The organism is Endozoicomonas montiporae CL-33 (genome assembly GCF_001583435.1).
In the GTDB taxonomy this organism is placed as follows: Bacteria; Pseudomonadota; Gammaproteobacteria; order Pseudomonadales; family Endozoicomonadaceae; genus Endozoicomonas_A; species Endozoicomonas_A montiporae.
Window position 1 is genome coordinate 1,437,012 of the sequence record NZ_CP013251.1, and the last position, 115,343, is coordinate 1,552,354.

The window sequence follows — 115,343 nt, forward strand, 5'->3', positions numbered from 1 at the left end:
GATGATGCCGACAACTCGGTATGCGAAGCACTGGAAAGATTGAAGCCGGATTACTTTGCCAACGGTGGTGATCGTAAAAACAATAACACGCCTGAGGTCGAGCTGTGTCAGCGCCTGGGCATTGAACTGTTGTGGAATGTGGGCGGTGGAAAGATTCAAAGTTCGTCGGAACTGGTGAATTTTAATGGAAATGGCGAAACGCCAAATCCATTGAAATAAACGGGATTATACCAATCAAAATAATTAGCTTCGTGATGAGCATGCCTTTTCAGCCGGTTAGGCAAGGCGGCGTGAGGAGCCATAGCCGTAGCTATGGCGACGAATGCCAACGCAGAATAACCGGCTGAAAAGGCAGCGCAATAGAATAGCTAATTATTGCGATTGGTATTACATCACCCGCATACCCGGCTGGGCGCCTTCATGGGGTTCCAGAATCCACAGCTCTTTTCCGCCAGGACCGGCAGCCAGAACCATACCTTCACTCACGCCAAACTTCATTTTGCGTGGTGCGAGGTTAGCCACCATCACGGTGTGTTTGCCGATCAGGGCTTCCGGAGCATAGGCTGATTTGATACCCGCGAAAATGTTGCGGGTTTCAGCTTCACCAATATCCAGAGTCAGGCGCAGCAGTTTGCCAGCGCCTTCAACGTGTTCTGCGTTCACGATTTTGGCGATACGCAGATCCACTTTGGCGAAATCGTCAAATTTGATCTCTTCAGCCACCGGCTCTTTTTCCAGCCATTCATTGCTGGAAGTGGTGTCGGCTGGCTTTTGTTCAGCCATTTTTGCCAGCACTTCCTTGCTCGCTTCAATCATGTTGCCCACCTTGTCGGCTTCAACACGAGTCATCAGCGGTTTGAACTTGTTAACTTCGTGATCCAGCAACAGAGACTGGCTGTCAGCCCATACCAGAGGTTCAACGTTCAGGAAGGCTTCTGCTTTAACCGCCATCGCTGGCAGTACCGGCTTCAGGTAGATCATCAGCAGACGGAACAGGTTAATACCTGCGGTGCAGATGTTGTGCAGTTCCTGGTCTTTGCCTTCTTCTTTGGCCACTACCCAGGGCTTTACTTCGTCGATCCAGGCGTTGGCTTTGTCAGCCAGCGCCATGATTTCACGCATGGCCTTACCAAACTCGCGACCTTCGTACAGGGTGGCAATTTTGTCACCGGCTTTCTGGAAGTCTGCGGTCAGTTCCGGGATCAGGTTGTTGGCCGACAGCTTGCCACCGAAGCGTTTTTTGATGAAACCGGCATTACGGCTGGCAATGTTGACGACCTTGCCCACCAGATCGGAATTAACACGCTGAATGAAATCGTCAGTGTTCAGATCCAGATCGTCAATGCGGTTAGACAGTTTGGCTGCGTAGTAGTAACGCAGGTATTCCGGGTCGAGGTGGTCCAGATAGGTGCGGGCAGTAATAAAGGTGCCACGGGATTTGGACATTTTCTCGCCGTTAACGGTCAGGTAACCGTGAACGCTGACGCTGGTTGGGGTGCGGTAGTCTGTACCGTGCAGCATTGCAGGCCAGAACAGACAGTGGAAGTTAACAATGTCTTTACCGATAAAGTGGTGAACTTCACAGTCGCTGTCTTTCTTCCAGTAATCGTCGAAGTTCAGGTCGTCACGGCGGTCACACAGGTTTTTAAATGCCGCCATGTAACCAATAGGTGCGTCCAGCCAGACATAGAAGTATTTGCCGGGTTCGCCCGGAATCTCGAATCCGAAGTAAGGCGCGTCGCGGGAAATATCCCAGTCCTGCAGACCAGCGTCCAGCCACTCGGCCAGCTTGTTAGCGATTTCGTCAGAGATGGTGCCGGAACGGGTCCATTCTTTCAGGAAAGCATCGAAGTCAGACAGTTTGAAGAAGAAGTGCTCACTCTCTTTCTCCACGGGTGTGGCGCCGGAAATGGCAGAACGGGCGTTCTTCAGGTCAGCCGGAGAGTAGGTAGCACCGCAGGCTTCACAGTTGTCACCGTACTGATCAGGCGTGCCACACTTCGGGCAGTCGCCCTTGATGTAGCGGTCAGCCAGAAACATCTCTTTTTCAGGGTCGTAAGCCTGAACAATGTTGCGGCTGGCAATGTGACCTTTCTCTTTCAAAGCCAGATAGATGGCTTCGGACAGCTCGCGGTTTTCGTCGGAGTGTGTGGAATGGTAGTTATCAAATTCCACGTGGAATTCGCTGAAGTCACGCACACGCTCTTTGTTGATCAGGGCAACGGATTCTTCCGGAGTAATGCCCTGTTTTTCAGCATGCAGGCTGATGGCGGTGCCGTGGGCATCGTCAGCGCACACGTAGGTGCACTGGTTGCCGAACAGCTTCTGGAAACGAACCCAGATGTCGGTCTGAATGTATTCGACCAGATGGCCCATGTGCAGCGGCCCGTTGGCATAGGGCAGGGCGCTGGTAACGAGAATCTTTCTTTGGCTCATGCGTGTACTGTTTCGCTCGAACTGGCAGATATTGGAAAATAATCAGGCATTATACTGCATTGTGTGGTGGGAGCCATAAGGGGAACGGGAAGTGTTGTCAGGCAAGAATGGTCAGGAAGCCGTTCTTTGGGCTTGCTGACCATAAGGCCGGCTTCAGGACTCGGTTGCCGGATTTTAGAGCAGGTCTTTAACTCTGGTTACGATGACACTCAGGTTATCACCCGAACGGGCTCTAAAGGCGTGATCACGAATGCTGGCAGCCAGATTATCCGGCGTTATGTCGGGATTTTCGGCACACAGTTTATGCACCAGCCGTGTAATTTGCTCATTGGTTGCCACTTCAGGAATACCATCACTGAATTGTATCAGGAATCCGTTGGAGTCAAGTTCATCTTGATCATAAACGGTAACAAAGGGTTTTGGGCTGGTCACGCTATTGTAGTGGTGATCTCCGATAGAGGAGACACAGCTCATTCCCGGTTCTCCTTCAGGCGTATCAATACTTTTGACTCGAATCTGGCTTGGTCTGCTTGGATGGAGTGTAATGAGGCCTCCACGCTCATGAACCATTTTGTTAAAGCGTGATTCCCGGTTGTCAGGGTTATCTTCTGGTAGTAACTCTGCATCTTCAGACAATTGGATATAAGCGCCAGCTTCGGAAGGGGCTTTGGCAGGATTGACAAATAAAGACCGACTGTCGCCTGTATTAATGATGCATAAATGCTGACCAATAACTGCTGCAGCGTTGATAGTACTACCACCCAGCTTGTAATCGCCCTGCCTGTCCAGATCAACAATGGCTGCCTGACAGGCTCCCACCATACCGGTGGTTGTCAGTTCCCTTTTATTCATTGAACTAAGACGCTCAATAAGAGCCTTCGGAAGCTTTCTGGCACTTTCTGTGGCTGCGGAGTTATCTCCTTTATCTTGTTGACAATCGACAGTATGCCCATCAAGAACGGCGGTAATTCGAACCGGTGTCCAGTGACCGGCAATGATGCCATGCGCTTGTTGGGCAACAGTGACATCTTCCATACCATAAACAACATTACCGTCGGCGGCTGCAATGCCTGTTGCTGGTAGTTCTTTTGACATTATCTTGTAATGATCCGCGTACTCCCAACGCCCCAGTGGTTGCGTTCCGTCCAGAAGCCTTTGGAACGTTCCATGCTGCTTTTCATCGAACGCTTCATTTTCTCCTTGCTCTCTGGCTCTTTTCTTATTTACTGCGAGTTCTTCTTTAAGCATTGCTGCATTGGTGGTTATCTCGTAGTCAAGATCTTGCAACTCCTGAAGAGATAGCTTGTTTAGTTTGGGCTCTGACACAAAAGCACACTGCTTTTTAATGGTATCAACTGTTCGTCCATTGACCATCGTACTTTTAACTAACTGCTCCTTATCCGGAAGGTTGTTTAATCTGGCTGATAGAGGCCTGTTCATGAGAGTTCTTCTTCTGGCTGACAACTCCATAGCCAAATGATCCGAAATGTCAGACTCTTCTTTATTGTCTCGGTATGAGCTTGAAACCCTTATAGCTAACTCTTCCACGAACTTACTGTTGATTGAACAAAGCTCTTGAAAAAAGGCTCTTTCTTTAGCCTCGGATTCAAAATCTGAGTCAAACTTTCCGGAAAACGCCTGCTTCAGGTGGCTCATTAAGTGCTTGTAGTCGCCTTCACGCAAATTGGGTAGAACGGCATTTTTCTGATTATCAATTCGGTCATAAACACGGGCTTTAGGAAGGAAAGGCGTTTTTGCTGACTTTTCAATATCACCAACAAACGGTTTTAACCCTGATGGTGTTAAACTGCTAATAGCTTGGACTTGAATTCCTCTCTCAGATAAGTGGGTTCTTTCAGCATAAGTGTTCAGGCTGGCGGTCATATTGTTTTGATAATCAGTGAATGTTTTGCCTTGAGGATCTTTGACCGTCACTACCCAGGATTTTGTCCAACCCCAAGTCCCATCGGTTTGCCCGAACTCCTGATTGAACTCCTTTTCTGACATGACTCTTCCATTGTCAGACATGCCCAGTTGTTCCCCGGGCTTACTTTTTCCATACTCGCGAATAGTTTTGCAAAAATCGTACGCAGTCGGGTAAGCATTGAGTTCACTGGGATTCATAGCTTTATCTCTTGTTCTGGGTAAGGAATGTCTTGACTATCGGCGAACTCAGCGCAACCCTGATTAAAAATTGTCACTGTTGCTCAACCCGGCCTCGGGGTAAACTATTAACCTTACATACAAAGGCGGAACGTGCTGAACAGTGTAAAACTACGCATTGCTCTTTTGTTGACGCAGGAGCAGACTTGCCGCCCTTTTTTCTTTCAGAAATCCTGACGTTTTTCAGGGTTGTTTGTCACGACTGTTTGGGCAGAGCCGGCGGGATTCCCGGAACATCGCCAACAAGGGTTCGCCCGATCCATGTTTAATTTCAATGACCGGTAGACCGGAACCGGGAAGGCAGGTATTGTTAATTCCATGACCGAAGAGGATCGAAAACAGCGTTACATTCGTCAACGCAACGCCGGTGCATTGCCCTGGGAACTTGAAGATTCGGCACCTGTCGAACCGGAGCATCCGGTGTTTTCCCAAGGTATCCAGCAGGACGCTTCGGCAGCACCCGTTAATGAAGGTGCCCGGGTACAGCCGTTACCGGACGATTTTCAACCTGATCCGGTATACATCGAGTTTCTTGAAGTTCACCACGGCATTGATCGTGAGTTTACTCTGGCTCAGCTGGTTGAGTTTAAACTGTACTGGCGTGAGACGGGTGAAGCGCGCAAGGCATGGCAGAACAAGTTCAAGAACCATGTGATCTACCAGTGGAAGCGGAGCCAAAGTGAAACAGGGCAGAGAGCTAATCGATCAACAGCTGAAAAGCTTACAGACACCAGCTGGGCAGACGGCATACAGCTCGACTTCGACGACACCGACGACACCGACGACTGAGTCTGTGCAGGGGGCTGCTTCCGGCCCGGGTACTGATCAGACTGACAGTGCAGAACAGCAAAAAAATTACCGTTACGCGATCAACACCCTGTTCACCCTGCTGGAAGACGCCTACCCGTTAAAGTTCAAGCGGGCATTTCCTGCCGAAGAAGATCTGAACCGGGCCAAGCGGGTCTGGTTCCAGTCGCTGAAAGAATTTCACCCCCGACGCATTGTTAAGGCCGCTCAGAAAGCGCTGGATACCAGCAAGTTCTTTCCCGATCTGAGTGATATCCGTGAACTGTGCAAGCTGCGCTACGACGAAGTGGGACTGAAGGAACCTTTGCAGGCTTACTATGAAGCCTGTTACGCGCCCGTTCAGAGCCGCGATTATCACTGGTCGCACATTGCCGTCTATCTGGCTGCCAAACAGACCGGCTGGATGACGTTACGCAGTGAAGAGCAGCGCATTGCCTTGCCGATTTTCGAGCGCAATTACGAGATTATCTGTAATCGGGTGCTGGATGGCGAAGATATTGAAGCCGATATTTTTCAGGGGCTTGAAGACACTCGTAATAAAGAGGCGGTGAGGTTAGCAGACGAACAGGCCGAACAGGCCCTGCGTCAACAGATGGAAAAGCAAGGCATTGATCCGGATGCCGGACGCGATGCGTTTATTAAAATGCGTAAACAACTGACTGGTAAGTAACCATTATCTTTCCTGTAATTGGCTGGCGGCAAGATATTCCTGCTGACCGTTTACACTTTTATATATCAAAGTCTTTTTTCAGGGGTTGCATTTCGAGATTTTTCGATTGAACTGAGTGTTTATGTCTGTACTTGACATAGCAAATACCTACACCCAAAGCCAAAACTGAGCCAACGGTCGTCAATGCGATTTGCCAGTTGTTCAAGGTTGGCGAATGGTCGCTTTTCTTGTCACCCAAATGCTGACCATAACCTGCCAGAGTTGTGTTGTTGAATGCCTGTTGCATTTCTGTCACTGGACTTTGTGAGCCGGAGGGCTGTTTTCTCGCTGGTGATGGATCAGGATGGAGCCGGGTACTTTTAACCCGTCTTTCAACGGTCGGTGAGTGAGTTATTGTTGGTGTGCCCTGAAGGTTTTTCTGCGAATTTACCGATACAGATTTTGCAACGGGTGGAGGCGTTACCGATCCTGACAATGTCAGTGATCGGCTGCCCCTGTTTTTTTCCGGCTGAGAACCTATAACTGAGGCTTTGGCAGAGTCAGAAGACTTCGCAGGTTGAGCCGGTGTACTGAATATCTGCTTTTCCTGAGAGGGTGACGTTTTGCTTCTGTCTCTGTTGGTCAGTGAGTCGGACGGAATTGTGGTGGTTGTTTCCGGTAAGCGTTCGAAGGTGCCTGAGGTCATGGAGGGACGGTAGCCCAGAGCTTTTGTTGAGGTACTTTGCCCCTGATAGAGTTGTTGACTGACAGGGGGTGTGAACGAAGGCTTTATGAGTTGAGCAGGTTGTATTCCGGGGGCAACCATTTTTTTGGGGCAGATGGTCTTGCCGTCAGAAAATACAAATTCTCCAATGATATTTGTGTCCTCAAGCTGGAAGCACGGATGGTAGTCGCCCGCCTTGAACTGGTTAGTCCCGTCACCCGTCAGTGTGACAGGCAGTGTCAGGTCACGACGACGTTCTATGGCTACCCTCTCGCCAAGAAGCTGATTTGATTTGAGCACCAGCTTTAGATACCCCGTCAAAGACAGTGCCGCCTGATAGCCTTTTATCGTGTTACCCGTGAGATTGATTGTTGCTGGAACCTGCCAGTTTTCACTGCTCTGGCTGGGACCGGCAATGCTGATGCCTTTTGCCGGACTGTTACCTTCTTTTGTAGTGACAAACTGGTTGTTGGTTATGTCGACTTTTACGTGTTCAGGGAGAACAAGGCTGATAGCCTGAGGCGTTTTACCCAGAAGTTGATTATTTTTAAAGTCCAGGGCACGGATAAGCACGGGCTGTGGAGACGCATCCTGATAGGCAATGTCAATGCTCATTGCAGGTCCGGCTTCACCTCTATAACAGGTATACACCTGGTTGTCCGAAAAGCCAATCAGGTTTCTGCTGTTGAATAGTCTGGAATCCACGTCTTTTGATTGATCGGCGAGTGAAATGTCGATGGCAGGGTGACGAATCTGAAAGAACTCATTGCCGGAAATATTGACCATATAGCCATTAACCGGAACTTCCAGCGATTTAAAATCCAGTTCACCTTTTAGCATCTCTTCATGTATATCGTGGCTTTGGATATTGATATTCGTATGCCCATAATCAAATCTACAATAGTCTCTGTGTTTACTGGAACTGTAATGGTCGGTGGTTAATGTAGGTAACGTTGTTATGCCTGTAACGAGGATGCCTGCACCATGAAAGTGAATCAGCTCTGCTTTAGGCTGAATATGATAACTATAATGACCACTTCTTCTACAGTAATGGGTGACTACGATTTTTTTCTTCAGCCCTACAAAATAGTCATTTGCCAACGAGCCATTACTGCGATCAAGTGGAATCCCGATCAGTTTCTGCCCTGATTCCAGGTTGATCGTTCCCTTAATCTGGAACTGCTCCAGCCACTCATCGGGTAAGGTCGAAACATGCCCCTTCTGTTTTCCGGCAATGACCGGGACCGGTGTTTTTGAAGCACAATCTTCGTCTGCGGTGACAGGTGTTGACTTCATGCCAACGCCAACCAGAAGAAAAGCGGTATTGGCTGTTTCTTCCCATGGTTTGCCGGTATTGAAACCATTGATGCTTTCGTCGAGGTAGCTGCCGTTGACCGGAGTTTTGATGACGCACCGGTCAATGGCTTGTGGGGCACTGTCGAAGACTCGTTCCAATTTATCAACTGCTGCCTGCTTCATGACATCGGTAGTCAGCAGTTCTAAGTTTTCTACAATCCCTGAGCACAGCCTGTAAAGTTTTGGCTCGGCAGTGGCCGATGGAAGGGGGGATGTTGTGGCGTTGTAGGCTGGGGTTGAACCGGGGAGGGGGGTTGCTAAAGCATTTTCTGCCAACAGGATCGTTGTAGAAGCGATCAGGCATAGTGAGAGTGATAGTGAGAGTTTCATGGTTTCCTGATTACAAAGCAAAGCGGGCAGTCTCGTCTGTCAGTGCAGGTATTTTTAGTGTCATCTGGCTGCTGAATTAATACAAAAAGCAGGAGCTATCGTCTTTGTTAAGAATGATTTTGTTCGATGAGGAAGTATAGGTAAGATGTAACAAGATGCAAAATAAAAATCATTATCATTACCATTATCGTTTTTCTGCTATTCCGGCTTCTCAGATCGTAGTCGTATGATATTTTTTACTAAACGCTTCTGTTTGGTAATAATGCACACCTGATACGATTTCTTTGGAGCCAGGTGTTTATGAGTACACCCAGTCCTACTGTGATTAGCCGTTCCATGGTTGAAGCGGCCATCCAGTCCTACCAGGACCCTTATTTAAAACAGAATTTACTGTCTGCCGGTTGCGTCAAGTCCCTTGAGATTGACGGTGGCAAGGTGCAACTTTCCGTTGAACTGGGTTATCCGGCTGATGGTCTGGTGAATGGTGTGGCAGAATTGTTGCGTACCAAAATCAACAATGTTGAAGCTGTGGAAGACAGCAGTGTCAGCGTTAGCTGGTCTGTTGCTTCGGCGCCGGTTCAGGGTGAGCTGGAAGCTTTTGCCAATGTGAAAAATATCATTGCGGTGGCGTCCGGCAAGGGCGGTGTGGGCAAGTCCACAACGGCGGCCAACCTCGCACTGGCACTGGCGGCAGAGGGTGCCCGGGTGGGTATTCTGGATGCCGATATTTACGGCCCGAGTGTGGGGCTTATGCTGGGTATTGCCGACGGCACTCGCCCGGAAGTAAAGAACGAAAAGTTCTTTATGCCGATTCAGGCACACGGCATTGAAGCCATGTCCATGGCGTTTCTGATTACTGAAGATACACCGGTGGTATGGCGTGGACCTATGGTCAGTGGTGCGTTGCAGCAGTTGCTGACCCAGACCCTGTGGAATAACCTTGATTATCTGGTGATTGATATGCCACCGGGCACAGGCGATATTCAGCTGACGCTGGCTCAGAAAGTACCTGTAACGGGCAGTGTAGTGGTGACCACGCCTCAGGATCTGGCGCTGATTGATGCCAAAAAAGGTATCGAGATGTTTAACAAGGTCAACATCCCGGTACTGGGTGTGGTGGAAAACATGGCGGTTCATATCTGTTCCAACTGCGGACACAGTGAACACCTGTTTGGTGAAGGTGGCGGTACCCGCATTGCTGAACAGTTTGGTGTAGACCTGCTGGGGGCATTGCCATTATCGATGATGATCCGTGAACAGGCCGACGGCGGTGCACCAACCGTAGTGGCCGAGCCGGATTCACAGATCACCATGATCTACAAGGACATGGCACGCCGACTGGCAGCAGAACTGTCTCTGAAGAACAGTCAGGCAACCGCCGGGCCGACGATCTCGTTCTCGGATGATTAACGACTGAGTAGTTTCGGGAGCCCGGTTTTTAGTTTCAGCAAAAACCGCTCCCGCTGCTGCTGGGTATTTTTATCCATACTGTACAGTGCCAGCCAGTGAAACCGCCGGAAGCGGGTGCAGGTTTTAAGACACAGTTTCATCATCTTTCTGGGCGGATTTCCGATCAACTTCATACGCCACCATGACGAGCCCTGGGTGGTGATCACCACCACCGTTCTTATCTTTGTCAGCCCCGGTTCAACGACACCGGTATTAAACTTTGCGGCAATGCCGGGTAGCCAGACTCTGTCCAGCCAGCCTTTGAGGATGGCGGGCGGCCCTGACCACCAGGTCGGATAAACCAGCACCAGGGCTTCTGCCCAACGTAAACGACAGACTTCCTGTTCTATGCCCGTGGTGTTATCGCTGGTCATATAGCGCAGTCGTTCATCCAGACTCATGGTGGCGGTAAACTCTTGCTGATACAGATCCAGCACGTTCACCTCATGACCTGCTTCTACAAGGGTGCTTTCAACCTGAGCTTTCACGGCAGCATTAAAGCTTTCGGGATTCGGGTGGGCGTAGACCACCAGTATTTTTTTTGCTGTCATTGCTTCGGTTCAGTCAGGTTTCTGATGATTCAGCCAGAGGCACCTGTTCAATGGTGACTCCGTTTTCCCGGCAGAACTGTGAGAGCTCTTCCTGTGGGTTGCGATCGTACTGTTCATCATAAACAATGCGCTTGATACCGGCTGCCAGCAGGTTTTTGGTGCACTGGTCACAGGGGCTATGGGTGACGTAGGCCGTGGCGCCTTCTATGGCAGTACCACAGCGGGCAGCCCAGATGACGGCGTTCAGCTCGGCATGGATTTCATGCCTTAGTGACCAGTAATGGTGCTCTTCGTAATCTGCTTCGTTGCAGTTAATGTAGCCGGACGGTGTGCCATTGACACCCGTAGACAACACCCGGCCATCTTTCACCAGCAGGCAGCCGACCTGCAAACGCACGCACTTGGACAGCTTGGACAGCGATCGCGCCATCTCAAGATAAACAGTATCAGTCATAAATAGATCTGGTTTGGATAATCAGTAGATCATCGTACTTTAGCAGTATTAAAGACAGGGCATAAGTAGGCTTTCGTTGAATGATGACATTAGGAATGCCGCAGCAATAAACAGACCAGACAGGGGCAAATTCTATTGATCCAGATCACAATAGTGGTTTCCCGAAATCGGTCATACTGTACTCAAACCCGTTGCAGTTTCGACGCTTGAGCAGGAGGCCGAACCATGAATGAGGACTATTCTCTGCAGTCTGTCACCGCTGCACAGATCATGACCCACAAGGTGATCAGTGTTCCTTACGACTGGGCAGTGGATCGTCTGGCGAGGTTTTTTACTGATAAAGGCATTTCCGGGGCACCGGTAGTGGACGAATCCCGCCGTCTGGTCGGTGTGGTGACCCTGTCTGATATTGTGCGGCAGGCAGGCAGTGGTCTGGTGGATATGAAGCGTCGGGACGAAGAATTCTACAGTTCCATGCTGGATGCCGAGTTGTCAGAAGAAGACATGCGCGCTTTTCATGAAAGTATCGATCAGAGTGTTCTGGTCAGCGATATCATGACGCCCATGGTGTTTGAGGTGGAACCGGATACACCACTGGTGAAAGTGGCGGAAGCGATGGTTAAAGGCCGCATCCACAGGGTTCTGGTGACAGAAGGCAGAAAGCTGAAAGGGATTATCAGTGTGCTGGATATTTTGAAGGTGATGACTGACTGAAAAAGGTGGTGGAGCTGCCACCACCTTCCGCTTGTTAGGATGAGTTGGTTCAGTGTGTGAAACTGATGACTGCCCGACGGTTTTCTTCCCGCATTTCTTCCGTTTCATTACCTCTTACCGGTTGGCTTTCACCAACGCCCACTGTTTCAATGCGCTCTTCAGCTACACCGTGATTCATCAGCCATTGTTTTACCGCTTTAGCCCGACGTTCGGAGAGGTTCTGATTGTAAGCTGCGCCACCAATATCGCAGGCATGCCCGGTAATCATGATCCGGGTATCCTCGTTAACGTGATTCAGCAGTTCATTCAGCTTCATAACATCGCCAGACTGAATGGCTGTAGAATCAAAGGCAAAGTGCAGAGTGTTCATATTGCCCGGTTTGGGAATATCCATAACATCATCTGCAACAGGTTCTGACAGGGCACATGCTGTTCCTGAAATGACGGCGCCCGCTACTAAGGCTGCTCCTCCGGTGGCCCAGCTGTAGGCTGCAGCAGGGACGCCCATGACTACACCGCCTTTTGCTGCACAGGCTGCCCAGTGCTGGGAAGGTGCAGACGATTGCTTCTGGTTTGAGGTTGAGGCGCAGCCCGTTGTGAGCAGCACGGCCAGTATGATGAGGCTCGACTTCAGCTTCGAGATAATCATGGTACTTCTCCATCCATGGTTTTTTGTAGTCACATCCGAAAGCAGAAAACTCTACGGATGCTTTTGAGGTGAGTATAGGCATGGTGTGTACTGGCAATGGAGAAGAGGCGTTTTGCCAGCAAATCAGAGGAAATCGGGAAAAGTGTTTGAAAGGTTGTTATTTTTTTGACTGGAGGAGTGGAAAGCCCCACAGAGAGGCTTTCTTCAATGCCTTAGTTATGAGCGTGCAGCTCCTCATTCAAAGCAAAAGAGCTTTTATGAGTCAGGCATTCAATGGCACCGGTCTGGGAGTTGCGCCAGAACAGCAGGTTGGACTGTCCGGCCAGTGTTGAAGCCTTAACGGTTTCAACCGGCTTGCGTTCATTATCCAGCAGTGTCACTTTGGAACCCGCGGTCAGGTACAAGCCCGCCTCGATAGTACAATGATCGCCCAGGGGAATATTGACGCCCGCTTCAGCACCAATCAGGCAGTGACGACCAATGGAGACAACGATGTCGTTACCACCGGATAATGTCCCCATGGTACTGCAACCACCGCCCAGGTCAGAGCCTTCGCCGACCCAGATACCGGCGGAAATGCGACCTTCCACCATGCTTTTGCCTTCTGTGCCGGCATTAAAGTTGATAAAGCCTTCATGCATGACCGTGGTACCTTCACCGACGTAAGCGCCCAGACGTACTCGGGCGGTGTGGGCAATTCGAACGCCCGCCGGTACCACGTAGTCGGTCATTTTCGGGAATTTGTCGACGGAATTGACGCTCAGGTAACGACCTTCAGCGCGGGCTTTGATCTGACGCTCCTGCAGCTCCGACAGGTCAATGGCACCTTCGCTGGTCCAGGCCACGTTAGGCAACAGTGGGAAAATACCCTGCAGGTTAACACCATGTGGTTTAACCAGGCGGTGAGACAACAGGTGCAGTTTCAGATAGGCTTCCGGCGTGGTGGTCAGGGCGCTGTCGGTTTCCAGGAAAGTAATCAACCTTGGACGGTCACTTTCTTCCAGACTCAGCATAATGCTGGCCAGTTCCTGCTCTCCCAGATTTTCAAACAGCTCTTCCAGCGCGTGACAGGTTTCGCTGTCCAGCTCAATAAAGGTATTGCCACCCTCGTATTGAATCAGGTTCTGGATAGCTTCAACCAGTTTGGCATCCGGGTGCATGAGTGGTTTTGGATAGTAAACCTCCAGCCATTCTTCTTTATTGTTTTTAGTGCCAATACCAATGGCGAGGCTGAACAGAGTGTTGGTTGTGCTCATTGTGAATATGCTGCCTTGTTGTAAGTGGAAACTTGAATCCGTTGGTTACTGGGAGGCTGTCTGAGAATAGCGCCCGTAGCGAGGATGACAGAAAATTGAGGATGAAAAAGCGGTTTTGTAAGGAGAATAGCGAGCTATTTGACGAACAAAAGCGATTTTTCAGACCAATTTGCTGTCACCGCACGACTGCATGGATGCAGGAGCTAGTGCAACGCAGGAGCAGTTGCCGGTAGGGCAGTCTATTCTCTGACAGCCTCCCCGGTAATGGGGGCAAAAATCTGTTTATAAAGGTCTGGTTTAAAACCCAGATGTTTTTCAGAGCCGGTATCCAGCAGTGGACGCTTTATCATAGCCGGGTGTTCCAGCATCAGACAAAGAGCCTGATCTTTGTTAATTCCTTCTTTTTGTTCTTCGGGCAGTTTGCGCCAGGTGGTGCCACGTTTGTTCAGAAGCTCCTCCCAGTCCAGTTCTTCTGACCAGTTTTGAAGCTGCTGAAGAGTGAGTCCGTCTTTCCGATAGTCGTGAAAACGGTATTCAATCCCGTTGTCATTAAGCCAGCGACGGGCTTTTTTTATGGTATCGCAGTTGCTGATGCCGTAGAGAGTGATCCCGTGAAGCGTGGTCATAGTGTTTCCTGAAGTTACTCTGAAGCCCTTGCCGCGCCTACTATGCCTCAATTAACGAACGGTTGCGAGAACTTAACAGGCTCTGCATTAGTGCCGACACTATAGGAATGTATCACCATTCAATTTAATGAGGCTGACAGCATTATGCATTCCGAAGGGCTGCAATGTGCTTTTAAAGGTTCGTCTGGTCATGGTTGTAACGAACTACCAGAACAAGGCTCGGAATTCTGTTTCTGGCATTGCCCTGATATTGATAAATCAGGAATGGATCTCAGGGAACGTTTGGAAAACAGGGCAAGAACCGGGCGACCGATGGAAGGTTTCCTGCTGAAAGGGGCCAATCTTGAAAACGTTAATCTGGTTAACCGTGGCGGCAAACCTTTCCAGCTGGTGGAGGCCGACTTAAATCGTGCCAACCTGTATCGTGCGCATTTATATCAGGTCAATCTATCACGATGCAATCTACTGAAGGCAAATCTCGGTGGTGCTAACCTGCACTTTACTGACCTGACCGATTGCAACTTGCTTGGGGTCAACTTCAAATCGGCCCGGCTTGACGAAGTTTGCTGGGGAACTCATCTGCTGCAGGAACGTCAGGCGTATAAAAAACTGTGTAATGGACAGACTGAAGCTGCGCGACCATTGTTTGAGGAAGCGGAGGAAGTGGCGCGTAATATTCGACGCAGTTGTGAAAATCAGGGGTTGTTTGCCATAGCCGGTGATTTCTTTTACCGGGAAATGGTCATTCGCCGACAGAGTTACCCCGAATGGTCGTACGACAGAATATTATCAACACTGGTTGATGTGATCAGTGGTTATGGTGAAAAGCCGCGCAGAGTGATTTCGTTTGCAGCAGGTCTGATCTTCCTGTTCTCCTTTATCTATCTGTTGTTTGGGGTTCAGGAAGGCGGACGACTCATTCAGTATTCTTCAGACCAGTCTTTACTGGTCAATGCACGAACCTGGCTGGATACCTTGTATTACAGCGTTGTCACGTTTACCACATTGGGTTATGGCGATATTACCCCAATAGGCATATCAAGGCTTTTTGCGGCACTGGAAGCATTCACCGGTAGCTTTAGTATGGCTTTGTTTGTGGTGGTGTTTGTGAAGAAAATGACACGCTAAACATAATGCTCACCCTCCGGTTCGGTACGCTTCGGTTTCTTCCGGGTCACAGCTGATAGCGGCATGGGTTTGCCCCTGCAATAATTCTTTAAACTGTTCCCGTTGCATATGTACGAGTTCTCTGTGGTTGCCTGCTTCAAGGTAAACATCCTGAACCGAGTTAAGCTCATCATCCCAACAGGTATTCATGCCATAGGCAGCCCCCATCGCCGGAACAGCTCCGGAGTCACAGTCCGGGAACAGTTTTCTTAACTCTTTTTCGGTGGCCAGGCGCAGGTGTCTGTCCAGTTTAGTGTTAATCCAGCGCAGCATCAGTTTATTCATGGAAGGCATGATGGCCATCAGGTAACCCTGTTCATCATGGAGTACGACAGCTTTCGTCATATTCCTGACCGGTATGCAGGCGGAACGGGCGGTGTCCAGGGCGGTTTCAGAATAAGGGTGACAGACCAACTCGTAGTCGGCATGGTGTTCGTGAAGAAACGATTGCAGCTGCTGGGCAATAGCCATATCAGTAACCCCTGTCAGCATTTGCAGATCAGCAATTTGCAAAGCAATCATTGCAGAAACGCAAGCAACCTGACATCTGTGCAAATTAGAGATAAAAACTAAGTTTATATGGAATAAAAGCATACGCTTAATAAGTTGATGCTTAAAATGAGAACAAAATTGAATTAAAACATTGTCGTATAGATTCCATGGCTTGTTTTTCTGCTCTTTTTACTCTCAGAAGAAGCTGGTCTACACACCAGATCACCCTGTTTTTCCGTATTTAACAGCGTTATGCTGTACGCACTTCGGTAAAAATACTTACGTCGCAGGTGGTGTATATGTGTCGCAGAATTCGGCGTGCCTCGTTGGGTGCGTTAGCGATTTTTTTCCCACAGATCGCTCTGGCTGCAGATGATCTGTTAAGAGTCACAACGGATCCACTGGCCTGGGCCTGTGTTGCCATTTTTGTGGTGGCTTACATAGCTGTCATGGCGGAAGAAAAAATCCACCTGCGTAAATCCAAACCTGTGATACTGGCTGCAGGGATCATCTGGGCACTGATTGCCTGGCTGGCAAAAGAACAGGGTGTTTCGCATCAGGATCTGTCAAGTGCCGTGATGCATGATCTGGAAGAATATGCGGCAATGTTTCTGTTCTTGCTGGTGGCCATGACGTATATAAATGCCATGGAAGAACGGCATGTGTTTGCCAGTTTACGCTCCTGGCTGGTACAGAAAGGCTATAACTTCCGACAGCTGTTCTGGGTGACCGGAATACTGGCTTTCTTTATTTCTCCCGTTGCGGATAATCTCACCACTGCGCTGTTGATGGGCGCAGTGATTATGGCTGTCGGGCAGAAGGATGTTCGCTTTATCTCTCTGGCGATGGTCAATGTGGTGGTGGCTTCCAATGCCGGAGGGGCGTTCAGTCCATTTGGTGATATTACAACGTTGATGGTCTGGCAGGCTGGCAAAGTTGAGTTTGCCCGGTTTTTCGCTCTGTTTATTCCATCGGTAGTGAACTTCCTTCTGCCTGCCTTGATCATGAGTGCTTTTGTCAGCAAAGGACAGCCTTTACCGGTCAAGGATCAGGTGACCGTTCGGCCAGGTGGCCTGATGATCTGTTTTCTGTTTCTTTTAACCATCACTATTGCCGTTTCCTTTGAACATTTTCTGGGTTTGCCACCCTTTATGGGAATGATGACCGGGCTGGCGTTGCTGATGTTTTATACCTACTTCCTCAGGCTGCAGGGCTTGACCAGTAGCAAGCGCTTTCCTTCCGGAATGCATAACTATGAGAATCTGGACATCTTTCAGCGGGTAGCCCGTGCCGAGTGGGATACATTGTTTTTCTTCTTCGGTGTTATCTTTTCGGTGGGCGGGCTGCGTTATCTGGGGTACCTGGAAGTGGTCTCCGAACTGATGTACGAAGGTATTGGCGTAAGCTGGACAAATATTGCCGCCGGTGTCGCTTCAGCCATTGTCGATAACATTCCGGTGATGTTTGCGATTCTAGGAATGAATCCGGAGATGGATACCTTTCAGTGGCTGTTGATTACCCTGACAGCCGGTGTTGGGGGCAGCCTGCTGTCGATTGGCTCGGCAGCGGGCGTTGCTTTGATGGGCACATCGAAAGGGCACTATACCTTTATGTCGCACTTGCGCTGGAGCTGGGTGATTGCCCTTGGATACATTGCCAGCATACTGGCACATTTTCTGATTCATGGAAGGTTGCTTATCTAAGCAGGTAAACGACATACGGTGCACATTTTCCGGTGGTTCTTATATTAACAATGGCATCGTATCGCTGGTCAGATTCAAGGTTCCAGCCTTGGTTGTGCAGGGATAAATCCAGACTGGACATATCAATTCCGGCTCTCTTGAACCGAAAGGCGTTAGGGGCCGAGTCAGGTGTGAAGCTCACCTGAAGGGGGGCTTCGGCACGGTTCACGACCACCGATCCCCTGACGGGTTCATAATGGCAGTTCAAAGGGGCACTGGTGCTGCAGCTGGCAAGCAACAGGCTGATCATCGTTACAGTGTAAAGCCCTGAATGGCAGTATTTGCTTCTTCCCATCACTCTCCCCCTGCTGATATCCGTACCTCGCAGGTATGATTATTACCTGCCTTTGTTCCAATGTATATGCACAGTGCGGATAACAAGGTAATAAGCCGGAGTTAACAGGGTGGAAAGAATGGCAACGCTGAGCATTCCCCAGAACACTGGAAGTCCGAGGGAAATTCTTGCCGAGGCGCCTGCTCCGCTGGCCATCACCAGAGGTAATACACCGAGGATAAAAGACAATCCTGTCATGGTAACCGCCCTGAAGCGCAGGCGGGCAGCTGTGCTGGCTGCGCTAAACAGAGTGTCACCTTCCTGTTCCCTGTGCCGGGCAAACTCGACAATCAGAATGGCATTCTTGGCTGCCAGACCAATCAGCAGAACGATGCCGAGTTGAGCGTAAATATTGTTATCGAGACCCGACAGGTAAAGTGCCAGCAGGGCACCTGCCAGTGAAATAGGAATCGAAGCCATCACAGCAATGGGCAGAAGCCAGCTTTCAAATTGCGCTACCAGAAACAGGTAAGAAAACAACAGGGCGAGCAACAGAATCAGAACGGTCCACTGACTGGATTCGAGCTGCTGCAGGGACAGACCGGACCATTCATAGGTGAAGCTATCGGGCAACTGTCTGGCAATGTCTTCCATTGCCCTCATGGCATCTTCTGTCGTATAGCCCGGAGCGGCCTGTCCACTGATGGAAGCCGAGCGAATCAGGTTGTAGTGTTCCAGGTTGGATGGACCCATATGCGGCTGGATTTCTACCAGTGTTTTCAAGGGCACCATTTTTCCGTCCTCGTTGCGAACGTGGAGTTCAAGCAGGTCTTCCGGTGTTGTCCGGTCTTTGGTCTGAGCCTGCAGAATAGTGTTATAGAGTCGGCCAAATTTGTAGTAATAGCCCAGATAACGGGTGCCGAGATAGCTTTGCAGAGTATTTTGCAGACTGGACATTTTAACGTTCTGGTTCAGAAGCTTTTGCCGGTCAATAATGACTTTCAGGTGAGGTTCATTGGCACGGTAAGTGCTGAAGGGTCGCTGAATTTCAGGTCGGGCTTCTATCTGCGCCATAACAATATCGAGCATTCTGGACAGTGTCCGGGGTGACTGTTGCAGACGATCCTGAAGTTTAAAGTTGAACCCGCTGAGCATGCTCATGGTCGGTATGGCTGAGGGCGGGATCGCCATAATACTGGCACTGCTGATGCCCTCCAGCGATTGCTGAACCCGGTCAATGACGGCAAAGGATGATGAATCCCTGTTTTTTCGTTCACTCCAGGGGTTGAGGATAACGGCGACAAACCCCGAGTTGGAGGCGTTGAATCCGGAGACTGGACTGTACCCTGTGACAGCAACAGTATGCTCGACCTCTTTCTCGTTCTGAATAATGCTGACAACGTCTTTCAGCACCTTGTCTGTTCGATTAACTGAGTGACTGTCAGGCAGCTGTACAAATACAAAGAAATAGCCTCGGTCGTCAATGGGTATAAAGCCTTTGGGTAAGACCTTAAACTGCCAGCAGACCACGATGATTGAAGCCAGCAATATGACCAGAGCCATGCTCCAGTGTTTCAGACACCAGCGGGTGATATTCAGATAGGCGTCAGTTATCCATTGGAAACCGGACTGCAACCAGAGTTGCAGAGGATGGCGGGCACGGTCTTTTTCATTGAGCAGCAAGGCGCACATGGATGGACTGAGGGTCAGGGCGCAGATGGAGGAGATCAGTACGGCACTGGAGGTGGCGACTCCAAATTCTTTATAAAACTGCCCGGATGTACCCGGAATAAAACCAATGGGGAAAAACACCGCCAGCAGAACCAGGGTTGTGGCAATCACCGGGCCGGTTACTTCTTTCATGGCAGCGACGACAGCAGAGTGAGCTGACAGGCGGTTTTCCTGCATTTGTCGCTGAACGTTTTCCACGACGACAATGGCATCATCCACGACAATGCCGACTGCCAGCACCAGCCCGAACAGGGTAACGGTATTCAGGCTGTATCCCAGAACATAGAGAACGGTAAAACTGCCTACCAGTGAAACCGGAATGGTAATAGCAGGAATCAGTGTGGCTTTCCAGTCGGCCAGAAACAGATAGATGACCAGAATCACCAGTGCGATGGTAAGTAGAAGAGTCCATTTCAGTTCGCTCAGGGTCTCCTTAACAAACAGGCTACTGTCGTACGGAACGATATAGCTGAGCCCTGCCGGCAGTCGTTTATTCAGTTGCTCCAGCTCTTTGTGGATCGCCTGACTGACTTCAATGGCATTGGAGTCGGGTGTTTGATAAACCGAGAGAAGAATGGCATGAGCATTATCCAGCCGGTTAACAAAGTCATAGTCTTTTGAACCCTGTTCGACTTGTGCAATATCACCAAGTCGAACCAGCTTGCCGTCTTTGCTGCGCCTTATGACCACCTGCTCAAATTCTTCGGTGGTCAGCAGCAACCCTTCGACTTCAATGACATATTCCAGTTGCTGATGATCCAGAGAGGGTTTTTGTCCTACTTTGCCGGAAATGACTTCCAGATGCTGATCGTAGAGTGCGTCTTCAACATCTTTCGGGGTCAGCCCAAGGCTTGCCATGCGATCCGGATCAAGCCAGATGCGGAGGCTGTATTCTTTATTGCCATAAATCATGACATCACTGACACCGGGAAGTCTGGACAGGTTATCCATGATGTTCAGGCTGACATAGTTACTGAGCCAGATATCGGAGTGCTCGGGGTTATCCGAGTAAAAAACCACAAACATCAGCTGGGTGGGGTTTTTCTTGAAAACCTGAACACCTCGTTCGCGCACTTCCAGGGGCAAATAGGATTGTGCCAGTGTGACCCGGTTTTGTACTGCCAGAGTGGCAATATCAAGATCCGTTCCCGCAGCAAAGGTCACCTCCATGTTCATGGAGCCATCGTTGGCGCTATTGGATGAGGAGTAGAGCAGGTTATCCAGCCCGTTGATCTGTTGCTCGATGGGGTTGGCAACGTTTCGTTCCACCTGGCTGGCAGTGGCACCCGGATAATGGGCGTTCACGTAAACCTGAGGCGGTGTGACATCCGGGTATTCCAGTGTAGGCAACAGGGGAAGGCTCAGTAATCCGCTGATAAAAATAATCAGCGCCAGTACCTGGGCAAAACGGGGGCGTTGCAGAAAAAAACGGGTCAGCATTGGATTTATCCTTATGGTGACCAGAACACTATAGACAAATCGGTACTAATTGTTGGGTAAAAACAGTGGTTGAGGAAAGGGAGGTTGCCCCGGACAGACCTGTATCCGGGGCAGAAGGGAGCCGGTTAGCAGTTAGCTTTATCCGGGTTGAAATGCTCGCGCAGACGCTGCAGCAGGAAGTAGAACACAGGAATCAGCAGTGTACCGATGACCGTGGCGGCGATCATACCGGACATTACTGTTGTACCAATGATCTTACGACTGGCAGCACCGGCACCGCTGGCGAATACCAGTGGCATTACGCCCAGTACAAACGACAGTGCTGTCATCAGTACCGCGCGGAAACGCAGTGCAGCTGCATCGGCAGCGGCGTCCAGAACGCTCTTGCCCTGTTGACGCTGAACCATGGAGAATTCCACGATCAGGATGGAGGTCTTGGCGGCAATACCAATCAACAGAACCATACCGATCTGGGCATAGATGTCGAATGCCATCTCCGGAGCCATCAGGCGGAACAGGTTAATACCGGCGAATGCACCAAAGGCGGCCACCGGTACGGCACTGATGATCGCCAGCGGCATAGACCAGCTCTCGTACTGAGCCACCAGGAACAGATACACAAACAGGAACGCCAGACTGAACAGCAGCGGTGCCAGGTTGCCGGCTTCGATTTCCTGCAGACTCTGGCCGGACCAGGAGTAGGTGTAACCGTCTGGCAGCGTTTGAGCGATGTCTTCCATGGCGGTGATCGCTTCACCGGAACTCAGTCCCGGAGCCGCTTGGCCACTGACGTTGGCAGAACGGAACATGTTGTAATGTTTCAGACTGTTAGGGCCCAGAATCGGCTTCAGGGTTGCCACTGTCGTCAGCGGTACCATTTCACCTTTATTGTTGCGCACATAGAAACGACTCAGGTCGGAAGGACCGGTACGGTACTCACTCTCTGCCTGCAGACGCACCTGGTAGGAGCGACCAAACTTGTTGAAGTCGTTGATGTACGCTGAACCCAGCTGGGTTTGCAGTGTCATGAAAATTTCAGACAGTGCGATGCCCTGGGCTTTGGCTTTGTCACGATCCACATCCAGATAGTACTGAGGGATGTTGGCACGCCAGGTGCTGAATACACGATTCAGGCGAGGATCCTGATTTGCCTGGTAAACCAGCCCGTTCAGAACCTGTCCCAACTCCTGTGCGGAACGCCCTTCGGTGTCCTGCAGACGGAAGTCAAAACCGCCGGACGTACCCAGACCCGGAATGGGCGGGAATTCAAAGGCCATGGCCTGTGCTTCCGGCAGTGTCCAGACCATGCCCTGAATGCGCTGCATTACGGCAGACTGATGCTGATCAGGGTTTGGGCGTTCACTCCAGTCCTTCAGGTTGGCAATCGCCATACCACCGTTGGAGCCCGCACCGGCAAAGATACTGAAGCCGGATACAGTGATCACGCTGTCAACATCTTTATCTGCCCGGATCATATCGGTCAGCCTGGCCATCACATCTTTGGTTCGGTTCAGGGAGGCTGCATCAGGCAGCTGAACGTCTATCATCACAAAACCCTGGTCTTCATTGGGTACGAAGCCACTTGGGGTTTTGTCAAACATGAAACCGGCACTGCCTATCAGAATGGCAAATAAACCCACACTCAGAATGGATCGACGCAGCAGCAGTGTGACCCAGCTTTTGTAGCCTTTGGTCATTCTGTTGATAAAGGCGTCCAGAGGTTTCAGCCACGCAATATGCCCCATGGACTCTTTCTTAAGCAGGGTGGCACACAGAGCCGGACTCAGGGTCAGAGCGTTAATGGAAGAAATGACTACCGCCACGGAAATAGTGACCGCAAACTGGGAGTACAAACCACCGGTAATACCCGGCATAAAGCCGACCGGAACAAACACCGCCAGCAGCACCAGGGTGGTTGCCACGATGGGGCCAGCCACTTCCTTCATGGCCTGACTGGTCGCCGCTTTCGGCTCCATGCCTTCTTTGGTAATGAGTCGCTCAACGTTCTCAATAACAACAATGGCGTCGTCTACCACCACACCGATTGCCAGTACCAGGCCAAACAGGGTGATGGTATTGATGGAGAAACCCAGTACCAGCATGATGGCAAAGGTACCAATCAGGGATACCGGAACGGCAATAGCCGGAATCAGGGTCGCACGCCAGTTCTGCAGGAACAGGAATACCACCAGAATAACCAGTAGCACCGCCTGGAACAGAGTGATAACCACTTCACGAATGGACTCGTCAATAAACTCAGTGGTGTCAAAAGCAATGACATACTCAACCCCTTCCGGGAAGTTGGCTGACAGTTCCTCCACTACCTGTTTAACATCGGCTGCAACGCTCATGGCGTTGGCGTCGGGTTGTTGGTAGATAACCAGAAAGCCAGTATCTGCGTTATTGAATTGGGATTCGGCACCATAGCTCTGAGAGCCCATTTCGACCCGGGCAATATCGCTCAGACGAACAATGGTACCGTCCGGACGGGCGCGGATAATGATGTTTTCAAAGTCGGCAACATCACTCAGGCGCCCCTGGGTCTTGATGGTGTAGTTAAACTGCTGGTCAGGCAGGTTGGGTCCCTGGCCCAACTGACCCGCTGCAACGATTGTATTTTGCTCCTGCAATACAGCAGCAACGTCAGTGGTGGAAATTTCCAGTGCGGCCATGCGCTCCGGGTTCAGCCAGATACGCATACTGTAGATCAGCGGGCCCATGATACTGGCGTCTGCCACACCGTTAACCCGCGCCAGCGGATCTTTCAGATAGTTGTTGGCGTAGTTACTCAGATAGACACCGTCGTATTCAGGCCGGTCCGATATCAGGTTGATACCCAGCAGCATGTTGGAAGACTGCTTACGTACCCGCACACCCATACGACGAACGTCTTCCGGCAGAATCGGTTCGGCCGCAGATACACGGTTTTGTACGTTGACCATCGCCATGTCCTGGTCCACACCGGACTGGAAGGTAACGGTGACAGTGGCACTGCCATCATCCGCAGAAGACTCCATATACAGCATGTTTTCCACACCGTTAATGTTGTCTTCCAGAGGACGTATAATCGCCTCTTCTATGGTCTCGGCGTCTGCGCCGGGGTAGCTGGCATTAACGGTGATCTGTGGTGGTGTGATGTCCGGGAACATTGCCACGGGCAGGGTGTTCAGGGCGATCAGGCCGACCAGCGTGATGACGATCGATATGACAAAGGCAAACTTGGGCCTGTTTATAAAAAATTGACTGAACATCTCAGTTACCCTGCTGAGTGCTGGAGTCGGCCTGAGGTGACATCAGAATGCCACCGGTTTCAGGGTCAATATTGACAATATCTGGCTGAACTTTTACACCGGGGCGAACTTTTTGCAGGCCTTCCACGATGATGTGTTCACCGGCTTTCAGGCCTCTGTTGACTACCCAGAACGGGCCGATACGGCGTCCCATTTCAACCTGGCGGCTCTCCACCTGATCGTCAGCGGTCACCACCAGTACGAATCGTCCACTCTGGTTTTCCTGAACGGCAGACTGTGGCACCACCGGACGATCTTCTTTCTCGTGGCTTTCAACAATCAGGGTCACGTACAGACCCGGAATAATGATGCCGTGAGGGTTCGGGAATTCGGCACGCAGGGTCAGGGTGCCGGTGGTCTGGTCAACCTGGGTGTCGGCGAAGTTAAATTTGCCCGGCTGGTTATATTCAGAACCGTTTGGCAGGCGCAGGCGCATATCGAAGCGGCCGTTATCGGTGCGCTGGCCACCGGTGTTCTGCAGGTGGTTTACCAGCATGCGCTCATCAACCTGGAAACTGACGTACATTGGATCAACGGATGTCAATGTGCCCAGAGAGCTTGAGGTGGGGCCCACCAGATTGCCAACACTGTAACTGGCGCGACCAATCTGACCGGCAAACGGCGCATGGATGCGGGTGTAACCGAGGTTCAGTTTTGCGGTTTCCAGTCCGGCTTCAGCGGCCTGAACAGCGGCTTCAGCACGAGCCTGATTGCTGGTCTGGGTGTCCAGATCCGCCTGACTGATATGGCCTTTCTGGAACAGGTCTTTGCTGCGCTGAAGGTCCCGGACGGCTTTAGTATGTTCGGCTTTGGCGCTGGCAAGGTCTGCTTCGGCTTTTTTCAGGGCTGCTTCATAGGGTTTCGGGTCAATCTCAAACAGTAACTGTCCGTTTTTGACATTTTCCCCTTCAATGAAATCACGCTTGGTCAGGAAACCTTCCACCCGGGCACGCAGGTCAACGGTTTTGACAGCTTCAGTACGGGCGATGTATTCCTGATAATCACCAACAGGCTGTTTGGTAACATTAATGACAGAGACGGCAGGTGCAGGCATCTGCCCCTGTTGTTGTGGCTGTTGGTCACAACCGGTCAGCGCAAAAAGAGACGCGATGATAAAGCCAACCGACATCAAATGTCGCTGGCGGGTGTGTGAAATGATCGATTTCATTGACTGCTCCGATCGGAAGAAACAGAAGAAGGAGTTGCTAGCGTGTGGTGGGTGGCCAATGCGTGTTGAGTAGCAGCGTGTCCGAGGGATGACAGTTTGTTAAACCCGTTGAGCCATTCTCCACTTTGGGCGTGGATTCTACCTGCTGAAAGGCTTGTCTTGTAGTGTTCAGAGCGTGTTTTACAAGCAACTGACGCAATGCTGTACATGTGAACGTATTCCATCATGATGCTGTCACTCATTTACAGGACTCTTACTGATTCTAACCGCCAAATTTAGATCAGCAGGCATACACTGATGGTCGTCTGCGGTTGTTCATTGTCTTTTGTAGTTCGCAAAGAAACTGTTCGTAATGACGCAATGAGCAGTCTCGAATGGATCAGGATAATTGTTTAAACCTGATTCTGGAGGCATGTGCGAATTTGTAACTGCACTGTCAGTCAAAATCCAATATGATACGGGCAGGTTTTAGTACATCCGGCCGGTAGCATATTGCCAAATTTCCCTGTTACCCCGAGCTGTACTTTAACCCCGACGAACCCCCGCCGGGGTCTTTTTTATCTGGAGCGGCTGCATCACCGGGCAGTGGCTCTGTGCTCATGGTTGTCTGGATGGAGTATCAAATGAGTAGCGACAGCGTAAAACTTCTTTTGATAGACGATGATGTCGAATTATGTGAGTTGCTGATCGAATATCTGGCCACTGAAGGTTATGACGTAAAGGCGGTTCATGATGGCGAGTCGGGTGTGGTGTCTGCACTGTCCGGTGAGTATCAGCTGGTGTTGCTGGATGTCACCCTGCCGAAGCTGAATGGCTTTGATGTGTTGAAAAAAGTCCGTCAGACCTCGGACATTCCCGTGCTGATGCTGACGGCCCGTGGCGACGATGTTGACCGCATTATTGGGCTGGAATTCGGTGCGGACGACTATCTGCCCAAACCTTATAACCACCGTGAACTGGTGGCTCGTATCAAGGCCATTCTGCGTCGAGGTCGTACACAGGTGGCTGACAGCAACCCGCGAACCCTCAGTATTGACGATATCACCCTGAATCTGGCGAATCGTGAAGCCACCATTGACGGTGAGGTACTGGAGTTAACCGCCACCGAATTTATGGTGCTCAAAGCGCTGATCGAAAAAGCGGGTGAACTGATTTCCCGCGATGAGCTGACACAGATTGCCCTGAATCGTCGTCTGACGCTTTATGATCGTGCCATTGATATGCACGTGAGTAATGTTCGCAAGAAAATTGGCACCCGTGCTGACGGCTCTGCCCGTATCAAAACTGTGCGTGGTGCCGGCTATTTTTATATTCGCCCGTGACGGTGTCACTGGTTCACAAGCCGTGAGCACGTTCGCAGTAGCTGATTGAATGAAAGCGCAAATACATAAAATGCTGGCCTGGCCCTTTCGCAGTTTGTTCTGGAAACTGTTTTTGTGGTTCTGGCTGACCATGGTGTCGATGATGGTGGCGCTGGTCGTAGCGGTTGCCATTACTGTTGACCCGGCTGATTTCCTGTCTGAACGACGAGCCCTGTTTCGTGAGCTGGAAGTTGCATCCCGACAGGTTGAGCGGATGGCTGCAGGCTGGTCTACCAACCTTGCCATAAGACAGTTGCCTGGTAGTTATTATTATCTGTTCGGGCCTAACGGCGAACCGGTGGGTAGGCCAACGGTGCCGTCTGAAGTCCAGTTTTCCTACAACAAAACCCGGGACCGGCGCGAGCCTGTGATTACCTTTCGCAGCGGTGTTGTGGTCGTGGGTCCAAGGAAAGTCTGGATTGATCGTACTCCCTTTGATCTCTACCTGACCAAGGAAATGCCGCGGCTGGTGCACTGGCGGGTCAAAAAGGTGTTTGCCCAACAGTGGCATCTGGTCATCATTGCTCTGGGCGTCAGCTTCCTTCTGAGTATTATGCTGGCTCGCTATCTGGTAGTGCCCATACGACAGTTGCAGGGTACTTCCCGTCGGTTGGCGCAGGGCGACTTGGCGGCAAGGGTGGCTCAGGTGGTGGGTGACCGTGGCGATGAGCTGGGTGAGTTTGGTCGTGACTTCAACCACATGGCCGAGCAACTGGAAACCCTTATAAACGACAAAGAGCGATTGCTCAGGGATGTGTCCCATGAGCTGCGTTCCCCCCTGACGCGTTTGCAATTATCGTTAGCGCTGGCTCGGCGGAAGTCGCCCGATGCCGAGTCTGAGCATGGGCGTATTGAGCGTGAAATCGAACGGCTGGATCAGATGATTGGCGAAATTATCCGATTTTCACGTATTCAGAGTGGTGTAACGGATCGTGCCTGGGAACCTGTGTCTCTGCATGGCCTGATAGAATACATTGTCGATGATGCTGATTTTGAGGCTCAGGCTCAGGATAAGACAGTGGTGGTGACAGAAAGTCAGGACATTGAAATCAACGGTGTCAAAGACTGGCTGGGAAGTGCTATTGAAAATATGGTGCGCAACGCCATCCGTTTTACGCCTGAAGGCAGCCGGGTTGAAGTGGCTCTTAAAAAGCATAAACGACATGCTATTGTGACGGTCAGGGATTATGGTCCGGGTATTCCCGAAGACGCCCTGGACTCGTTATTTGAGCCTTTTTTCAGGGTGGACGACACCCGTGGTAAAGAAAATGATGGCTTTGGGCTGGGGACGTCCATTGCAATGGGTGCCGTAAAAAATCATGGCGGCATCATTACGGCAAGGAATGTTCATCCGGGTCTTGAGGTGACCATTTGTTTACCTTTGAATCACAAGGTCGCCGTCTGACCGTTGCTCAGGCTCATGACTGGCAACAGGCAATGGCAGAACGGATTGTCTGTCACGATGATATGAACGATGTCCGCACAATCGCTGGTGTGGACGTCGGTTTTGAAGAAAACGGAACAGTCACCAGATCGGCGGTGGCTGTTCTTGCTTTCCCGCAACTTCAATTGCTGGACTTCACCATTGCCCGCCTGCCTACCTGCATGCCCTATATTCCCGGGCTATTGTCTTTTCGTGAAACACCGGCCGTTCTGGCCGCTTTGCAACAGCTGACTGTAAAGCCTGATCTTTTACTGTGTGATGGTCAGGGCAGGGCGCATCCCCGCCGTTTCGGAGTGGCGTGCCATGTGGGGCTATTATCGGGAATACCTGCGATCGGTGTTGGCAAACAGAAGCTCTGTGGTGAGCATGATGTTTTGCCGGATGAAAAAAACAGCGTGGTTGCGCTGACGGAAGGGCAGGAAACCATAGGCACAGTGCTGCGAAGTCGCCGTGGTGTTAAACCGTTGTATGTTAGTATTGGACACAGAGTTTCTCTGACATCTGCTGTGCATTTTGTGCAGCAAAGCCTTGCCGGGTTCAAACTGCCTGAACCCATTCGATGGGCCGACGGACTGGCATCTAACCGGGGGAAGACCGTTGAAAAAGCTAATCATATTCTGGGGCGCACATCGTAACATTGCTCGGGTTATGAACCTGATGCTTGTTTCAATGATGACTGCAATACTTGCCGGATGTCCGTTTTCCAAATCCGAAGTGCTGACAGAAGAACAGCTTCAGTCTCTGGTGAATGAGAAATTTATGTCGCCACAGATTCGCAAGCTGGAAGTGTTGCCGCCCTTTGTTAATGTCCAGCTTTATCTGGAAACGCCAACACTCATTCTGGAAGGAGACTTTCAACCGTTGGGTTTTCGCTTCAATGGGACTCTGGATGCCGACGTTTTCAGTGATTATGTTGAGGGAGGCATTACCGACCCTATTCCATTCGGGATAGAAGGTACGGCTAATCTGGAGTATCGACCGGATGACAGGGCGTTCTTTTTCTCGGATGTGAAGCTGGAGAATGCCCGGATTGATCTGGATATCGCCATGGTTGAAACGTTGATTATTGATCAGTTGAAGAAAGCACTCAGGCAGGAGTTGGGGAGTTTGCCGATTATTCCTCTGGATGAGGGAGATGTTCTGTATCGAAAACTGGGCAGCTTTCCTGCCGCTGCGGTAGTCGAGCAGGGTCGGCTGGTAATTACCCCGAAAGTCAGTGAAAGCTGACCAACTTGCTGCCGCCGCACGACTGCATGGAATTGGTATTAGTGCAAACACAGAAGCAGTTGCCGGTAGGGTAGTCTATTCTCGGACAGCCTCCTAGACTGTAGTTATTATTGTGCATTCATCTGAAGGAACAGATGTCTTACTCATCGTTGGATGGAAAACCCTCTATTTTGAGCACTGCCCGGCAGGCATTAAGCCTGTTCGTCTGGCTATGGCTGATTGTCTCCAGTTTCTCTTATGTCCATGCCGATGTAACGATCATCACCGAAAATACCGAAGAGCTCAATCTGATTACGGTTTCCGAGTATCTTGAAGACCCGGATAGTCAGTACACCCTTGAAGAAATTAACCGGCCTGAAGTCGATGCGCTGTTTAAACCGGTACAAAAAACTGTATTTAATAAAGGAATCAGTGAGTCAGTGGTCTGGCTGCGCTTTGATTTGCGCTATCTGTCTTATGTTGGAGAAGAACTGGGTACCTGGCTGATTGAACTGGCTCACCCACCACTGGATCTGGTGACAATATATATTGAGGATGATTGGGATGGTTTCCAGCAGCTTAATGCCGGAGACAAGTTTCCTTTTGATGTCAGGCTGGTGGAATACCCGCGCTTGCTGTTTCCGGTGGATATCCGTTCCGGCGATACCTTACGGTTTTATGTTCGTATAGAAACCAGCGGGTCTTTGTATGTGCCTTTAAAGCTCTGGTCTCCACTGGCTTATATAGAGCGCTCAAGCAGTATCAATATATCCCAGGGAATGATTCTGGGTGCCCTGGTGACCCTGCTGATCTTCAACCTGATTATCCTGCTCCGGCTTCGTAGTAGCAGTTACCTGTTTTTTGCCATTCATGCCAGCTGTTTTCTGATGTATTTCCTGTCGATCAGTGGTATCGGGCTCCAGTACCTGTGGCCTGACTCTCCTTCTCTCAGTGCGGGGGCTCCGCGTTATATTAGCGCTTCTGTTACATCGCTGATCATGTTTTCGGTTGTTTTTCTCCGTCTGGGTAAGAAAGCGGCCAGCCTGAACCGCTTTCTTACCATGCTGTTACTACTCAGTATTTTTATTCTGCCTGTTACTATGTTGATGACCTATGAACAGGCCGTCTGGCTGATTACTGGCCAACAGTTGCTGGTGATGCCCTGCCTGATGTTTGCAGGGCTTTATATCTGGCTGGTGAAAAGGGATCGCTCGGCAAGATTCTTTTTTGCTGCCTGTCTGGTGCTGATGGCGGGTGAAGCGGTTTATGCGTTAATGATATGGCTGAAACTGGGGGGCTCTGCTTTCTATGTTAACGCTGTCCCGGTGTCAGGCGTGATTGGACTCATTTTATTGTCTCTTGGTTTGTGGAGTCGTGTACGACGACAACGGGATGAATGGGTGGTGACGGAAGTGAATTCCAGACAGGCTCTGGAGAAGGAAAGCCATAGAATGCTGGAAGGTAGCCGGCTGAAAGCTGAATTTCTTTCAACACTGTCTCACGAGCTGGAGCAGCCTGTCCGCTACATTGCAGAAAAGATACAGCAGGTTGAAGAGCCCGGTTCGTTTGAGCAGAAGGAATTGCTGAATAATATCCGCAAAACGGCTTCAGAGGTTGATGAACTGATCGCCTATCTGGTGTCGTTATCTGACCGGCAGGAAGAACTTGGCCAGCTTACAGAAGTTCCTTTTAATATGCAGCGACAGATGGATATTCTTAAAGATGGTGTCAGCATTGTGTGTGAAGACCAGTCTGTTGAGCTGCTTTTCGAGATTGCTGATGATATATCGAGGACTTTGTATGCTGATGCAGAAAAAATGTCCAGGGCTCTCAGGTATGTCATCGAGAATCTGGTAAAGCTGGGGGTGGGGTCTTATGTTCAGGTAAGAGTGCAGAAGTATGAGCATAAAAATCCTGAAAAAATGGGCATTACCTTTAGTGTTGTCGGAACGCTGAAAAACGATGACGATGAAGTGTGTTATATGATGCCAAAGGGGGTATGGTGGTCATTGTGTCGCCAGATTATGCATGCGCTCGATGGCTCGGCCGCTTGTACGCAACAGGCGTCCGGAGAAGTCTGTTTTGAACTCAGTCTTGGATGCCGGGTCGATACCAGCGCCAGTTGACCACCGGGGTTCGTTTGAATAAGGGTCTTGTTGTTAAATACAAGCCAATACCTGCAGCATCCGCCAGAAGATCCAACCATGAAAAATGACGATACCCTGTAAAGAGTTGCAGCACTTCCAGTGTCAGACCATAACCAAGCAATGCCAGTACTTTCCTGCGGTTTAATTCGGTTTCAGGCCAGCTGGCATCCATCAGATAGGTCAAAACAAGAAAGGCGGCGATATGTTGTAGCTTGTCATTCCAGTCTGACAATGGGATTTGGTCAACGGGTAATAACCCGAGGATGGTCATGGTTATGAGGGCGGTTGCCAGAGAAACTCTGGCAAGCAAAGAAAAATGTCGGGTGATTATCGCTTCCAATGCGTCGTCCTTGATCGCCGGTGCCAATGGTGAGCCTGCTTCGGGCTTTTATGGCTTAATTGTTTTTTTAATGATTCAGGTACTGGTACTTCACGAAACGCACCTTGTGTCAGATTGTCCAGTGTCCAGTCACCTATCTTATAACGAACCAGCCTTAAAGTGGGATAGCCAACGGCAGCGGTCATTCGTCGAACCTGTCGGTTGCGCCCTTCTTTTATGGTCAGTTCCAGCCAGCTGTCGGGAATGGACTGTCTTACCCGAATCGGAGGGTTGCGATCCGGTAATGCAGGGGCGCTGATACGTCTGACGATGGCTGGCAGTGTCAAACCATCATTCAGTTGCACGCCTTTTCTCAGTTGGTCAAGAGCCGTATCATCCGGAACACCTTCCACCTGAACCCAGTAGGTTTTCGGCATTTTATGCATGGGTGAGCTGACCTGATGCTGGACTTTTCCGTTATTGGTCAGCAGCAGCAACCCTTCACTGTCGCGGTCAAGGCGGCCTGCCGGGTATACGCCGGGAATGGCAATGTAATCTTTCAGGGTTGCCCTGCCTTCGGCATCTGTGAACTGGGTCAGGACACCATAAGGCTTGTTAAACAGAATCAGTCGGACAGGCTCGTTGAGGCTTCTGGCTGGTTTGGAAGGTGGTTGGTGTGTGTTTCTGCGCATGATGCATGTCCGGAGAAAATAGCATGGGATTATAGGGTGACAGTCGATCTATAACATCAGTATTTGAATAAAAGTAAACAACCGTGCTCAGCGGTTGAAAAAATAATCTGAACTACACTGTTGCCCTTAACTTACAAACACCGGTCAATGGCGTGTTTTGTTCCTGATCGGATAACAATGATAAACACAGGATGAGGTGAACGTTGAGTGATTTAAAGCCTGCTGAAAACCATTCTATTTTGACCCGGCCAGCCTTGTTGCTAAGGTATTGTGCACCCTTGCTGCTCGGAGTGGTGCTTTGGAACCTCTCTGTGCCGGAAGGTATGGATGCCAGAGGTTGGCAAATGATGACCATTTTCCTGAGTACATTGCTGGGTGTAATGGTTTTGCCGATCCCGATGTCTGCCGTTACCTTTTTTGGTATCGCAGCACTGGGGTTAACCCAGACTTTGACACTGAAACAGGCACTGTCTGGCTACAGCGAACCCATCACCTGGTTGATTGTGCTGGCATTTTTTATTTCGCATGGTTTCATCAAAACCGGGCTGGGTCTGAGAATGGCGTATTGCTTTATGCGGATGCTCGGTAAAAGTACGATTACGCTGGGCTATGGCATGGTGTTGACAGATACCGTGCTGGCACCCGCCATGCCTAGTATTACAGCCAGAGCGGGGGCTGTGGTTTACCCTATCATGCGTTCTATTGCCGAAGTGTACAACAGTCATCCGGGAGAACCTTCTGCCAGACGCATGGGGACTTTTTTAACCCTTGTTGTGTTCCATGCCAATGCCATTACCAGTGGTATGTTTCTGACCGCCATGGCGGGTAATCCACTGGTGGTAAAACTGGCGGGAGATCAGGGAGTGGACATTACCTGGGCCTCCTGGGCGATAGGTGCCATTGTTCCCGGCCTGCTTTGTCTGGCCATAATGCCGGTTCTGCTTTACAGAATTTCACCTCCCCAGTTACGGGAAACGCCAAAAGCCGTGGAGATGGCCACTGAGAAACTGCATGAACTGGGCAACTTTAAACGTGATGAATGGATTATGGCCGGGACATTTGTTGCGTTACTGGTGCTCTGGGTTACCGGGCGTTATTTTGGACTGTCGGCTGCACTGGTGGCTCTGTGTGGTGTCTGTGTTTTGTTGCTGTCTGGAGTATTGAACTGGGACGAGATTAAAGGCAATAAAGGCGCCTGGGACACTATGATCTGGTTTGGTGCCTTTGTCACAATGGCGCACTTTCTAAGTGAGTTTGGCGTTGTCACATTTATCAGTAGCTCAATAGGTTCGTGGTTTGAGGGTATGCCTGTGTGGCTAAGTCTGATAGCCATCAGTGTGGTGTACTACTTTGCACATTACTTTTTTGCGGCAACGACGGCCCAGATCAGTGCCATGTATGCCAGCTTTCTGATTATTATGATCGGCGCAGGCGTTCATCCTGTGGGGGCGGCTCTGACATTGGCTTATCTGAGCAATAACTGTGCTGTAGTTACGCATTATGGTAATGGTCCGGCTCCTATATTGTTTGGTGCCGGTTATGTGCCATTGGCCACCTGGTGGAAAGCAGGCCTTTTGATGAGCTTCGTCTACCTGACCATATGGCTCACGGTGGGTACAGCCTGGATGGAATGGTTGGGATATTTTGGGTAATTACGTTAAAAGTCGAATGGTTACAATGGCTGAATGGGTAATAATACGAACCGCCGTCACTGTGTGAGTGGTTTTTTGTGGCAGGTTGTCAGTTTGTGTTGAAACTTGGCGTATATTTACGGATTAATGAATTTGTCGGAACATTCAAAATAACAAGCAGATAGGCTGCTATATCTTATCTCTTGTCATGGAGTGCTGATGTACTCAACGGCAGGTCTGTTTGACTTGTCGACTTGTCATGTTCGTTCTTCTATTCTGGCCCGGGTCAATGTTTTGACCCGGGCTTTTTTTTATCTCTTTCGGGCGGATGACTGTCAGCCAATCGAACTCATCAGAAATCCTTTGATGACAAAGCCCAGCACTCCCAGACAAAGTGCTCCAAATAAAACAAATGTACCGAATTTGCCTGCCCGGGACTTTTTTGACAGGTCATAAACAATGAAAGCCATAAACAGAATCAGCCCTGTCAGCAGGGTTTTAAGCATCAGGGATTCAAAATCTTCTATTTCCATTACTGCGTACTCGGTTGTTTATTATTCTGTATCAGTGACACATCTGGTTAATGATTTTAGCGGCTATGTTCAGACGAATGAATGTTTGTATCAAATCTGTCTAAACTGAAATTAGCAACCTTATGGAGAGACAGGGAATGGCATCCCGCATCCGCTTGGTAGATATTACCAAACTCAGCAAATCGAGCTTTCTGGTGCAGCAGGAATCTGAAGCTGTTCTCAGTCAGGCCAGTCAAAGCTTAAAGCAACAGGCTCAGTTCATAGAGAATGTAGGCCTGGATCGTAAAGCCCTCAGAGATTTCATTAATAGTGACCGCTGGACAGTCAAACAAAGACACAAGGCCCGTCAAGAGCTGGTTCGCTTCAGTGAAGAGCTGAAGCAGGGAATGTCTGAAGAGGCCTCAGAAAAGCGCAGAGAAATCAGAGTGGCCAGTAATCTTCTCAAACCAAAAAGCAAGAGCAAATCTACAGTCCGGAGACGCCGTACCGGGTTTGTATAAAACCGATCTATGCACATCTGTGAATAAAGCAAGGATGCGTGCAGCATGAGTAATGTTAATGGCGTAAATAATAATAACATTTCTTTTCAAACCCTTGATCCGGCAGCATTGAGTCAGCAGGACTTTATTGCGGCTGTTTATCTGGAACGGGGTAGTATGCTTGATGGCGAAGTGCGCCGGATTGCAAAGGACATTGAGACATCCAATAACCTACTGCACTCTGTTAATACCCTGATTAACAAGGCTAACATTGCCCAGTACAGTGACAGTAACTATGACGCTCCAACCTGGACCCAAAACGGTAAGAACATTGTTCTGGATAATGGTTATGGATTGGGATTTCAGACGGATGATGCAGGTAACACCTCATTTACGCTGGTAGATGCTGAGGGTAACCAGCTGATCTATAAAGATAAGACCCTCATTCCAGTAGCAGCTGGTGGCAGTGCAGATGCAAGTGAAGTTGGTATTCCTGTCATGAATGATATGACAATGGTTCTTGATGATGGTACTGAAATCACCTTCGAAACAGGAGCCGCCGGTGTAGCCTTTGATTCCAGTGATTTTTCCGGTGGTCTGGCAGATATTCAGACGATTACCATCAAGCGTGGTAATCAGGGAATGACCATCAATGATGTGAACACGGCAGATCCCAAGATTGTTGCAGCTGCTTTGAATGGCAATACGCTGGATACGCTGGATAACGATGGTCACGTTTTGCTGGAAGCAGGAGGGTTGAACTCTTGGGAGTATGATGGTGTTAACTTAGCCAGCTTGACCCGAACCGACCCAAACGATGCAGATGTTCAGGTTAGCGGATACTCTGCTCGTAAACTTGCTTTTCAAAATAACCTTAATGAAGAATACAGTGGCGGGCTGCCAGCATTAACAAGTGCAGAAAAGGATATTATCACTAATACACTGAAAATTACCCTCAATGATTCCAGCGGAGAGGGCAGGCTTACACAACAAGAGTGGGCCACTCTCAAAACAGGGCTTCAATCTGCCAAGGAAAATCTCACTGGCAGCAACCAGCTGCAGACTGTCCAACTGCAAAGAGCATTGACAACGCACAATCAGAACTACGATGCCATGTCGAACGCTGAGAACAAAATTTACAGTCTGCTGCGGGATATTGTAAACAATATTAAGTAGTAATCAGTCTAACGAAATCCCCAGTTGACTGATGCCATCATTTTGAGCCATCGCCCTGACCTCTTTCATAAAATCAGGGTTTTGTTTTTTCTGGGTTTTCAGTATATCCAGCATGTTATCCAAAAAGCCCATATGTTGTTTGTAGAGGTCGTGTTCTTCAATGTATTGAGCCAGCTCGGTACCATTCAAATCAGGTACTTCGGCATAGCGAATAAACTTACCTATGGTACTGAGAGACAGCGTAAGAGCGCTGGCGGCTTCATCATGACTTGGCGTCATGGCACAATTTATGGCGCAGTTGATACTGACAATGGCATCCAGGGCTGGTTGAACACCAAACATATCGAAGTCATCGGGATTTGGTGTGTTGTCGTCGATTTTTTCCAGCAGGCGTTCAAAGTTTTTAGAAGACTGGTGACCGGCTATATTGTCCCATAGCATGTTCAGGCAATGCCTGACGGTTGGGCTATCTCCGTATTCGGCCAGCTCAGAAAATAGCGCGAAATTCGGCCATGCTCGTTCGGAAACAGCGGTAGCAGCGGCGGTGAGCTTCCAGTCTGTGAACGAATCGATCCTGTCACGAAACAGGGCATACTGCTTATGTGTGTTCAAGGTAACTTCCTGCTGTTGAATCAGGTGGCGTATTGTATCAGGAGTGGTATGGTATCAAGAGAAATATTGCATCAGGCAGTTAAAAGGAGGCCATCGCTCTGAGTAGCTATCAGAGCGACCATTTGAAGTTTACCGTCACAGAGTCCATTTTGTAGTTGGAGTTGAGTTCAATTTTAGAGTTGTCCATAAGGCAGCTTTCCGCCTTAAGTTTGCCGCTGAATTCAACTTTTCCGCACTTCCCAAAATTAAATCGGGTTTTTTCTTTCAGGAATTCAACACGCTCTTTTATTGGTTTGGCAAATCCCAGTGCGTCCAAGCCAAGATAAGCGGCACTGGCAGCAGCATCAGAGGAGAGTTTTTTAGGGTCTTTAAAGGCTTTATAAATAAATTTGCCAACTTTCTTTTGGGTGAATTTGTTGGATTTAGCGTTAACATCCAGTTTTGGCATGTCGTCTTGATGATTAGAAGAAAAAAGTCGTTGAGATCTGGAAGGCGAATAAGAATCGATTTGAGCGACGTCGTTAGAGAATTGATTCAGGTATTTGGCGTAGCTGATTGTGCTGTTAGTATCAGGCGCTTCAGCCCATGCCGCAGGAGCAATTGCCATTACAAGCAGCTGCCTGAGTGATCGACAGATATGGCGGCAGTGAAATAATTTACGTCCATCCATGGTGTCTATCCTTCCCTGACGTTTATCCATTAACGCCAATAAATATATTGCCAGTCTATACACCATGCTGGCAAGGAATTATCCCGTATTTAATCAGTAAAGCATCCGGTTTTGCTGGCTTCTATACAGAAACCCTTTTATATAACAATTAAATCTATAAATAAGAATTAATTATTATTATGAGCACTTAATCATAATTGAGCTGCATAAATATGACAGAACAAATAGAAAAACGAGTTAACAGGTCTCTTTCTGTTATTTCTATTTATGCATTTTTTAGTGTACTGCTTACGGAGCTGTGTAGGGTTTTATCGGATAATGGACAGGGATCTTGAATGCTCTTTGAGTTGTTAAGAATAGCTGGATAAAGATAAAAAAACGGATACCAACAGGCAGCCAAGCGATTCGGGCTCTGCTGCCTGAATAAGGATCAGGCTCTGGACATAAATTTGCCTGTTTCAGTATTCACTTTGATGACTTCACCAATACTCAGATATTCGGGAACCTGCACTTCCAGCCCGGTACTGAGCTTCGCTGGCTTGGTTCTGGCCGCAGCCGAAGCGCCTTTAATGGCTGGTGAGGTATCGATAATTTCCAACGCAATAGAAGCAGGCAGCTCTATCGCCAGCAATTGTCCTTCAACCAACAGGGCGGTCAGCCCTTCCATGCCATCACTCAGGTACAGCAGCTGATCTTCAATGGTGCTGCTATTTACCAGATATTGGGCGTAGTCTTCAGAATCCATAAACGTGTACTCATCGCCTTCTTTATATAAGAGTGAGACAGTACGTCTTAACAGGTCTACATCGGTGAACTGATCATCACCTGTGCAGGTCTGTTCCAGTTTCTGTCCGCCAGGAACGGAAGAAAAACGAAACTTATAGAGTGTTGAAGCGCCACGAGCCGAAGGACTTTTGGTTTCAACCTGACGAACCAGATAGTATTGACGGTCAATCTGAACAATCTGGCCTTTTTTCAGTTCTCTTGCGTAACTCATACTGCAAGCCCTTCAAGAAGATAATAGTGCGCGCATTCTACCAGAGACTGCCTTTGCGCGAGAGTCACTATTTTTGCAACAATGCAAGATCATTTTTTCTGTCCGGGGAACGGTATGACGGTTCCGGATTGAGCAACGCCTTCTTTTTTATAAGAGGCAGAAAGAATAACATTGTTATCCTGTGCTCCGGCTTCATCAGGATACTGTATATCCATCATCTGTAACCTTACGCCCAGCAGGCGTATATGGCCGGGATAACGGCGGATACCGTCAGGTGTAAATTCAAAACTAAAGTCCCTTGACAGGCACATCTGACCATCAGGCCCGCGTTTGGGGCGAGTCTTATAACGTACAACGGTTCCATCCAGAAACTGCAGGTTCATATCCTTGCAGGCCCTTTTGCCGTGGGTGATGGCGATTTCCCGAGCTTTGGAGGTGTCTGACCAGTACCAGAGAGCCAACAAAGCAGGAAATATCCAGAGAATAGTGTCCATCAAAAACATAGAACCAGCACTTAAAAAATTATCAAAATAGTTAAAAAAATCGATTCAGATCAATAACATGACGAAATAGTCATAACTACCTAACGAGACCGGTTTTTATACCCGATATAGTCAGGCTCGCTGAACATACCCAATCTTCAGCCAACTCAAAATCACATCATGGTACTGCACAATGGTTACAGACCCTGCAACCTGTGATGTGAAGATAAGCAGAATATCACTGGAAGTATCATGAAGAAATGCACCTCTCTGCTGGCAGCAGGCTGTCTTGCTGCCACGGGTTTCGTGTGGGCGGAAAGCGCTCCCGTCAATGTCATGCTGATTACAGCGGATGATCTGGGTTATGAAGCGTACAGCTTGTTCGATAATGAGCTTCCCAACTTAACCCCCAACATGGATCGATTCGCTAAACAGGGTGTCCAGTTTGCCAATGCCCATGTCAACCATTCGATCTGTATGCCCAGCCGCTCAGTGATGGCGACAGGCATGTACAGTACATCGTCCGGGATGATGGGCTTTATCAACATGAAAGAACAAAACCCGACCGTGATGAGTGTTCTGGCAGACAATGGTTACCGTACCGGTGTGCTGGGTAAAGTGGTTCACTCAACACCGGATCTGGATTTCAGCTGGGACTATTCCTACGATGCTGAGGATCTGGGCTCCGGTCGCTCACCAGAGCTTTATTACCAGAGAACCAAGGCCTTTATTAAAGAAAGCAAAAAAGCCGGACAGCCATTCTACCTGATGGTGAATTCTCACGATCCACACCGTGTATTCCATGACCCTGAAAAGAACAGGCTTGATGGCGAAGAAAACCCATCTCAGCTTTATCATCCTGACGAAGTGACAGTACCGTCCTATCTGCCCGATTATCCTGAAGTCAGGCTGGATCTCTCCCATTATTACAATTCAGTACGTCGCCTGGATGATACCTTTGGCCGTGTTATTGAGGCTCTGGAGGAAACCGGTCAGGCTGAAAACACACTGGTGATGTTTGTATCCGACAATGGCTCACCCTTTCCATTTGCCAAAGCGAATACTTACCTTGCCAGCACCCGAACTCCAATGCTGGTGCAGTGGCCGGGTGGACAGCTCAAAAACGGCCTGACCGATACAGAGCATATGGTCTCTACTGTTGATCTTATGCCGACCATTCTGGATGCTGCCGATATTGATGTCCCGGAGAATGTAGACGGTGTTTCTTTCCTGCCTGTTCTGCGTGGTGAGAAACAGCAGGATCGGGATTACACTTTTGCCCAGATCGATTACAAAATTGGTGGCCCTGCTACCCCAATGAGAGCGGTGCAAAGCAAGCAGTACGGGTACATCTTTAACCCATTTACCGGTTTCTCCGAGTTCCGTGTGGGCTATGACCGCGAAACCATTGCCCTGATGCAGGAGTCTGGCGATAAAAAGCAGATTGAACGGGCAGAGCTGTTCCGTAAACGTGTACTGGAAGAGTTCTATGATCTGGAAAACGATCCGGGCAACTTGAACAATCTGATTGACCACCCTGACTATCAGGACATTATCAAGGAGTATCGTGCCGAGCTGGAGTCCTGGATGCAGGGTACCGAAGATCCGGTACTGGAAATCTTTCAGGCGCGTGAGAACCCAAGACAAGTATTGAAGATGATGAAAACGCACTACCCTAAGCGCGAATCGTTGATGCCGGAAGCCCAGCTCGAAGCCATCCGAATTCGTCAGCAGGAAGTTCGTGCCCAACGCCTCAGGCAGAATCAGTCTTGAGTTAGGTAAGGAATGATTTAAACCTTCAGTGTCGTCTATTTTGGGATGGCACTGAAGGTTAAAGTATGGATAAGGGTATTTTTTTGTTAAAAATGGATTTAAAGAATTATTTTACTTGATCGAATCTGTTCTTTTCGTTGGATGTTTTTGGTTCAGTGCAAATGTCTTGGATTAGATGGCTTACCTTTGGGCTTACCATCCTGATCAATCAGCTTGTCTCGTGCGTCAACTCGATAAATATGACGCAGATACTCCGCTTTAAGATCGTCGCTGTCTATTGTTTGTTTCACTTCCACACCCACACGCTGTAGGTATTCAAGCATAAATCTGGGGTCGGGCACTGCAGCCTCCAGGGCTAACCTGTCTTGTAAAATTCGAGCGTAGAATATCACTCTTTCGTTAAGGTTTTTTGACCTGAAGCACCCTTTTGCAGTCTATTTTCATAAATTTACAGCACCTGTAAATGTTTAAAGAAGTGTAATGATTGTGGAAAGGTGGTGGTTTTGCGGTGCTTGGTGAAAAGATCTGTTTTTAATTGATTTGCTGGCATTAAGTTTTAATAAAAAACTATAAAAAGGGTATACGTCTAATAAAAATCCTTATACTTGATCATAAAACTACATTTTATACTGAATGGAGCATATTATGCTGGTTGGTGTACCTAAGGAAATAAAAAACCATGAGTACCGTGTTGGGCTGACACCGGCCTCTGTTAAAGAGCTGGTCGAACACGGACATGAGGTTTTTGTCCAGAGTCATGCCGGGGACGGCGTTGGCTTCAGCAATGACGATTACACCGAAGCCGGTGCGACCATTCTCAAAACAGCAGACGAAGTGTTTGCCAAAGCCGAGATGATTGTCAAGGTTAAAGAGCCTCTGTCAGAAGAACGGGCCAGACTGCGCCCTGATCATACACTGTTTACCTATCTGCACCTTGCACCGGATGAAGCCCAGACTCAGGATCTGATTCGTAGCGGTGCCACCTGTATTGCCTACGAAACAGTCACTGACAAAAACGGTCGTCTCCCTCTGTTAGCCCCCATGTCTGAAGTCGCTGGTCGTATGTCGATTCAGGCAGGTGCCCACTGTCTGGAAAAATCCATGTCAGGTCGCGGTCTGCTATTGGGAGGTGTGCCCGGTGTTGAGTCGGCCAAAGTGGTCATTATCGGTGGTGGTGTCGTCGGGCAGAATGCTGCTGCCATGGCCGTTGGCATGGGCGCTGAAGTCGTTATTCTGGATCGTTCTGTAGAAGTACTGTGCAAGCTCGACGCACAATATGGCAACCGTGTTCGTACGGTCTATTCAACATCCCACGCTATTGAAGATCATGTCACTACCGCTGACCTGGTCATTGGCGGGGTTCTTCTGCCCGGCGCGGCTGCCCCCAAGCTGATTACACGGGACCTCATCAAGAAGATGAAAAAAGGCTCTGTGATTGTTGATGTTGCCATTGATCAGGGTGGCTGTGCTGAAACGGCTGTTGCCACCACTCACGATGAACCAACGTTTATTGTCGATGATGTGGTGCATTACTGTGTTGCTAATATGCCGGGTGCTGTGGCACGCACTTCCACGCTGGCACTGAATAACGCGACTTTGCCCTATGTATTGCAGCTCGCTGACAAAGGGGCACGAAAAGCGATGGAAGACAACCCGCACCTTCTTGAAGGGTTGAATGTTTGCAAGGGCATCATTACTTGCCAGTCAGTGGCTGAGGCTCAAAACCTGCCTTACCGTCCGGCAGCAGAAATGCTGAACGAACTGTAACCCACTGTCTTTTTCTCGGACAGCCTCCTGAAGTGCTTCTCAATAAGCTGCGTCTGCCACGATGGTGACGCAGCTTTTCATTTTTTTCCATTCTGATTTTGGTACATTTAACCTTTTAACGATCAGGAAGTTCCGCAGTGGTTGAATGGGAATGGTGTCATTTTGACAAACTGTCGCTGAATCAGCTTTATCAGATTCTGGCACTGCGTCAGTCGGTGTTTGTTGTAGAGCAGAATTGCGTTTATCAAGATGCTGATGGCGTCGATCCAAGGGCTTATCATCTTATGGGGTGGTCCACTGACGACGATGGACATAAAACCCTTGCCGCCTATGCCCGGGTTATTCCCCCCCGAACCCTAAAGCCCGAGGCAGCCATTAGCAGAGTCATAACCCACAACAGCCTTCGTGGAAAAGGACTTGGACGCAAACTGCTCGCTGAGGCGGTTAAACTCACTGAAGCAGTGTACCCTGACCATGATATCTACCTGAGCGCCCAGGCACACCTGCAAAACTATTATGGTGATTATGGCTTTGTTGCTTCAGGAGATTTGTATGATGAAGATGGTATTCCTCATATAGCCATGTTCAGGCGAACAAACCGTTCAGAAAACGTCCTGACGACAAACTTCAGCCAGTAACCTGCTGCCACCAACAGACTGAACCGTTTCCAGTTGCTCATCATTTTTCACCAGTATCAGCCCGGCAAACCCGAGGGCATTAATCGAAATGCCCTGATAACGGTCCCGGGCTCTGGGAATCACCATCATCCAGTGGTCAGTCATCAGAAGGTTATAAGGTTCAGGCGCTGATGGTAAAGATTTCCCGCTATCAAGCTGGCTGATCATTGCAAGGTAGAGTTTGTAGACCTTCTCGGCCGTTTTTCCTTTTATATCCACAGCTAAATTGGGAAAAGGGAGTTCCACTATGCGTTCTTGCTTCTCGCTGACTGATTTCAGAGCCTGATCAATGGGCAGGGATGGCAGTGGAAATGCCTGAAAATGGCGATGGGGCTAGCTGGCTCCCGCTTCGGCACCACTGTTATAAAATGCCAGCATCGGGAAGGCTCCCATAACAGTCAGTATGGATTGAAATTCTTTCTCTGCCAGTACTGTTTCCTGAGCTTCAAAGTCAGTGGTAACGACCAGAAGGTGGTCATCAATGACGTTGAATTTATTCAGAAGAATCACATGATCTGATGCGACACTGTCTGGTGCAACATTGTCTGGTGCAACATGACAGATGTACAGTTCTTGCTCGTAAGGCAGAAACGGGTTTCTGCCAGAAGCTTTCGCCATCTGAAGAGAAGGTTTTTTTCTGAGGCTGGACAGTTTTCTGACTTCGAAAGGTACCCTATCGGAAAGCGTGATCAATTCCGTAGAGAGTGATTGCAGCGAACCATTCTTCAGCGCGGTCTGACGAGTATCGCCCAACCACTTTCTCAGGTCAGAGCGGTTAAAAATACGTTTGTTGTCGTTCATTTGTCAGGTAGCCTGTGCAGATCGGTTTCATTTTATAAATCAGTCAGATAGTCTTTTGAAATTGACTCAGGTCAATGTATAGGGAATAGGTACTTTTCCAACAAGGCATGATGCAAGTAACCTAACAGCAATAACAACCATAGGTTCTGGATAACTTTTTATCCCGGCACTGATAAAAAGCTGTCCTTCACAAGGGGGAGCATTATGTCGATGTTGATCGATAGAATTATAAAAGATCATGAACACCTGACACGTTTACTGGTTTGTCTGGACAAGGAAATTGCAAACTATAAGGAAGGGGCAAGCCGGCGGCCGCGGCTATCTGTCATTATTGATGCGCTGGATTATCTTCATAATTATCCGGACAGCTTTCATCATCCACTCGAATCACGGCTGCTGGCAAAGTTACGTCCGAGAATTACAGATACCGAGTTGCGTCAGAAGCTGGAGGTCATAGAAGACCAGCATGTAGAAATCAGTCAGCTGACCAATAATCTCATTGATCGATTTGAGTCCATAAAAAACGACCAGATTATTCCAATAGATGCCCTTCTGGCCGATTACCAGCGCTATGCCGACCTGCAGATCAACCACCTCAGGCTGGAAAACACCTGCATGATACCCGCCATGCAAAAGCTTCTGACAGAAGAAGACGTTGCCGCTGTCACTAACGCCTTGAATGATAACCCCGATCCTCTGTTTGGTGCACATCTGTGGGATTCTTACGAGGATCTGTACCAGTTTGTTATCGGCACTGAAAAAGAACTGGCTACGGCATAAGCGCCAGATTTCAAACCTGCTCTGTCACTTCAGCTCGACCCTGTCCCGGAAGTACTCCAGTGCCTCCGGGTTGGCCAGAGCTTCGGTGTTCTCCACATGTTTGCCGTGAACAATATCTCTCACCGCCAGCTCGACAATTTTGCCACTGATGGTTCTGGGTATGTCCTCTACCTGTAAGATGACAGCCGGAACGTGCCTGGGCGTGGTGTTCTGGCGAACGGTGTCTTTAATCTCTTTTGTTAACTCATTAGACAGGGAAACTCCGGGGCGAAGTTTTACAAATAATACGACACGAACATCATTTTCCCACTCCTGACCAATGGCAATACTTTCCAGGACGGCTTCGACTTTTTCTACCTGACGGTAGATTTCAGCCGTTCCGATACGAACACCACCCGGGTTCAATATGGCATCTGCTCTGCCATGAATCACTACCCCACCGGACTGTCGCAGTTCGCCATAGTCTCCATGAGCCCAGACGCCGGGAAAACGGTTGAAATAAGCGTTCTGATAACGGCTTCCGTCCTCATCGTTCCAGAACCCAACCGGCATACAGGGAAAGCTTGACTGGCAGGTCAGCTCGCCTTTTTCTTCAGACCGTGGTTCTCCGTCATCGTTGACAAACTGCACATCCATGCCGAGTCCCCGGCACTGCAGTTCACCGCGAATGACTGGCAGAACCGGATTGCCCAGTGCGAAGCATGAAACAATATCAGTACCGCCTGAAATCGATGAAAGACACAGGTCGTTTTTCACGGAGCGATAAACATAATCAAAGCTTTCATGCAGAAGTGGCGAGCCCGTGGACAAAATGGCTTTCAGATGCTTTAGGTCATGAGTTTCGTCCGGTTTTACTCCGGCTTTTTCCAGCGCTGCAATATATTTTGCGCTGGTACCAAACACGCTGACCTGTTCTTCTTCCAGTAGGTCCACCAACGCCGAAGGCCCGGGTGAAAAAGGTGAACCGTCGTAAATGACCAGAGTGGTGCCTAAAGCCAGGGCTGATACCATCCAGTTCCACATCATCCAGCCGCAGGTCGTAAAGTAGAAAAACGTATCGGTAGACTTCAGGTCAGTGTGCAGGGCAAGTTCTTTCAAGTGTTGTAATAACGTACCACCATGACCATGAACAATACATTTAGGAACGCCAGTTGTTCCTGATGAATACATAATAAACAGAGGGTCGTTAAACGCGACTGGCTCAAAGTGGATGGCGTGACTGGCTTGTGCGGTAAAGTCTGAGTACAACAGGGTGCTGGTCAGGGGCGATTCACTCAAAGAAAGACCGGGCTCCATAAACGGTACCAGCACCGTTTGCTGCAATGACGGAATCGCCTGCTGAATCGCCGCCACCTTGTCTTTACAGTCGATGGTTTTTCCGCCATAAAAATAACCATCGCAGGCCAGAAGCAGTTTGGGTTCGATTTGCCCAAAGCGGTCAAGTACGCCCTGAAAACCAAAGTCAGGTGAGCAGGAAGACCAGATAGCTCCCAGTGCCGTGGTCGCCAGCATCATAATGATGGTTTCCGGACAGTTGGGCATAAAGGCTGCGACACGGTCACCTTTTTTTATACCTTTTTGAACCAGTCCGCTCTGGGCGGCCGCTACTTCCTGATACAGTTTCTGCCAGCTCAGGGATTGCCGCTGTCCTTTTTCTCCCCGGAAAATAATGGCGGGCTCGTCCGATTCTCTGTGCTGCAACAGGTGTTCGGCATAGTTCAGGGTACTGTCGGGAAACCACCGGGCTCCGGGCATGACATCGTTAGCCAGAACAGCCTGAGGCTGGCGATGGAACATGACCTGAAAAAAGTCAGCCACGAGTTCCCAGAAAGAGACTCGATCAGAAATGCTCCAGTCATAAAGGTGCTGGTAATCGGGAAATGATTGCCCGGTTTTAAGCTGGGCTGCCTGACGAAATGCCTGAAGGTTCGAGGCATTAATTGTTTGTTCTGATGGTGTCCAGAGTACTTGAGTCATAACCAGAGATTCCTGTTTATTATTCTCGCCAGACTAGGAGGCTGTCCGAGGATAGACTGCCCTACCGGCAACTGCTCCTGCGTTGCACTAGCTCCTGCATCCATGCAGTCGTGCGGTGGCAGCAAATTGGTCTGAAAAATCGCTTTTTCATCCTCAATTTTCTGCCATCCTCGCTACGGGCGCTATTCTCGGACAGCCTCCTGATGTTAAATGTAGCTGGCATTTTTCAGGTGATCAGTGTTTATGATGACACAGTGTAATGGTGTGCTGTAAAGCAAAAAAGGTCGACGTAGCGACCTCTTTTACTCTTTTGTCTAATCAGGCTGTTTGCAGTTGTTGCGCTTTTTTGTTTTTCAACAGATTGTCTAGCGAGAAGGACCCGGCTCCCAGGGCAGTTACCATCAACAGACCTCCTGCAACCGAAAGGTTTTTCATAAACAGCAAAGACTGCATTTGCTCTGTCAGGTTATGGAAAATCAGGTTGGCGACCAGAGTGAAACCGGCCAGCAAAAAAGCGGCTATACGGGTATTCCAGCCAACCAGTAGGGCAAGACCACCAAATAACTCAACAATAATCACCAGTGGTAAAAGCATGCCGGGTACGCCCATGGCTTCCATATACCCCTGAGTGCCTGCGTAACCACCGATTTTGTTGTAGCCCGCCATAATGAACATCAGGGAAAGGAGTAAGCGACCAAAAGGAGCGATAAGTTTCTGAGCCTGATCCATGCTGTAGTACCTTTTTTGGTTTCTTAGTATTAGCTATGTGTCGTATAGATTGTTTGCCTGTAGTGTATGAATTAGAGTGAGCGGGAAAAACACAATGAATGTGAAAAAATAATTTCAAAAAAGAGAACAATGACGTGAGCCAGCTTAAGGAGTTACAGGTATTTGTCCGGGTCGTGGAATCCGGAGGCATTGGTAAAGCGGCGGAACAGCTGGGCATTGCCAAGTCTGCCGTCAGTCAGCGTCTGGTACAGTTGGAAAAGCGTCTTGGAACAAGGCTACTGAATCGTACAACACGGCGTTCAAACCTTACTGAAGCGGGCCAACGCTGTTATCAGCAGTCTTTGCAGATTCTTGATGCTGTCTCCGAACTGCATACCGTTGTTGGTGAGCAGGAGCACGAGATACAGGGAACGCTGCGGATAGCCGTTCCAGTGGTTTTTGGCCGTCGTCATCTGGTGAAGATTATTGATGAATTTGCCCGCTTACACCCCGGTCTCATGTTGGATATCGATCTCTCGGACCGGTTCGTTAATCTGATCGAGTCAGGGCGAGATATGGCGATACGCATAGGCGCATTGCCGGACTCCAGCCTGAAAGCCCGCCGTTTAGCTCCAGCCAGTGCGGTATTGGTAGCCAGCTCGGCTTATCTGGCAGAAAAAGGAATACCTGAAACACCGGAAGATCTGAAGCATCATGCTTTGCTGCAATATGAAACCAGTCGGGGAAGCGCTGTTCGTTTGAAAAATCGCCAGGGTGAGGTGGTCACTTACTCCATGAAGCCCAGATTGATTGCCAATAATGGCGATTTCCTCAATGAAATGGCTATTTCTGGTCAGGGAATTGTTATGTCGCCGACGTTTATTTGCTGGCAGGATATTCAACAGGAAAGGTTGGTGCGGGTATTGCCAGACTATGAAGTTCCGGTGGGCAATATCTACGCGGTGTACCCGCAAAACCGTTTTGTCTCAAGGCCACTGCGTGCCTTCATCGATTATCTGGCGGAGGCGATGGGAGAGAACCCTTATACCAATTCCACCTTCTAAACATGAATTGCGCAGCCATTCTGAATCACGGGAGCTGCGTTGGAATTCCTCGTAATAGCTGGCTATTACTCGTCATTCCGCCTTGTCCCGCGATCCAGAATGACTTGCTCATAGTCATATTTAGAAAGCGGAATTGGTATTACTGGGACACTCTCGGACAACATGCAGAGCGTTTGTCTAATAAACGCTCTGCATGAGTCTGGGTAGCAACTGCTATCAGAGGAAGAAGTCGGTACTTTCCCGTCCAAATACAACGCCACCAAAGTTGCGCCCATACTTGTCAGGCACGTTGGCAACATGGGTGCGTCCTGTCTGAATATCACGGAAGGCACGGTTAACGGTATGGTTCTTGAAGATGACAGAAGAACCGCAGAAGGTATAAAGCTGGTTAACAGCTTCTGCGCATTTGGTCATCACATAGGCTGAGTCGTAGCGCATTTTGACACGCTCTTCCATATCCAGTGCGACATCGCTTTCTGCTTTATTCACCAGAATATCAAAGTTTTTGAACAGCGTTGTTTTACATTCATCCACAACTCTCAGGGCATCGGCGGCGGCTTTCTGTGCACCGGGGTCTTCCCTCACCGCTTTGCCGTCACTGAGAACAATACGGTTGCGATTGAATTCTATGTATTCATCCACTGCACCTTTCAGGGCTCCAATGGCAGAAGACGACACAGAGCGTACAAAAATCTGACCAAAGGGCAGCTTGAACAACGGGGCAGTATTCACTTCGTTGCCCGGGCTACTCTGCATGAAACCATCCAGTGAGCGGTGTGTGCGATATTCCGGAACAAACACATCATCTACCACAATATCATTTGAGCCAGTTGCCCTCAGTCCCATCACATCCCAGTTGTCCTGAATCTCGTAATCACTGCGAGGTACCAGAAATGTCCGGTAATCCGGAGCTTCACCTTCATTTTTGGGTGGCACTATTGCGCCCAGAAACGCCCATTCACAGTGTTTGGAACCTGATGAAAAGCCCCATTTGCCACTGAGGCGGTAGCCACCTTCGACATGGGTGACTTTACCAACTGGCATATAGGAGGAAGAAATCAGCACACTGGTGTCGTCTGCCCAGACATCCTGTGCCGCCCGGTCGTCAAACAGCGCCAGCTGCCAGTTATGAATCGCCACAACCCCGAGTACCCATGCTGAAGACATGCACCCCTCGGCTACCGTCATCTGAACCTCGAAAAAGTCTTTGGGCTCCAGTTCGTAACCTTCCCATTTAGCCGGTTGAAGAATGCGGAAAAAGCCGGCGTCCTGAAAATCCTGAATGGTTTCTTCGTGCAGAAAGCCTTGCAGGTCGGCTTCCTGTGCCCTTTGCTTTAATACAGGTACCAGCTCCCGGGCTTTTGTGTAGAGTTCCTGCCTGATTTGTTCTTTGTCCATCATTATTATCTCCGCATCCCCGGATTGTATTCTGAAAATCTGGGAGGCTGCCCGAGAATAGCGCCCGTAGCGAGGATGGCAGAAAATTGAGGATGAAAAAGCGATTTTTCAGACCAATTTGCTGTCACCGCACGACTGCATGGATGCAGGAGCTAGTGCAACGCAGGAGCAGTTGCCGGTAGGGCAGTCTATTCTCGGGCAGCCTCCTAGTATTGAAGTGATTGAAACAAGACCGCTCAATACCCACATCATCTAAATGGATTAGTTACTTATCGGGCTTTCTGGAGCTGCGGCGAATAGGGTTCATTTGTAGCCCTTTAGTCTTGATGGACGATGATGCTGATGAGCCTGAAAGACAAAATTCCGTCTAACTCTATAAAGATAACGGGAGCGGTAAATGAGCAGCGAAAATGATTTGAAAGGCAATATGCTGCAGGCAATGAGACGGCTCGCCAGCTCAGTATCGGTTGTAAGCTGTGCAGGTGATTCCGAGCGTCATGCCATGGCCGCCACTTCGGTGACCTCCCTTTCCATGGACCCGCCTTCGTTACTGGTTTGTGTTAACCAGTCCACAGCCATGCATTCAGCTTTGGATGAAGGCGCTGATTTCTGCATTAATATCCTAAGTCTGGAGCAGCAGGAAGTCTCTGTCGCCTGTGGTGGTCGTTTACGTGGAGAAGATCGTTTTACGGTTGGTAATTGGGTAACGACTGATCGTGGTCTGCCTTACCTGTCAGATGCCCAGTCCGTTTTGATCTGTGCCCAGGACGGTCATTACGATTATGGTACACACACTATCTTTATTGGTCGTATAAAAGAGATACGGAACAGTGATGATGTGAATCCACTGGTTTATGTTGATGGTCATTACACGACAACCGCTGTATCTGTTGAAGCCTGATCCATGAAAGTCATGCCTGTTCAGCATCAGCCTGTTCAGGACGAGGTCAACTAGTCAGAAAATAAAAAGAGCAAACTATGACCAGACAGCAATCTACCGAAGTTCCACAGGCACTTTCTATTGAAAGTGCAGATCAGTTTGACTGGGATGATGAACAGGATGTCGTTGTCGTTGGTTTTGGTGGGGCAGGCGTTGCTGCCGCGCTGGAAGCGGTTCATCAGGGTGCTTCGGTACTGGCGGTTGAACGGTTTTTTGGAGGCGGTGCCACTGCCCGAAGTGGTGGTGTTGTTTACGCCGGAGGGGGAACCTCCATACAAAAGTCCGAAGGTGTAGAGGATTCTCCGGAACAAATGTTCGATTACCTGAAAATGGAAGTTGAAGATGCTGTCAGTGACGAGACGCTTCGCCGATTCTGTGATCAGAGCGTAACGAACCTTCAATGGCTTCAACATCACAATGTCGAATTTTCCGGGAATATACCGCCGGTCAAAACATCCTATCCCACTGATCAGTATTACCTTTATTACTCAGGCAATGAGTCGGTGTCGTCTTACGCCGAGAAAGTCAAACCTGCCCCCCGTGGTCACAGGGTGAAAGGTAAAGGGTTGTCAGGTGAGGTGTTGTTTGCAGCGTTACAGAAATCGGCCATCAGCCGTGGAGTGAAGCTCCAGATTCAGACAGAAGCCACCCGGTTGATTCTTGACGAGAGTCGTCAGGTCGTAGGACTTGAAGTACGACAGATACCGGTTGGGTCGGCTGCTGCCAGAAAGCACAGGCGTTTATACCGGCTGGCCGAGCGTTGTCACAATTCAGCTCGTAAGCTGGCTTTTCGGCTAAGAGATAAATTGGCGGTTCTTGAACGTGCTGAAGGTGTTGTGAAACGCATTCGGGCGCGCAAAGGTGTTGTTCTGTCTGCGGGCGGATTTGTTATGAATCAGGCGATGATGGATCAGCACGGTGGAAAGTATGTCGGTGCTTTGCAGCTGGGTACGTCTGGCTGCAATGGTTCAGGTATTCGGCTGGGACAGGGTGCGGGTGGCGCAACCGATCGCATGAACAAAATCAGTGTCTGGCGTTTTATTAATCCGCCAATAGCTTTTGCCCGTGGCATTGCGGTTAACAAGGATGGTGTACGTTTTTGCAGTGAAGATGTCTACGGAGCCAAACTGGGTTTTGAAGTGGTTGAGAATCAGGGCAATCAGGCATCACTGATTTTTAATGCGGAACTGCGCAAGCAGGCACTGTCGCAGTCGATTCCGGGTAAGTTACCGTTCTTCCAGTACATGCCTGCTTTGATGGCTATTTTTGTTGCTTCGAAAAAAGCGAACACACTGGCAGAGTTGGCTGAATACACCGGAGCACCTCTGGAAACCCTGGTCAAAACCCTGCACGGCTATAGCAAAGATGCCAGAACCAATACCAGAGATGCACTGGGCAAGGCTGAAAGCTTTATGGCGAATCTGGATGAAGGCCCCTGGTATGTTCTGGATCTTGATGTCACCAATGACAAGTTCCCATGCCCGATGATTACTCTGGGCGGTTTGCAGGTGAATGAAGCAACCGGCGAAGTGCTGAATGAAGAAGGTCAGGAAATCAAAGGTCTTTATTCTGCAGGACGTAATGCGGTTGGCGTTGCTTCTCATTTATACGTCAGTGGACTATCTATTGCGGATTGCATTTTCTCCGGCAGGAGAGCCGGGCGTCACGTTGTACAGGATGATGATGATGCCAGAACGAGTGCAGAGAAGGCACCTGTAGAGCAGCAGGAAGTGGCTGAAGCAGTCTGATAAACAATAATAAATAAAACAGGTGTTCAGTATGGCCGATCCGATAACCGGCAATACCATTCCAGAAATGATGGATCGTGTCGCCAGCCAGTTTGCCGAGCGTCATGCGATAGAAGATGGCGATGTCACGTTAACCTATCAGCAGCTGGACCGGCTCAGGGTTCAGGCTGCAGCTTCCCTGCTGGCAATGGGTGTGGAGCGAGGTGATCGGGTGGCTATCTGGGCACCCAATATCTGGGAGTGGGTCGTGTGTGCGCTGGGGTTGCAGACAGCAGGGGCTGCTCTGGTTCCTCTTAATACCCGCATGAAAGGGTCTGAAGCAGCCTATGTGCTGCGCAGTGCCGGGGTTAATGTTCTGTTCTGTATTGATGAGTTTCTGGGTTGTGATTATTCGTCGTTGCTGGAAAGTGAAGACTTGCCGGAGCTTGATACAATTATCACTTTCCGCCCATCAGTTCCCGGAACTAACGACAAGAACCGAATGAGCTTTGAACACTTCCTGACGCTTGGTGAGAAGCTTAATGAAGAGCGCATCCGTAGTCGTCAGAGTTTGGTGTCGGCAGAAGATATGTCGGATTTGTTGTTTACTTCCGGCACCACTGGCAAGCCTAAGGGTGTGGTCACTGGGCATAAGCAGAATCTTGGTGTGATTGCCGACTGGAGTGAAGTGGTTGGTTTGCAGTCTGGTGATCGGTATCTGATTGTTAATCCGTTCTTTCACTCGTTTGGTTATAAAGCCGGTTTTATCGCTGCCCTGATGCGAGGCTGTACCATTATTCCCATGCAGGTGTTTGATGTAGATGCCATTCTGCAGGCCATTGCGAGCGAGAAAGTGTCTGTGCTGCCAGGTCCGCCAACATTGTACCAGTCAATTCTTTCGAAGCCTGACTTGGACAGGTACGACCTTTCATCACTGCGGGTGGCTGTCACCGGCGCTGCAGCCATACCTGTCAGCATGATTCATAATATGCATGACCGGCTTGGCTTTGACACCATTATCACGGCTTATGGTCTGACTGAAGTGTGCGGCTTTGCAACCATCTGCCGGTCAGGTGATGACCCTGAGCTGATTGCAACGACTTCAGGGCGGGCAATGCCCGGTGTGGAGGTGCTGTGTGTTGACCCCGATGGTCAGGAAGTTACACGTGGCGAGCCCGGAGAAGTGGTGATTCGGGGGCATAATGTCATGGCTGAATACTTCAATAATCCCGTCGCTACGAACGAAACCATTGATGAAAACGGCTGGCTGCACACGGGCGATATCGGCGTTATGAACGACGCGGGTTATTTACGCATCACTGACCGGATAAAGGACATGATCATTACCGGTGGCTTCAACGTTTATCCTGCCGAGATCGAGAATGTGCTTAGTGCCCATCAATCGATTGCACAGGTTGCCATTGTCGGAGTACCTGATGAACGCATGGGAGAAGTGGCAATGGCTTATATCATTCCTTCGGTTTCTTCCCGGCCAAAAGCTGAAGACATTATTACCTGGTGTCGTCAGCAAATGGCGAACTACAAAGTGCCCCGGCATGTGAGGTTTGTAGACAGCCTACCATTGAATGCATCCGGAAAAGTGCTCAAGTTTCAGCTTCGGGAAATGGCTAAAACAGAGGTGGCGTGAAATAGCGTTTTATCTGGTTCGGGGTGCGAACTACACCCCGAGCGGTGTTTGTGATCAAATATTCAGCATGCTGGTCGCCAGACCAAAGTAGATCAGCATACCAGAGATATCTACGACACTGGTCAGCATTGGACTGGTCATTACCGCCGGATTAATGCCTGCCCGGGAAGCGCCGAGAGGAATGGTAGCGCCGATCAGGGTAGAGAGAACAATCTGCACAGCCAGAGCGAATGAAATAACAAAGGCGACTTCAAACAGGCTGGTATCCATGGGCAAAGCCGCATCCCCGCTCAAGAGTGATACCTTACAGAAAGCAATAATAGAGATGACACCCGCTGTCATAATACCAACCCGCAGCTCTTTCCAGAGAACACGCAGGTACAGTCCGGTGTGCAGATCGTTTTTTGCCAGTGCCTGAATGATAACAGACGCCGCCTGGCTACCACTGTTACCGCCACTATCTGCAATCATCGGAATATAAACCGCCAGAATCAGCAGGCTGGACAGGGTGTCCTCAAAGGATGTGATGATGTAGCCGGAGATAAATCCGAACAGGGCGAGCATAACCATCCAGCCAATTCGGGACTGGAAGTGATCCATAACGGACTGGTTCAGGTATTCGCTGTGAGTGGTTTCAGCGCGAGTGTTGAATGCGTTGCCGATGGCGGCAGTGCGAGCCTGTGTGTTGAACATGGCGTTAATCCTGCAATGTGTCAGTGTCGTGTTGTTAACCTCTGGTTTCAGGCAGGCAACAGACACTTGGCAGGAACACCACGGTCTTTAAGGTGATCCTTTATCTGTTGCCCGCCAACGTAGACGGAGGTTCCGAAGATTGATCAAACAGTAAATACATGGGTCACCTTTTATGGGGACAGTGAAATTGCGGGCATATTAGTCTGTTCATCCTGAACAGAACCTGAATGAGATGGTAGGTTTTGGCTGCCCGAACTGGTGACAGGTTGATTTTTTTAAAATAGTGTTTTTATTGTGAACTACTGGTGTAGTTTTGTTGAGAAAGAGAAGGGCGTTGATGCGTATGTTACTCTGGCGATGGAGAAATATGCTGATGACGAATCAGCCATTTGCCTGAGTGATTCTCAAGAAAGGCGGTGACGCGCACCTTTGGGTGCTCATGGCCTTTTATACTCAGTTGGGCGCACATGCACGCGGCTTCACCATGCAAATAGACGACAGGCTCTTCAATTTCAGATTCAAAACCGGCCTCGCTGTTGAAATAATCACTGTAGCGCTGCTCAATAGCAGACCGGCTGTTGAGGTTGACGTGCAGTCCGAAACTGTGGGGTTCGTTGTCATCCACAAACAGTGACATCATGCCATCGACATCCTTGTCCTTGATGCAGCGTTCATACTGTTTGACGATGTGCAGAAAAGGTGCGAGAGCCTCTCCTTTCAGCCTTGTAGACATAGCAAAACTCCTGACTCGATAACGATTTTAGGGCGAGCTCTTTTGTGTCTCGAAAGAGCTCGCTGAACGTTTATAAAATAGCAGTGACTGTCAGAAGGTGTCGTTAAATTCTTTTCTACTGAATACCCCGAGCCTTTAAAATGGCGGACTTGAAGTCATCAACACAATCTTTGGCAATACCGGGAATCATTTCATCCTGATCACGGCTGCGCATTTTCAGATGATAGATCAGCATATCGTCGCTCATTGTAGAGAGGTCGCCTTTGTGTCCGGCTTCTTCTGCCATTTTTCCGAGAAAGGTCATCAGACTGTCGTTCTGGCTGTTCATCCATTCGTCTTTCAGCAGTTCCAACAGCTCATTGATACGGTGGCATTGCATGTTTTACTCCTTTGCCGTGCAGAGAAGAGATGTTCTTCTTTGTAAATATATGAATTTATAACTCGTTGATTAGTATAGCTATAATACATTCATTTTATATGAATTTTTAGTTTTAAGTTAAAATTGACTTTGTTATAGTCGTGCTCACTGGTTTTGTAGCAATGAATACCTATAAGTATCGGGAGTAGGCGATGAGTGTTGTAAAAGGAGTTCAGATTACTGCGGCAGATAATGAGGCTCTGCTGCATTCATTCTGGCTGATTGATGAAGCTGATAACGCTGCTCGCTGCTTGTGCAGCCGTGATAATGTTTATGCGAGGGATGAGCAGGTAGAGCTTGATCGTCTGGGTAACATTGAATACCGTGAGGTGGCGTTGGAGCAGCCATCGTTGAGAGAAGGTGGACAACACCTGAATGTTAATGTGCTGTCATCAGAAATGTTGCAGGATGCTGTGGATAACCCTGAAAAATACCCGTCACTGACCATTCGGGTTTCGGGCTATGCTGTGCGCTTTAACTCTCTGACGCCGGAACAGCAGCGCGATGTGATTACCCGTACTTTTACAAAATCCATGTAAGCTTATTGATTACATCAGACGAGCTTGTTCTTCAGCTGTATTCATAATCGACTGAAGGCCGGGAATGACAGATATGGTAGACTTGACCTTTTACGTGTCCAGAACATGTCTGTCATTGATCCCCGTTTCGAATCCCCTTTCCATACTCTCAGCCTGCAACGAATCCCCTTGCGTAAAAGGGAAACCCTTCAGGCCTGGGATGCTGCCGATGAATATCTGCTTGACTATTTTCAAACGGAATTTGTGACACAGAATCCGGATAGTGATCAGAATAGCGATCTGAATCGTGACCAGAATAGTCACACTAATAGCCACCCGAATATTCTGGTATGTAATGACAACTTCGGTGCGCTCTGTCTGAACCTCCACCAATATCAGCCCGCCCTCTATACCGACTCGCATATTGCGGAGCTGGCTCTGGCTCACAATGCCGAATTGAATAACCTTCCTGTTTCTTCTGTTTCCGTCATTCCTTCAACCAGTCACCCGGAAGGTAAGTCTGGTCAGGAAAAGTGGGACATTGTTTTGATGAAACTACCGAAAAACCAGTCATGGTTCCGCGAACAGTTGATCAGAATAAAGCCCTTTCTTCATGAAGGCAGTAAAGTAGTGGTGGGTGCCATGGTAAAACACCTGCCTCATTCGGCACTGGAACAACTGGAGCACATCATTGGACCAGCCAGTCTGTCCAGAGCGAAAAAGAAATCACGCTTGTTGATCGCAGATGCCGACCTGCAACGAACAGTACCGGAGTCAAAATACCCAAGGCAATGGCAGGTCGATAACGCTCGTAAACCTCATAACGGCATCAGATTGATTAATCATGCCAATACGTTTTCCAGAGACAGCCTTGATATTGGTGCGCGATTTTTTATAGAACACCTGCCAACCGACGTCGATGGTCACATTATTGATATGGGTTGTGGCAATGGCATTATTGGAATAGCGACTGCCATGCAAAACCCTGCGCATATTACTTTTGTTGACGAGTCTCATATGGCGGTTGCGTCTGCCCGCGCCAGCTGGCAGGCGAACGGAATGAATGAAACGCAGGCAAGCTTTAAAGTGAACGACGCACTGAAGGGTTTTGCATCAAGCAGTGCGGATTGTATTTTGTGTAACCCACCGTTCCATCAGCAAAACACCGTGGGTGACCAGATTGCCCAGCGTATGTTCAGAGATGCTAAACAGGTTTTGAAATCGGGCGGTGAGTTTCGAGTCATTGGCAACCGTCATCTGGGCTATCACGGCCTGATGAAAAAGCTGTTTGGTAACTGCAGACTGGTGGCTTCGAATGCCAAGTTTGTTGTGCTTTCCTCCTTCAAATAACGGAAATGTGGCAGGTTGGGCAAGCAATCTGCCACTAATCACAAGCCTCTGATCTCTTTGATACTGAGTGATTGCTGTGCACCAGTGAATGTTTGCTACAGTTCTTAAGTCGAAAATAAATCCTATTCTCCCGGGCAGCTTGAATTAGCACAGGAATTGGTTGTGATATGGCTAAAGGATGGGCTTGTAAGCTCTTTACTGTTTTTATTGGCAGACATTTATTTCTCTTGTTCTGCTTGCAGGGTGTTATTCCTCTTGGAGCAGCCCAACCCATTGAACCGGATAATGCTGATGCTGTCAGGTTCAGTAGCATAGCGTTTTATGATCAGATGCCAGATGCGAAAGCTCTTAAACCGGGTGTAAGCGGTAATTAATGTAGGAAGAAACAACATTTTCTGTCTATTTTAAGATATTGAAAATCTTACAGCCTTCACCATATGCCCGCTCAAGTTATCTCTTCAGAAAACAACGAAACGCAGATCCTGATTACCATCCAGCATGGTGACTCAATGCTTGACTTTGAGACTGCTCTTCAGGGTAGCCTCAACGAAGCAGGCGTGCTTGGGGTAGAAAAACAGCTTGAAGCCATGGACACCGATGGTTCGCCTATAAAAGTAGGCGGGATTACCATGAGCAGCAAGCACAAAAAAGAACCCAAAGTGTATGAAACTTCATGGGGTTCCGTTAAGTTGGCACGCTATGTATATCAAAGCAGTCAGGGTGGTGAAACCTTTTGTCCCCTGGATCAGAATGCGCGAATCATTGTCAACTCGACTCCTGCTTTTGCCCGGCTCGTCAGTTGGAAATATGCACAAATGGCTGCTCCCCAGGTAGAAGAAGACTTACTACAAAACCATGGCCGCAAGAGTAGTCGTTCGACGCTTAGAGATCTGGCTGATGTCGTAGCAAGCATCGCTCAGGCAAAAGAAGAAAAATGGGCATACGACATACCCGATTTGCCTAAGGCAGTAAAAACAATAGGCATCGGCCTTGATGGAGCCAACCTTCTTTATTACGAAGGCTATCGTGAAGCCATGTGTGGCACGATAAGCCTTTATGATGACGAAGGGGAGCGGCTCCATACCATCTATTGTGCAGAGGCACCAGAATACGGCAAGGGAACCTTTAAAAGCAGATTTTCAAGAGAAATCAACAAGGTTAAAGCGCGATATCCTGATGCAGTTTATGTGGGAATTGCTGACGGAGCAGCGGATAACTGGACTTTTTTAGAGCCCTTTACAACCGTGCAGGTGCTGGACTTTTACCATGTCTCTGAATATGTTGCCGGGGCTGCTGAGGCTCTTTATCCCGGCAAAAAAGCATCACAGGAGAGGCATGCATGGTTGAAGCAGAAACTACACGACTTGAAACATGAAAAGGGTGCAGCCAAAAGACTTCAGGAAGAGCTTGATAGTGCAAAGCCAGGCAACAACCGTACTGCGTCTCTGGAAAAGTTAATCAGTGCCAGAACGTATTTCAAAAATCATTGGCATCAGATGATTTATCCGCAAGCGAGAGAGCAGAACTTGCCGATAGGTTCGGGAGTGACTGAAGCAGGCTGTAAAACATTGGTGAAACAGAGAATGTGCCGTTCAGGAATGCGCTGGAAGGAGCAGGGAGCATCGATGTTGCTGACGTTAAGGGCACTGGTTTGCACATCCGGATCCTGGAATGCATTTTGGTCAAAAATGAGCCGTTACGGATTCCCTGTCACACACAACCTTCCTCCAGTACATTAATTAGGCAGCACACCCCTTAAACCAACTGAAAAACTACCTTCAGTGCCTGTGAGTATCCAGTATTCCAGCTCAACAATGGGCTTGAACAATGTTCAGTACTCGGTCAGCCATAGTGAAAGTCCGGACGGTTCAACAACCTATGTCATTAATAGTCTTAATCAGCCGTTGTTTGATAGTTTATCCGTTAAAGTCAGCCCGTCAAAAAGCAATGCAGAGTTACAGCTGACATACAGTCTTGAAAAACAGAACAGTGATACATTCAGCGGGCATGTTCGTGTAAAAAGAGACGAAGCTGCGGCTCGAAGTGAGTCAACGAGTGGTCTTCATTCCGTTACGCCCTATTCAGGCACAGTGTACTCTCAGACCTCAGTAACCGGAGGTTCAAGTGATGGTTCAGTGCATAATGAATGGATCATCAAAACAGTGATTCCGGTAGTGATGGTCGGAATTATGATTGCCGGAGTGTTGGCAATTCATTATAACCCTGACATGGAGTTCATCACGGATTTGAATATGAAGTTTGGCTCTTTTTGGAATTGCCTCAATTTCTGGCTTGGGTAATTCGCTTATTCAAGCAACTCCTGCCGCAATATCGTTAGTCTTATTGGACGATGATACCCCTTGTGTTTGTCCGGTTTAATCCACTGCAATAGCTAAAAACATACGTCGAATCCGGCTGGCCGGATTCGTCATAAAAATAATAAGAGGGCAGGTAAATGGATATTCGAGGTCTGGGTTACGTCACTGCGTTTTCGACCGATCTGGAGCAGTGGCGAGAGTACGGTACCCAGGTGCTTGGGATGATGGTTGCTCCTGAATCCACCGATGACCTGCTACTACTGAAACTGGATGAGCGCAGCTACCGCATTGCGGTCATAAAGTCTGATCAGAATGGTTTTGGAGCCAGTGGTTGGGAAGTGGCCGACCAGAAAGCCTTCGATCAGGCAGTGGCCGAACTGGAAGCCGCAGATGTTGATATTGCCCATGGTTCTGAGGTCGATGTTCAGGCGCGTAAGGTGCAGGCTCTGGTAACCTTTAAAGACCCGGAAGGTAACCGGCACGAACTGTTCTGGGGGCCGGTCAGCGACTATTCCCGCTTTGTTTCTCCTGTTGGTGTTAAAGGTTTTGTGACCGGAGAACTGGGGCTGGGACATGTGGTGCTGCCTGCCACAGCGTTTGACCGTTGTCGTGAGTTTTATACCAATGTCATGGGTTTTGACCTGTCCGATCTGATGAATGTCCGTTTCACCCCTGATCCTGCCGAGCCTAATAAGCGGCTGCACTTCCTGCATTGCAATAATGCCCGTCATCATTCCCTGGCGATTTTCGAAATGCCCAGTGAGTCCGGCTGTATCCATATGATGCTGGAAGTAGACGATGTGGATGAGGTTGGACGGGCACTGGACCGGCAACAGGCTCATGGCGTCAAACTGTCAGCCACCTTAGGCAGGCATATCAACGACGATATGGTGTCGTTTTATATGAAGACGCCATCCGGCTTTGATATGGAATACGGCAGTGAAGGTCTGATTATGGACTGGGATAACCATACTGCTTTTGAAACCATGGCAACCAGTCACTGGGGTCACGATTTCAGCATCGGCTTCAAGCAGGATTAAGGAGTAGCTGTCATGGATAAGCGCATGACCACCGCCGATATGGTTGGCGAACTGCGTGATGGAATGACCATTGGTATCGGCGGCTGGGGACCCAGACGCAAGCCTATGGCACTGGTAAGAGAAATTCTTCGCTCCGATCTTAAAGATCTGACGATCGTCGCCTATGGCGGAGCCGATGTCGGCATGCTGTGTGCTGCTGGCAAAGTGAAAAAAGTCGTATTTGCCTTTGTCTCTCTGGATTTCATTCCGCTTGAACCATATTTCCGTCAGGCTCGCCAGAAGGGTGAGATTGAAGTGATGGAGATCGACGAAGGCATGATGTTGCTGGGTCTGAGAGCTGCGGCCTGGGGCTGCCCTTTCATTCCGACGCAGATTGGACTGGGCACCGATGTGATTAAGGTAAATTCTGACCTGAAAGTCATCGGCAGCCCTTATGATGAGAAAGAATGGGTGGCCATGCCTGCCCTGAAACTGGATGTTTCCCTGCTGCATGTTGATCGTGCTGATGAGCGCGGGGTCTGCCAGATCAAGGGCGCTGATCATTATATGGATGACTGGTTTGCCAGAGCCGCAGAGAAAACCTTTGTGACCTGTGATGAGCTGGTGGACAGTGACTATTTCGCTGACCCTGAACAATCCCGCTATGTCTTTTGGGAACGCTCCATGACAACGGGAGTCAGTCTGATGCCCGGTGGTGCTCATCCATCTTCCTGTACCCCACTGTATGGCTTCGATGTCGCCCATTTCAAGGAGTACAACGCCAGCGCGAAAGAGGGTGGCTTTGCCGTTTACTTTGACAAGTACATCAGCAATACGACTGAAGAAGAATATCAGCAAAAGGTCGGTGGGCTTGAAGCCATTCGCAGTCTGCCCATGCCGGTTTATTAAGGAGAAGTGATATGAGTACACCGGCTAAAGAATTTTCACTGGCAGAATTGATGATCTGCGCGGGTGCAGAAGCATTTCGTCACGATGGTGAAGTACTGGCGACAGGGATTGGCCTGATTCCAAGACTGGCGGCCAGTCTGGCCATGAAAACCTTTAATCCTGACCTGATGATGACGGACTCGGAAGCGTTCGTGCTGAGTGAACCCAATCCTGTGGGTAATCGCCCCGACGATTTTGTACAAAAGAATGAAACCTGGATGGGCTTTTCGCGCATTTTTGACAATGTCTGGAGTCGCAAGCGTCATGCCATGGTGGGACCGACCCAGATAGACCAATACGGTCAGGCGAATATTTCCACGCTGGGAGGCTCTTATGAACAACCCAAGGTGCAAATGCTGGGCGTGCGAGGCTTTCCCGGCAACTCCATCAGTCATGCCAACAGTTTTTTTGTGCCCAGTCATAACAAACGAGTGTTTGTTGGTGGTGAATGCGACATGGTGGCGTCCATTGGTTACAACCCGGCACGATTGCCGAAAGGTTATAGCCTGAATGATGTGGATATTCGTTTTGTTGTTACTGATTTGTGCATCATGGACTGGCAGGGGCCGGATCACCAGTTAAGGCTGGTCAGCCTGCATCCGGGTGTCAGTGTTAAGGACGTTCAGGAAAATACAGGGTTTGACGTATTTATTCCGGAACAGATTGCAGAAACCGCTGCACCGACAGAAGAACAGCTAAACATCATTCAGCAGCTTGACCCTCATAACCTGCGTGCCCGTCAGCTGAAAGATAACCCTCCGGGCAGACGATGACCGCTCCGGGCAGGTGTACAAACAAAACGACACCTGCCATTTCAGGGAAACAGGATGCACAAGGGGAACCCCACCCATGACAGAGACGAATAATAATAATCAGGACGTGGTTCTCTATGAAGTACGGGATGACATCGCCATTGTCACCATGAACCGTCCTGAATACAACAATGCCCAGAATTCCCAAATGACGTACGCACTGGATGCCGCCTTTAAACGCGCCAGTGATGATGACAGTGTCAAAGTCATTGTTCTGGCCGGTGCCGGTAAACACTTCTCGGCAGGGCATGATATTGGTACTCCGGGCCGTGACGTCGATAAAACCTTTGATCGTGCCAGTCTGTGGTATGACCATGTGAATAAACCCGGTGGCGAGTTTCTCTATACCCGTGAGCAGGAAGTGTATCTGGGTATGTGTCGTCGCTGGCGTGATATCCCTAAACCAACCATTGCCATGGTGCAGGGTGCCTGTGTGGCCGGTGGTCTGATGCTGGCGTGGGTGTGCGACCTGATCATTGCCACGGATGATTCCTTTTATTCTGACCCTGTCGTTCGCATGGGTATTCCCGGTGTTGAGTACTTTGCTCACGTTCATGAACTTAATCCAAGAATTGCCAAAGAGTTTCTGTTTCTGGGCGAACGCATGCCAGCCGAACGTGCTTACCAGATGGGCATGCTGAACAAAGTAGTCACACGGGATACTCTCGAAGAAGAAACTCTCGCGGTCGCCAGTCGCATAGCCAAAATGCCACGCCTTGGGCTGCAGCTGACCAAACAGGTGATTAATTCAGCAGAAGACCTGATGGGTAAACGCACGACCATGGACATGGCGTTTGGTTACCATCATTTTGCTCACTCTCATAATGAACTGGTGTCGGGTGACCGGCTGTCCGGTTTTGATGGCAAAAAAATGGCACAGTCCCAGCGGGATCAGGAAAAAGGCAAAGATAAAACCACTGAAGAGGTGCAGTCCTGATGTCATTGTCAACACGACTGACCGACCTGCTGGGGTGTGACTATCCGATTATCCAGACGGCGATGGGCTGGGTAGCCGATTCCAAACTGGTGGCTGCCACCTGTAATGCCGGAGGCTTTGGCTTTCTGGCAGGTGCCACCATTCCTCCTCAGGAAATGGAACAGGCCATTTTGGACACCAAAGCGCTGACTGACCGGCCTTTTGGGGTGAATTTCCATATGTATCAGTCGAATGCCCGGGCCATTATCGAGCTGGTCATCCGTCATGGTGTGAAAGCCGTCAGTTACAGTCGTTCGCCGGGTAAGGCCATGATCCAGCAGTTAAAAACGGCGGGTGTAGTATGTATTCCTACCGTTGGTGCATTGAAACACGCCATCAAAGCTGTGGAAATGGGAGCTGATGCTGTCGTGGTTCAAGGCGGTGAGGGAGGTGGGCATACCGGTTCGGTACCGACATCGATTCTATTGCCGCAGGTGGTCGATGCTTTAGACGTGCCTGTAGTCGGTGCCGGAGGATTCAAGGACGGACGCGGGCTGGTGGCCGCACTGGCCTATGGTGCCGAAGGCATTGCCATGGGCACCCGGTTTCTGATGACCAAGAGCAGTCCGGTGCCAGTTCAGACCTTGAGTCGCTATGTTGAAGTCACTAACCCTGCCAAAATTATTGTCAGTAAAGCCATTGATGGTATGCCCCAGCGCATGATCACCAATGAGTTTTTGGGCAAGTTGGAAAACGCCGGTGACTGGAAACGGCTGCTGATGGCATTCCGTAATGGGTTGGCTTACCGCAAATACACCGGTGCCAGCATTACAGATCTGATTACCTCTGCGTTGAAGATGCGTCGTAATGATGGCCTGACTGCGGCTCAGGCGATTATGTCCGCCAATGCCCCCATGGTTATTCAGAAGGCTATGGTCGATGGCAATCCGGCAGAAGGTGCTCTTCCTGCCGGACAGATCGCAGGGGCTATTGATAATCTGCCTACCTGTGAAGCATTAATTACCAGTATTGTCAGTGAAGCTGAAGAATGTCTGTCACAGTTACAGCGTTTGCATAAAAATAAAACAGCTGCCGTCTTGTCGGTGGTTTAAAAATAGTTAGTTAACCAGATCGCTAACTAGTTCGCTAATTAGATAGTTAAAAAAGTACCGGGAAAAGAATAACAATGAGTACGCCCTATAAAGTCACCATTGAAAATGGCATTGCCGAGCTGGTCTTTGATCACCCACCGGTGAATGCATTTGACAGTGAAGGCTGGTTGTCTATTGCCCGTCGTATAGAAGAGCTTGGACAGGATAGCCGTGTTCGGGTCATCATCATTTCGGCAGACGGGCGCGGCTTTTGTGCCGGAGTGGATATCAAGGAACTGGCGCAGGATGGCAGCCTGATCACCAAGGTCAACAAGGGCAATTACGATACTTTCAAGGCCATTCATCAGAATCCGAAACCGGTGATTGTTGCCGTGCACGGGTTTGTACTGGGCGGTGGTATTGGTATTTCCGGTGCTGCTGACATCATCATTGCTTCCGAATGTGCACGCTTTGGTGTGCCGGAAGTGGATCGTGGTGCCATGGGTGGCGGGGCACATCTGCAGCGGATGTTACCGGTACAGAAGGTTCGCTACATGTACTTTACCGGCGAGATGATTGATGCACAGGAAGCTTATCGCCTGGGAGCTGTTGAGCGAGTGGTGCCTCTGGAACAACTGCGGGAAACCGCCTGGATCATGGCGGGTAAGATTGCAGCGAAAAGCCCGAAAATGATTCAGCTTGCAAAAGAAGCCCTCACCGGAATAGAAGACGGCAATCTTGAAGACAAATACCGCTGGGAACAGGGTTTTACGCTGGAGGCTTATACGTCACCTGACTCTCAGGAAGCCAGAGACTCGTTTGTTGAAAAGCGTGATGCTTCATTCAAGGGTTGAAAGAAGAATAATTATAAAGGACCGTTGTTATGGATTTGAATTACACCGCCAGTCAAAAAGCCTTCAGGGAGGAGGTACGCAGCTGGCTGACAGAGAATGTTCCGAAAGAGCCGTTAAAATCGTTTGATACCGAGGAAGGTTTTCGCCAGCACCGCGCATGGGAAGCCAAACTGAATCAGGGACGCTGGGGTATGGTGACCTGGCCGGAAGAACTGGGCGGGCGTGGTTGCAACCTGATTGAGTGGTTGATTTTTGAAGAAGAATATTACCGCTCCGGTGCGCCGCTGAGAGTGAACCAGAATGGTATTTTTCTGTTGGGGCCAACCCTGATGGAGTTTGGCACAGAAGAACAGAAGGCGCGTTTTCTGCCAATGATGGCAACCGGTGAAGAAGTCTGGGCGCAGGGCTGGTCAGAGCCGGATGCCGGCTCTGATATGGCCGCGATTCGCTCAAAAGCGGAACGGGTTGGCGACCACTATGTGATTAACGGCCAGAAAACCTGGTCTACCCGTGCGGTTTGGGCAGACTGGGTGTTTGGTATTTTCCGAACCGACCCTGAATCATCCCGGCATAAAGGTCTGACGTTTATTCTGGTGCCACTGGATGCCGAAGGTGTCAGTGTTCGTCCCATTGAACAGCTCGATGGATTACCGGGTTTTGCCGAAATTTTCTTTGATGATGTCAAAGTACCGGTTGAAAACGTGCTGGGTGGTGAAGGTATGGGCTGGCATGTTGCCATGTCTACTGCCGGATTTGAGCGTGGCCTTATGTTGCGTTCTCCCGCCCGTTTTCAGGAAACCGCTCGCAGGCTGCTGGAACTCTATCAGGAAAACAGAGAACAGGCTGATCTTGACCCGGCCATCGGTGAAGCGGTGACAAGAGCCTATATGGATGCGGAAGCCTACACCCTGAGTACCTACATGACCGCTTCCCGGCTTATGCAGGGAGATAAAATTGGGCCGGAGTCGTCTACAAACAAAATTTTCTGGTCAGAACTGGATCAGACCATGCACGAAACCGCGCTGAGTATTCTGGGTGCCAGGGCTGAACTCTGGTCACATGCACCGGATGCAGGTGCTGTTGGCAGCTGGCTGGATGGTTTTCTGTTTTCTCAGGCTGGCCCTATTTATGCCGGTACTAATGAAATTCAACGCAACATCATTGCCGAGCGTATGCTGGGCATGCCCAGAGCATAAGGAGGGTCAGTCATGGATTTTACCTTCAATGAAGACCAGCTGATGTTCCACGACAGTGTTCAGAGTTTTCTGACCAATGAAGTGACTCCCGAACATATCAGGGAGCAGTGGACAACCCGGTCCGGTCGGTCTCAGCCATTATGGAATCAGTTGGCCGAGTTAGGGTTAACGGCGGTGACCGTACCTGAAAATTTCGGTGGGCTCGGCATGAATGAACCGGACTTTCTGCTGATTGCTGAAGAATGCGGCTATGCGGCTCTGCCTGAACCTCTGGTTGAAACCGTTATGGTGGTGGTGCCGTTAATCGCATCACTGGGCGATGAGGCTCATCATTTTAAGGAACAATGGCTGCCGCTGATTGCCAGCGGGGAAGCAAGAGTAGCGATCCAGCATTCGACCAATCCATTGGTCGCTGATGCTCATATTGCAGACCTTCTGCTTCTGGAAGAGTCCGGGAGTCTTTATGCCGTGCCGACTAACGAAGTCGAACTGACCGAGAATGAATCCGTTGACCCCAGTCGCAAACTGTTCAGTGTGCAGTGGCGGGCAACAGCAGAAAACTGCATTGCGACCGGAGAACAGGCTGAGCAATTGTGGGCGGATGCGCTGAATCGGGGTGCTCTGGCAGTGGCTGCTCAACAACAGGGTATTGCACGACGAGTTATTGATATCTCTGTGGACTACACCTTTGAACGAAAGCAGTTTGGAAAACCTGTGGGTTCTTTTCAGGCGGTGAAGCACCATATGGCGAATGTAGCCGTTAAGATCGAGTTTGCCAAACCGGTACTGTATCGGGCGGCCTATGCTGTTGCCCATCAGTTGCCGGATGCCGCACGGCAGGTGTCCCATGCAAAACTGGTGACATCCGAAGCGGCTTTACTGGCAGCAAAAAATGGTATTCAGGTTCATGGTGCCATGGGATACACCTGGGAAGTGGATTTACAGATTTTTATGAAGCGGGCCTAGGCGCTGGATAGCAGCTATGGCAGTCGTGGCTACCACAAGCTGCGGATCAGGGAAGAACTGTTATCTGGCGATGTTCAGGCCGGTGCCGGTTACACCTTCACGTCGGCTGTGTGATTAAGGAGATTAAAGTATGGCTGAAGCGTATATTGTTGACGCATTGCGCTCTCCCACCGGACGGCGCAAAGGTGGGCTTAGTCATGTGCATGGTGCGGATTTGGGAGCCCATGTACTGAAGGCCATTGTCGGGCGAAATGGCATTCCTGATGATGAATACGACGATGTTATTTTTGGCTGTGTCGATACGATCGGCCCGCTGGCGGGCGATATTGCCCGCACCTGCTGGCTGGCAGCCGGATTGTCGGAAGCGGTGCCGGGTACCACCATTGATCGTCAGTGCGGTTCATCGCAGCAGGCAGTTCACTTTGCCGCTCAGGCCGTCATGAGTGGCACCATGGATGTCGTGGTGGCTGGTGGTGTCCAGACCATGACACAGATTCCTATTTCATCGGCTATGACAGCTGCCGAACCGATGGGTTTTTCTGATCCGTATACCGGTTCCAAAGGGTGGGTAGAACGCTATGGAGAAGTAGCACCTACTCAGTTCAAGGCGGCCCAGATGATTGCAGATCACTGGGAATTAAGCCGTGAAGAACTGGAGGCTTACTCTCTGGAGTCCCATCGTCGTGCCTTGCAGGCTATTCGGGAAGGTCGTTTTAATCAGGAGATCGTGCCACTCGAAGGGGTTGAGATGGATGAAACCCCACGACAAACGTCGTTGGAAAAAATGGCAGAACTCGACTTCCTGTTTGGTTGTGACAAGATAACAGCCGGTGTTTCCAGCCAGACCAGTGATGGCGCTTCTGCCGTGTTAGTGGTTTCAGAACAGGCTTTGGAAAAATACAATCTTAAGCCCAGAGCCCGAATTCATCACATGAGTGTCAGGGCGGCTGATCCCATCTGGATGTTGACTGCACCGATTCCCGCCACAGAGTATGCTCTGAAAAAAGCCGGTATGACTCTGGATCAGATTGACCGGGTCGAAATTAATGAAGCTTTTGCTTCTGTGGCGATGGCATGGCTGAAAGAAACCGGTTATCCCCACGAGCAAACCAACGTTAACGGTGGTGCTATTGCCCTTGGTCATCCCCTTGGAGCAACGGGTACCAAACTGATGACCACATTGTTGCACGAGCTGGAGCGTACCGGTGGGCGGTTTGGTTTACAGACCATGTGTGAAGGTGGTGGTCAGGCCAATGTGACCATTATTGAACGACTGGATTGAAAGAAGAATAAAAGGTAAGTCATGGCAATTTGTGAAAACAGGGTCGTCGTTATTACAGGTGCGGGTGGCGGTCTCGGGAAAGCGTATGCACAGGCATTCGCAGCGGAAGGTGCCCGTGTGGTTGTAAACGACATCAACCTGAAAGCGGCTGAAGAGGTGGTTTCATCCATTAAGGCTGCTGGCGGTGAAGCTGTCGCGAACAATCACGATATTACCGACTATGAAGAGTCAGCCCAGATTGTAAAGCAGGCGGTTGATACCTATGGCGACTTGCATGTCGTTGTCAACAATGCCGGTATTTGTCGGGATCGCATGTTTGCCAGCCTGTCTGAAGCAGACTGGGATGCAGTGGTTGCGGTACACCTTAAAGGGCATTTCTGCATCAGCAGTCATGCAGTGAAGTACTGGCGGGAGCAGTCCAAGGGTGGCAAAGATGTCAGAGCCCGCATCATCAACACCAGTTCCGGTGCCGGCTTGCAGGGGTCGCTTGGGCAGTCAAACTATGCAGCAGCGAAAGGGGCCATTGCATCACTGACCCTGAATCAGGCCGCTGAGCTTGGGCGCTATGGCATTACGGCCAATGCCCTGGCACCGGCGGCACGTACAGGTATGACGGAAGAAGTGTTTGCAGACGTTATGAAAAAGCCTGAAGACGGTTTTGATCATTTCGCGCCGGAGAATGTGGCACCGGTTGTCGTGTGGTTAGGGGCAGAATCCTCACAACATGTTTCTGGCAAGATGTTTGAAGTAGAAGGCGGCAAATTGTCCATTGCCGATGGATGGCGAACAGGCCCGCAAAAAGACAAGGGCGCGCGTTGGGAGCCGTCTGAACTGGGCACCGTTGTTGATGAGCTGGTGAACGAATCGGTGCCCGCGCAGAAAGTGTACGGTACCTGATCGATTCTGATTTCACGTGTCTTTTTTGAAGCTGTATAATCTGTTGCTAGGCTCAAAAACATCCATCCAATGAAGGTAAAAATGAAAAAATAAGCCTCCTCTTTATTGTTGCTTTAATACTTTCAGGCTGTGCTGCTAAGTCACCAAATATTACGTCTGAAAATAAAAATATTACTCATGCCTTAGATGAACTAAAAAAGGAAACCCAGCTAGGATTCAGTCCGTATGATTTATATGATCCATCTGGGCTCAACCCAAGTTTGACTAAAGCAAATGGTTTCGATGCTTATCAAAGATGGTATTGTGCTAAAGGTAGTAGCGCGAAGCAGCAAGCCAAGGATCTAATTAGTGCCTGTCAGAAAACCTCTGAAAAATGGCAGTCGTTCCTGGCCGACAGAAGTTGATAACGGCTGGATTTCAGTTACCAGACGAACAAAGGATGTTTTTTGTACTGCGCTGCTCAAAATACAACCTGATTCGACTATCTACGAGCACAGTAATCTCTCATGCTTGGCATGATCAAAAGTAAACTGACGGGAGCCTGACTGAAAGGCTACTGACGATCTCTGGTCAGCAGAATTTTACCCAACCGCTTCAGGTTGCTGGCGACAACAGCCAGTGCGACATACCGCTCAAAGCCTTCTATCCCTTTATCCGGGCATTTGTCGAGACCATTCGCTTCCAGTGCGTTGATATCGGATTCAACGGCTGAGTGCTTCCTTCTTGCCCGGATAAATTCCGGGTGGCATTCCCGTTTTTTGTCATTGGCTGACAGCCTGCCTTTCTTGGGAAGAACTGAATGCTCCAGAAGAACTTCCAGCTTTTCAAGATTGCCCGGACTCCAGAAGCCTTTGTCGTAGCTCACCTGGCTTAATGTCGGGAACCGCTTTTTGGCAGCCTCAGCCATAGGTACTGTAACCTGGTCGTCTGTTTGTTTTTGCATGACCTGATGATGCAAAGTAAAACCGAACTGATCCTGCAACACGCAGACCCGTAACCCCAGTTCAACCGGAGTTCCGGCTTTGCCTTTGCTGATCCATTCTGTATGAGGCTCAAAGATTGAGAACACCTTCTCATTATGGGGAATCTGCTCATGTTCTATCACCCGTCGGTAAATCAGGTTTATCTGGTGACGACTGTGGGCTATGTGATATTTGAGGTTTTCCAGCCTTGGCTCATCCGGTTGCTTTTTCACCAGCAAGGACAAGGTCGTTTCAGCTCTGCGGACAATTGAAAGGCTGTACTTTATGTACTCGAGATGAGCCATCTCAATATCGTGCTGCCGCTGCTGCTGTTTCAGTTCACAGGTCGCACTGGAATGCTTCAGGTTTCGAGCCTTGTTGTAGCGCTTGCGATGCTGATCTTTGAGGTATTTGCGCTGACGCCAGCCCGGAAGCTGGTACTGATTGGCAAGAGCTGACGCAAACTCAATACTCTTACGGCAAGCGTCGCTCAGAAGGCTGATATCCGTGGGGAAATGGACATCGGTTTTGACTACGAACGAATCGGTACGGCCATGTAGCGGCTCATCTTTTTTTTAACCAGCTGGTGACCTGCATCCACCGTGACCTGGTTAATCTGATCCAGTATCTCCGGTGTGAAGAGGCTGATGTTGTCCTGTAATGTTTGTATGTGGTAGGTGTGGGTACAATAGGGACCATGCCCGAGCATTTTCCGTAATGTCCCATGTTCATTAGCCAACTCTTGCAGGCGGTCGTAGTCACAATTAGTGACAAGGCGCAGAGTGCCAAAGACCAGAATGTTCCAGAGGTCCATACCAGGACGACCATTGTGCCGACTGGCAGGAATTATGTTCTCAAGCACCTGAAAAACCCTGTGTCGCAGATCAGGTGTTATCCAGATATGTTGCAGCCCCCGGAGCAGGCGGGGAATGTCGTCTCTGGACTTGGGATTAAACGTGATGGCGGAGATATCAACTTCGCCCAACTGCATTTGTGGGTTGATGGTTTGGCGCATAAATGTGGAAACAGCCTGTTTTGGAAAATCTTCGAGTACTATATGGGGCTACAGGCTGCTGTTTTCAAGTGTTTGTGGGTTTTCGGACAGGCACTAATTACACAATACTGTTCAAAAAGTGGTGGCATATATGATGGAAAATGGTGTCATGATCCCTTGTTAGGTCAAGCAATATTCAATGCTCAAGTGGGAAATGGTAGTTTAATTGATAAAAATATTCGTAATTCAGATTGTTCTGCAGGTCAAATGACAGCGATTATTGCTGTAACAAGCGAAGGAAGCAACGAATTGTCAAAATGGAATAACTGGACAAAAAACAGCCTGAAATATGTAACAGCTTCAGAGAAAAAAGAAATAGACAATCAAAAATATAAAAACGTTCAAAAGAAAGTTCAGGATGAAGCAAAAAGAAAAAATCAGCAAGGACAGTTAATTGTTGCAAGTGGTGTTGGTACAAAAGTGTGCAAACTGGAAAGTGGAATTGTGTATGCGGGTTTTGTTGAAAGAATTGAAAATAGTAAAATAAAAGTCAGTGTTGTCAGTGCAACTTTACGTGGAAGCTCAAATATACGGCCATCAGGATTTCAACAAACTATTACATGGGATAAACCTGAAAACTGGTATTCATGTAACTAACTCCAACGGTTAGCAGATACTCCCAGTTCGTTCCGGGGCTTCACCTTTCCACCCGATCACGTTCGAGGCTGTCGCAAAAGGACATTTTGCATTACTTGATTCTTTGCCGTCGTTCCCGCGCAGATGGGAACCTACCACTAACAGTGAATCTCCGCCTTCGCGGAGATGACGGTTGAGAGTTAATCCTGCAATTTCATTGCTTTTGCGACAGCCTCCTTCGGCGGCGGTTCAAGGAGGCGTTAGGGGCTTAATCAGGCGTTTGCCTGCAGCAGCTTCAGAACAGGTTGCAGGAAGCGGTTTGATTCCTGGGTGCTGACTTTTTTGCGCAGTTCGGCAGAAATCACTCTCTGGTAAACGCGTTTGCTGGCTGGCAGATTGCTGATCAGGGCATCGATCATTTCCGGGCTGAGCAGTCGGTTGGCAGCGGGTGTCTGAGGATAGGCTGCACGTACCACTGTCTGATCGTATTCAATCAGAACGGCTTTCAGGGAGCCGGGCTCGGCGTCTTCATGGTTCGGCTCTGCTGTTTCAGGCGTTGCAGCTTTCTCAACAACCACTTCAACTTCAACAGTGTTTTTCTGAACGCTTGCTTCGTGAACAGTCGTTTCCTGAACAGGGGTTTCCTGAACAGGGGTTTCTTCTGTCGTCGCAACTGAACCGGATTCAATCAGGGCTGCAGCCATTTCTTCGCGCAGAACCCATGCAGGCTCTTCACCTACAGAACCTTCCAGTGCGATGACGGAGGCAGCGCTGCCTTCAGGCTCGACTTCCAGAAAACCGGCAATGCGTTTCCCCAGGTTGTTGATGATCAGTGAAGCGCGCTTGGCTCCTGTCACCTCAACCACCTGTTCTGCAGTGGCGGCACGTTCAGGAAGAGCAAACCAGGCGGTCAGCAGCTCCATATCCTGTGCGCGAACGGCTTTGTTATTACCCAATGCTTTTAGGAATAATTCTTTAGAAATCAACAGCTTCACCTCGACGAAAAAAATCCGCCTATTCTTTCAGGCTGAACCAAATAATCAATCGCTAGTTGTGCTGATCTGTATGTTTTTTCACTTATAGGGGTAGTGATTTTGATCCGGGCACATGATTGCCAGAACGATTTGACTACTAACATGCTGTTCCTTCTGACCTCTTAGACACTGGATTTTAGACTATTATTTGATCTTGCGTTTTCCGATAAAGTACGAACTGTGTTTGATGTTTGATCAGGTTGCAGGCACTGGCTTATACCAATTCCACCTTCTAAACATGAATTGCGCAGCCATTCTGAATCACGGGAGCTGCGTTGGAACTCCTCGCAATAGCTCGCTATTATTCCTCGTTCCGCCTTTATGCCCTTCAGGGTATTGTCCCGTGACCCATAATGACTTGCTCATGGTCATATTTAGAAAGCGGCATTGGTATTACTCGTTTTCGGGAGTCTGTAGAGCAATTCGCGAGTAGTATTGCGAACAGTTTTCCCAGTCTACGGCAGAGCACTGAATGGCCTTTCCATCGTCTGGTCAATTAATTTGCGATAGTACCCAGTGGATGTGAAGTCATACTTTTCAATGAAAGACCATGCCATTCCATCGTTTGTGAACGTTAAACCCAGTAAATTTCCCTGTTCGTCAAATAATGCACTGCCTTTAATTGGTAATAAAGGTTGGCTCAAAGAAAGTCTTTTCGTGGAGGGAGTAACCGTGAATTGGTAGCTATTATGGGACTCATGTTTTAGTTTGACTTTTCTTGAATGATAGTGAATTTCATTTGTCTGACTATTGCGGCTAAGGAAAACACAACTCCAGTCAGACTCTGGAATAATCTTATCTATGGGTGTCTTGTTGGCGAGGCTTACCGGTTTTTTCCCCTCAGGTGGGTATTGAAGCTTCAGCAGAGCAAAACTGTTATCCTGATCGGCTGTATCTACAGTGGTTGCAACACTGACCGGTATTGAATTGGGGTTTCCATTATTAATCACTTCAACTTGAGCATTTTTTATTGTGATGCACTCTCTTGGAGTGATGAGCCATTGAGCTGTAATGAGGATACCAAGGCAAATCATATTCACTGCCAAATAGTCATTTTTGATGAGCAAGAGGAAGTCAGGCTCATGTTCCAGCTCTGTGATTGAACCGGCCTTAGCATTTGCAGTAATCAAAATCAGAGCCGGCAGGACTGCTATCATGCAGAGTTGCTTTAAGAGCATAGTTTCTTTGAAATGTGACATTGAAGCCTCACTGTTGGCATTTAAATAACAAACTTCGAAAACAGACAGTTTTATCAGCCAGCGTATCAACATAGTCTTTTATAGCTGGCATTTACCAAAAAAGAAAAAGGGAAACGTTATGAGCATCACTTTAATCTGTTTGTTAATTATGCTGGTACTGCCCACCATGACGTCCTGGTAGGGTGGCTATTATCGGGCGAAAACACTGGGTGGTTATGATAACCATCACCACCGGTTACAAATGCAAAAGCTGGATGAGTATGGTCACAGAATTTATGCGGCGCAGCAGAACAGTTAGGAATTGCTGATTATCTTTATGGGCGCGGTTTTTTGTGGTCTTTATGGCCGGCGGCAGTCTTGCTGCTATCGAGTTGGCAGCGCTTATCCATGTTTTACTGGGAATAGTCTACATTGTCTGCTACCTGCTGTAGCTGGACAACCCTGCGCTCTCTGCTTTACTTTGGGCAACTGGTTTGTGTGTTTTATATGGTTGCTACCGTGATTTAATCCTGAATCTGATTCTGCTGCAGGATAGAGGTTGCCAAGGTAACTACAGGGCAACTATACAGGGCACAGGGCAACTATAAGGTGAACAATGGCTTCCTGGTTTGCAAAAGAACTGCTCTTTTTTCTTTCTCTGGCCAGTATGACCCAGGTGGAACCTCCGGTTCCGCAATTTACCCGCAGCCAGGGCATTGATGATACAGAGTATAAAGTTCTTTGGCATGAGCAGATTACCAGTGAGCAGACTACCAGTGAGCATATTGCCAGTGAGCAGACTACCAGTGAGCAGATTACCAGTGAGCAATGGCGGCGGTTTGATGACGAGCGGTTGAGCCTGTCCGGGTGGTCCGTTCCTCACCTTACAATTAGGCAATATAATGATCTTGCAGGTTGGTCCTGCGGGCCTGATGCTATTACACGCGCGGTGGCTCTGGTGACAGGCAAAAAGCCGTTTAACAGCGGCATCCAGTACACCCGTTTTGCGCTGGGCTTACCAAAGGGGTTGGGCGTTTATCATGACCATCAGTATGATCACGTCATGCCCTTTAATTCTTATGGTCTAACTGTTGCTTACTATCCGCTCTGGATGCTGAATATTCCCCAAAAATTGCAGGGCTTTTTGTCCGGTCTGAAGCTGAAAACCGGTGCGCCTCCTCAATGGCTGGCTCAGTACATGACGGCTTACGCGAAAGCGGGTAATGGCATGAGTGGGCTGGAGTTTGACTATTTTGGTACCGATGATTTCGATGCTTTGTGGCAGCAGGTTGTCTTACATCTGGACAAACGTCATGGTGTTATTCCGCTGGTGGCGACCGGAGCATTGCAATGGCATTATTTGAATATTGTTGGCTATAACCCTGACGACAGACAGGTCCTGATGCAGGATTATGACAGGCTGAAAAAATGGAGTATTGCCCGGTTGCAGGCGCTGATGTATATGGGGTTTAACGATCAATATTATCAACCCGCTGAGTACGCCGCATACGCAGTGGGAGGCCTGGTGAACTGGCTTTCCACGGTTAATTATTACAATGTCATTTTCGTTCGCCCCAAAGGTGATCGCACCGGTCACCCTGAAATCGTCCATTTTAACGATTAACCTCTCTCATAATTCCGTCACAGTGTCGCCATTACTGCAAAATCATAATAAGAGACGCTGTCATGGAGTTTGCCTTTACTGAAGAGCAGGAGATGATCCGCGACTCGGCGGAAAGTTTTCTGCAGGATCATTCTTCATCCGCAGCCGTTCGTGCTGCGATGGAGACAGAATCAGGTTATGACCCACAGTTGTGGACACGCATCAGCACTGAAATGGTCTGGCCGGCATTAACCATTCCGGAAACCTTTGGTGGCCTTGGTCTGGGTTATGTTGAGCTGACTATCCTGCTGGAAGAAATGGGGCGCAATTTACTGTGTTCACCCTTTTACTCAACGGTATGTCTGGGAGTGAACAGCTTGCTGGTGGCGGGCAGTGATGCCCAGAAACAGCAATGGCTTCCCTCTATCGCAGAGGGTAATCTGACAGCAACACTGGCGTATACGTCTGCAAACCATTGGGGCTTGGACAGTGTTCAGTGTCTGGCGACGGCAGAAGGCGATGGCTTTGTACTATCGGGTAGACTGAAGTATGTGCCGGATGGGCACACTGCCGGTTTGTTGATTATTGCCTGCCGGGATGAAGGTTCACTCAATGATCAGGGTATCAGCCTGTTTGCAGTGCCTGCCGACACGGAAGGCGTTAAACGTCGCTGGACGCCCGCTATGGACCAGACCCGGCGTCAGGCGGAAATAACCCTTGATAATGTCTATGTTGACCGGTCGGCATTGCTAGGCACAGAAGGACAATCGGGTGAAAAGCTGAAAACTATTCTGCAACTGGCTGCCATCGGCGTGGCAGCAGAACAGTGCGGTGGTGCACGACAGTCGCTGGATATGACCGTTGACTACACTAAAGAACGGGTTCAGTTCGGGCGTACTATTGCCAGCTTTCAGGCCATAAAACATCGTGCTGCCGATATGATGGTACAGGTTGAATGTGCCCGATCCGCCGTGTATTACGCAGCCTGCGTTGCCCAGGAAGCACTGTTTTGTAATGAGTCAGGCAACAATGTGATTGCTTGCGAATTACCCGAAGCAGCTTCTCTGGCAAAAGCTTACTGCTCGGATGCTTTTTTTCACTGCGCGGCAGAATCTATCCAGCTTCATGGGGGTGTCGGTTTTACCTGGGAATACGATCCTCATCTTTATTTCAAACGGGCAAAATCTACAGAAACCTTCCTTGGTGACAGTGCTTACCACAGGGAAGCCATCGCGCAGGTTATTTTTGCAGATTCAGGGATGGAGCAGGAGACGTTGTCATGAAGATCAGTTTCAGCCCGGAAGATGAGCAGTTCCGCAAAGAAGTGGCCGGTTGGCTGAAGACTAACCTGACGGGAGAATTTGAAGCACTCCGGTTTCGCGGTGGTCCCGGTGATGAGCACAGTTTTCCACAGGAACGCAAGCTCTGGGAACAGCATATGGCAAAGGCTGGCTGGACCTGTGTTGGCTGGCCTGAACAATACGGCGGCAGAGGTTTATCAATCAACCAGCAGGTGATCTTTAACGAAGAGTATGCCCGCGCAGGTGGTCCCGGCCATATGAGTCATATTGGTGAAGGGCTGGCGGGGCCAACCATTATTGCCTTTGGTACAGAGGCGCAGAAGCAGAAGTTTCTGCCGGGCATTGTCGCGGGTACTGAATACTGGTGTCAGGGGTATTCAGAACCCGGTGCCGGTTCCGACCTTGCCAATGTCAAAACCAAAGCGGCTCTGAACGATGCCGGTGACCAGTGGGTGATTAATGGCCAGAAAGTATGGACGTCACTGGCTCATGAATCGGATTGGTGTTTTGTTATTGCACGTACTCAGCCGGGCAGTGTAGGGCATAAAGGTTTGTCTTTCTTGCTGGTACCCATGGATCAGTCAGGTATTGAAGTGCGTCCCATTGAGCAGCTGACCGCTACCACCGAGTTTAACGAAGTCTTTTTTGATAACGCTGTGACCGATGCAGACAATATTGTCGGTCAGCCCGGAGAAGGCTGGAAAATTGCCATGGCACTGCTGGGCTTTGAGAGGGGCGTTTCTACCCTTGGTCAGCAAATGCAGTTCCGTAATGAATTAGAAGGAATTGTTCGTATAGCCAAAGAAAACGGTGCTGCGCAGAACCCTGCCATTCGACAACGCATTGCTGATGCCTGGATGGGGTTGAAAATAATGCGCTACAACTCCCTGCGAATGTTGTCGGGTTCGGAAGATGGTTCGTTGCAGCGCGAAGCAATGATTTACAAACTGTACTGGGCCAGCTGGCACGCTGATCTGGGCAAGCTGGCGATGGATGTGCTAGGGCCGGATTCAGAACTGTTGGAAAGCGGCCCTTATGAACTGACCCGCTTGCAATCCATGTATCTGTTTACCCGTTCTGACACGATCTACGGCGGCACCAATGAAATTCAGCGCAATATCATTGCCGAGCGGGCTTTAGGAATGCCAAAAGAGCCGAAAGGTCGGCAGTAAGTAATAATAAAGTCAAAAGAAGTTTGGAGAGTTGCATGCTCATTCCTGAGTACGTTAAAGGGCACAACCTGCTGGAAGGTAAGTCTGTTTTGATCACTGCGGCGGCGGGAGCTGGCATTGGCTACTCCGCAGCGGTTCGTGCAGCAGAAGAAGGTTGTCGTTCATTAATTATTAGCGACATACACGAAGGTCGTCTGGCAGAAGCGGTAGAGCGAATTAAAGCAGATACCGGGTTGCAGCAGGTTCAGGGTCAACTGTGTAATGTGACCGATGAAGAACAGGTTCAGGCGCTCATCGCTATGGCGGAATCTCAGTCTGGCGGCGTTGATGTACTGATCAATAATGCAGGACTGGGGGGCTCCCGACTGCTGGTTGATATGAGTGATGTGGAATGGCAAAGAGTGCTCGATATCACTCTGACAGGCACCATGCGAATGACCCGTGCCATGTTGCCCAAAATGATGGAGCGTAGAAAAGGCGTCATTGTCAACAATGCCTCGGTGCTTGGCTGGCGTGCCCAGAAAGAGCAGGCACACTATGCCGCAGCCAAAGCCGGAGTGATGGCTCTGACCCATTGTGCGGCAGTAGAGGCTGCCGAGTATGGTGTTCGTATCAATGCGGTCAGTCCCAGCATTGCATTACATGACTTTCTTAGGAAGTCAGCACCACAGGAGCTGCTCGATCAGCTGGCGTCACGCGAAGCGTTTGGACGTGCAGCCGAGGTTTGGGAGATTGCCAATATTATGATGTTTCTTGCCAGTGACTACAGCTCTTACATGACCGGTGAAGTGCTGTCAGCCAGCAGTCAAAGAGCATAAAAAGATAAGTACTCGTTCATATGATCGAGTACTTAAGTGTCGTATTTCAGAGGACAGCGATATGGCGAAAGTTTTCAAAACCCCGTTTGAATTAAAAGACAGTGTCGGTACAGAGCTTGGCAGGAGTGACTGGCTGAGTATTGATCAGGAACGAATTAATCTGTTTGCTGAAGCCACGGGTGATCATCAGTGGATTCATGTGAATCCGGAGAAGGCAAAGGGTGGCCCTTTTGGTGCCTGTATTGCTCACGGTTATCTGACATTGTCACTGGCAAACTATTTTCTGCCCCAGATTGTTGAAGTGCATGGCGTCAGCATGGGAGTCAATTATGGTTGTGACAAAGTGCGTTTTCCCAGTGCCGTGAAAGTGGGCTCTCGTGTGCGTGGCCGTGGTGAATTGATTGCCGTTGAAGAAGTGAAAGGGGGTGTACAGTCTACGGTGCGGGTCACGATTGAAATTGAAGGGGAAGAACGCCCAGCCTGCGTGATTGATACTATTTCCCGTTATTATCCAGCTTGAACAGATTACTGAATAACTGGAGTTACGCACCCTCTACGAATCATCAAGATTTCCGAACGAGGTCATTGCTCTGTAGCCCTGATTCCTTCGTTTAAGGTGCGTAACATCAGTGAATAAAAAGAATAAAGGTTATTGTCATGAAAGAAGCCGTCATTGTCTCTACCGCCCGAACCGGCATGGGTAAGTCTTTTCGGGGTTCCCTCAACAACACTGAAGCTCCGGCTATGGGGGGGCATGTTGTCCGGGAAGCTGTAAAGCGTGCTGGTATTGAGCCGGGTGAGGTCGATGACGTGTTGATTGGTGCCGCAGCCCAGCAGGGCACACAGGCATACAATCTTGGTCGTCTTTGTGCTGTTGCGGCCGGGTTGCCTTCTACCGTTTCCGGCATGGCTATGGAGCGACAGTGTTCGTCAGGGCTGATGACTATCGCAACGGCAGCGAAAAGTATCATTTGTGATGAAACGGATATCGCAGTGGCGGGTGGCCTGGAATCCATTTCACTGGTGCAGAACAAGCACAAAAACAGTTACCGCAATGTTTCCCAAACGGTGACTGATCTTGACCCAACGGCGTATATCCCCATGATTGAAACCGCTGAAATAGTGGCGGAACGCTATGGCATCAGCCGTGAAGCTCAGGATGAGTACAGCCTGCAAAGCCAGCTTCGTATTGCCAAAGCTCAGAGCAGTGGTCTTTTTGATGATGAAATTGTGCCGTTCAATACGACGAAGGCCGTTTTTAACCGGGAAACGAAAGAAACCACTTATGAAGATGTAACCCTGACCAAAGATGAATGCAATCGTCCTAAAACCACTCTGGAAAGTCTTTCGGCCTTGGAACCGGTCTGGAAAGACGGTCAGTGGATTAAACAGGGACGATTCATTACTGCCGGTAATGCTTCACAGCTTTCCGATGGCGCTTCCGCGTCGGTGTTGATGAGCAGTACGCAAGCGGAACAGAAAGGACTGGAGCCACTGGGTATTTATCGCGGGCTGTCTGTTGCCGGATGTAATGCCGATGAAATGGGTATCGGGCCGGTGTATGCGATTCCCAAACTTCTACAGCGCAACGGTTTGAAGATGGACGACATTGGTTTATGGGAGTTAAACGAAGCCTTTGCCTGTCAGGTGATTTATTGCCGTGACCAGCTGGGTATCCCCAATGAAAACCTGAACGTCAATGGCGGTGCCATTGCCATTGGTCATCCGTTTGGTATGTCCGGTGCGCGGATGGTCGGACACGCCCTGCTGGAAGGTAAGCGTCGGGGTGTGAAATACGTGGTTGTGACCCTATGCATTGGTGGCGGTATGGGCGCAGCGGGTCTGTTTGAAGTGGTATAAAAGGTTCACGGAAGGAGAGAGCGTTATGGTCAGTCAAGATGTGATCAGGCAAAAAATGGAGCTGTATGTACGGCTGGTTAATGCCGGAGATGTTGAAGGAATATTGGAACTGTACGCAGCGGATGCCGTGGTGGAAGACCCGGTGGGTACTGAGCCTTATGTTGGCATTGAGGCGGTTGCGCGCTTTTATCGTCAAGGGCTGGGAAAGATTGATGTAGCTACCGAGCAGACCGGTTCTGTTCGTACCACTAATGTTGGCGAAGGGGCTGTACCATTCAGAGTGACCATGCACAATTACGATCAGACCATGGTGATTGAGCCGATTGATTTTATGCGCTTTAACGACGATGGGAAGATTATTTCCATGCGTGCTTTCTGGAGTCCGGAGCATAACTACTCCAGTGTGCCCCGTGCCGATGAATTGGCTGAAACCGTTTAGGGATCAGGGAACAGTATGACAATGAATCTTGAACAGCGCATTCAGCAGTTGGAGCACCTTGAAGCCATAAGGCAGCTCAAACACCGTTACCTTAACAGTTGCGACCTGAAAGATATTGAAGCGGTTCGTCAGTGTTTTGCAGAGGGTGAAATACTGATTGATTATGGTGTGATAGGCACCTTTTCCCATCGGGATAGCTTTATCAGAGTCTTTGAGCAAATGGCCTGCCATGCTCATGTTATCGATCTCCATCATGGCACTAATCCGGAAATTGAAGTGAATGGCGATCAGGCTTCAGGGCGCTGGGCACTGTATTTCTTTACGATCGACGGGCGTACAGGTGCGAGTCAGCAGCTTGGAGGGTTTTATCAGGATCGCTACAGGCTGATTGAAGGGCAGTGGTTTATTGTGGAAACGAAGTTTTTGCCGCATTCGGTGAAGCATATGCCAGCGCCTGTTGAACAGCAGCAGGAACTCTTCGAATAACGGATCGAGGGCAAAGACTGCCCGCTTCTGTTAAAGCGACAATCATTCAGCCGATACTTCTTCAGGCATTATTTGCAAACGATTCCACACAGGAGGTGGATTGAATGAAGAAGGTAATCGGTGTAGCAGCACTTGTTTTCGGTATGGCTTCAGGTATGGCGGTGGCCAAGGATGGTCCTAACCCGTGTCGCTGGGAGCATGATCCGCAGCCTGCTTACTGCAAGGTCAAGCGTGATGTGAAAAAGAACAATGTTGTCCCTGTTAAGCGTGAGCATGCAGCTAAGCGCCGTATGGGTGGTGACCGCTGATCGTTATCAGTAAAAGGCAGAGACCTGTCAGGGTGTCTGCCGTCAAACGATTTTTAGCCGTGAGTCAGTGTTAACGTAGCAAAGGCCAGAAACAGGCAGGCACTGAAACGGTGAACCCACTGCATGGGCAGTTTGTCAGCAGAGAGTTTTCCCATCATCACCACAGGCACATTTGCCAGCATCATTCCCACGGTTGTTCCGATAATAACGGCCCAGTAATTGTCATACATGGCAGCCAGCAGTACGGTAGCTACCTGGGTTTTGTCGCCAATTTCCGCCAGAAAAAACAGAATAAACGTAGCCGTAAACGGGCCGTAACGATAAAAGCGGCTTTCTTCTTTTTCGACTTTATCCGGTATTAACATCCAGATGGCGACCACAGCAAAGGAGGCAGCCAGAAGGTATCGCCCTGTGTCTCCGGTTATCCACTCGGCAATCCATTGCCCAACCCAGGCCGCGGCTGCATGATTCAGAGTGGTTGCAGCGAGTATTCCCAGACAGATGACCAGCGGTTTGCGGAAACGTGTTGCCAGTATAAAGGCAAGCAGTTGGGTTTTGTCGCCTATTTCGGCGATAGCAATGGCAAAGGTTGAAGACAAAAAGGCTTCCATAAGGAACGTGATACCTGCTTAAAAATAGGCGGTCAGGAGCATGATACCAATTCCATCTTCTAAACATGAATTGGTATGACTCCGCTGATAAGGCTGAAGTGTACAGGCTGGTGACTGAGGGGGGAATCTGAAAAAGCCCCATATTTAAGGGGCTTTTTCAATCAGGCTGGAAGTTGAATGATCAGAAGAACAAGTGTGCCATGGCTGCAATGACGGGCAGGGTGACCAGAGTTCTCAGGATAAAGATGATAAACAACTCACCCAGAGTCACGGGTACTTTGCTGCCCAGCAGCAGGGCTCCGACTTCAGACAGGTAGATCAGCTGGGTCAGAGACAGCGCAGCGATAACAAAACGGGTCATTTCTGTTTCAATGGATGCTGCCAGAATGGAAGGCACAAACATATCTGCAAAACCGACCACCATGGTTCTGGAAGCCAGCTCGGCCTCGGGGATCTGCAGCAGTTCCAGCAGTGGAATAAAAGGCATACCCAGATAGTTAAAGACCGGCGTGTATTCGGCAATGATCAGGGCAACGGTACCAATCGCCATAACAACCGGGAGTACGCCAAACACCATATCGATGGCATTTTTCATGCCTTCACTGAATACTTTGGCCGGATGGTTCTCGGTCGCGGTGGCTTTCTTGATGGCATTCTCAACACCCCAGCTGATCGCGCCCTGTCCTGCCGGAATTTGTTCGTCATCGACTTTGAGGGGCTCGCCCGAGAGGTACTGGTCTTTTTTGTTGGACAGCGGTGGCAGTTTCGGAACAATAATCGCTGCTACAACACCGGCCAGACACACTGTCAGATAAAAAGCACCAAACATATGTTCCAGACCGACCTGAGCAATCACGACCAGTGAGAAAGTGATCGAAACCATGGAGAACGTTGTACCAATAACAGCGGCTTCTCTCTGGGTGTAATGGCTGGTTTCATACTGTTTGCTGGTCATGAGTACGCCTACGCTGCCATCGCCGAGCCAGGAGGCAATACAGTTGATGGCTGCTCTGCCGGGCAGACCAAATACAGGTCTCATGACTTTGGTCAACAGGGTGCCCAGCAGTTCAAGCAGGCCGAAGTTCATCAGCAGCGGCAACAGTAATCCGGCAAACAGAAAGACCGAGAACAGTGTCGGCAACAGGTCAAACAGAACCATACCGCCCGTATCGGCAGACCAGATCGGAGCCGGCCCCATTTCGAACAGGCTCAGGATAGCAAACACCATACCCAGAACACGGGCCGCGCACCAGGCCGGGCTGACATCAAACAGGCCGGTAAGGAATTCAGAACGGTTTATAAAGGCTGGTTTGAAACACTTGGTCGCCAGTGTTGCCAGCGCGGTAAAGATAATAATCAGGGTTATCAGGGGCGCAATGGCTTCGTCAATGCTGCTTTTCAACGCTGAAGCCAACAGGGCTACAGGAATGGTGAACTGCTCACCAACGCTGACAGGTGTGATGAATAATAAGATACCCAACAGTGAAGGAATAACAAATGCCATCCACTGTGCCAGTCCATACGACGGTCTGTTGTTGGTGCTTAAGGCTGTAAACTGCTTCATAACGAGCCTCCATTCCCCGGTCACTTCGATTTGATGAAGGATTCACACCTTCACTGCCATTAAGATCCGATCCATTTCGGATGCTTTTCTGATCATGTGGGACGATTATGCAATAAAGTTAGAATTATATGCAAATAATTATTCTCAAGCTGTGAATAATAATTCCATATTTGGCGACTAAATGTACTATTTGGACAATTGTGTGTTTTTGTAATGAGTTTTTACAGCTTATGTTTTTGGGGATTGAAGGGTTTTTGTGTGGAGGTTCAGGATATTGCATATTTATGCAACATCCTGAATGAGGGGTCAGGCGTTTATGCCATAATGGACGCGATCGTCCAGTCCGCCTTTGTAGGGGTAGAAGTTGGTTTGATGACCTTCCTTGGTCATGCCAATTTTCTGCATCACTCTTTCCGAACCTTTGTTGCTGGCGTAGCAGTCAGCAACAATTTTGTGCGCCCCCAGTTCTTCAAAGCCATAGCGGAGTAATAAACGACTGACGCGGGTTGCCAGTCCTTTACCCCAGCTCTGACGAGGCAGTTGATAGCCGACTTCATACACACCGGGAATCATACCCATGGGCAGAATGGCGGCCATTCCGGCAAAGGCTCCGGTTTGGGCATCCCGAATGATCAGGGTAGTCATGGGCTCGCTTTGTTCTGTTATGGCTTTTTCATTATGTTCTGCCATTGGGTTGAAATAGTCGCGCAAGAATTGCTCGGGTGCAGGGGCGAACCAGAGAAATTCCGTGACTTCTTCGTCCTGAAGCATGGCGACCAGATCGTCAATGTCTGCCTTGCTTATCAGAGATAATTGATAGCTGTCATCCAGTGGCAGAGGTGTCCCCTGAAGCAGTTGTTGTTTCATGTTTTTCATATCTTTCATCCTTTTTTCCTGCGGCGGGACTCATTCTGGACACTTTGGTACAGTCGGCTCAGGGACTTATCCCTGGCTCGTTTTTCTGCCAATGTGGCAGCATTCATTGCCTGTTCCCGCATCAGCTTGCGGTAGTTGTTCAGGCGCCTTGGCTCCAGCTGTCCGTCGTCTATTGCCTGTTCAATGGCGCATCCGGGCTCACCGTTATGCTGGCAATCGCTGAACTGACATTGTTGAGTCAGTCGCTGAATGTCGGCAAAGGTTTCTTCTACGCCCTGTTCACAATCTGCCAGTTGCAACTCACGCATTCCGGGTGTGTCAAGCAGCAGGCTGCCCGATGACATAGGGTGCAGGGAGCGTGCTGTCGTGGTGTGACGGCCTTTACTATCGTCTTCACGAATGTTTCCCGTTGTCTGGCTCTGACGATGTAACAGGGTATTCACCAGGGTGGATTTTCCGACCCCGGAAGAACCCAGAAACGCAATGGTTTTACCCATTGAGCACCAGCTGTCCAGAGCCTTGACGCTGTGGGTATCCAGGGCGTTCACCGGCTCGACCATCAGCATGGCGTCCATGGATCGCACCTGCTGAAGGTAACTCTGCGGGTCTTCACACAGGTCGGCTTTGGTGAGCACCACCACTGGCTCTGCACCGGCTTCATGAACCAGTGCCAGAAAACGTTCAATGCGATTGAGGTTAAAGTCATGGTTCATTGAGCTGACGATAAACACCGTATCAACATTGGCCGCGATGCACTGGCTGTTGACCTTGCCGCCAGCGGCTTTACGGGAAAACAGTGATTGCCGGTCAAGCAGACGGCTAAAGCGATTCTCTCGATTGATCAGCAGCCAGTCGCCCACAGTTATTCCTGTCATATCGGGAAGAACCGGTAATGAAAGGCGTTCGTCTTCTGTCTGAATAACGATCACAGAGCGATGCTGTTCAACCACGCGGGCAGGGATCGCATCATCCCACTCGTCAAGGGTTAGTTGTTGTTGGAAAAAAGGCTTCCAGCCCAGTTCGTGCAGGGACAGGTTTACGCTGGCGTTTTCGCTTGCGGTTTGATTTGAATAGGTCATAGCCACCCCGGACGTAAAAAAGGGTCTTACGTCGAGTAAAAGTCATTTTTCAGGGGCGTGCAGATTCGCCCCGGTTTGAATACCGGGCAGAAGGGAGTGCGTGTTGAGTTGTAACGGTTAAAGTAAAAAGGTTGCAGTTACAACGTTACAGGCAGTTGTCCCGGTGGGTGATGACTACAATCATGAATATCCTCCAGCATTATGCTTGTTGTGTTGATGAAAACGACAATGTAACGGGATGCTGGCGGGGTGTATATAGGTTTTTGTTCATAGGCATGTTGTATACCTTACCCCCGCTCAGTTTGATTGCTTTTTATTTTTGATGTGTATCTTCCGGTTTAAACACTACATTCTGGTAGAGTTGGGAAGGCTCTTCTTCTTCTGCTGGGTGGTTCGCACTATCTGCTTTTCGGCGTGGAGGTGCATCGTAGTTATTTGTGCCTCCTTCGCGAACGGATGTTTTCTTCTGTTTCACGGATTTCCTTCCGCTGCTTCTTTTCTCTTCACTTGAAGGCTTCTCTGCGGCTTTGGGTTGATCATATGAGGTGGTCTGGTTAGATCGGTTCATTGTCATGTAGTCAGAGTTGTCTGATGCCGGTTCTATTTGAAATACAGGTTGTGTATTTTCATAGTGCTGTTTCTGCGTTAATTGGGGTGAGGCTAATGGTCACGCTTGAAAAAATTTGCCTGATAGGGTTCCCGGTGACATGTCCACGTAAGTGTTTTGTTCTGTTTGAGATTCCGAATTAAACCTCGGCTTTCCTGTCAAGACTGTCCTGGACTCTCCCGGGTCAGAAGTGGTTCGGGTGTTTTCAGATTCACCTTCTAGTCTAAGTAGTAAGTCTGTTCTGGTTAAACCACCCCTTGCGTCAGTGTACTCAGGAGATCTGATCCTTATTCCCAAAATATTAAAGTGTTCTGGGTTGGTTGGGCTCCTGACATAAACAAACTGAATATCCCAATCTTGCGTGACGGAAAATAAAACATCAGTGAATGTTTGTGGAGCCTTTAATAATGCAATGTGTTGGGCAAGAGAGCTGGCATTGACCACTTTGTAGCCTGGTCGAAGCAGGTCGAACAGTAACTCAAAAATAGTTATAGAATGGTGGCTTGCAGAAATGTAAGTATTGATGTTCTCGGAAGTACCATAGTCGGTGTAATATCGACTTTCATCAGCAGCATATGGTTGGAAAGACAGATTTATCTGATCCCAGACCTCGAACGCTATTAAATGATTCAGTTGTTTTAAACTGGGTCTATGAGTAGCTTGGTCATCCTTTTTTCGGCTGCTACTTTTGCGAAAGGATTTCCTCCATTTTCCTCCCTGAGAGTCTTCTGCCTTCTTTTCTCTGGTAACAGGGATCGATAGAACTTTGCTGTATTGCTGAATATTACCATCTTCCGGGTGTTCAAGTCTGGTTATGATAAAAGAATGATCCTGCCCTCCCGGGTTGTGTACAAATGAATAGAAGCGAAGCTGTGATAGTGAAAGAGTAGGTAGATTCTCGCCTTCCTCTACTATACGGTATATCTTCAAATGGTATTGAATATTGGCAAAACTATAGCCAGTACTGATAACACTATTAGTGCAGTGATAATCAGAACCTTTAAATGCTTTAACATCTTTTCTTCTTCTTATTTTTGGGACCTATAGGCATAGTTCACGGAAAGGAGAAATCAAGGTATTTTCATTAGAGAATAAAAAGCGTTATAGAAAGAGGCGGGTCTACGTGTCTGCAAAATAAACAAAAGCCCCAAAAATGGGGCCAATGTCATACGCTGAAAAGTGAAGCTTTCCAAGCTTGGTTATCACATTGTTGCGCTCCCGCAACTCGTGAGTTCTGTCACTGCCTGCTGATGCATCTGGATCGTTTAATACGTTGCGCGACTGCTGCGCCTGTGTGCATCCGACCTCGTGACAGGTTCTAATTTACGGATTTTGCGGCACCAAATCCTTGATGTTGATCAAATCTTGCTCGTTCGAATCTGTGTCAAAATGGTGCGTTATGTGTTTTTGTCCGATCCGGTTTTAAACGCTTTATTGGTGGGAATGCCGGTTTCGTAATAGCCCTTCATGTTTTTCGCAATTCTGGCAACAGTGCTTCGAATAATCAGGTTCATGAATGCCTTGTCCATCAATCGGGCAATAACGCCTCCCTTCATGGTGTAATCCATGGTCATGGTCAGGCGGGTGGTCTGGCCTTCAGGCTCAATCCGGTAAACAAAACTGGCTTCGCTAAACGGTTTTGGTGCGCCTTGGTCGCCTTTGTGCAGCCTTATGGTAAATCCCTGTAACTCCTGCCACTGGGTAACGGTTTCATCCATATGACTGCCATTACTGAGAAATACCCGACGACTGGTGCCAATACCCTGTTTCGGGCCTTCATGCATTTCACAGCCGGTCAGGTCAGGCACGTAATTGGGCGCCTGACTGTAGTCCTGCAAATCGCCCAGGTTTGTTCAAGAGGAAGGTTAATAATCAGCTGGTGTGAAGCTTTTGAACTCATGGCTGTAAACGTCTCCCTGTTAGATTCTCTTATGGCGCTCAATTATCCGCAGTAGCCGCTTCAAGGAAAGCAGGTTTTTCACCACCGCCGTGGACGGTTATTTCTGAACCGCTGACGTACGAAGCCAGTCCGGAAGCCAGATAAAGGCAGGTGTCGCCTATATCGGAAGGTTGTGCCAGCCTTTGCAGAGGGACGGTTCTGGCGACACTGGCGATGCCTTGATCATCACCATAATGCAGGTGCGACTGTTCGGTCTGGATCATACCGGCAATCACTGCATTGACGCGTACTGCCGGAGCCCATTCTACGGCGAGTGACTGAGTCAGGTTAACCAGCCCGGCTTTGGCGGCACCGTAGGCCGCAGTGCCGGGTGAGGGACGTTTGGCACTGACACTGCAGATATTGATAATGCTGCCACCCTGTTCCTGCTGTTGCATGACCCGGTTTGCCAGCTGACAAAGGTTCAGCGGAGCGATCAGGTTCAGGCGCAGAATGGATTCGGAAAAACGTGGTGATACTGTAGCGGCATCCGCAAAGGGTGCACCACCGGCATTATTAATCATCACATCAAGACGACCAAAGCGTTCAACGGTGGCATCAACCAGTTGTTGTGCCTGCTCAATGTCGCGTACGTCACAGGGAATAAAAAAAGCTTCCCGGCCATTGGCAGCCGGGAGTTGTTCCGGCTCTGTGCGACCACAGATCACCACGTCAGCACCCTGCTGGAGGAAGCACTCACTGATGCCTTTACCTGCACCTTTACCACCACCAGTGACGATGACAACCTGACCAGTAAAATCCAACGGGTTTTGCATGCTTTTATTCTTCTGTGGTGATTGATTCTGTGGCGAATCTTACCCATTGAGCCAGCAAGAGTATTAGTCCGTTTAAACGATGATGGTGTGTCCCTGCATTGAAAGAATCGCCGGATGCGATGAATAAATGAATATGACAGCCCGTTGGCTGTTTTCTGGTCAGGAGGTTAGGGATGAGTGTAATACCCGAGCACAGCTATGTTCGACTGGATGATGATGTCACCCTGCATTATCTGGATGCCGGGGAAGGCGAAGCGGTTCTGTTCATTCACGGCTCGGGACCGGGAGCCAGTGGACACAGTAATTTCAAGCTCAATTATCCAATTTTTCAGGCTGCCGGTTACCGGGTCGTTGTGCCTGACCTGCCCGGCTATGGTCGAAGCAGCAAGCCTGAAACCGATTATGCTCTGGACTTTTTTGTTGAAGCCATGAGAGAGCTGGTGGATCACCTTGGTATCAGCAAAGTAACACTGGTGGGTAATTCTCTGGGTGGCGCTATTGCCATCAAACTGGCACTGGATTATCCGAAGCTGGTGACACGTTTGATTCTTATGGCACCTGGCGGGCTGATGAAAAAGGAACGTTATTATCAGGAGATGGAAGGCATTCAGAAAATGGCTGCGGCATTTGCCGGTGATGAACTGAATGAGCCGGAAGGTATGCGTCGTTTATTAAGCCTGCAGATCTACGACGCCACCGGCCTGACTGAAGAAGTGGTGCTGGAACGGGTGGCTGTCGTCAAAGAGCAGCCTGAATGTGTGCTGTCCACCATGAGTGTGCCAAAGCTCACCAAGCGCCTGAAAGAACTGCAATGCCCGATTCTTGGTTTCTGGGGTATGAACGACAAGTTTTGTCCGGCCCATGGTGCCCAGACCATGATGGAGGAGTGCCGCAACATTCGTTTTACCCTGCTCAGCGAGTGCGGACACTGGGTCATGATGGAGCATCAGGAACTGTTTAACCGTCAGTGTCTGGAATTTCTGGAAGACCGCTGAAAGGACGAGGAATGAATAATAAGAAAAGAGAGCAGTACGGTGATGAGCTGTACGAAGCCCTGACGTCTGGTCAGACCATCCAGCCTCTTACTGCGCGGGATAGCGAACTGTCTATAGAAGACGCCTACCACATATCCCTGCATATGGTGCAACGTCGTGTTGCCGATGGTGACAGGATCGTTGGGAAAAAGATTGGTGTCACCTCCAAAGCAGTGCAGGACATGCTGAATGTGCATCAGCCAGATTTTGGTTTCATCACGGACAACATGTGGTTTCAAGACGGTGAAACCATTTCTGTGGCAGACAATAAGCTGATTCAGCCAAGGGCCGAAGGTGAGATTGCCTTCCGGCTGAAGCAGGATCTGGTTGGTCCGGGAGTCACTGAACAGGATGTACTGGAAGCCACTGATGTGGTGATGCCCTGTTTCGAGATTGTTGATTCCCGTATCCACAACTGGCAGATCAAAATTCAGGATACTGTCGCAGACAATGCTTCCTGCGGAGTCTTTGTACTGGGCAAACAGGCAGTAGACCCGAACCAGCTGGATTTGCCCAATCTCCAGATGAAAGTGTTCAAAAATGGTGAATTGATCAGCGAAGGCATGGGGTCTGCGGTACAGGGCAATCCCCTGACCGCGGTTGCCTGGCTGGCCAACACGCTCGGCGAGTTTGGTATTCCGTTCAGGGCAGGGGAAGTGATTCTGTCCGGCTCGCTGGTACCTCTGGAGCCGGTACAGCCAGGGGATGAAATGTCGCTGGAGATTGAAGGGCTGGGAACGGCGTCTGTCGTGTTTGGACAATAGGGATTGATCCATGAATAAAAAACTCAAAGCCGTGATTATCGGGCCCGGTAATATCGGAACTGACCTGTTGATGAAAATGCAGCGTTCCGACTGGATTGAACCGGTCTGGATGGTGGGCATTGATCCCGACTCTGAAGGGTTGAAACGTGCCCGGGAAATGGGCATCAAGACCACCGCTGAAGGGGTTGACGGTGTTCTGCCGCACGTGATTGAAGACGATCTTCGCGTCGCTTTCGATGCGACGTCGGCTTATGTCCATGCTGAAAACAGTCGCAAGCTGAATGAACTGGGCGTGATTATGGTGGATTTGACGGCTGCCGCTATTGGCCCTTTCTGTGTGCCGCCGGTGAACCTGAAAGAACATACCAGTGACCTGAAGCTCAACGTTAACATGGTGACCTGTGGCGGACAGGCAACCATTCCCATGGTGGCAGCGGTGTCACGGGTTCAGGAAGTAGCCTATGGTGAAATCGTGGCAACGGTGTCGTCACGTTCCATTGGACCAGGTACACGACAGAATATCGATGAATTTACCCGCACAACGTCCGGTGCTGTTGAGCAGGTGGGTGGTGCTAAAAAGGGCAAGGCGATCATTGTTATCAATCCGGCTGAACCGCCCCTGATTATGCGCGATACCATTCACTGCCTTACTACCGATACACCGGATACCGATGCCATTACCCAATCAATACACGACATGGTGGCAGAGGTTCAGCGTTATGTACCCGGATACAAACTGGTGAATGGCCCGGTATTTGATGGCAACAAAGTTTCGGTGTTTATGGAAGTGGAAGGGCTGGGAGATTTCCTGCCCAAGTATGCCGGTAATCTGGACATTATGACCGCTGCGGGTTTGCGCACTGCCGAGATGTTTGCAGAAGAAGTGCAGAATGGAACGATCACATTGCCTGAGCGCAGCTAATTTAAGTGGAGAATAACAATGAACCTGAAAGGTAAAAGCGTCATCCTTCACGATATGAGTCTGCGGGACGGGATGCACGCCAAGGCTCACCAGATAAGCCTTGAAGAAATGGTGGATATAGCCACAGGGCTGGATGAAGCCGGAATGCCCATGATTGAAGTCACCCATGGTGATGGTTTGGGCGGCGCGTCGCTGAACTATGGCTTTCCGGCGCACTCTGATGAAGAGTACCTGAGTGCGGTTGTACCGGCTTTGAAGCAGGCGAAAGTATCAGCCCTGCAACTGCCGGGCATTGGTACTCTGGATCATCTACGCATGGCGAAAGACCATGGTGTGTCGTGTATTCGTGTGGCAACCCACTGTACTGAGGCTGATGTATCGGAACAGCATATTGGCATGTCCGCCAGAATGGAAATGGATACGGTAGGTTTTCTGATGATGGCTCATAGGGTGTCACCGGAAAAAATTCTGGAACAGGCAAAACTGATGGAACGTTATGGTGCCAACTGCATTTACTGTACCGATTCAGCGGGTTACATGCTGCCGGATGAAGTGACTGCCAAGATTGGCCTGTTGCGTTCAGAGTTGAACGCGAACACCGAGATAGGCTTCCATGGTCATCATAATCTGGGCATGGGTATTGCCAATTCACTGGCGGCCATCGAGGCCGGTGCCAGCCGGATTGATGGTTCCGTGGCTGGATTAGGAGCCGGAGCCGGTAATACGCCTCTGGAAGTGTTTGTGGCGGTACTGGATCGAATGGGAGTAGAGTCCGGTGTCGATCTTTATAAGGTGATGGATGTGGCGGAAGACCGGGTGGTGCCGATTATGGATCAGCCCATTCGTATCGACCGGGATGCACTGACACTGGGGTATGCGGGTGTTTACTCCTCCTTCCTGCTGTTTGCCAAACGGGCAGAAGCGAAATACGGTATTCAGGCGCGGGATATTCTGGTCGAGCTGGGGCGTCGTGGCACCGTTGGTGGTCAGGAAGATATGATTGAGGATCTGGCGTTGACGATGGCAAAGGAAAAAGGATTAATCTAACGCTATTGCTATAAATTCAGGTCGTAGATACCACCTCTCCTAATCAGCGATCTCTCTAACACAAATCCTAATCTTGGCTTATCCTTTTTTGAGATGAGTCAAGATTGTGCTTCCACTTCCTCCTGAGCAATGGGCAGAACTTATACCAGTTCCACCTTCTAAACATGAATTGCGCAGCCATTCTGAATCACGGGAGCTGCGTTGGAACTCCTCGCAATAGCCAGCTATTACTCGTCGTTCTTCCTTGCCCAGCGATTTGGATTGGATTGCTCATGGTCATATTTAGAAAGCGGAATTGGTATTACCTGCCCCTGATGATTTTTGAAGGACTCAGCGGCCGGTTGATCACATCTATACTACGACCGGGAAAAACGCCCACAGGCCGGGTGAAAACAATACTGACAGATTCCAGCAATGCGCAAGACATGCAGCGTTACCAATACCAACCAAGCGTTGCCAGATGAAAATTCATTGATTCATTATGCTTATAAAGGTCAGCATTCGAGTAATGAATCCAGCCATAACGAAACTCAAACGCCTTTTGCTCACCAAACCGGATACCCGCCATTAACCGCACTTCAAACTGAAAATGGCCGCCCATGTTTATAGGTGAAGTGTTCTCTTTTTCAAGATTTTTCTCGGATATCCACGTACCTCCCACACCGGCGTCTACAAACGGTTTCACTCCCCCCCATGCAGGATGCTGAGAAGTAAAACGAAACACGGGACTAAAACTCACCGCTGTCACTTTACTTGCAGTATTTAGACTTTTATTTGTTGATTTTAATGTGCTTCGCCAGTGACTACCGGCCAGCTCGAAATAACCTCCTAACTGAAGATTATTCCATTCGTATAATGGTTCTTCCCACTCCCAGACCAAACCGAGCCGGAAGTTATCATAATCAGCATTTCGGGCACTGTATGGTGGACCCCACTGTCAAGACAGTAAACCAACAAATTTAAGTTAAGTCCTGGCAGTGGTCCAAAGCCCTCATGCAAAGTGAATTGCCTTAGGCGTTTTATAACTCAACGACTGGTGTAATCGTTCAGTGTTGTAAAACTCAAAGTATTCATCCAGCCCAGTATAAAGCTCTGGAACAGTCTGAAATTCATGCGTGTACAGCCATTCATGTTTGACGGAGCGCCACAGCCTCTCGACAAAAATGTTATCCAGTGCTCGCCCTTTCCCGTCCATGCTGATACGTATTTCCCGTTCCTGAAGAGGTGCCAGAAAATCATTACTGGTAAACTGACACCCTTGGTCAGTGTTGAATATATCAGGTTCACCTTGTTCCAAAGCTCGACCCAGCGCATGAATACAGAAGTCTGCATCCAGTGTGTTCGACAGCTCCCAGCTGACCACGTAACGGCTGTACCAGTCAATAATGGCAACCAGATACATAAACCCCTGAGGCATCGGGCAGTACGTAATATCAGTACTCCAGACCTGATTGGGTCTCACAATATCAACGCCGTTCAACAAGTACGGGTAAACCTTATGCTCTTTGTTTCTCAGGCTTGTGCCCGGTTTTGGTCCGACAGCCTGTATGCCCATCAGCCTCATAAGTCGCTGTATACGCTTCCTGTTGACCGGAAAGCCCTGCTCATTCAGCCATGCAGTTATCTTACGACTGCCGTAAAACGGTGTACGTGTATACTGCTCATCAATGAGCCTCATCAGATTCAGATTCTCAGGGCTTTCCAAAGCTGGAGAAGCTTGGTAATACCAGCTTGACCTGCTTAACCCAACCAGTTCACATTGGCGCTGAATGCTGATCTTCGAGTGATCCGGGTCTATGCATCTCCGTTTGTCATCAATGGACATTGCCAGATTTTTTTTTCAACCAGTCCAGCTCCATTTTAAGCCGTCCGATCTCCTGATACAGGGGGGCAGTGAGCGCATCTGGATCTACCTCTGGCCGTGCCCTGCCGAAGACTTCTGGAACCCCCTGGAGTAGCTGTCGCTTCCACTGGCTAACCTGAACGGCTGCAACTTCGTGTTCGCTTGCCAGCTGGTTTATGGTCTTTTCGCCCTTGTAGGCTTCGAGTGCTACCTGTGCCTTAAATTCGGGCTTATGTCGTTTTCTTTTTGCTGTCATGATTCCCTCCTGCAGGGTCATCTTACAGCCAGAAAACTTAACTTAGCTACCTGTCCAGTTTATGGGGTCCATCATACTGCGAATGGGTAAGTACTGTCCATAGGTAGCAACTACCCCATCCAGAGTGATGTCTGCATGAGATACCTGAAAGGGAATAGCGAACGAAGCCAAAGGAAAAAGGGTAATTTTCTTAAACATGCAATATACCGGTTGAGTCTTTATGAATACTTCAACATCTGGTTATCGCCTAATACTTATTAGTCTCAAGGTACTGTCTACTAAATCATTAATTCGAGATTAATAAACGACCAATTAAGCATTTTATTTATTACAAATCAAACACTGCTGATTGTTATTTATACAATACCTGTAAATTTTCCCAGAAGTCAAAAACTAATGCCTCTGATTCATTGCCTGACGATATAAAGCGCAGTTACACTGAGCTAAAAAAATAATTACATTAATGTCAGAAATGGAAATGCTCTGCACACATTATTGTGGGAAGGTTCCCAATGGATAGCATAAAAGACCCATTGCTACATTCTTTATTGGAAATATGCAAACACCACTATATATCCACCCATTCACACAGCCTTACCTCAGGGCTAGCTCTTAATAAAGGCAAACTATCGGCTGAAAGCATTCCAAAAGCAGCTGAAAAAGCCGGTCTCAAAGGAGCTATTCGTAACCAATCTCTCTCGGAGGTCAATACACTTGCGCTGCCTGCCCTCTTGCTCTTGAATGATGGATCTTCCTGCGTGCTTAAGCAGATCGACTCGAAAACAGCAACAATTCATACTATTTCCGGAACCGCAAATATTTCACTACCCACTCTGTCTGAACAATATTCAGGCACTGTCATTTATTTTAAGCCTAACCAGAATCAGGAAGGGCTCAGCGCTACAACAAAACCGACTCAGCATCATTGGTTACTAAGTCCACTAAAGCAAGCTATACCTATCTATAGCGAAGTTTTGCTCGCCTCGTTATTCATTAACCTGTTTGCTCTGGGCACGCCACTCTTCGTAATGAATGTATACGACAGGGTTCTTGCCAATCATGCTTTTGAGACGTTGTGGGTACTCGCTATCGGTATGGGGCTACTCATTGCATTTGACCTGACACTAAAGCTTTTGAGAAGCTGGTTTCTCGATCAGGCAGGACACCGAATAGACCTGCAACTCTCTTCAACCGTTTTCAGTTCATTACTCAACCAGAGGCAACAATCCTTAAAGATCGGTTCTTCAGCCAGTTATCTCCACGAATTTGAAGGGTTTCGACAATTCCTTACATCAACCACCATTACAACATTAATTGACCTGCCCTTTATCTTTTTATTCCTTGCACTTATTGGCTGGATTGCCGGCCCTCTTGTCTGGATACCGGTCACTGTTATTCCAGTAGCTATCCTTGTCAGCTTTCTATTGCAATACTCCCTGAAAAAACACGTCGATCTGATGATGCAGGAAGGCTCCAGAAAACAAATCATGGTCTACGAAACACTGGCCTGCATGAGTGAAATCAAGATTCATAATGCTCAAAGTGTTTTACAAAGAAAATGGGAACAACTGGCAGAGCAGTGCGGACACCATGGTTTAAAAGTTCGGAAAATCACACAAACTGCACTGTCTGTCACTCAGTCAATTCAGCAGATTGCTTACGTGTTTTTGATTGTCGGTGGTGTTTATTTGGTTACAGCCGGTGAACTCACAATGGGCGGATTAATTGCGTGTAGCATTTTGTCCGGTAGAGCTCTAGCTCCGGCAACACAAATTACCGGATTATTAATGAGACTCCATCAGTCCCGATCAGCCCTGAACGGTATCAAACAAATCGTTAACGCCCCAAAAGAAAGTGATATCAAAAACACTATCGCCCCAGCATTCATTAAAGGCGATATAGCATTGCAGCAGGTGAGCTTTAGCTGGCCGGAACAACCGCCAGTTCTGGACAACATCAGCCTGAGCATACGACAAGGTGAAAAAATCGGTATTCTTGGCCCTATGGGGTGCGGAAAATCAACACTGCTCTCATTGATTGCCGGATTAACCTGCCCAACTCACGGGCGCATGCTTATCGATGGCATTGCATCAGAACAATTGCACCCGGCGCAATGGCGTGAACAACTCGGATTTTATACACAAGACTCACGTCTTCTTTATGGCAATATTAAAGACAATATTACCATTGGACAGCCTGAAACCACCGACGAAGAACTGCTGAAGGTCGCAAGGTTGACAGGCGTAACCCGATTCTGCGCACAACACCCTGAAGGTTTTTCCCGATCTGTGGGTGAAGGTGGATTTGACCTGTCCGGAGGTCAACGCCAGGCGGTTGCACTGGCAAGAGCCCTGCTCAAAAACCCTCCGATTCTGCTGCTTGATGAGCCCACTTCAGCCATGGACTTGTCGGAAGAAAACCGTTTTATGCGTGAGCTAACAACACTTATTCAAGATAAAACCCTGATTCTTGTAACACACAGACCCGGACTATTGAAACTGGTTGATCGTCTGATCGTTCTTGATCAGGGTAAATTAGTCGCCGACGGACCAAAGAACGACGTCATAAAACAACTTAATCAGCGTACACGCAGCACAACCACAAACAATGCGGAGGAAATCGCATGAGTTCTCCCTGGCAATGGCACGACAGCGACTACATCCAAGATCCGTTTGACAAAGCGAAGTCCCGCTTACCCCGTATCACTCACGGCATTCTGTTCACGACTGTACTGGCGTTCACTTCTGCCATTGTCTGGGCACATTATGCCGAGTTAGACGAAATCACACGGGCAGAAGGTAAAATTATTCCTTCTTCCCGAATACAAAAAGTACAAAATCTTGAAGGGGGCATCCTTTCCGCCATCATGGTCAGGGAAGGTGACAGCGTTGAAGAAGGTCAGATTCTTTTACAAATAGATGACACAAGATTTGCTTCCAGCTTCAGGGAAAGCAAATATTCAGAGCAATCACTTCAAGCGGAAAGATTGAGGCTTCTGGCAGAACTGAATGATCAGCCGTTTGCTCCCGGCATTAACACCATAGAAAAGCTCGGTAGTGCCTTTAATGACGAGCTGGCACTGTATGAGGCAAGAACCGGTGCCAGAGAGTCAAACCTTGCTATTTTGCAACAGCAACTCAGGCAGCAACAGCAAGCACTGAATGAGGCTAAAAGCCGTCATGGTAATTTAAATGAGAGCATGATGCTTGCCGAGCAAGAGTTAGCATTAACTATCCCTCTGGCAAAGCGTGGCTCTGTATCTGAAGTCGAACTGATCAAAATGAAACGTCAGGTAACTGAACTAAAAGGAAAGCTTGACCAAAGCCGATTGTCGCAGCCAAGACTGTCCGCAGCCATTGAAGAAGCCAAATACAAAATAGAAGAGCAGCGTCGTCAGATTAAAACCGAATTAAATACGGAACTTTCGGAAGTTAACGAAAAACTTCTGCGCATCAATGAAAACAACCTTGCACTGGAAGACCGGGTCGCCCGAACCGCTGTTCGCTCCCCAGTCAACGGCACCATAAATAAACTTAACATCAATACCATAGGTGGTGTCGTACAACCCGGTATTGATCTGGTCGAAATCGTCCCTTCCGAAGACAGCTTGCTGGTTGAAGCCAAAGTGCGGCCCACAGACATTGCTTTTCTACACCCCGATCTGGATGCAACGGTGAAAGTAACCGCTTACGACTTTTCCATTTACGGCGGACTGGAAGCCAGCCTTGAACACATCAGTGCTGATACCATTACCACCGAAGATGGTGAAAGCTTTTACCAGATACAGGTACGAACGGATAAAAATCATCTTGGCAGCGACAGTAAACCACTGCCTATTATTCCCGGCATGGTGGCAAGCGTAGACATCAAAACAGGAAAAAAATCAGTTCTCGACTACTTACTAAAACCCATGTACCGGGCTAAAGAACTCGCGTTAAGAGAAAGATAACAAAAGGCAAAAAAATACCCCGGAACCAGCCAGGGTATTTTATGAAGGTGAACCAGATTACAGTATCTTATACCAATTCCCCTTTCTAAACATGAATTGCGCAGCCATTCTGAATCACGGGAGCTGCGTTGGAACTCCTCGCAATAGCTCGCTATTACTCGTCGTTCCGCCTTTATGCCCTTCAGGGTATTGTCCCGTGACCCATAATGACTTGCTCATGGCCATATTTAGAAAGCGGAATTGGTATTAGTCATCAAACAACCTGCGGTAACAAACTTTGCTCTACGTACACATTTACTTCATCGTCGCCTGAGCTATAGCTGTAATGCTGCCAGTCTTTACTATTCTGACTCACAGTTCCCTCATTAGTAAGACCCTGATCAAAGCCATCTTCAATGTCACCACTACCAGAGATATAAAGGATATTGTTATCATCAGTAACATCAATGATATCTTCTATATCAAAGCTAAGTGTTGCATTGTTTAATGACACTTCCTCTATACCGCCAATGCCTTTCTCGCCGTCACCAGCCTCCCGTGCAAAGTACTCAAGAAGCACTGTTTCGTCATTGGTTCCGACAAGATTAAGAACGCTATACCCCTCTGAAGGTTCAGAGAAAGTGGCAGTTATCACATCATCACCTGCGAGCGTCATATCAAGAACATGCACACTGCTGTTACCTTCACTGTCTTCAATGGTGTAGGTGAATGTTGCAGCCAAACCCGGCTTCTGCATATCACTCGAACCCAACACCTGTGACAACATAACCGGGTACGGTTCAAACACAATACTGCCACCGGGTTTGAAATATAAAGCACCTAATTCCGGAATGCCTTTATCTTCATCCACAATGGTGATTTTGAAATGATCACTGCGATCAGAGTAATCATGAATATCACGAATGTAGTCTTTGCCATCAAACGTCATGACAACACTGGTGATCATACCCTCATTCATACCTTCCGGTAACCAGCTATGCTGGTTGCCAGTGCCGCTGATCAGGTCGCTTTCTGAGGTAGTGATGGCTGATTCTTTGTTGACGGTAACCTTTCGGTAGAACTCCCCGTCCTGACCTTCCGAATTAAATATATCAAGATGTAGTGTTCTTTCAGTACCATCAGCCGTTGAGTCCGCGGGTACCAGATAGACTCGACTTATTAAATCTTCATACAGCTTTAATGAGTCTTGTCCGGAAAGATGCCCACTAAATACAATATCGCCATCATCTCGATATTCTACATCGATAAAATCATTGCCATACCTCTGATTAATAGCTGCAATATCGACTTTAAGTACATCACCTCCTGCGTCACCACTAATGCCAACTTTTAAGTAATTGATCACAGAGCTGAGATCATTCAGTACATTAACATCTCCAAACAGCCCACTTGAACTACTGTGGTCAGAACTTTTATTAAAGATAACGGTCGGCGAGTCTTTATCACCTATTAATTTGATATCCATCGTATCAACCGAGACAACCCCAGACAGTTCAGTTGTGTAGGTAAAACGAGCATCCAATGCAAAATTAGCTGGAAGAATATTCAGATCATCCATCGGCACAAATTCAACGCGACCATCTCCATGAAAGTAGACCTCACCAATAGGATCAAAAGGAATGCCTCCAGCCCCTTCCTGATCCTCAATAGTGATTTTGAAATAATCACCATGAGTAAAGTCCTCTACATCACGTATATAGTCTCTATCCTTATAGGTCATTACAACACTGGTTATTTTAGCTTCAGAGCCTTCTGCCTTCCAATGTGTTGGCAAGTCATCAGACTGTCCATCTAGAAGGTCATCTTCATGCACTTCGTAATCTCTTGCTGAATTAACAGCAATCGTTTTTTCTGCATGACCTATGGCTCCCTGTAAATCAGACACTTCAACCGTCAGAGTGCGGTTACCACTAGTAATGGGGGCGTTTGAAGAAATAAAATAAACCCGACTTAATGCTGCCTCATAATCTTCTTTTGAAGCCTCACCAGAGAAACTCAACTGACCAGGTACAGAAGACGTAACATTAATGCCGTAATCATCAAAAATGCCCCCTGCATCAATACTGAGTGTTTCTCCAGCGGCAGGCTCATTCAATGATACTGTTGCACTCTGTATTTTATCGCCAAGATCAGGATCTTTGATTTCTATATTACCAAATAAACCACTGGCATTTTCGAAAGAGTCACTGGATGAAATTTCAATAATTGGTGCATCATTCTGACCTGTAACATCCATACCAAAGGTATGCTCTGTTGTGCTGCCTCCGTCATTAACCGTATAGGTAAAACTGGCAGGCAGGTTCAAGTCTTTCGGCAAAAAGTTAAGCAGTGGATTCGCTACTAATTCAATGGTGCCATCTGCCCTGAAGTAAATAGCACCCACTTCAGGAATGGGTGGCGTACCATCAGGGTCTTTAATGCCTATCTTAAAATCACCGGCATCATTGATGGTGTCAAATTCACCACCGATCTCACGGACATAGTCCTTACCATTAAAGGTCATGACGACTTTGCTCATGAAGGCATCGCCAGAACTTCCTGCAGGTAGCCAGCTACCCGCTATTTGGCTACCGATTAAGCCATCCTCAGAAAAAGACCAGTTCTCCGCCAGCACATTAACCGTGGCATTGGCGCTGTTACTCTCTGCACCCTGATCATCCGTCACAACAACATTCAGAATGCGGTCACCGCCAACAGTAAACCCTTCGCTGGAATCTATAGCTAATGAATCAAGAACGGACTGATAAACACCAGCCGTTGCAGTACCGGACAGTGTTAAAACACCATTCTCATAAACCGCTGTCAGACCTGAGTTGCCGACGTCAACGCCAAGCCTGTCACCCGCTTCACCATTGGTAATAGTAACGGTTGCCTTGCTCAGGGTTGAGCCAAGGTCAGCATCTGTAATAGTGATGCCTCCCAATAGTTCGTCACCTTCACCCAGATTTAAAACAGGTGCATCATTCTGACCTGTAACATCCATACCAAAGGTATGCTCTGTTGTACTGCCTCCGTCATTAACCGTATAGGTAAAACTGGCAGGCAGGTTCAAGTCTTTCGGCAAAAAGTTAAGCAGTGGATTCGCTACTAATTCAATGGTGCCATCTGCCCTGAAGTAAATAGCACCCACTTCAGGAATGGGTGGCGTACCATCAGGGTCTTTAATGCCTATCTTAAAATCACCGGCATCATTGATGGTGTCAAATTCACCATCGATCTCACGGACATAGTCCTTACCATTAAAGGTCATGACGACTTTGCTCATGAAGGCATCGCCAGAACTTCCTGCAGGTAGCCAGCTACCCGCTATTTGGCTACCGATTAAGCCATCCTCAGAAAAAGACCAGTTCTCCGCCAGCACATTAACCGTGGCATTGGCGCTGTTACTCTCTGCACCCTGATCATCCGTCACAACAACATTCAGAATGCGGTCACCGCCAACAGTAAACCCTTCGCTGGAATCTATAGCTAATGAATCAAGAACGGACTGATAAACACCAGCCGTTGCAGTACCGGACAGTGTTAAAACACCATTCTCATAAACCGCTGTCAGACCTGAGTTGCCGACGTCAACGCCAAGCCTGTCACCCGCTTCACCATTGGTAATAGTAACGGTTGCCTTGCTCAGGGTTGAGCCAAGGTCAGCATCTGTAATAGTGATGCCTCCCAATAGTTCGTCACCTTCACCCAGATTTAAAACAGGTGCATCATTCTGACCTGTAACATCCATACCAAAGGTATGCTCTGTTGTACTGCCTCCGTCATTAACCGTATAGGTAAAACTGGCAGGCAGGTTCAAGTCTTTCGGCAAAAAGTTAAGCAGTGGATTCGCTACTAATTCAATGGTGCCATCTGCCCTGAAGTAAATAGCACCCACTTCAGGAATGGGTGGCGTACCATCAGGGTCTTTAATGCCTATCTTAAAATCACCGGCATCATTGATGGTGTCAAATTCACCACCGATCTCACGGACATAGTCCTTACCATTAAAGGTCATGACGACTTTGCTCATGAAGGCATCGCCAGAACTTCCTGCAGGTAGCCAGCTACCCGCTATTTGGCTACCGATTAAGCCATCCTCAGAAAAAGACCAGTTCTCCGCCAGCACATTAACCGTGGCATTGGCGCTGTTACTCTCTGCACCCTGATCATCCGTCACAACAACATTCAGAATGCGGTCACCGCCAACAGTAAACCCTTCGCTGGAATCTATAGCTAATGAATCAAGAACGGACTGATAAACACCAGCCGTTGCAGTACCGGACAGTGTTAAAACACCATTCTCATAAACCGCTGTCAGACCTGAGTTGCCGACGTCAACGCCAAGCCTGTCACCCGCTTCACCATTGGTAATAGTAACGGTTGCCTTGCTCAGGGTTGAGCCAAGGTCAGCATCTGTAATAGTGATGCCTCCCAATAGTTCGTCACCTTCACCCAGATTTAAAACAGGTGCATCATTCTGACCTGTAACATCCATACCAAAGGTATGCTCTGTTGTACTGCCTCCGTCATTAACCGTATAGGTAAAACTGGCAGGCAGGTTCAAGTCTTTCGGCAAAAAGTTAAGCAGTGGATTCGCTACTAATTCAATGGTGCCATCTGCCCTGAAGTAAATAGCACCCACTTCAGGAATGGGTGGCGTACCATCAGGGTCTTTAATGCCTATCTTAAAATCACCGGCATCATTGATGGCGTCAAATTCACCACCGATCTCACGGACATAGTCCTTACCATTAAAGGTCATGACGACTTTGCTCATGAAGGCATCGCCAGAACTTCCTGCAGGTAGCCAGCTACCCGCTATTTGGCTACCGATTAAGCCATCCTCAGAAAAAGACCAGTTCTCCGCCAGCACATTAACCGTGGCATTGGCGCTGTTACTCTCTGCACCCTGATCATCCGTCACAACAACATTCAGAATGCGGTCACCGCCAACAGTAAACCCTTCGCTGGAATCTATAGCTAATGAATCAAGAACGGACTGATAAACACCAGCCGTTGCAGTACCGGACAGTGTTAAAACACCATTCTCCAAGCCTGTCACCCGCTTCACCATTGGTAATAGTAACGGTTGCCTTGCTCAGGGTTGAGCCAAGGTCAGCATCTGTAATAGTGATGCCTCCCAATAGTTCGTCACCTTCACCCAGATTTAAAACAGGTGCATCATTCTGACCTGTAACATCCATACCAAAGGTATGCTCTGTTGTACTGCCTCCGTCATTAACCGTATAGGTAAAACTGGCAGGCAGGTTCAAGTCTTTCGGCAAAAAGTTAAGCAGTGGATTCGCTACTAATTCAATGGTGCCATCTGCCCTGAAGTAAATAGCACCCACTTCAGGAATGGGTGGCGTACCATCAGGGTCTTTAATGCCTATCTTAAAATCACCGGCATCATTGATGGTGTCAAATTCACCACCGATCTCACGGACATAGTCCTTACCATTAAAGGTCATGACGACTTTGCTCATGAAGGCATCGCCAGAACTTCCTGCAGGTAGCCAGCTACCCGCTATTTGGCTACCGATTAAGCCATCCTCAGAAAAAGACCAGTTCTCCGCCAGCACATTAACCGTGGCATTGGCGCTGTTACTCTCTGCACCCTGATCATCCGTCACAACAACATTCAGAATGCGGTCACCGCCAACAGTAAACCCTTCGCTGGAATCTATAGCTAATGAATCAAGAACGGACTGATAAACCCCAGCCGTTGCAGTACCGGACAGTGTTAAAACACCATTCTCATAAACCGCTGTCAGACCTGAGTTGTCGACGTCAACGCCAAGCCTGTCACCCGCTTCACCATTGGTAATAGTAACGGTTGCCTTGCTCAGGGTTGAGCCAAGGTCAGCATCTGTAATAGTGATGCCTCCCAATAGTTCGTCACCTTCACCCAGACTTAGAACAGGCACATCGTTGACACCAGAAATACTCAGTGATGTTGTAAATTCCTGTGGTGATACCAACCCCTGCGAGTCGGTAACAATAATTCTGATTTCAAGTGTTTCAAGATTGCCATCATCAGGAATGCCAGAAATTGTTCCGGTAGCAGGATCAAATACGAGCCATTCTGGCAGCTCACTCCCATCAGTCAGGGTAACTTCATAGGTATAATTTCCGGAACCACCAGTCGCTTCAGGAGTGAACGTAAAAACTTCTTCTTCTGCAGCTAAAAATGGTGAAGCCACATTTAATAAACTGATAGGAGAAAATGACGGCAAGCTTTCAGGTTCTACAGGGCTTGTCTGCGACTCAGCTTCGGATTCTGCTTCCGCCTCTCTTTCATTCCTGGTAGTTGCCTGAGAGGTATCCTCTTGTTCTGCTCCAGTGACAAACAAGGAATCAACACCGCCATCACCTGCCAATACATCAGCTACTGGATTCAATGCATTACCAGCGCCGCCATCTGTTGATGATGAATCTGTAGCAATCTCTGTATTTTCAGCTTCAAACGTTGTTTCAGTGTTCTCTGCTTCAACTACGACATCGACAACTTCTACACCATTAAACTCTCCGGATGCAACCTGCTGAGCCGTTATCGTTTTTCCACCTGATATCAAACCACCGGAGTTTGCAAACCCCCCAATATTAACTTCAATTAAACCATCACTAATGACAAGCGTACCGTTTACTAAGACGAGCTCCAAGCCTTCAGAAGCGGTGATATCAATTTGTTCACCTGCTTGTAAGTTTATTTCGACACCAGCCTGCAAAGTAACTTCACGTACTTCACCTTCTTTATTCACAATTTTTAATTTAATCGCCATAATCCTATCCCTGATAAATGTACACGACTGAAACTGAATAAAGTAAAAAGACAATAATGCAGCCTTAAATAAAAAGGAGACTGAATAGTAAGCCTCCTTTTTATTTAACTAAAGCTCATAAAATGTGCACCTTCTAAAATTTATGAGAAGACGCAAGTACTCCCATTGAGCTAACTAGCCTGTATTTTTCAAGATGAAGGGTAAACTGTTCATTCACCTGCAGCTTTCTGGCATTAAAGCTCTCCTGCTCACTATCCAAAAGGTTCAGAAGCGATCTGCGCCCAACCTGATATTGCTCAAAGAATGAGTTTTTTACCTGTTCACGTTCATCCGCATAACCATTGATTTCTTTTACCCGTTTTTGAGCTGCATCCAAAGCAAACCATGACTGAGAAACCGTCTCTTTAATTTTTCTATAGGTTTCCTGATACTCCTGCATAGACTCATTCATCTGTTCAGCACGCTGCTTTATCCGCGCTTTATCAGCGCCGCCTCTGAACAAGTTATAATTCATCGTTATCAAAGCATTAAAATCATCACTAGGGCTTTTCGAACCGTCAAGGTTGCGATTTCTGCTCGCTGATAATTCAAGGCCAAATTCAGGAAAATTACGCCCCTTACTGGCTTCGTAGTTCTTTTCTGCAGCATCTTTCCTATATTCAGCCATTTTCAAGGAAGGATGAACAGAAAGTGCCTTTCTAACAGCATCTTGCAAACCTGAGGGCATAGACAACACTGTATCAGGCATACTCAAGTCTTCAGGCTGCACACCAACCACCCTCTCAAATGATGCTTTTGCAGATGCCAAATCTCTTTCTATTTGTCTCAACTCTGCCCTTGCCAACCTTAGACGACTACTCGCTTGTAATTGATCCGCTTTATCTCCGTACCCGGTACTAGCGCGATCATCAACTTTGTCAGCTATCGCTTTCTGTACGCTTACATAATCTCGACCATGATCCAGCAGCATTTGGTGCCGTAAAACATCCATATAAACCTGAACAACGCTAAAGAATGTAGATTCTTGAACATCTAGCTTATTTTGAACTTCTGCCATACTTTCTGCTTTAGCACCCAAAATGCGATTCTGCGTCTCTAAACCATCAAAAATAAATTGTTTTAGTGTTATCTTTCCTTCATTACGGGTTAGTGTCTCGAACGCATCTTTGTCGTTTGTTCTGCCAGCCACGGTACTGTTTCTACTTTTCTCTTTTCCCCAACTTGAATACACATCCAGCGTCGGAAGATAGCCAGCCTGCTCTTGCTTCACCTGCTCTATCTGCGCAGAGCTACGGTAAGATGCAGCTAGAATAATAGGGCTATTTTTTTGCACATGAAGAAAGGCTTCATTGAGCGACATCCCATACGACAGTGGAGAGAAAAAAGAAGCTACAGCGACAGAATAAAAGACTTTTTTGAGCATCATCACAATTCCATGTTAGATAACATTTGACTACTAATAACCAAAATCCTGATGGTTAAACTTTTTCAATATAAATTATCAATCATATCTATCTGTGTAAACACCCTCTGAATACAACAATTCCCTCAATAGCAATGTTACCCCCAGGGCGAAAGCATCTTACGTACGTTCATATCAAATTCAGATTCCACAGGTTCAGGGCCATTAGCACATTGAAGAGCCAGGCTGACAATTCTGCACTCTACTCACTCCCGCAGCCACAGTAGTTCTTTCTACCTGCTTTTCCAGCTGTAACTGCTGGATTGGCCACTGTTGCGGATCATTCCGTACCAGAAGACACTGCCCGTTCAACTAATACAAATGCCTTAGTCCTTTGAGATCATCTTTAATGCAATCTTCTCACAAATGAGCTACGGTAGTTATGAATAACCACCACACGCCGTTGAATGAGTTTACATAACCAATGGCTCCAGTTCGTTTGGAGCTCCGTTCCTACAGCCTGAAACCTTCGAAGGCGCCTGAAGCAGGCGTTATGCACCGGAGTAACTTATGAAACAAATACTAATCGTTCTAGGCCTATGGTCTGTGTTTCCGCTGCAAGCTCTGGAAATAAAGGTCAACCCGGGAAAGTATTCAGTATATTATCACTTTGAGTATGAGCTTCGTCCTGATCATTACGAAATTAATAAAAAATACGGTTTTAATGATGGGGGTCAGTTTGAGGTATTTGTACCAAAAAAATATTTCCCTATTCCAGCACCAAACTGTAATAAGAATATTATCATTCGAATGCCTTATTCCAATAAAGAGGATACCAAAAGGGCACTCTACGAAAAGCTTCTGCAAAACAAGGCAGTTACAGTAACCCTTGAGGCGAATCCATATGTAGACGTTCTTCAGGAGAAACCGTTGAAATTGCAATTGCAATATTGCAATGTTTTCTTCCGCCAACGTGATGGAGATTACTACAACCAACTATAAGAGGCTGTTCATAATGTTTCCTGATTACCATTAATCATACGCCAAACTACATGTAGTGCTAATTTGAGAATACTCGCATGTCTTTTCATTCTTTTTGCGTATAATCCTGCAGAGAATTTATAAAAGTTTTTCAGTATTACCAAATGAAATAGCCGCTATAAGGGCTTCTACCCCGATTATCACAGCAAAATCTGCTTCTATCAGTCCCAATGAGGCACAGGCTTACAACATCACCCGAAAAGATGATTAAGCAATATCTGTCTTTTGATTATCTGGAAGCCAGCGATTCCCGACCTTTATCAAAAGCCCGCAGCTGTCAGGCTTTAGAGCGTGATAAAAAAATCTGCAATCGCACAATTGAACGACTATTTTTGACTTTATGCTGCATGATCTGACCGGTTGCAACTATGGCCAAACCCGTTCAAAAACGTATTAAATGTTCCTCGCCTACACAAATTTAAACGTCTTAAGACGTATATTAAGCGGGAATAGCTGTCTGGAAGCTTAAGTAATCGTTCCGTTATGGGAGCTTTATTGACAGCCGCTTTCCCAAGCCTCGTGATCATTGAAGGCATATCAAAGCGCCTGTTAAAACGATAGTTGAATTCGGACAAGTAAGAAGGCAAATGCTTTGGATCAAGCTTATGCTCCAGTTTGGAGAATTACGAGTACCAATGTACTTCTTGAAACCCGCTAAAATAGGGCTTTATGAGTTCCTATTGCCCTGAGATGCCCTAATATTGCCATTTAACGGCAAATACAGGGCTGCCAAAGAACATGGACCTGCCAGAAATACGTAATTTCAGGTCCAAATCAGTGGGTTAATGAAACAGGCTTCCAAAAGTGGCTGCGGAATCCTTTGTGCTGCAATGCCTAAGACGAACTTAAATAAGTTGTACTATTATGCACGTAATTCTCTAATGTGGAGAAGCTTATGGTAAGTGCCTGCAATTGCCATTTTAACATTACCGAACATGGTGTTTACTCGGGTAAACAGCTCATTCTTTATTGATGCATGACCTCCGCCAGTAATCTATCTCTTTAACACAAATATTGAATATTTAACCTTCTGACAATTTATGACGGGGCGACCGTCCTGAAACCCTTGATAAATGAAGACTATGAAAACACGACCGACTCGCTATACGACTTTTGTCGTTATTTCTACAGAGCTTGTGCCGCAAGGGTTTCAGGATTTGTGTTAAAGAGATAGCCTAATCAGAACGAGCGAAGCGACCTCCCAACACAGTGAGCCCGTTAATGGAGTATCAGCCATTAACCTGCAGGACTCGATGATATAAGAGAGTTGCCGTGTTGGGAGGTCGCGTTCCGCTCGTCCCAACCTACATCCCCTGGCATTCAAAGGGTGTAGGTTAAGCCAGTACTATCAGGCTTCAGCCTGCTCACCGGAAACAGCAGTCTCACCATTCTGTTCGGCAGCAATACACGCTGTGGCAGTAAAGACCACGTCGGTAGAACTGTTCAGTGCAGTTTCAACCGAGTCCTGAATCACACCGATAATAAAGCCGACAGCCACCACCTGCATAGCCACTTCGTTTGGAATACCAAACAGGCTACAGGCGAGAGGAATCAACAGCAGGGAGCCACCGGCCACACCGGAAGCACCACAGGCAGAAACCGCAGCCACTACGCTCAGGATGAACGCTGTAGCAATGTCTACCTGAATGCCCAGAGTGTTCACCGCAGCCAGAGTCATCACGGTAATAGTGATGGCGGCACCGCCCATATTAATGGTTGCACCCAGAGGGATGGAAACGGAGTAGGTGTCTTCATGCAGCTTCAGGCTTTTGCACAGTTGCATATTCACCGGAATGTTTGCCGCAGAGCTACGGGTGAAGAAAGCGGTCACTCCACTTTCACGGATGCAGCGCAGCACCAGTGGGTAAGGGTTCTGACGGGTTTTCAGGAAAACGATCAGGGGGTTTACACCCAAAGCGATGATCAGCATGCTGCCCACCAGAATCACCAGCAGGTGCGAGTAACCCAGCAGTACCGAAAAACCGGTGGAAGCAATAGTGTCAGCCACCAGACCAAAGATACCGAAAGGTGCCAGCTGAATCACAAAGCGAACAATGCTGGATACGGCATCAGACATATCGAGCAGGGTTGTCTTGGTGGTGTCGGATGCATGGCGCAGTAACACGCCCAGACCAATTGCCCAGGCCAGGATGCCGATGAAGTTACCATTCAGCAGCGCTTCAACCGGGTTCTGAACAATGCGGAACAGCAGAGTGTTCAGTACTTCGCCAATACCTTCCGGCGGTGTAGCGCTGGCACCTTCTGTTGCCAGACTCAGAGTGACGGGTGACAGGAAGCTAAGAGCTACGGCAGTAAAAGCGGCAGCCAGAGTACCAATCAGGTACAGAATAACAATTGGACGAATGTTGCTGTGTTGGTCTTTCTTCTGGTTGGCAATAGACGACATAACCAGAACAAATACCAGAATAGGAGCAACCGCCTGCAAAGCGCGTACAAACAGTGATCCAAGAATGGCAACGGAGCCAGCGGTAGCAGGAGAGGCTACCGCAATAAGTGTACCCAGAGCGATACCAATAACGATTCTGAGTACCAGGCTAATGCTCGTCATTCGCTCGAACAGCGACTGAGCTTGATTCATTTAGAATTCCCTCTTTCTTCTTTGAACAGTAAATAACCTGAACTCAGGCTTGTTGGACTTGTTGTACTGATGGTCAGGAACAGGCGATAGCTTTGTTTGCTGTGTTTGTAACAAAAGCCACCTGGCTGATTATATAGGAGAGGCGGGTTTGAATTATATTGCTGTACATCATTGTTTTTGTGAAGATTAATGCCATAAAAAATGATTTGACAGTGGGTTATTTCTTTTTTTGAAGTCGGGAGGCTATTGATAAGTCATCAAAGCCTCCATTTAACAGACAGCACTATTCTTTCAGGAATCACTAGCCCAGCGAGGCAACACTTTTCAGAATCAGGCGTACCAGCATGGTTTGTCGTGTGACGCCGGTTTTGGAGAAGATAGAACGCAGGTGAGCTCTTGCCGTATTGCGACTGACACACAGGGTTTCAGCCGTTTCGTCCAGTGTCAGGCCGTTTGCCAGTAACATGGCCAGCTGTGATTCAGCGGGTGTCAGGTCGAACAGGGCCTTTACAATTTCCTGTGGAGCTTTTGATTTGCGTTCAGGGTCGCTGATGAAAATGGCCACCGATGGACACTGTATGCCTTCAGACCATTTTTCCATGGGAATGGGACGAACGACAATGCCCAGATCGCTGGCACCCGACAGACGCTGAATGCGCAGGGCTTCTACCAGAGACGGTGTATGATCCTTATTGTGTGAATTAAGCGCATTACGGATCATTTCCCGCAACTTTCGGGTGTCGCTGCTGGTACCAACCTGCAATGTTTTACCGGTAATTTTCAGGCCGTCATTGTCGTTTATCAGTTCTTCAGCGACCTGATTCACTTTCATGATCTTGCCATCTTCATCCAGAATAATGGCACCAACCGCCAGCTGGTTCACAGCCCCGGCATACAGGTTTCGTTCCGACTTGACCCGGTTCAGGCGCATATGAATCTTCACCGCAGATTCAAGATGAGGCACCAGTAGTTCAACCACCTCTTTATCGTCCAGCGAAAAGGATTCGGCCTGTTTGCCCCGGCTGATTCTCAGGCTGCAGTGAGCGCCGTCTTTGGTATGAATGTCGGTGCCAACAATATGGTAAACGTTCATGGGAGCCAGATATTGGCTGAAATAGTCGGACCGTCCCTGCTCACGCTCCGGAATAAACTCGTCCAGAGTGACTACTTTGCCATGGGGCAGGTCAACAAAGGGATCAAGGGCAAAAAACTGCTTGTTATAGGCGACCACCTCATCATCAGTATTTTCTCCGGTGCTGACAATGATGCCGTCGGCATCACTGGATGGGGGTCTCAGTATAAAAGTGGCAGAGTTGGCATGCATCTGATCCTGAAGGCTGTGCAGAAACGACTTCCATGGGACATCTTCCTGAATGCCTTCGTATAACACATCAGTCAGATTGCTGAACTCTTTCACGCTGATTGCTTCGCTCATGAATCTGCTCTTTTATCATTGTAATCGTCAGATACTGATCATGCGCTTTGGTCGGGTGCGCAACACGCAGAATATAGTGGTTTGCTGTTGTCGGCAAGCCTTTGCTTAGTCTCAGTGGACGATGTTAGGGCGCAGGGTAGCGGCAAGAATCATAGCGGGTTTATGTCAATGGCTGACATTCGCTGTTTTAGCCTGCAGATACTGGCAAAATTAAGAGACAAGCTAATGGATAATAATAACAACAAAGTCTGGGATAAAACGGTTGATGTCATTGTTGTAGGCTCGGGCGCCGGTGCTTTAACCGCAGCTTTGCGCTCTCATGATCTGGGGATGCGTGTTCTGGTGGTGGAAAAAAGTGACGTCTATGGTGGAACGTCTGCCATTTCCGGAGGCGGCATCTGGATACCCGACAACCATCAGATATCTCAGCTGGGTGGTGAAGATTCTGAAGAAAAATCCATCAGCTACCTCAAAAATATTATCGGGCATGATCCCGGCGATGGCCGGATAGAAGCGTTTGTGGGTAATGCCAAAAAGATGCTCAAGTACCTTGAGAATAACACCCGGGTTCGATACGAGTCACAACCTGCCTATGCCGATTATTATCCGGAAGTGGAAGGCGGCCTTCCGGGCTATCGCTCCATGGATCCGCTGCCTTTCGATGCGCGCGAGCTGGGTGATGAATTTGAGAAACTGCGCCCGACCACAAAGGCGACATTAATGCTGGGCCGTATGAGTATGGACATGAAACAGGCCAGGGTCATGCTGACGCGCTCCCCCGGTTTCTTGCCGACCACCCTGAAAGTCATGTGGCGTTACTGGAGTGACCTTCCCTGGCGCTTTAAGTCTTCAAGAGATCGACTGTTGATGTTGGGTAATGCTCTGGTAGGAGCGCTGCGGGCTTCCATGATGGACAGGAATATACCACTCTGGCTGAGTTCACCCATGAAAAATCTGATTACAGAAAACGACACTGTTATCGGTATTGAGGTGGAGAAAGACGGAAAGACGTTAAGGCTAAAAGCGCAAAAAGGTGTGATTCTGGCAACGGGAGGATTTGAGCAGAATCAAGCTATGCGTGAGCAATATTTACCCCAGCCTTCCCACACCAGCTGGAGCGGAACGCCAGCGGGGCAGAACACGGGAGATGGCATCACGGCTGGCATGGCGCTGGGTGCTGAAGTGGCCTATATGGAACATGCCTGGTGGGCGCCGTCTACCTTGCCGCCCGGAGAAGTGCAGTCCCAGATTTTGTTTGTTGAACGGGCATTGCCCGGTTCCATGATGGTGAACAGCGCCGGTAAGCGGTTCTGTAACGAAGCGGCTCCTTATAATGATATTGGTTACGACATGTACCGGGCCGATCAGGAAGAAGGTGTCACGGCAGCGCCCTGCTGGTTTGTGTTTGATGCCCGGTTCCGCAATCGTTACCCCTGTGGTCCACTGTTGCCCGGATATGCGGCACCTGACTCACGCCTGCCGGATCATCTGAAAAAAGACGACTATTATTTCCGTGAAAATACGCTGGAAGCTCTGGCAGAGAAAATTGGTGTCGA

Annotated in this window: 103 protein-coding genes and 1 pseudogene (2 of these 104 cut by a window edge); 56 read left to right on the forward strand and 48 right to left on the reverse strand. The window is 48.7% G+C overall.

Going from position 1 to position 115,343, the window contains the following annotated elements; genetic code table 11:
* Positions 1–219, forward strand: the end of a protein-coding gene (locus EZMO1_RS06265; RefSeq protein WP_222842202.1) for an adenylyltransferase/cytidyltransferase family protein. It extends 228 nt beyond the left edge of the window; 219 of the gene's 447 nt are visible here — the last part of the coding sequence; the start codon falls outside the window, past its left edge; its stop codon occupies positions 217–219.
* Positions 220–387: 168 nt separating this feature from the next.
* Here EZMO1_RS06265 and metG read toward each other — a convergent pair whose 3' ends face one another.
* Positions 388–2,436, reverse strand: coding sequence for a methionine--tRNA ligase (gene metG, locus EZMO1_RS06270; RefSeq protein WP_034874706.1), 2,049 nt, complete (start codon positions 2,434–2,436; stop codon positions 388–390).
* 174 nt (positions 2,437–2,610) lie between these two features.
* Positions 2,611–4,560 carry a PP2C family serine/threonine-protein phosphatase gene (locus tag EZMO1_RS06275; protein ID WP_034874704.1) on the reverse strand — a complete coding sequence of 650 codons (1,950 nt, stop codon included), beginning with the start codon at positions 4,558–4,560 and terminating at the stop codon, positions 2,611–2,613.
* A gap of 357 nt (positions 4,561–4,917) precedes the next feature.
* Here EZMO1_RS06275 and EZMO1_RS06280 point away from each other — a divergent pair, with 357 nt between their 5' ends.
* Together EZMO1_RS06280 and EZMO1_RS06285 are read left to right on the forward strand one after the other, a co-directional pair.
* The gene (locus EZMO1_RS06280; protein WP_034874702.1) at positions 4,918–5,388 is read left to right on the forward strand and encodes a DnaT-like ssDNA-binding domain-containing protein; all 471 of its coding nucleotides are present in this window, start codon (positions 4,918–4,920) and stop codon (positions 5,386–5,388) included.
* A 4-nt stretch (positions 5,389–5,392) separates the two neighbouring features.
* Positions 5,393–6,076 (forward strand): replication protein P, encoded by a 684-nt coding sequence (locus EZMO1_RS06285; RefSeq protein ID WP_034874700.1) that lies wholly within the window; start codon positions 5,393–5,395, stop codon positions 6,074–6,076.
* A 58-nt stretch (positions 6,077–6,134) separates the two neighbouring features.
* On the opposite strand, the gene EZMO1_RS06290 is transcribed toward EZMO1_RS06285, so the two are convergent.
* The gene (locus tag EZMO1_RS06290) at positions 6,135–8,465 is read right to left on the reverse strand and encodes a hypothetical protein (protein WP_034874698.1); all 2,331 of its coding nucleotides are present in this window, start codon (positions 8,463–8,465) and stop codon (positions 6,135–6,137) included.
* A 300-nt stretch (positions 8,466–8,765) separates the two neighbouring features.
* On the opposite strand from EZMO1_RS06290, the gene apbC reads away from it, so the two are divergent.
* Positions 8,766–9,875 carry an iron-sulfur cluster carrier protein ApbC gene (gene apbC / locus EZMO1_RS06295; RefSeq protein ID WP_034874696.1) on the forward strand — a complete coding sequence of 370 codons (1,110 nt, stop codon included), beginning with the start codon at positions 8,766–8,768 and terminating at the stop codon, positions 9,873–9,875.
* Here apbC and EZMO1_RS06300 read toward each other — a convergent pair.
* Together EZMO1_RS06300 and EZMO1_RS06305 are read right to left on the reverse strand one after the other, a co-directional pair.
* Positions 9,872–10,465: an NAD(P)H-dependent oxidoreductase gene (locus EZMO1_RS06300; protein WP_034874694.1), complete on the reverse strand. Its 594-nt coding sequence runs from the start codon at positions 10,463–10,465 to the stop codon at positions 9,872–9,874. The two genes, apbC and EZMO1_RS06300, sit on opposite strands and share 4 nt — an antisense overlap.
* A gap of 13 nt (positions 10,466–10,478) precedes the next feature.
* Positions 10,479–10,919 (reverse strand): deaminase, encoded by a 441-nt coding sequence (locus EZMO1_RS06305; protein WP_034874692.1) that lies wholly within the window; start codon positions 10,917–10,919, stop codon positions 10,479–10,481.
* A 225-nt stretch (positions 10,920–11,144) separates the two neighbouring features.
* Here EZMO1_RS06305 and EZMO1_RS06310 point away from each other — a divergent pair, with 225 nt between their 5' ends.
* Positions 11,145–11,633 (forward strand): CBS domain-containing protein, encoded by a 489-nt coding sequence (locus EZMO1_RS06310; protein WP_034874689.1) that lies wholly within the window; start codon positions 11,145–11,147, stop codon positions 11,631–11,633.
* 49 nt (positions 11,634–11,682) lie between these two features.
* On the opposite strand, the gene EZMO1_RS06315 is transcribed toward EZMO1_RS06310, so the two are convergent.
* The 3 genes from EZMO1_RS06315 to EZMO1_RS06330 all read right to left on the reverse strand — a co-directional run bounded on the left by EZMO1_RS06315 (position 11,683) and on the right by EZMO1_RS06330 (position 14,164).
* Complete coding sequence (locus EZMO1_RS06315) at positions 11,683–12,282, reverse strand: OmpA family protein (protein ID WP_034874687.1); 600 nt, start codon at positions 12,280–12,282, stop codon at positions 11,683–11,685.
* Positions 12,283–12,494: 212 nt separating this feature from the next.
* On the reverse strand, positions 12,495–13,520 hold the full coding sequence (gene dapD / locus EZMO1_RS06325) for a 2,3,4,5-tetrahydropyridine-2,6-dicarboxylate N-succinyltransferase (protein WP_201772187.1): 1,026 nt from the start codon (positions 13,518–13,520) through the stop codon (positions 12,495–12,497).
* Positions 13,521–13,777: 257 nt separating this feature from the next.
* Positions 13,778–14,164 (reverse strand): ArsC family reductase, encoded by a 387-nt coding sequence (locus EZMO1_RS06330; RefSeq protein ID WP_034874683.1) that lies wholly within the window; start codon positions 14,162–14,164, stop codon positions 13,778–13,780.
* 144 nt (positions 14,165–14,308) lie between these two features.
* Here EZMO1_RS06330 and EZMO1_RS06335 point away from each other — a divergent pair, with 144 nt between their 5' ends.
* A complete protein-coding gene (locus EZMO1_RS06335) occupies positions 14,309–15,292 on the forward strand; it encodes a pentapeptide repeat-containing protein (protein ID WP_034874681.1) in 984 nt (327 codons plus the stop codon).
* 9 nt (positions 15,293–15,301) lie between these two features.
* Here the strand turns inward: EZMO1_RS06335 and EZMO1_RS06340 are convergent, their stop codons facing one another.
* Positions 15,302–15,853 carry an aminoacyl-tRNA deacylase gene (locus tag EZMO1_RS06340; protein ID WP_051789749.1) on the reverse strand — a complete coding sequence of 184 codons (552 nt, stop codon included), beginning with the start codon at positions 15,851–15,853 and terminating at the stop codon, positions 15,302–15,304.
* A gap of 269 nt (positions 15,854–16,122) precedes the next feature.
* Between EZMO1_RS06340 and nhaD the strand changes: the two genes are divergently transcribed.
* Positions 16,123–17,526 (forward strand): sodium:proton antiporter NhaD, encoded by a 1,404-nt coding sequence (gene nhaD / locus EZMO1_RS06345; RefSeq protein ID WP_034874679.1) that lies wholly within the window; start codon positions 16,123–16,125, stop codon positions 17,524–17,526.
* Here the strand turns inward: nhaD and EZMO1_RS06350 are convergent.
* The 4 genes from EZMO1_RS06350 to EZMO1_RS06365 all read right to left on the reverse strand — a co-directional run bounded on the left by EZMO1_RS06350 (position 17,519) and on the right by EZMO1_RS06365 (position 25,468).
* Positions 17,519–17,860 (reverse strand): hypothetical protein, encoded by a 342-nt coding sequence (locus EZMO1_RS06350; RefSeq protein ID WP_145912497.1) that lies wholly within the window; start codon positions 17,858–17,860, stop codon positions 17,519–17,521. The genes nhaD and EZMO1_RS06350 overlap by 8 nt on opposite strands.
* A 42-nt stretch (positions 17,861–17,902) precedes the next feature.
* Positions 17,903–21,010 carry an efflux RND transporter permease subunit gene (locus tag EZMO1_RS06355; protein WP_034874676.1) on the reverse strand — a complete coding sequence of 1,036 codons (3,108 nt, stop codon included), beginning with the start codon at positions 21,008–21,010 and terminating at the stop codon, positions 17,903–17,905.
* A gap of 125 nt (positions 21,011–21,135) precedes the next feature.
* Positions 21,136–24,261, reverse strand: a complete 3,126-nt coding sequence (locus EZMO1_RS06360; RefSeq protein ID WP_034874672.1) for an efflux RND transporter permease subunit — start codon at positions 24,259–24,261, stop codon at positions 21,136–21,138.
* 1 nt (position 24,262) lies between these two features.
* Positions 24,263–25,468 carry an efflux RND transporter periplasmic adaptor subunit gene (locus tag EZMO1_RS06365; protein WP_034874670.1) on the reverse strand — a complete coding sequence of 402 codons (1,206 nt, stop codon included), beginning with the start codon at positions 25,466–25,468 and terminating at the stop codon, positions 24,263–24,265.
* A gap of 623 nt (positions 25,469–26,091) precedes the next feature.
* Here EZMO1_RS06365 and EZMO1_RS06370 point away from each other — a divergent pair.
* From EZMO1_RS06370 to EZMO1_RS06390, 5 genes are all read left to right on the forward strand, one after another.
* Positions 26,092–26,790 carry a response regulator gene (locus EZMO1_RS06370; RefSeq protein WP_034875526.1) on the forward strand — a complete coding sequence of 233 codons (699 nt, stop codon included), beginning with the start codon at positions 26,092–26,094 and terminating at the stop codon, positions 26,788–26,790.
* 49 nt (positions 26,791–26,839) lie between these two features.
* Positions 26,840–28,234, forward strand: a complete 1,395-nt coding sequence (locus EZMO1_RS06375) for an ATP-binding protein (protein WP_051789748.1) — start codon at positions 26,840–26,842, stop codon at positions 28,232–28,234.
* Positions 28,201–28,908, forward strand: coding sequence for a deoxyribonuclease V (gene nfi / locus EZMO1_RS06380; protein WP_236631995.1), 708 nt, complete (start codon positions 28,201–28,203; stop codon positions 28,906–28,908). Before EZMO1_RS06375 ends, nfi begins: the two co-directional genes overlap by 34 nt.
* Positions 28,909–28,942: 34 nt before the next feature.
* Complete coding sequence (locus tag EZMO1_RS06385; protein WP_145912498.1) at positions 28,943–29,500, forward strand: hypothetical protein; 558 nt, start codon at positions 28,943–28,945, stop codon at positions 29,498–29,500.
* Between the two features lie 134 nt (positions 29,501–29,634).
* Positions 29,635–31,605, forward strand: coding sequence for a sensor histidine kinase (locus tag EZMO1_RS06390; protein WP_034874666.1), 1,971 nt, complete (start codon positions 29,635–29,637; stop codon positions 31,603–31,605).
* Here EZMO1_RS06390 and EZMO1_RS06395 read toward each other — a convergent pair.
* Positions 31,568–31,966, reverse strand: a complete 399-nt coding sequence (locus EZMO1_RS06395; protein WP_051789746.1) for a VanZ family protein — start codon at positions 31,964–31,966, stop codon at positions 31,568–31,570. The genes EZMO1_RS06390 and EZMO1_RS06395 overlap by 38 nt on opposite strands.
* Positions 31,954–32,637 carry a pseudouridine synthase gene (locus tag EZMO1_RS06400; protein ID WP_051789745.1) on the reverse strand — a complete coding sequence of 228 codons (684 nt, stop codon included), beginning with the start codon at positions 32,635–32,637 and terminating at the stop codon, positions 31,954–31,956. The genes EZMO1_RS06395 and EZMO1_RS06400 overlap by 13 nt, the downstream gene beginning before the upstream one ends.
* 203 nt (positions 32,638–32,840) lie before the next feature.
* On the opposite strand from EZMO1_RS06400, the gene EZMO1_RS06405 reads away from it, so the two are divergent.
* Complete coding sequence (locus tag EZMO1_RS06405; RefSeq protein ID WP_082211886.1) at positions 32,841–34,289, forward strand: DASS family sodium-coupled anion symporter; 1,449 nt, start codon at positions 32,841–32,843, stop codon at positions 34,287–34,289.
* Between the two features lie 314 nt (positions 34,290–34,603).
* Here the strand turns inward: EZMO1_RS06405 and EZMO1_RS06410 are convergent, their stop codons facing one another.
* A complete protein-coding gene (locus EZMO1_RS06410; RefSeq protein ID WP_034874664.1) occupies positions 34,604–34,801 on the reverse strand; it encodes a DUF2788 domain-containing protein in 198 nt (65 codons plus the stop codon).
* 137 nt (positions 34,802–34,938) lie between these two features.
* Here EZMO1_RS06410 and EZMO1_RS06415 point away from each other — a divergent pair, with 137 nt between their 5' ends.
* Together EZMO1_RS06415 and EZMO1_RS06420 are read left to right on the forward strand one after the other, a co-directional pair.
* Positions 34,939–35,301 (forward strand): hypothetical protein, encoded by a 363-nt coding sequence (locus EZMO1_RS06415; RefSeq protein ID WP_034874662.1) that lies wholly within the window; start codon positions 34,939–34,941, stop codon positions 35,299–35,301.
* A 45-nt stretch (positions 35,302–35,346) separates the two neighbouring features.
* Positions 35,347–36,456 (forward strand): hypothetical protein, encoded by a 1,110-nt coding sequence (locus tag EZMO1_RS06420; RefSeq protein WP_034874660.1) that lies wholly within the window; start codon positions 35,347–35,349, stop codon positions 36,454–36,456.
* Positions 36,457–36,459: 3 nt separating this feature from the next.
* Here the strand turns inward: EZMO1_RS06420 and EZMO1_RS06425 are convergent, their stop codons facing one another.
* The 4 genes from EZMO1_RS06425 to EZMO1_RS06440 all read right to left on the reverse strand — a co-directional run bounded on the left by EZMO1_RS06425 (position 36,460) and on the right by EZMO1_RS06440 (position 39,238).
* Complete coding sequence (locus EZMO1_RS06425; RefSeq protein ID WP_034874657.1) at positions 36,460–37,068, reverse strand: DUF416 family protein; 609 nt, start codon at positions 37,066–37,068, stop codon at positions 36,460–36,462.
* 109 nt (positions 37,069–37,177) lie between these two features.
* Positions 37,178–37,768 carry a hypothetical protein gene (locus EZMO1_RS06430; protein ID WP_222842203.1) on the reverse strand — a complete coding sequence of 197 codons (591 nt, stop codon included), beginning with the start codon at positions 37,766–37,768 and terminating at the stop codon, positions 37,178–37,180.
* A 400-nt stretch (positions 37,769–38,168) separates the two neighbouring features.
* Complete coding sequence (gene efpL, locus EZMO1_RS06435) at positions 38,169–38,735, reverse strand: elongation factor P-like protein EfpL (RefSeq protein WP_034874653.1); 567 nt, start codon at positions 38,733–38,735, stop codon at positions 38,169–38,171.
* A gap of 89 nt (positions 38,736–38,824) precedes the next feature.
* Entirely contained in the window at positions 38,825–39,238 is a 414-nt protein-coding gene (locus EZMO1_RS06440) for a DUF3301 domain-containing protein (protein ID WP_051789741.1), read from the reverse strand.
* Positions 39,239–39,469: 231 nt separating this feature from the next.
* Here EZMO1_RS06440 and EZMO1_RS06445 point away from each other — a divergent pair, with 231 nt between their 5' ends.
* The gene (locus tag EZMO1_RS06445) at positions 39,470–40,990 is read left to right on the forward strand and encodes a sulfatase family protein (protein ID WP_034874651.1); all 1,521 of its coding nucleotides are present in this window, start codon (positions 39,470–39,472) and stop codon (positions 40,988–40,990) included.
* Between the two features lie 152 nt (positions 40,991–41,142).
* Here the strand turns inward: EZMO1_RS06445 and EZMO1_RS06450 are convergent, their stop codons facing one another.
* The gene (locus EZMO1_RS06450; protein ID WP_145912500.1) at positions 41,143–41,331 is read right to left on the reverse strand and encodes a hypothetical protein; all 189 of its coding nucleotides are present in this window, start codon (positions 41,329–41,331) and stop codon (positions 41,143–41,145) included.
* A 304-nt stretch (positions 41,332–41,635) separates the two neighbouring features.
* Between EZMO1_RS06450 and ald the strand changes: the two genes are divergently transcribed.
* Both ald and EZMO1_RS06460 read left to right on the forward strand, forming a co-directional pair.
* On the forward strand, positions 41,636–42,757 hold the full coding sequence (gene ald / locus EZMO1_RS06455; protein ID WP_034874647.1) for an alanine dehydrogenase: 1,122 nt from the start codon (positions 41,636–41,638) through the stop codon (positions 42,755–42,757).
* A gap of 137 nt (positions 42,758–42,894) precedes the next feature.
* On the forward strand, positions 42,895–43,395 hold the full coding sequence (locus EZMO1_RS06460; RefSeq protein ID WP_034874645.1) for a GNAT family N-acetyltransferase: 501 nt from the start codon (positions 42,895–42,897) through the stop codon (positions 43,393–43,395).
* On the opposite strand, the gene EZMO1_RS06465 is transcribed toward EZMO1_RS06460, so the two are convergent.
* Together EZMO1_RS06465 and EZMO1_RS06470 are read right to left on the reverse strand one after the other, a co-directional pair.
* Positions 43,360–43,680: a hypothetical protein gene (locus tag EZMO1_RS06465; RefSeq protein WP_034874643.1), complete on the reverse strand. Its 321-nt coding sequence runs from the start codon at positions 43,678–43,680 to the stop codon at positions 43,360–43,362. The two genes, EZMO1_RS06460 and EZMO1_RS06465, sit on opposite strands and share 36 nt — an antisense overlap.
* Before the next feature lie 87 nt (positions 43,681–43,767).
* A complete protein-coding gene (locus tag EZMO1_RS06470) occupies positions 43,768–44,235 on the reverse strand; it encodes a hypothetical protein (RefSeq protein WP_034874641.1) in 468 nt (155 codons plus the stop codon).
* A gap of 210 nt (positions 44,236–44,445) precedes the next feature.
* On the opposite strand from EZMO1_RS06470, the gene EZMO1_RS06475 reads away from it, so the two are divergent.
* Complete coding sequence (locus EZMO1_RS06475) at positions 44,446–45,015, forward strand: hemerythrin domain-containing protein (RefSeq protein ID WP_034874639.1); 570 nt, start codon at positions 44,446–44,448, stop codon at positions 45,013–45,015.
* 24 nt (positions 45,016–45,039) lie between these two features.
* On the opposite strand, the gene EZMO1_RS06480 is transcribed toward EZMO1_RS06475, so the two are convergent.
* Together EZMO1_RS06480 and EZMO1_RS06485 are read right to left on the reverse strand one after the other, a co-directional pair.
* Entirely contained in the window at positions 45,040–46,992 is a 1,953-nt protein-coding gene (locus tag EZMO1_RS06480) for an acetoacetate--CoA ligase (RefSeq protein ID WP_034874636.1), read from the reverse strand.
* Between the two features lie 318 nt (positions 46,993–47,310).
* Positions 47,311–47,721, reverse strand: coding sequence for a DoxX family protein (locus EZMO1_RS06485; protein ID WP_034874634.1), 411 nt, complete (start codon positions 47,719–47,721; stop codon positions 47,311–47,313).
* 134 nt (positions 47,722–47,855) lie between these two features.
* Here EZMO1_RS06485 and EZMO1_RS06490 point away from each other — a divergent pair, with 134 nt between their 5' ends.
* Entirely contained in the window at positions 47,856–48,764 is a 909-nt protein-coding gene (locus EZMO1_RS06490) for a LysR family transcriptional regulator (protein WP_034874632.1), read from the forward strand.
* 216 nt (positions 48,765–48,980) lie between these two features.
* Here the strand turns inward: EZMO1_RS06490 and EZMO1_RS06495 are convergent, their stop codons facing one another.
* Entirely contained in the window at positions 48,981–50,165 is a 1,185-nt protein-coding gene (locus EZMO1_RS06495; protein WP_034874629.1) for a flavin-dependent monooxygenase, read from the reverse strand.
* A gap of 394 nt (positions 50,166–50,559) precedes the next feature.
* Between EZMO1_RS06495 and EZMO1_RS06500 the strand changes: the two genes are divergently transcribed.
* From EZMO1_RS06500 to EZMO1_RS06510, 3 genes are all read left to right on the forward strand, one after another.
* Complete coding sequence (locus EZMO1_RS06500; RefSeq protein ID WP_034874627.1) at positions 50,560–51,063, forward strand: flavin reductase family protein; 504 nt, start codon at positions 50,560–50,562, stop codon at positions 51,061–51,063.
* Positions 51,064–51,140: 77 nt separating this feature from the next.
* Positions 51,141–52,850, forward strand: coding sequence for an FAD-binding protein (locus tag EZMO1_RS06505; protein WP_034874625.1), 1,710 nt, complete (start codon positions 51,141–51,143; stop codon positions 52,848–52,850).
* Between the two features lie 31 nt (positions 52,851–52,881).
* A complete protein-coding gene (locus EZMO1_RS06510; RefSeq protein ID WP_034874623.1) occupies positions 52,882–54,477 on the forward strand; it encodes a FadD3 family acyl-CoA ligase in 1,596 nt (531 codons plus the stop codon).
* A 54-nt stretch (positions 54,478–54,531) separates the two neighbouring features.
* Here the strand turns inward: EZMO1_RS06510 and EZMO1_RS06515 are convergent, their stop codons facing one another.
* The 3 genes from EZMO1_RS06515 to EZMO1_RS06525 form a co-directional block, all read right to left on the reverse strand.
* Positions 54,532–55,170 (reverse strand): magnesium transporter, encoded by a 639-nt coding sequence (locus tag EZMO1_RS06515; RefSeq protein ID WP_051789737.1) that lies wholly within the window; start codon positions 55,168–55,170, stop codon positions 54,532–54,534.
* A gap of 346 nt (positions 55,171–55,516) precedes the next feature.
* Positions 55,517–55,903 (reverse strand): YybH family protein, encoded by a 387-nt coding sequence (locus EZMO1_RS06520; RefSeq protein WP_034874622.1) that lies wholly within the window; start codon positions 55,901–55,903, stop codon positions 55,517–55,519.
* A 115-nt stretch (positions 55,904–56,018) separates the two neighbouring features.
* Positions 56,019–56,282 (reverse strand): YihD family protein, encoded by a 264-nt coding sequence (locus EZMO1_RS06525; RefSeq protein ID WP_034874620.1) that lies wholly within the window; start codon positions 56,280–56,282, stop codon positions 56,019–56,021.
* A gap of 191 nt (positions 56,283–56,473) precedes the next feature.
* Between EZMO1_RS06525 and grcA the strand changes: the two genes are divergently transcribed.
* The 15 genes from grcA (at position 56,474) to EZMO1_RS06600 (ending at position 70,488) form a co-directional block, all read left to right on the forward strand.
* Positions 56,474–56,860 carry an autonomous glycyl radical cofactor GrcA gene (grcA, locus tag EZMO1_RS06530; RefSeq protein ID WP_034874618.1) on the forward strand — a complete coding sequence of 129 codons (387 nt, stop codon included), beginning with the start codon at positions 56,474–56,476 and terminating at the stop codon, positions 56,858–56,860.
* Positions 56,861–56,965: 105 nt separating this feature from the next.
* Complete coding sequence (locus EZMO1_RS06535; protein WP_034874616.1) at positions 56,966–58,189, forward strand: methyltransferase; 1,224 nt, start codon at positions 56,966–56,968, stop codon at positions 58,187–58,189.
* 167 nt (positions 58,190–58,356) lie between these two features.
* Positions 58,357–58,563, forward strand: coding sequence for a hypothetical protein (locus tag EZMO1_RS06540; protein ID WP_034874614.1), 207 nt, complete (start codon positions 58,357–58,359; stop codon positions 58,561–58,563).
* Between the two features lie 63 nt (positions 58,564–58,626).
* Positions 58,627–59,928, forward strand: coding sequence for an ISKra4 family transposase (locus tag EZMO1_RS06545; protein ID WP_034874099.1), 1,302 nt, complete (start codon positions 58,627–58,629; stop codon positions 59,926–59,928).
* Between the two features lie 42 nt (positions 59,929–59,970).
* Entirely contained in the window at positions 59,971–60,489 is a 519-nt protein-coding gene (locus tag EZMO1_RS06550) for a hypothetical protein (RefSeq protein ID WP_222842204.1), read from the forward strand.
* Positions 60,490–60,644: 155 nt separating this feature from the next.
* Entirely contained in the window at positions 60,645–61,547 is a 903-nt protein-coding gene (locus EZMO1_RS06555) for a VOC family protein (protein WP_034874610.1), read from the forward strand.
* A gap of 12 nt (positions 61,548–61,559) precedes the next feature.
* Entirely contained in the window at positions 61,560–62,435 is an 876-nt protein-coding gene (locus EZMO1_RS06560; protein ID WP_034874608.1) for a CoA transferase subunit A, read from the forward strand.
* Between the two features lie 11 nt (positions 62,436–62,446).
* Positions 62,447–63,247 carry a CoA-transferase subunit beta gene (locus EZMO1_RS06565; protein WP_034874606.1) on the forward strand — a complete coding sequence of 267 codons (801 nt, stop codon included), beginning with the start codon at positions 62,447–62,449 and terminating at the stop codon, positions 63,245–63,247.
* Between the two features lie 76 nt (positions 63,248–63,323).
* A complete protein-coding gene (locus tag EZMO1_RS06570) occupies positions 63,324–64,223 on the forward strand; it encodes an enoyl-CoA hydratase (protein WP_034874603.1) in 900 nt (299 codons plus the stop codon).
* On the forward strand, positions 64,223–65,314 hold the full coding sequence (locus EZMO1_RS06575) for an NAD(P)H-dependent flavin oxidoreductase (RefSeq protein ID WP_051789735.1): 1,092 nt from the start codon (positions 64,223–64,225) through the stop codon (positions 65,312–65,314). Before EZMO1_RS06570 ends, EZMO1_RS06575 begins: the two co-directional genes overlap by 1 nt.
* Positions 65,315–65,388: 74 nt before the next feature.
* Entirely contained in the window at positions 65,389–66,147 is a 759-nt protein-coding gene (locus EZMO1_RS06580; protein WP_034874601.1) for an enoyl-CoA hydratase family protein, read from the forward strand.
* Positions 66,148–66,176: 29 nt separating this feature from the next.
* A complete protein-coding gene (locus EZMO1_RS06585) occupies positions 66,177–67,343 on the forward strand; it encodes an acyl-CoA dehydrogenase (protein ID WP_034874599.1) in 1,167 nt (388 codons plus the stop codon).
* 12 nt (positions 67,344–67,355) lie between these two features.
* Positions 67,356–68,309, forward strand: coding sequence for an acyl-CoA dehydrogenase family protein (locus tag EZMO1_RS06590; RefSeq protein ID WP_169740815.1), 954 nt, complete (start codon positions 67,356–67,358; stop codon positions 68,307–68,309).
* 130 nt (positions 68,310–68,439) lie between these two features.
* Positions 68,440–69,591: an acetyl-CoA C-acetyltransferase gene (locus EZMO1_RS06595; RefSeq protein ID WP_034874597.1), complete on the forward strand. Its 1,152-nt coding sequence runs from the start codon at positions 68,440–68,442 to the stop codon at positions 69,589–69,591.
* Positions 69,592–69,612: 21 nt separating this feature from the next.
* Complete coding sequence (locus EZMO1_RS06600) at positions 69,613–70,488, forward strand: SDR family oxidoreductase (RefSeq protein ID WP_034874595.1); 876 nt, start codon at positions 69,613–69,615, stop codon at positions 70,486–70,488.
* A 553-nt stretch (positions 70,489–71,041) separates the two neighbouring features.
* On the opposite strand, the gene EZMO1_RS25340 is transcribed toward EZMO1_RS06600, so the two are convergent.
* A protein-coding gene (locus tag EZMO1_RS25340; protein ID WP_244886696.1) for an ISNCY family transposase occupies positions 71,042–72,465 on the reverse strand; the annotation gives its coding sequence in 2 pieces (ribosomal slippage) (positions 71,042–72,021 and positions 72,021–72,465; 1,425 coding nt in all).
* 72 nt (positions 72,466–72,537) lie between these two features.
* Between EZMO1_RS25340 and EZMO1_RS06615 the strand changes: the two genes are divergently transcribed.
* Positions 72,538–73,101: a hypothetical protein gene (locus EZMO1_RS06615; RefSeq protein WP_222842205.1), complete on the forward strand. Its 564-nt coding sequence runs from the start codon at positions 72,538–72,540 to the stop codon at positions 73,099–73,101.
* Positions 73,102–73,352: 251 nt separating this feature from the next.
* Here EZMO1_RS06615 and EZMO1_RS06620 read toward each other — a convergent pair whose 3' ends face one another.
* Together EZMO1_RS06620 and EZMO1_RS06625 are read right to left on the reverse strand one after the other, a co-directional pair.
* The gene (locus EZMO1_RS06620; RefSeq protein ID WP_145912504.1) at positions 73,353–74,066 is read right to left on the reverse strand and encodes a hypothetical protein; all 714 of its coding nucleotides are present in this window, start codon (positions 74,064–74,066) and stop codon (positions 73,353–73,355) included.
* 503 nt (positions 74,067–74,569) lie between these two features.
* Positions 74,570–75,385, reverse strand: a complete 816-nt coding sequence (locus tag EZMO1_RS06625; protein ID WP_145912505.1) for a hypothetical protein — start codon at positions 75,383–75,385, stop codon at positions 74,570–74,572.
* Between the two features lie 523 nt (positions 75,386–75,908).
* Between EZMO1_RS06625 and EZMO1_RS06630 the strand changes: the two genes are divergently transcribed.
* The 9 genes from EZMO1_RS06630 to EZMO1_RS06670 all read left to right on the forward strand — a co-directional run bounded on the left by EZMO1_RS06630 (position 75,909) and on the right by EZMO1_RS06670 (position 83,279).
* On the forward strand, positions 75,909–76,916 hold the full coding sequence (locus EZMO1_RS06630; protein WP_034874583.1) for a hypothetical protein: 1,008 nt from the start codon (positions 75,909–75,911) through the stop codon (positions 76,914–76,916).
* Between the two features lie 62 nt (positions 76,917–76,978).
* Positions 76,979–78,178, forward strand: coding sequence for an acyl-CoA dehydrogenase family protein (locus EZMO1_RS06635; RefSeq protein ID WP_034874581.1), 1,200 nt, complete (start codon positions 76,979–76,981; stop codon positions 78,176–78,178).
* Positions 78,175–79,368, forward strand: coding sequence for an acyl-CoA dehydrogenase family protein (locus EZMO1_RS06640; protein ID WP_034874579.1), 1,194 nt, complete (start codon positions 78,175–78,177; stop codon positions 79,366–79,368). The genes EZMO1_RS06635 and EZMO1_RS06640 overlap by 4 nt, the downstream gene beginning before the upstream one ends.
* A 35-nt stretch (positions 79,369–79,403) precedes the next feature.
* The gene (locus tag EZMO1_RS06645; protein ID WP_034874577.1) at positions 79,404–80,186 is read left to right on the forward strand and encodes an SDR family oxidoreductase; all 783 of its coding nucleotides are present in this window, start codon (positions 79,404–79,406) and stop codon (positions 80,184–80,186) included.
* A gap of 61 nt (positions 80,187–80,247) precedes the next feature.
* Positions 80,248–80,706, forward strand: a complete 459-nt coding sequence (locus tag EZMO1_RS06650; RefSeq protein WP_034874575.1) for a MaoC family dehydratase — start codon at positions 80,248–80,250, stop codon at positions 80,704–80,706.
* Positions 80,707–80,843: 137 nt separating this feature from the next.
* A complete protein-coding gene (locus EZMO1_RS06655; protein WP_034874572.1) occupies positions 80,844–82,046 on the forward strand; it encodes an acetyl-CoA C-acyltransferase in 1,203 nt (400 codons plus the stop codon).
* A gap of 25 nt (positions 82,047–82,071) precedes the next feature.
* Positions 82,072–82,485 carry a nuclear transport factor 2 family protein gene (locus EZMO1_RS06660; protein ID WP_034874570.1) on the forward strand — a complete coding sequence of 138 codons (414 nt, stop codon included), beginning with the start codon at positions 82,072–82,074 and terminating at the stop codon, positions 82,483–82,485.
* Between the two features lie 15 nt (positions 82,486–82,500).
* Positions 82,501–82,971: a nuclear transport factor 2 family protein gene (locus EZMO1_RS06665; RefSeq protein WP_236631994.1), complete on the forward strand. Its 471-nt coding sequence runs from the start codon at positions 82,501–82,503 to the stop codon at positions 82,969–82,971.
* A gap of 104 nt (positions 82,972–83,075) precedes the next feature.
* Positions 83,076–83,279, forward strand: a complete 204-nt coding sequence (locus EZMO1_RS06670) for a hypothetical protein (RefSeq protein WP_034874568.1) — start codon at positions 83,076–83,078, stop codon at positions 83,277–83,279.
* Positions 83,280–83,332: 53 nt separating this feature from the next.
* Here EZMO1_RS06670 and EZMO1_RS06675 read toward each other — a convergent pair whose 3' ends face one another.
* From EZMO1_RS06675 to EZMO1_RS06710, 8 genes are all read right to left on the reverse strand, one after another.
* Positions 83,333–83,878, reverse strand: coding sequence for a TMEM165/GDT1 family protein (locus EZMO1_RS06675; protein ID WP_244886732.1), 546 nt, complete (start codon positions 83,876–83,878; stop codon positions 83,333–83,335).
* A 193-nt stretch (positions 83,879–84,071) separates the two neighbouring features.
* Complete coding sequence (locus EZMO1_RS06680) at positions 84,072–85,454, reverse strand: YjiH family protein (RefSeq protein WP_034874565.1); 1,383 nt, start codon at positions 85,452–85,454, stop codon at positions 84,072–84,074.
* A 306-nt stretch (positions 85,455–85,760) separates the two neighbouring features.
* On the reverse strand, positions 85,761–86,330 hold the full coding sequence (locus EZMO1_RS06685; protein WP_222842206.1) for a GNAT family N-acetyltransferase: 570 nt from the start codon (positions 86,328–86,330) through the stop codon (positions 85,761–85,763).
* A 5-nt stretch (positions 86,331–86,335) separates the two neighbouring features.
* The gene (rsgA, locus tag EZMO1_RS06690) at positions 86,336–87,409 is read right to left on the reverse strand and encodes a ribosome small subunit-dependent GTPase A (protein WP_187300054.1); all 1,074 of its coding nucleotides are present in this window, start codon (positions 87,407–87,409) and stop codon (positions 86,336–86,338) included.
* A 313-nt stretch (positions 87,410–87,722) separates the two neighbouring features.
* Positions 87,723–87,977, reverse strand: a complete 255-nt coding sequence (locus tag EZMO1_RS26575; protein WP_034874563.1) for a hypothetical protein — start codon at positions 87,975–87,977, stop codon at positions 87,723–87,725.
* Positions 87,978–88,076: 99 nt separating this feature from the next.
* Complete coding sequence (locus tag EZMO1_RS06700) at positions 88,077–88,946, reverse strand: hypothetical protein (protein ID WP_034874561.1); 870 nt, start codon at positions 88,944–88,946, stop codon at positions 88,077–88,079.
* Between the two features lie 467 nt (positions 88,947–89,413).
* Positions 89,414–89,824, reverse strand: a complete 411-nt coding sequence (locus EZMO1_RS06705) for an SRPBCC family protein (RefSeq protein WP_051789731.1) — start codon at positions 89,822–89,824, stop codon at positions 89,414–89,416.
* 130 nt (positions 89,825–89,954) lie between these two features.
* Entirely contained in the window at positions 89,955–90,731 is a 777-nt protein-coding gene (locus EZMO1_RS06710; RefSeq protein ID WP_034874558.1) for an SDR family oxidoreductase, read from the reverse strand.
* Positions 90,732–90,904: 173 nt separating this feature from the next.
* Here EZMO1_RS06710 and EZMO1_RS06715 point away from each other — a divergent pair, with 173 nt between their 5' ends.
* From EZMO1_RS06715 to dmpG, 4 genes are read left to right on the forward strand one after another with little or no spacing between them, the layout of a single operon-like run.
* Positions 90,905–91,726: an alpha/beta fold hydrolase gene (locus EZMO1_RS06715; RefSeq protein WP_034874556.1), complete on the forward strand. Its 822-nt coding sequence runs from the start codon at positions 90,905–90,907 to the stop codon at positions 91,724–91,726.
* A gap of 11 nt (positions 91,727–91,737) precedes the next feature.
* Positions 91,738–92,529 carry a fumarylacetoacetate hydrolase family protein gene (locus EZMO1_RS06720; RefSeq protein ID WP_034874554.1) on the forward strand — a complete coding sequence of 264 codons (792 nt, stop codon included), beginning with the start codon at positions 91,738–91,740 and terminating at the stop codon, positions 92,527–92,529.
* A gap of 10 nt (positions 92,530–92,539) precedes the next feature.
* Positions 92,540–93,451 carry an acetaldehyde dehydrogenase (acetylating) gene (locus EZMO1_RS06725; RefSeq protein WP_034874551.1) on the forward strand — a complete coding sequence of 304 codons (912 nt, stop codon included), beginning with the start codon at positions 92,540–92,542 and terminating at the stop codon, positions 93,449–93,451.
* 18 nt (positions 93,452–93,469) lie between these two features.
* Positions 93,470–94,498 (forward strand): 4-hydroxy-2-oxovalerate aldolase, encoded by a 1,029-nt coding sequence (gene dmpG / locus EZMO1_RS06730; protein ID WP_034874549.1) that lies wholly within the window; start codon positions 93,470–93,472, stop codon positions 94,496–94,498.
* Positions 94,499–94,931: 433 nt separating this feature from the next.
* On the opposite strand, the gene EZMO1_RS06735 is transcribed toward dmpG, so the two are convergent.
* Together EZMO1_RS06735 and EZMO1_RS06740 are read right to left on the reverse strand one after the other, a co-directional pair.
* On the reverse strand, positions 94,932–95,378 hold the full coding sequence (locus EZMO1_RS06735) for an acyloxyacyl hydrolase (protein ID WP_034874548.1): 447 nt from the start codon (positions 95,376–95,378) through the stop codon (positions 94,932–94,934).
* A gap of 111 nt (positions 95,379–95,489) precedes the next feature.
* A protein-coding gene (locus EZMO1_RS06740; RefSeq protein ID WP_145912435.1) for an IS3 family transposase occupies positions 95,490–96,597 on the reverse strand; the annotation gives its coding sequence in 2 pieces (ribosomal slippage) (positions 95,490–96,330 and positions 96,329–96,597; 1,110 coding nt in all).
* Between the two features lie 512 nt (positions 96,598–97,109).
* Between EZMO1_RS06740 and EZMO1_RS06750 the strand changes: the two genes are divergently transcribed.
* Both EZMO1_RS06750 and EZMO1_RS06755 read left to right on the forward strand, forming a co-directional pair.
* On the forward strand, positions 97,110–99,224 hold the full coding sequence (locus EZMO1_RS06750) for a type I secretion system permease/ATPase (protein ID WP_082211878.1): 2,115 nt from the start codon (positions 97,110–97,112) through the stop codon (positions 99,222–99,224).
* Positions 99,221–100,546 (forward strand): HlyD family type I secretion periplasmic adaptor subunit, encoded by a 1,326-nt coding sequence (locus EZMO1_RS06755; RefSeq protein WP_034874540.1) that lies wholly within the window; start codon positions 99,221–99,223, stop codon positions 100,544–100,546. The genes EZMO1_RS06750 and EZMO1_RS06755 overlap by 4 nt, the downstream gene beginning before the upstream one ends.
* Positions 100,547–100,799: 253 nt before the next feature.
* On the opposite strand, the gene EZMO1_RS06760 is transcribed toward EZMO1_RS06755, so the two are convergent.
* The 3 genes from EZMO1_RS06760 to EZMO1_RS06770 all read right to left on the reverse strand — a co-directional run bounded on the left by EZMO1_RS06760 (position 100,800) and on the right by EZMO1_RS06770 (position 108,736).
* A complete protein-coding gene (locus EZMO1_RS06760) occupies positions 100,800–105,590 on the reverse strand; it encodes an autotransporter outer membrane beta-barrel domain-containing protein (RefSeq protein ID WP_145912506.1) in 4,791 nt (1,596 codons plus the stop codon).
* Positions 105,517–107,310 (reverse strand): putative Ig domain-containing protein, encoded by a 1,794-nt coding sequence (locus EZMO1_RS06765; protein WP_061509311.1) that lies wholly within the window; start codon positions 107,308–107,310, stop codon positions 105,517–105,519. The genes EZMO1_RS06760 and EZMO1_RS06765 overlap by 74 nt, the downstream gene beginning before the upstream one ends.
* A gap of 133 nt (positions 107,311–107,443) precedes the next feature.
* Positions 107,444–108,736: a TolC family outer membrane protein gene (locus EZMO1_RS06770; protein WP_034874537.1), complete on the reverse strand. Its 1,293-nt coding sequence runs from the start codon at positions 108,734–108,736 to the stop codon at positions 107,444–107,446.
* A 546-nt stretch (positions 108,737–109,282) separates the two neighbouring features.
* Between EZMO1_RS06770 and EZMO1_RS06775 the strand changes: the two genes are divergently transcribed.
* Complete coding sequence (locus EZMO1_RS06775) at positions 109,283–109,714, forward strand: hypothetical protein (RefSeq protein ID WP_051789729.1); 432 nt, start codon at positions 109,283–109,285, stop codon at positions 109,712–109,714.
* A 934-nt stretch (positions 109,715–110,648) separates the two neighbouring features.
* Here the strand turns inward: EZMO1_RS06775 and EZMO1_RS27570 are convergent.
* The 3 genes and pseudogenes from EZMO1_RS27570 to EZMO1_RS06785 all read right to left on the reverse strand — a co-directional run.
* Positions 110,649–110,747: pseudogene (locus EZMO1_RS27570) on the reverse strand (IS1595 family transposase); the annotation flags it as partial.
* Positions 110,748–111,101: 354 nt separating this feature from the next.
* Positions 111,102–112,352, reverse strand: coding sequence for a serine/threonine transporter SstT (gene sstT, locus EZMO1_RS06780; protein WP_034874535.1), 1,251 nt, complete (start codon positions 112,350–112,352; stop codon positions 111,102–111,104).
* Positions 112,353–112,653: 301 nt separating this feature from the next.
* The gene (locus EZMO1_RS06785; RefSeq protein ID WP_034874533.1) at positions 112,654–113,787 is read right to left on the reverse strand and encodes a LuxR C-terminal-related transcriptional regulator; all 1,134 of its coding nucleotides are present in this window, start codon (positions 113,785–113,787) and stop codon (positions 112,654–112,656) included.
* Positions 113,788–113,955: 168 nt separating this feature from the next.
* Between EZMO1_RS06785 and EZMO1_RS06790 the strand changes: the two genes are divergently transcribed.
* A protein-coding gene (locus EZMO1_RS06790) for an FAD-binding protein (protein WP_236631993.1) crosses the window boundary here: on the forward strand, positions 113,956–115,343 show its 5' portion. The gene runs 457 nt beyond the window's last position; 1,388 of the gene's 1,845 nt are visible here — the first part of the coding sequence; the start codon lies at positions 113,956–113,958; its stop codon lies beyond the right edge, outside the window.

What these genes read in the sequence shown, in the direction of transcription:
- EZMO1_RS06715 (WP_034874556.1), top strand. Translation starts at nt 90,905, where the DNA reads ATGAGTGTAATACCCGAGCACAGCTATGTTCGACTGGATGATGATGTC.
- EZMO1_RS06440 (WP_051789741.1), bottom strand. Translation starts at nt 39,238, where the DNA reads ATGTTTTTGATGGACACTATTCTCTGGATATTTCCTGCTTTGTTGGCT.
- EZMO1_RS06280 (WP_034874702.1), top strand. Translation starts at nt 4,918, where the DNA reads ATGACCGAAGAGGATCGAAAACAGCGTTACATTCGTCAACGCAACGCC.
- EZMO1_RS06640 (WP_034874579.1), top strand. Translation starts at nt 78,175, where the DNA reads ATGAAGATCAGTTTCAGCCCGGAAGATGAGCAGTTCCGCAAAGAAGTG.
- EZMO1_RS06495 (WP_034874629.1), bottom strand. Translation starts at nt 50,165, where the DNA reads ATGATGGACAAAGAACAAATCAGGCAGGAACTCTACACAAAAGCCCGG.
- EZMO1_RS06725 (WP_034874551.1), top strand. Translation starts at nt 92,540, where the DNA reads ATGAATAAAAAACTCAAAGCCGTGATTATCGGGCCCGGTAATATCGGA.
- ald (WP_034874647.1), top strand. Translation starts at nt 41,636, where the DNA reads ATGCTGGTTGGTGTACCTAAGGAAATAAAAAACCATGAGTACCGTGTT.
- EZMO1_RS06290 (WP_034874698.1), bottom strand. Translation starts at nt 8,465, where the DNA reads ATGAAACTCTCACTATCACTCTCACTATGCCTGATCGCTTCTACAACG.
- EZMO1_RS06570 (WP_034874603.1), top strand. Translation starts at nt 63,324, where the DNA reads ATGACAGAGACGAATAATAATAATCAGGACGTGGTTCTCTATGAAGTA.
- EZMO1_RS06480 (WP_034874636.1), bottom strand. Translation starts at nt 46,992, where the DNA reads ATGACTCAAGTACTCTGGACACCATCAGAACAAACAATTAATGCCTCG.
- EZMO1_RS06770 (WP_034874537.1), bottom strand. Translation starts at nt 108,736, where the DNA reads ATGATGCTCAAAAAAGTCTTTTATTCTGTCGCTGTAGCTTCTTTTTTC.
- EZMO1_RS06385 (WP_145912498.1), top strand. Translation starts at nt 28,943, where the DNA reads ATGATGACTGCAATACTTGCCGGATGTCCGTTTTCCAAATCCGAAGTG.
- EZMO1_RS06645 (WP_034874577.1), top strand. Translation starts at nt 79,404, where the DNA reads ATGCTCATTCCTGAGTACGTTAAAGGGCACAACCTGCTGGAAGGTAAG.
- sstT (WP_034874535.1), bottom strand. Translation starts at nt 112,352, where the DNA reads ATGAATCAAGCTCAGTCGCTGTTCGAGCGAATGACGAGCATTAGCCTG.
- EZMO1_RS06560 (WP_034874608.1), top strand. Translation starts at nt 61,560, where the DNA reads ATGGATAAGCGCATGACCACCGCCGATATGGTTGGCGAACTGCGTGAT.
- EZMO1_RS06400 (WP_051789745.1), bottom strand. Translation starts at nt 32,637, where the DNA reads ATGCGCAGAAACACACACCAACCACCTTCCAAACCAGCCAGAAGCCTC.
- EZMO1_RS06680 (WP_034874565.1), bottom strand. Translation starts at nt 85,454, where the DNA reads ATGAAGCAGTTTACAGCCTTAAGCACCAACAACAGACCGTCGTATGGA.
- EZMO1_RS06720 (WP_034874554.1), top strand. Translation starts at nt 91,738, where the DNA reads ATGAATAATAAGAAAAGAGAGCAGTACGGTGATGAGCTGTACGAAGCC.
- EZMO1_RS06630 (WP_034874583.1), top strand. Translation starts at nt 75,909, where the DNA reads ATGGCTTCCTGGTTTGCAAAAGAACTGCTCTTTTTTCTTTCTCTGGCC.
- EZMO1_RS06665 (WP_236631994.1), top strand. Translation starts at nt 82,501, where the DNA reads ATGACAATGAATCTTGAACAGCGCATTCAGCAGTTGGAGCACCTTGAA.
- EZMO1_RS06355 (WP_034874676.1), bottom strand. Translation starts at nt 21,010, where the DNA reads ATGCTGACCCGTTTTTTTCTGCAACGCCCCCGTTTTGCCCAGGTACTG.
- EZMO1_RS06525 (WP_034874620.1), bottom strand. Translation starts at nt 56,282, where the DNA reads ATGCAATGCCACCGTATCAATGAGCTGTTGGAACTGCTGAAAGACGAA.
- EZMO1_RS06340 (WP_051789749.1), bottom strand. Translation starts at nt 15,853, where the DNA reads ATGATTGCTTTGCAAATTGCTGATCTGCAAATGCTGACAGGGGTTACT.
- EZMO1_RS06685 (WP_222842206.1), bottom strand. Translation starts at nt 86,330, where the DNA reads ATGAAAAACATGAAACAACAACTGCTTCAGGGGACACCTCTGCCACTG.
- EZMO1_RS26575 (WP_034874563.1), bottom strand. Translation starts at nt 87,977, where the DNA reads ATGAACCGATCTAACCAGACCACCTCATATGATCAACCCAAAGCCGCA.
- EZMO1_RS06585 (WP_034874599.1), top strand. Translation starts at nt 66,177, where the DNA reads ATGGATTTGAATTACACCGCCAGTCAAAAAGCCTTCAGGGAGGAGGTA.
- EZMO1_RS06565 (WP_034874606.1), top strand. Translation starts at nt 62,447, where the DNA reads ATGAGTACACCGGCTAAAGAATTTTCACTGGCAGAATTGATGATCTGC.
- EZMO1_RS06750 (WP_082211878.1), top strand. Translation starts at nt 97,110, where the DNA reads ATGGATAGCATAAAAGACCCATTGCTACATTCTTTATTGGAAATATGC.
- EZMO1_RS06410 (WP_034874664.1), bottom strand. Translation starts at nt 34,801, where the DNA reads ATGGAAATAGAAGATTTTGAATCCCTGATGCTTAAAACCCTGCTGACA.
- EZMO1_RS06350 (WP_145912497.1), bottom strand. Translation starts at nt 17,860, where the DNA reads ATGGGAAGAAGCAAATACTGCCATTCAGGGCTTTACACTGTAACGATG.
- EZMO1_RS06500 (WP_034874627.1), top strand. Translation starts at nt 50,560, where the DNA reads ATGAGCAGCGAAAATGATTTGAAAGGCAATATGCTGCAGGCAATGAGA.
- grcA (WP_034874618.1), top strand. Translation starts at nt 56,474, where the DNA reads ATGAGTGTTGTAAAAGGAGTTCAGATTACTGCGGCAGATAATGAGGCT.
- EZMO1_RS06330 (WP_034874683.1), bottom strand. Translation starts at nt 14,164, where the DNA reads ATGACCACGCTTCACGGGATCACTCTCTACGGCATCAGCAACTGCGAT.
- EZMO1_RS06755 (WP_034874540.1), top strand. Translation starts at nt 99,221, where the DNA reads ATGAGTTCTCCCTGGCAATGGCACGACAGCGACTACATCCAAGATCCG.
- EZMO1_RS06370 (WP_034875526.1), top strand. Translation starts at nt 26,092, where the DNA reads ATGAGTAGCGACAGCGTAAAACTTCTTTTGATAGACGATGATGTCGAA.
- EZMO1_RS06485 (WP_034874634.1), bottom strand. Translation starts at nt 47,721, where the DNA reads ATGGATCAGGCTCAGAAACTTATCGCTCCTTTTGGTCGCTTACTCCTT.
- dmpG (WP_034874549.1), top strand. Translation starts at nt 93,470, where the DNA reads ATGAACCTGAAAGGTAAAAGCGTCATCCTTCACGATATGAGTCTGCGG.
- apbC (WP_034874696.1), top strand. Translation starts at nt 8,766, where the DNA reads ATGAGTACACCCAGTCCTACTGTGATTAGCCGTTCCATGGTTGAAGCG.
- EZMO1_RS06590 (WP_169740815.1), top strand. Translation starts at nt 67,356, where the DNA reads ATGGATTTTACCTTCAATGAAGACCAGCTGATGTTCCACGACAGTGTT.
- EZMO1_RS06475 (WP_034874639.1), top strand. Translation starts at nt 44,446, where the DNA reads ATGTTGATCGATAGAATTATAAAAGATCATGAACACCTGACACGTTTA.
- EZMO1_RS06300 (WP_034874694.1), bottom strand. Translation starts at nt 10,465, where the DNA reads ATGACAGCAAAAAAAATACTGGTGGTCTACGCCCACCCGAATCCCGAA.
- EZMO1_RS06635 (WP_034874581.1), top strand. Translation starts at nt 76,979, where the DNA reads ATGGAGTTTGCCTTTACTGAAGAGCAGGAGATGATCCGCGACTCGGCG.
- EZMO1_RS06655 (WP_034874572.1), top strand. Translation starts at nt 80,844, where the DNA reads ATGAAAGAAGCCGTCATTGTCTCTACCGCCCGAACCGGCATGGGTAAG.
- EZMO1_RS06415 (WP_034874662.1), top strand. Translation starts at nt 34,939, where the DNA reads ATGGCATCCCGCATCCGCTTGGTAGATATTACCAAACTCAGCAAATCG.
- EZMO1_RS06305 (WP_034874692.1), bottom strand. Translation starts at nt 10,919, where the DNA reads ATGACTGATACTGTTTATCTTGAGATGGCGCGATCGCTGTCCAAGCTG.
- EZMO1_RS06785 (WP_034874533.1), bottom strand. Translation starts at nt 113,787, where the DNA reads ATGAGCGAAGCAATCAGCGTGAAAGAGTTCAGCAATCTGACTGATGTG.
- EZMO1_RS06710 (WP_034874558.1), bottom strand. Translation starts at nt 90,731, where the DNA reads ATGCAAAACCCGTTGGATTTTACTGGTCAGGTTGTCATCGTCACTGGT.
- EZMO1_RS06625 (WP_145912505.1), bottom strand. Translation starts at nt 75,385, where the DNA reads ATGTTGATACGCTGGCTGATAAAACTGTCTGTTTTCGAAGTTTGTTAT.
- EZMO1_RS06430 (WP_222842203.1), bottom strand. Translation starts at nt 37,768, where the DNA reads ATGGATAAACGTCAGGGAAGGATAGACACCATGGATGGACGTAAATTA.
- rsgA (WP_187300054.1), bottom strand. Translation starts at nt 87,409, where the DNA reads ATGACCTATTCAAATCAAACCGCAAGCGAAAACGCCAGCGTAAACCTG.
- EZMO1_RS06360 (WP_034874672.1), bottom strand. Translation starts at nt 24,261, where the DNA reads ATGTTCAGTCAATTTTTTATAAACAGGCCCAAGTTTGCCTTTGTCATA.
- EZMO1_RS06595 (WP_034874597.1), top strand. Translation starts at nt 68,440, where the DNA reads ATGGCTGAAGCGTATATTGTTGACGCATTGCGCTCTCCCACCGGACGG.
- metG (WP_034874706.1), bottom strand. Translation starts at nt 2,436, where the DNA reads ATGAGCCAAAGAAAGATTCTCGTTACCAGCGCCCTGCCCTATGCCAAC.
- EZMO1_RS06315 (WP_034874687.1), bottom strand. Translation starts at nt 12,282, where the DNA reads ATGATTATCTCGAAGCTGAAGTCGAGCCTCATCATACTGGCCGTGCTG.
- EZMO1_RS06660 (WP_034874570.1), top strand. Translation starts at nt 82,072, where the DNA reads ATGGTCAGTCAAGATGTGATCAGGCAAAAAATGGAGCTGTATGTACGG.
- EZMO1_RS06275 (WP_034874704.1), bottom strand. Translation starts at nt 4,560, where the DNA reads ATGAATCCCAGTGAACTCAATGCTTACCCGACTGCGTACGATTTTTGC.
- EZMO1_RS06765 (WP_061509311.1), bottom strand. Translation starts at nt 107,310, where the DNA reads ATGGCGATTAAATTAAAAATTGTGAATAAAGAAGGTGAAGTACGTGAA.
- EZMO1_RS06445 (WP_034874651.1), top strand. Translation starts at nt 39,470, where the DNA reads ATGAAGAAATGCACCTCTCTGCTGGCAGCAGGCTGTCTTGCTGCCACG.
- EZMO1_RS06365 (WP_034874670.1), bottom strand. Translation starts at nt 25,468, where the DNA reads ATGAAATCGATCATTTCACACACCCGCCAGCGACATTTGATGTCGGTT.
- EZMO1_RS06515 (WP_051789737.1), bottom strand. Translation starts at nt 55,170, where the DNA reads ATGTTCAACACACAGGCTCGCACTGCCGCCATCGGCAACGCATTCAAC.
- EZMO1_RS06520 (WP_034874622.1), bottom strand. Translation starts at nt 55,903, where the DNA reads ATGTCTACAAGGCTGAAAGGAGAGGCTCTCGCACCTTTTCTGCACATC.
- nhaD (WP_034874679.1), top strand. Translation starts at nt 16,123, where the DNA reads ATGTGTCGCAGAATTCGGCGTGCCTCGTTGGGTGCGTTAGCGATTTTT.
- EZMO1_RS06335 (WP_034874681.1), top strand. Translation starts at nt 14,309, where the DNA reads ATGCATTCCGAAGGGCTGCAATGTGCTTTTAAAGGTTCGTCTGGTCAT.
- EZMO1_RS06535 (WP_034874616.1), top strand. Translation starts at nt 56,966, where the DNA reads ATGTCTGTCATTGATCCCCGTTTCGAATCCCCTTTCCATACTCTCAGC.
- EZMO1_RS06420 (WP_034874660.1), top strand. Translation starts at nt 35,347, where the DNA reads ATGAGTAATGTTAATGGCGTAAATAATAATAACATTTCTTTTCAAACC.
- EZMO1_RS06600 (WP_034874595.1), top strand. Translation starts at nt 69,613, where the DNA reads ATGGCAATTTGTGAAAACAGGGTCGTCGTTATTACAGGTGCGGGTGGC.
- EZMO1_RS06580 (WP_034874601.1), top strand. Translation starts at nt 65,389, where the DNA reads ATGAGTACGCCCTATAAAGTCACCATTGAAAATGGCATTGCCGAGCTG.
- EZMO1_RS06510 (WP_034874623.1), top strand. Translation starts at nt 52,882, where the DNA reads ATGGCCGATCCGATAACCGGCAATACCATTCCAGAAATGATGGATCGT.
- EZMO1_RS06650 (WP_034874575.1), top strand. Translation starts at nt 80,248, where the DNA reads ATGGCGAAAGTTTTCAAAACCCCGTTTGAATTAAAAGACAGTGTCGGT.
- EZMO1_RS06545 (WP_034874099.1), top strand. Translation starts at nt 58,627, where the DNA reads ATGCCCGCTCAAGTTATCTCTTCAGAAAACAACGAAACGCAGATCCTG.
- EZMO1_RS06470 (WP_034874641.1), bottom strand. Translation starts at nt 44,235, where the DNA reads ATGAACGACAACAAACGTATTTTTAACCGCTCTGACCTGAGAAAGTGG.
- efpL (WP_034874653.1), bottom strand. Translation starts at nt 38,735, where the DNA reads ATGAGTTACGCAAGAGAACTGAAAAAAGGCCAGATTGTTCAGATTGAC.
- EZMO1_RS06390 (WP_034874666.1), top strand. Translation starts at nt 29,635, where the DNA reads ATGTCTTACTCATCGTTGGATGGAAAACCCTCTATTTTGAGCACTGCC.
- EZMO1_RS06505 (WP_034874625.1), top strand. Translation starts at nt 51,141, where the DNA reads ATGACCAGACAGCAATCTACCGAAGTTCCACAGGCACTTTCTATTGAA.
- EZMO1_RS06375 (WP_051789748.1), top strand. Translation starts at nt 26,840, where the DNA reads ATGAAAGCGCAAATACATAAAATGCTGGCCTGGCCCTTTCGCAGTTTG.
- EZMO1_RS06555 (WP_034874610.1), top strand. Translation starts at nt 60,645, where the DNA reads ATGGATATTCGAGGTCTGGGTTACGTCACTGCGTTTTCGACCGATCTG.
- EZMO1_RS06575 (WP_051789735.1), top strand. Translation starts at nt 64,223, where the DNA reads ATGTCATTGTCAACACGACTGACCGACCTGCTGGGGTGTGACTATCCG.
- EZMO1_RS06775 (WP_051789729.1), top strand. Translation starts at nt 109,283, where the DNA reads ATGAAACAAATACTAATCGTTCTAGGCCTATGGTCTGTGTTTCCGCTG.
- EZMO1_RS06310 (WP_034874689.1), top strand. Translation starts at nt 11,145, where the DNA reads ATGAATGAGGACTATTCTCTGCAGTCTGTCACCGCTGCACAGATCATG.
- EZMO1_RS06670 (WP_034874568.1), top strand. Translation starts at nt 83,076, where the DNA reads ATGAAGAAGGTAATCGGTGTAGCAGCACTTGTTTTCGGTATGGCTTCA.
- EZMO1_RS06540 (WP_034874614.1), top strand. Translation starts at nt 58,357, where the DNA reads ATGGCTAAAGGATGGGCTTGTAAGCTCTTTACTGTTTTTATTGGCAGA.